The organism is Chryseobacterium sp. BIGb0232 (genome assembly GCF_024810195.1).
Taxonomy (GTDB): Bacteria; Bacteroidota; Bacteroidia; order Flavobacteriales; family Weeksellaceae; genus Chryseobacterium; species Chryseobacterium pennae.
Genome location: NZ_JANUEH010000007.1, coordinates 1 through 115,343 on the forward strand (window position 1 = coordinate 1; position 115,343 = coordinate 115,343).

93 protein-coding genes and 1 rRNA gene (1 of these 94 running past the window's edge) are annotated in these 115,343 nt (G+C 36.2%); 35 read left to right on the top strand and 59 right to left on the bottom strand.

Features of this window, described 5'->3' with window-relative positions:
• Window positions 1-225 precede the first annotated feature (225 nt).
• The 3 genes from rrf (at window position 226) to M2372_RS15835 (ending at window position 5,872) form a co-directional block, all read left to right on the top strand.
• A 5S ribosomal RNA gene (gene rrf / locus M2372_RS15825) occupies window positions 226-333 on the top strand.
• Window positions 334-1,056: 723 nt separating this feature from the next.
• Entirely contained in the window at window positions 1,057-3,960 is a 2,904-nt protein-coding gene (locus M2372_RS15830) for a SusC/RagA family TonB-linked outer membrane protein (protein ID WP_123320980.1), read from the top strand.
• A gap of 16 nt (window positions 3,961-3,976) precedes the next feature.
• Window positions 3,977-5,872, top strand: coding sequence for a SusD/RagB family nutrient-binding outer membrane lipoprotein (locus tag M2372_RS15835; RefSeq protein ID WP_123320979.1), 1,896 nt, complete (start codon window positions 3,977-3,979; stop codon window positions 5,870-5,872).
• Window positions 5,873-5,974: 102 nt separating this feature from the next.
• On the opposite strand, the gene M2372_RS15840 is transcribed toward M2372_RS15835, so the two are convergent.
• The 10 genes from M2372_RS15840 to M2372_RS15885 all read right to left on the bottom strand — a co-directional run bounded on the left by M2372_RS15840 (window position 5,975) and on the right by M2372_RS15885 (window position 21,636).
• Window positions 5,975-6,553, bottom strand: a complete 579-nt coding sequence (locus M2372_RS15840) for a hypothetical protein (protein ID WP_123320978.1) — start codon at window positions 6,551-6,553, stop codon at window positions 5,975-5,977.
• Between the two features lie 10 nt (window positions 6,554-6,563).
• Window positions 6,564-7,088, bottom strand: coding sequence for a hypothetical protein (locus M2372_RS15845; RefSeq protein ID WP_123320977.1), 525 nt, complete (start codon window positions 7,086-7,088; stop codon window positions 6,564-6,566).
• Window positions 7,085-9,835, bottom strand: coding sequence for a hypothetical protein (locus M2372_RS15850; RefSeq protein ID WP_123320976.1), 2,751 nt, complete (start codon window positions 9,833-9,835; stop codon window positions 7,085-7,087). The genes M2372_RS15845 and M2372_RS15850 overlap by 4 nt, the downstream gene beginning before the upstream one ends.
• Window positions 9,828-10,628: a WxL protein host-binding domain-containing protein gene (locus M2372_RS15855; RefSeq protein ID WP_123320975.1), complete on the bottom strand. Its 801-nt coding sequence runs from the start codon at window positions 10,626-10,628 to the stop codon at window positions 9,828-9,830. Before M2372_RS15855 ends, M2372_RS15850 begins: the two co-directional genes overlap by 8 nt.
• A 103-nt stretch (window positions 10,629-10,731) precedes the next feature.
• Window positions 10,732-11,310, bottom strand: a complete 579-nt coding sequence (locus M2372_RS15860; protein ID WP_123320974.1) for a hypothetical protein — start codon at window positions 11,308-11,310, stop codon at window positions 10,732-10,734.
• Between the two features lie 186 nt (window positions 11,311-11,496).
• Complete coding sequence (locus tag M2372_RS15865; protein WP_123320973.1) at window positions 11,497-13,842, bottom strand: phosphocholine-specific phospholipase C; 2,346 nt, start codon at window positions 13,840-13,842, stop codon at window positions 11,497-11,499.
• 83 nt (window positions 13,843-13,925) lie between these two features.
• A complete protein-coding gene (locus M2372_RS15870) occupies window positions 13,926-15,419 on the bottom strand; it encodes a SusD/RagB family nutrient-binding outer membrane lipoprotein (protein WP_123320972.1) in 1,494 nt (497 codons plus the stop codon).
• A gap of 19 nt (window positions 15,420-15,438) precedes the next feature.
• Window positions 15,439-18,597, bottom strand: a complete 3,159-nt coding sequence (locus M2372_RS15875) for a SusC/RagA family TonB-linked outer membrane protein (protein ID WP_123320971.1) — start codon at window positions 18,595-18,597, stop codon at window positions 15,439-15,441.
• Between the two features lie 507 nt (window positions 18,598-19,104).
• Window positions 19,105-20,709 (bottom strand): hypothetical protein, encoded by a 1,605-nt coding sequence (locus M2372_RS15880; RefSeq protein ID WP_123321003.1) that lies wholly within the window; start codon window positions 20,707-20,709, stop codon window positions 19,105-19,107.
• A gap of 132 nt (window positions 20,710-20,841) precedes the next feature.
• The gene (locus tag M2372_RS15885; protein ID WP_123320970.1) at window positions 20,842-21,636 is read right to left on the bottom strand and encodes an SDR family oxidoreductase; all 795 of its coding nucleotides are present in this window, start codon (window positions 21,634-21,636) and stop codon (window positions 20,842-20,844) included.
• 402 nt (window positions 21,637-22,038) lie between these two features.
• Between M2372_RS15885 and M2372_RS15890 the strand changes: the two genes are divergently transcribed.
• From M2372_RS15890 to M2372_RS15900, 3 genes are all read left to right on the top strand, one after another.
• Window positions 22,039-24,927 carry a SusC/RagA family TonB-linked outer membrane protein gene (locus M2372_RS15890; RefSeq protein ID WP_123320969.1) on the top strand — a complete coding sequence of 963 codons (2,889 nt, stop codon included), beginning with the start codon at window positions 22,039-22,041 and terminating at the stop codon, window positions 24,925-24,927.
• A gap of 26 nt (window positions 24,928-24,953) precedes the next feature.
• Window positions 24,954-26,462 (top strand): RagB/SusD family nutrient uptake outer membrane protein, encoded by a 1,509-nt coding sequence (locus M2372_RS15895; protein WP_123320968.1) that lies wholly within the window; start codon window positions 24,954-24,956, stop codon window positions 26,460-26,462.
• Window positions 26,463-26,604: 142 nt separating this feature from the next.
• Window positions 26,605-28,431, top strand: a complete 1,827-nt coding sequence (locus M2372_RS15900) for an alkaline phosphatase (protein WP_123320967.1) — start codon at window positions 26,605-26,607, stop codon at window positions 28,429-28,431.
• Window positions 28,432-28,627: 196 nt separating this feature from the next.
• Here M2372_RS15900 and M2372_RS15905 read toward each other — a convergent pair whose 3' ends face one another.
• The 6 genes from M2372_RS15905 to M2372_RS15930 all read right to left on the bottom strand — a co-directional run bounded on the left by M2372_RS15905 (window position 28,628) and on the right by M2372_RS15930 (window position 34,148).
• Window positions 28,628-29,623 (bottom strand): phosphatidylinositol-specific phospholipase C, encoded by a 996-nt coding sequence (locus M2372_RS15905; RefSeq protein ID WP_228455782.1) that lies wholly within the window; start codon window positions 29,621-29,623, stop codon window positions 28,628-28,630.
• Window positions 29,624-29,854: 231 nt separating this feature from the next.
• Window positions 29,855-30,520, bottom strand: coding sequence for a hypothetical protein (locus tag M2372_RS15910; protein WP_123320966.1), 666 nt, complete (start codon window positions 30,518-30,520; stop codon window positions 29,855-29,857).
• A gap of 18 nt (window positions 30,521-30,538) precedes the next feature.
• On the bottom strand, window positions 30,539-31,027 hold the full coding sequence (locus M2372_RS15915) for a hypothetical protein (RefSeq protein WP_123320965.1): 489 nt from the start codon (window positions 31,025-31,027) through the stop codon (window positions 30,539-30,541).
• Between the two features lie 85 nt (window positions 31,028-31,112).
• On the bottom strand, window positions 31,113-32,339 hold the full coding sequence (locus M2372_RS15920; protein ID WP_123320964.1) for a 3-phosphoshikimate 1-carboxyvinyltransferase: 1,227 nt from the start codon (window positions 32,337-32,339) through the stop codon (window positions 31,113-31,115).
• A gap of 73 nt (window positions 32,340-32,412) precedes the next feature.
• Entirely contained in the window at window positions 32,413-32,739 is a 327-nt protein-coding gene (locus M2372_RS15925; RefSeq protein WP_065395382.1) for a nucleotide pyrophosphohydrolase, read from the bottom strand.
• Entirely contained in the window at window positions 32,739-34,148 is a 1,410-nt protein-coding gene (locus M2372_RS15930) for a hypothetical protein (RefSeq protein ID WP_123320963.1), read from the bottom strand. Before M2372_RS15930 ends, M2372_RS15925 begins: the two co-directional genes overlap by 1 nt.
• Window positions 34,149-34,331: 183 nt before the next feature.
• Here M2372_RS15930 and M2372_RS15935 point away from each other — a divergent pair, with 183 nt between their 5' ends.
• Both M2372_RS15935 and M2372_RS15940 read left to right on the top strand, forming a co-directional pair.
• The gene (locus M2372_RS15935; RefSeq protein ID WP_027375398.1) at window positions 34,332-34,583 is read left to right on the top strand and encodes a type B 50S ribosomal protein L31; all 252 of its coding nucleotides are present in this window, start codon (window positions 34,332-34,334) and stop codon (window positions 34,581-34,583) included.
• Window positions 34,584-34,844: 261 nt separating this feature from the next.
• Window positions 34,845-36,005 (top strand): putative sugar nucleotidyl transferase, encoded by a 1,161-nt coding sequence (locus M2372_RS15940; protein ID WP_123320962.1) that lies wholly within the window; start codon window positions 34,845-34,847, stop codon window positions 36,003-36,005.
• 49 nt (window positions 36,006-36,054) lie between these two features.
• Here the strand turns inward: M2372_RS15940 and M2372_RS15945 are convergent, their stop codons facing one another.
• A complete protein-coding gene (locus M2372_RS15945; protein ID WP_123320961.1) occupies window positions 36,055-36,864 on the bottom strand; it encodes a hypothetical protein in 810 nt (269 codons plus the stop codon).
• A gap of 198 nt (window positions 36,865-37,062) precedes the next feature.
• Between M2372_RS15945 and M2372_RS15950 the strand changes: the two genes are divergently transcribed.
• From M2372_RS15950 to guaB, 5 genes are all read left to right on the top strand, one after another.
• Complete coding sequence (locus tag M2372_RS15950; RefSeq protein ID WP_115970560.1) at window positions 37,063-37,572, top strand: RNA polymerase sigma factor; 510 nt, start codon at window positions 37,063-37,065, stop codon at window positions 37,570-37,572.
• Window positions 37,547-38,218, top strand: coding sequence for a hypothetical protein (locus M2372_RS15955; RefSeq protein ID WP_185018909.1), 672 nt, complete (start codon window positions 37,547-37,549; stop codon window positions 38,216-38,218). Before M2372_RS15950 ends, M2372_RS15955 begins: the two co-directional genes overlap by 26 nt.
• 49 nt (window positions 38,219-38,267) lie before the next feature.
• A complete protein-coding gene (locus M2372_RS15960) occupies window positions 38,268-39,548 on the top strand; it encodes a DUF4252 domain-containing protein (protein WP_123320960.1) in 1,281 nt (426 codons plus the stop codon).
• Window positions 39,549-39,558: 10 nt separating this feature from the next.
• A complete protein-coding gene (locus tag M2372_RS15965; RefSeq protein ID WP_115970558.1) occupies window positions 39,559-40,059 on the top strand; it encodes a DUF4252 domain-containing protein in 501 nt (166 codons plus the stop codon).
• Between the two features lie 219 nt (window positions 40,060-40,278).
• A complete protein-coding gene (gene guaB, locus M2372_RS15970) occupies window positions 40,279-41,739 on the top strand; it encodes an IMP dehydrogenase (RefSeq protein ID WP_123320959.1) in 1,461 nt (486 codons plus the stop codon).
• Between the two features lie 51 nt (window positions 41,740-41,790).
• Here the strand turns inward: guaB and M2372_RS15975 are convergent, their stop codons facing one another.
• From M2372_RS15975 to M2372_RS15995, 5 genes are all read right to left on the bottom strand, one after another.
• On the bottom strand, window positions 41,791-41,988 hold the full coding sequence (locus M2372_RS15975; RefSeq protein ID WP_123320958.1) for a KTSC domain-containing protein: 198 nt from the start codon (window positions 41,986-41,988) through the stop codon (window positions 41,791-41,793).
• A gap of 92 nt (window positions 41,989-42,080) precedes the next feature.
• Window positions 42,081-42,767, bottom strand: a complete 687-nt coding sequence (locus M2372_RS15980) for a T9SS type A sorting domain-containing protein (protein ID WP_123320957.1) — start codon at window positions 42,765-42,767, stop codon at window positions 42,081-42,083.
• 5 nt (window positions 42,768-42,772) lie between these two features.
• Window positions 42,773-43,366: a phage tail protein gene (locus M2372_RS15985; protein ID WP_123320956.1), complete on the bottom strand. Its 594-nt coding sequence runs from the start codon at window positions 43,364-43,366 to the stop codon at window positions 42,773-42,775.
• A 106-nt stretch (window positions 43,367-43,472) separates the two neighbouring features.
• Window positions 43,473-45,350 (bottom strand): hypothetical protein, encoded by a 1,878-nt coding sequence (locus tag M2372_RS15990; RefSeq protein ID WP_228455781.1) that lies wholly within the window; start codon window positions 45,348-45,350, stop codon window positions 43,473-43,475.
• On the bottom strand, window positions 45,350-46,420 hold the full coding sequence (locus tag M2372_RS15995; RefSeq protein WP_123321000.1) for a DUF4407 domain-containing protein: 1,071 nt from the start codon (window positions 46,418-46,420) through the stop codon (window positions 45,350-45,352). Before M2372_RS15995 ends, M2372_RS15990 begins: the two co-directional genes overlap by 1 nt.
• 165 nt (window positions 46,421-46,585) lie before the next feature.
• On the opposite strand from M2372_RS15995, the gene M2372_RS16000 reads away from it, so the two are divergent.
• Window positions 46,586-47,194, top strand: a complete 609-nt coding sequence (locus M2372_RS16000; protein WP_123320955.1) for a hypothetical protein — start codon at window positions 46,586-46,588, stop codon at window positions 47,192-47,194.
• Between the two features lie 27 nt (window positions 47,195-47,221).
• Here M2372_RS16000 and ruvC read toward each other — a convergent pair whose 3' ends face one another.
• The 3 genes from ruvC to M2372_RS16015 form a co-directional block, all read right to left on the bottom strand.
• Window positions 47,222-47,776 carry a crossover junction endodeoxyribonuclease RuvC gene (ruvC, locus tag M2372_RS16005; protein WP_115970552.1) on the bottom strand — a complete coding sequence of 185 codons (555 nt, stop codon included), beginning with the start codon at window positions 47,774-47,776 and terminating at the stop codon, window positions 47,222-47,224.
• 118 nt (window positions 47,777-47,894) lie between these two features.
• Window positions 47,895-48,425, bottom strand: coding sequence for a 2'-5' RNA ligase family protein (locus M2372_RS16010; protein WP_123320954.1), 531 nt, complete (start codon window positions 48,423-48,425; stop codon window positions 47,895-47,897).
• Window positions 48,426-48,523: 98 nt separating this feature from the next.
• Window positions 48,524-49,630, bottom strand: a complete 1,107-nt coding sequence (locus M2372_RS16015) for a serine hydrolase (protein WP_228455780.1) — start codon at window positions 49,628-49,630, stop codon at window positions 48,524-48,526.
• Between the two features lie 176 nt (window positions 49,631-49,806).
• Here M2372_RS16015 and M2372_RS16020 point away from each other — a divergent pair, with 176 nt between their 5' ends.
• Complete coding sequence (locus M2372_RS16020; protein ID WP_123320952.1) at window positions 49,807-51,216, top strand: pyridoxal-dependent decarboxylase; 1,410 nt, start codon at window positions 49,807-49,809, stop codon at window positions 51,214-51,216.
• A 151-nt stretch (window positions 51,217-51,367) separates the two neighbouring features.
• On the opposite strand, the gene M2372_RS16025 is transcribed toward M2372_RS16020, so the two are convergent.
• Window positions 51,368-52,078 (bottom strand): diphthine--ammonia ligase, encoded by a 711-nt coding sequence (locus M2372_RS16025; protein ID WP_123320951.1) that lies wholly within the window; start codon window positions 52,076-52,078, stop codon window positions 51,368-51,370.
• A gap of 127 nt (window positions 52,079-52,205) precedes the next feature.
• On the opposite strand from M2372_RS16025, the gene M2372_RS16030 reads away from it, so the two are divergent.
• Complete coding sequence (locus tag M2372_RS16030) at window positions 52,206-54,938, top strand: pitrilysin family protein (protein WP_123320950.1); 2,733 nt, start codon at window positions 52,206-52,208, stop codon at window positions 54,936-54,938.
• 130 nt (window positions 54,939-55,068) lie between these two features.
• Here the strand turns inward: M2372_RS16030 and M2372_RS16035 are convergent, their stop codons facing one another.
• The 3 genes from M2372_RS16035 to M2372_RS16045 all read right to left on the bottom strand — a co-directional run bounded on the left by M2372_RS16035 (window position 55,069) and on the right by M2372_RS16045 (window position 60,535).
• Complete coding sequence (locus M2372_RS16035; protein WP_148060812.1) at window positions 55,069-56,100, bottom strand: hypothetical protein; 1,032 nt, start codon at window positions 56,098-56,100, stop codon at window positions 55,069-55,071.
• Between the two features lie 35 nt (window positions 56,101-56,135).
• Window positions 56,136-57,005, bottom strand: a complete 870-nt coding sequence (locus tag M2372_RS16040; protein WP_148060811.1) for a hypothetical protein — start codon at window positions 57,003-57,005, stop codon at window positions 56,136-56,138.
• 182 nt (window positions 57,006-57,187) lie between these two features.
• A complete protein-coding gene (locus tag M2372_RS16045; RefSeq protein ID WP_123320947.1) occupies window positions 57,188-60,535 on the bottom strand; it encodes a methylmalonyl-CoA mutase family protein in 3,348 nt (1,115 codons plus the stop codon).
• 256 nt (window positions 60,536-60,791) lie between these two features.
• Between M2372_RS16045 and M2372_RS16050 the strand changes: the two genes are divergently transcribed.
• On the top strand, window positions 60,792-61,124 hold the full coding sequence (locus M2372_RS16050; RefSeq protein ID WP_115970543.1) for a hypothetical protein: 333 nt from the start codon (window positions 60,792-60,794) through the stop codon (window positions 61,122-61,124).
• Window positions 61,125-61,167: 43 nt separating this feature from the next.
• Here M2372_RS16050 and M2372_RS16055 read toward each other — a convergent pair whose 3' ends face one another.
• Entirely contained in the window at window positions 61,168-62,271 is a 1,104-nt protein-coding gene (locus tag M2372_RS16055; RefSeq protein WP_115970542.1) for a DUF3667 domain-containing protein, read from the bottom strand.
• A 516-nt stretch (window positions 62,272-62,787) separates the two neighbouring features.
• On the opposite strand from M2372_RS16055, the gene rplM reads away from it, so the two are divergent.
• From rplM to rpsB, 3 genes are all read left to right on the top strand, one after another.
• A complete protein-coding gene (rplM, locus tag M2372_RS16060) occupies window positions 62,788-63,243 on the top strand; it encodes a 50S ribosomal protein L13 (RefSeq protein ID WP_047385928.1) in 456 nt (151 codons plus the stop codon).
• A gap of 6 nt (window positions 63,244-63,249) precedes the next feature.
• Window positions 63,250-63,636 (top strand): 30S ribosomal protein S9, encoded by a 387-nt coding sequence (gene rpsI / locus M2372_RS16065; RefSeq protein WP_045501218.1) that lies wholly within the window; start codon window positions 63,250-63,252, stop codon window positions 63,634-63,636.
• A gap of 207 nt (window positions 63,637-63,843) precedes the next feature.
• Entirely contained in the window at window positions 63,844-64,605 is a 762-nt protein-coding gene (rpsB, locus tag M2372_RS16070; protein WP_045501217.1) for a 30S ribosomal protein S2, read from the top strand.
• A 277-nt stretch (window positions 64,606-64,882) separates the two neighbouring features.
• Here rpsB and M2372_RS16075 read toward each other — a convergent pair whose 3' ends face one another.
• The 9 genes from M2372_RS16075 to tsf form a co-directional block, all read right to left on the bottom strand.
• Window positions 64,883-65,323, bottom strand: a complete 441-nt coding sequence (locus M2372_RS16075) for a DUF6759 domain-containing protein (RefSeq protein WP_123320946.1) — start codon at window positions 65,321-65,323, stop codon at window positions 64,883-64,885.
• Between the two features lie 6 nt (window positions 65,324-65,329).
• Window positions 65,330-66,016 carry a DUF6759 domain-containing protein gene (locus M2372_RS16080; protein ID WP_228455779.1) on the bottom strand — a complete coding sequence of 229 codons (687 nt, stop codon included), beginning with the start codon at window positions 66,014-66,016 and terminating at the stop codon, window positions 65,330-65,332.
• A gap of 21 nt (window positions 66,017-66,037) precedes the next feature.
• On the bottom strand, window positions 66,038-66,715 hold the full coding sequence (gene trmB, locus M2372_RS16085) for a tRNA (guanosine(46)-N7)-methyltransferase TrmB (protein WP_115970540.1): 678 nt from the start codon (window positions 66,713-66,715) through the stop codon (window positions 66,038-66,040).
• Window positions 66,716-66,815: 100 nt separating this feature from the next.
• Window positions 66,816-67,589 carry a DUF6759 domain-containing protein gene (locus M2372_RS16090; RefSeq protein WP_115970539.1) on the bottom strand — a complete coding sequence of 258 codons (774 nt, stop codon included), beginning with the start codon at window positions 67,587-67,589 and terminating at the stop codon, window positions 66,816-66,818.
• Between the two features lie 244 nt (window positions 67,590-67,833).
• Entirely contained in the window at window positions 67,834-68,640 is an 807-nt protein-coding gene (locus tag M2372_RS16095; protein WP_115970538.1) for a hypothetical protein, read from the bottom strand.
• 194 nt (window positions 68,641-68,834) lie between these two features.
• Window positions 68,835-72,230, bottom strand: a complete 3,396-nt coding sequence (locus tag M2372_RS16100; RefSeq protein WP_185018908.1) for a T9SS type B sorting domain-containing protein — start codon at window positions 72,228-72,230, stop codon at window positions 68,835-68,837.
• A gap of 113 nt (window positions 72,231-72,343) precedes the next feature.
• A complete protein-coding gene (locus M2372_RS16105) occupies window positions 72,344-75,172 on the bottom strand; it encodes a gliding motility-associated C-terminal domain-containing protein (protein ID WP_123320945.1) in 2,829 nt (942 codons plus the stop codon).
• A 78-nt stretch (window positions 75,173-75,250) separates the two neighbouring features.
• Window positions 75,251-78,532: a gliding motility-associated C-terminal domain-containing protein gene (locus M2372_RS16110; protein ID WP_185018906.1), complete on the bottom strand. Its 3,282-nt coding sequence runs from the start codon at window positions 78,530-78,532 to the stop codon at window positions 75,251-75,253.
• A 252-nt stretch (window positions 78,533-78,784) separates the two neighbouring features.
• On the bottom strand, window positions 78,785-79,609 hold the full coding sequence (tsf, locus tag M2372_RS16115) for a translation elongation factor Ts (protein ID WP_123320943.1): 825 nt from the start codon (window positions 79,607-79,609) through the stop codon (window positions 78,785-78,787).
• Window positions 79,610-79,752: 143 nt separating this feature from the next.
• Between tsf and M2372_RS16120 the strand changes: the two genes are divergently transcribed.
• Window positions 79,753-80,517: a DUF6759 domain-containing protein gene (locus tag M2372_RS16120; RefSeq protein ID WP_123320942.1), complete on the top strand. Its 765-nt coding sequence runs from the start codon at window positions 79,753-79,755 to the stop codon at window positions 80,515-80,517.
• 57 nt (window positions 80,518-80,574) lie between these two features.
• Here the strand turns inward: M2372_RS16120 and M2372_RS16125 are convergent, their stop codons facing one another.
• From M2372_RS16125 to M2372_RS16140, 4 genes are all read right to left on the bottom strand, one after another.
• Window positions 80,575-81,531 (bottom strand): acetyl-CoA carboxylase carboxyltransferase subunit alpha, encoded by a 957-nt coding sequence (locus M2372_RS16125; protein ID WP_115970533.1) that lies wholly within the window; start codon window positions 81,529-81,531, stop codon window positions 80,575-80,577.
• 49 nt (window positions 81,532-81,580) lie between these two features.
• On the bottom strand, window positions 81,581-83,308 hold the full coding sequence (gene gltX, locus M2372_RS16130) for a glutamate--tRNA ligase (RefSeq protein WP_123320941.1): 1,728 nt from the start codon (window positions 83,306-83,308) through the stop codon (window positions 81,581-81,583).
• A gap of 193 nt (window positions 83,309-83,501) precedes the next feature.
• Window positions 83,502-84,332: a glycosyltransferase family A protein gene (locus M2372_RS16135; protein ID WP_115970531.1), complete on the bottom strand. Its 831-nt coding sequence runs from the start codon at window positions 84,330-84,332 to the stop codon at window positions 83,502-83,504.
• On the bottom strand, window positions 84,329-85,231 hold the full coding sequence (locus M2372_RS16140; protein ID WP_123320940.1) for a glycosyltransferase: 903 nt from the start codon (window positions 85,229-85,231) through the stop codon (window positions 84,329-84,331). The genes M2372_RS16135 and M2372_RS16140 overlap by 4 nt, the downstream gene beginning before the upstream one ends.
• Window positions 85,232-85,271: 40 nt before the next feature.
• On the opposite strand from M2372_RS16140, the gene M2372_RS16145 reads away from it, so the two are divergent.
• Window positions 85,272-86,399 (top strand): glycosyltransferase, encoded by a 1,128-nt coding sequence (locus M2372_RS16145; RefSeq protein ID WP_185018904.1) that lies wholly within the window; start codon window positions 85,272-85,274, stop codon window positions 86,397-86,399.
• A gap of 5 nt (window positions 86,400-86,404) precedes the next feature.
• Complete coding sequence (locus tag M2372_RS16150; RefSeq protein ID WP_123320939.1) at window positions 86,405-87,490, top strand: glycosyltransferase family 1 protein; 1,086 nt, start codon at window positions 86,405-86,407, stop codon at window positions 87,488-87,490.
• On the opposite strand, the gene rocD is transcribed toward M2372_RS16150, so the two are convergent.
• The 3 genes from rocD to M2372_RS16165 all read right to left on the bottom strand — a co-directional run bounded on the left by rocD (window position 87,487) and on the right by M2372_RS16165 (window position 91,487).
• On the bottom strand, window positions 87,487-88,737 hold the full coding sequence (gene rocD, locus M2372_RS16155) for an ornithine--oxo-acid transaminase (protein WP_115970528.1): 1,251 nt from the start codon (window positions 88,735-88,737) through the stop codon (window positions 87,487-87,489). The genes M2372_RS16150 and rocD overlap by 4 nt on opposite strands.
• A 294-nt stretch (window positions 88,738-89,031) precedes the next feature.
• A complete protein-coding gene (locus tag M2372_RS16160) occupies window positions 89,032-89,583 on the bottom strand; it encodes a YdcF family protein (RefSeq protein ID WP_123320938.1) in 552 nt (183 codons plus the stop codon).
• 56 nt (window positions 89,584-89,639) lie between these two features.
• Window positions 89,640-91,487: a WG repeat-containing protein gene (locus M2372_RS16165; protein ID WP_185018902.1), complete on the bottom strand. Its 1,848-nt coding sequence runs from the start codon at window positions 91,485-91,487 to the stop codon at window positions 89,640-89,642.
• Between M2372_RS16165 and M2372_RS25650 the strand changes: the two genes are divergently transcribed.
• Window positions 91,469-91,558, top strand: coding sequence for a hypothetical protein (locus M2372_RS25650; protein ID WP_409013143.1), 90 nt, complete (start codon window positions 91,469-91,471; stop codon window positions 91,556-91,558). The two genes, M2372_RS16165 and M2372_RS25650, sit on opposite strands and share 19 nt — an antisense overlap.
• A gap of 20 nt (window positions 91,559-91,578) precedes the next feature.
• On the opposite strand, the gene accC is transcribed toward M2372_RS25650, so the two are convergent.
• From accC to pdxA, 5 genes are all read right to left on the bottom strand, one after another.
• Entirely contained in the window at window positions 91,579-92,934 is a 1,356-nt protein-coding gene (gene accC, locus M2372_RS16170) for an acetyl-CoA carboxylase biotin carboxylase subunit (protein ID WP_123320936.1), read from the bottom strand.
• A 93-nt stretch (window positions 92,935-93,027) separates the two neighbouring features.
• A complete protein-coding gene (gene accB, locus M2372_RS16175; protein WP_115970524.1) occupies window positions 93,028-93,513 on the bottom strand; it encodes an acetyl-CoA carboxylase biotin carboxyl carrier protein in 486 nt (161 codons plus the stop codon).
• Window positions 93,514-93,640: 127 nt separating this feature from the next.
• Entirely contained in the window at window positions 93,641-93,844 is a 204-nt protein-coding gene (rpmF, locus tag M2372_RS16180) for a 50S ribosomal protein L32 (RefSeq protein ID WP_007843326.1), read from the bottom strand.
• Between the two features lie 67 nt (window positions 93,845-93,911).
• Complete coding sequence (locus M2372_RS16185; RefSeq protein WP_115970523.1) at window positions 93,912-94,442, bottom strand: DUF177 domain-containing protein; 531 nt, start codon at window positions 94,440-94,442, stop codon at window positions 93,912-93,914.
• An 85-nt stretch (window positions 94,443-94,527) separates the two neighbouring features.
• Window positions 94,528-95,619 carry a 4-hydroxythreonine-4-phosphate dehydrogenase PdxA gene (pdxA, locus tag M2372_RS16190; RefSeq protein WP_123320935.1) on the bottom strand — a complete coding sequence of 364 codons (1,092 nt, stop codon included), beginning with the start codon at window positions 95,617-95,619 and terminating at the stop codon, window positions 94,528-94,530.
• Between the two features lie 48 nt (window positions 95,620-95,667).
• Here pdxA and M2372_RS16195 point away from each other — a divergent pair, with 48 nt between their 5' ends.
• Genes M2372_RS16195 through M2372_RS16205 form a run of 3 tightly spaced genes read left to right on the top strand, consistent with a single transcriptional unit; the run spans window position 95,668 to window position 98,415 of the window.
• A complete protein-coding gene (locus M2372_RS16195) occupies window positions 95,668-96,252 on the top strand; it encodes a riboflavin synthase (protein WP_123320934.1) in 585 nt (194 codons plus the stop codon).
• A gap of 1 nt (window position 96,253) precedes the next feature.
• Window positions 96,254-97,708: a HAMP domain-containing sensor histidine kinase gene (locus M2372_RS16200; protein WP_123320933.1), complete on the top strand. Its 1,455-nt coding sequence runs from the start codon at window positions 96,254-96,256 to the stop codon at window positions 97,706-97,708.
• Window positions 97,708-98,415, top strand: coding sequence for a tRNA1(Val) (adenine(37)-N6)-methyltransferase (locus M2372_RS16205; protein WP_123320932.1), 708 nt, complete (start codon window positions 97,708-97,710; stop codon window positions 98,413-98,415). The genes M2372_RS16200 and M2372_RS16205 overlap by 1 nt, the downstream gene beginning before the upstream one ends.
• Before the next feature lie 38 nt (window positions 98,416-98,453).
• Here M2372_RS16205 and M2372_RS16210 read toward each other — a convergent pair whose 3' ends face one another.
• Both M2372_RS16210 and rpmH read right to left on the bottom strand, forming a co-directional pair.
• Window positions 98,454-99,164, bottom strand: coding sequence for a cell division ATP-binding protein FtsE (locus tag M2372_RS16210; protein ID WP_123320931.1), 711 nt, complete (start codon window positions 99,162-99,164; stop codon window positions 98,454-98,456).
• Between the two features lie 153 nt (window positions 99,165-99,317).
• Complete coding sequence (gene rpmH / locus M2372_RS16215) at window positions 99,318-99,476, bottom strand: 50S ribosomal protein L34 (protein ID WP_115970517.1); 159 nt, start codon at window positions 99,474-99,476, stop codon at window positions 99,318-99,320.
• Window positions 99,477-99,712: 236 nt separating this feature from the next.
• Here rpmH and M2372_RS16220 point away from each other — a divergent pair, with 236 nt between their 5' ends.
• Window positions 99,713-100,726 (top strand): bifunctional oligoribonuclease/PAP phosphatase NrnA, encoded by a 1,014-nt coding sequence (locus M2372_RS16220; RefSeq protein ID WP_115970516.1) that lies wholly within the window; start codon window positions 99,713-99,715, stop codon window positions 100,724-100,726.
• Window positions 100,727-100,803: 77 nt separating this feature from the next.
• Window positions 100,804-102,417, top strand: coding sequence for a T9SS-dependent choice-of-anchor J family protein (locus M2372_RS16225; RefSeq protein ID WP_123320930.1), 1,614 nt, complete (start codon window positions 100,804-100,806; stop codon window positions 102,415-102,417).
• A 19-nt stretch (window positions 102,418-102,436) separates the two neighbouring features.
• Here M2372_RS16225 and M2372_RS16230 read toward each other — a convergent pair whose 3' ends face one another.
• From M2372_RS16230 to tilS, 6 genes are all read right to left on the bottom strand, one after another.
• A complete protein-coding gene (locus tag M2372_RS16230; RefSeq protein ID WP_115970514.1) occupies window positions 102,437-103,261 on the bottom strand; it encodes a patatin-like phospholipase family protein in 825 nt (274 codons plus the stop codon).
• A 45-nt stretch (window positions 103,262-103,306) separates the two neighbouring features.
• The gene (locus tag M2372_RS16235) at window positions 103,307-104,119 is read right to left on the bottom strand and encodes a hypothetical protein (RefSeq protein ID WP_123320929.1); all 813 of its coding nucleotides are present in this window, start codon (window positions 104,117-104,119) and stop codon (window positions 103,307-103,309) included.
• 5 nt (window positions 104,120-104,124) lie between these two features.
• On the bottom strand, window positions 104,125-104,907 hold the full coding sequence (locus tag M2372_RS16240) for an alpha/beta fold hydrolase (RefSeq protein WP_123320928.1): 783 nt from the start codon (window positions 104,905-104,907) through the stop codon (window positions 104,125-104,127).
• Window positions 104,908-105,013: 106 nt separating this feature from the next.
• Window positions 105,014-105,541: a biopolymer transporter ExbD gene (locus M2372_RS16245; protein WP_123320927.1), complete on the bottom strand. Its 528-nt coding sequence runs from the start codon at window positions 105,539-105,541 to the stop codon at window positions 105,014-105,016.
• A 247-nt stretch (window positions 105,542-105,788) separates the two neighbouring features.
• Window positions 105,789-107,858 carry a protein-disulfide reductase DsbD gene (locus M2372_RS16250; RefSeq protein WP_123320997.1) on the bottom strand — a complete coding sequence of 690 codons (2,070 nt, stop codon included), beginning with the start codon at window positions 107,856-107,858 and terminating at the stop codon, window positions 105,789-105,791.
• Window positions 107,848-109,197: a tRNA lysidine(34) synthetase TilS gene (gene tilS / locus M2372_RS16255; RefSeq protein ID WP_123320926.1), complete on the bottom strand. Its 1,350-nt coding sequence runs from the start codon at window positions 109,195-109,197 to the stop codon at window positions 107,848-107,850. Before tilS ends, M2372_RS16250 begins: the two co-directional genes overlap by 11 nt.
• Window positions 109,198-109,284: 87 nt before the next feature.
• Between tilS and M2372_RS16260 the strand changes: the two genes are divergently transcribed.
• The 6 genes from M2372_RS16260 to M2372_RS16280 form a co-directional block, all read left to right on the top strand.
• Entirely contained in the window at window positions 109,285-110,118 is an 834-nt protein-coding gene (locus M2372_RS16260; RefSeq protein ID WP_123320925.1) for an OmpA family protein, read from the top strand.
• Window positions 110,119-110,327: 209 nt separating this feature from the next.
• Window positions 110,328-112,823 (top strand): M1 family metallopeptidase, encoded by a 2,496-nt coding sequence (locus M2372_RS16265; RefSeq protein WP_123320996.1) that lies wholly within the window; start codon window positions 110,328-110,330, stop codon window positions 112,821-112,823.
• 483 nt (window positions 112,824-113,306) lie between these two features.
• Window positions 113,307-113,462: a CCPGW family putative bacteriocin gene (locus M2372_RS25655; protein ID WP_409013142.1), complete on the top strand. Its 156-nt coding sequence runs from the start codon at window positions 113,307-113,309 to the stop codon at window positions 113,460-113,462.
• A gap of 138 nt (window positions 113,463-113,600) precedes the next feature.
• A complete protein-coding gene (locus M2372_RS16270; protein WP_115970507.1) occupies window positions 113,601-114,248 on the top strand; it encodes an O-methyltransferase in 648 nt (215 codons plus the stop codon).
• Between the two features lie 71 nt (window positions 114,249-114,319).
• A complete protein-coding gene (locus M2372_RS16275; protein WP_123320995.1) occupies window positions 114,320-115,036 on the top strand; it encodes a C40 family peptidase in 717 nt (238 codons plus the stop codon).
• 3 nt (window positions 115,037-115,039) lie between these two features.
• A protein-coding gene (locus M2372_RS16280) for a DUF1648 domain-containing protein (RefSeq protein WP_123320923.1) crosses the window boundary here: on the top strand, window positions 115,040-115,343 show its 5' portion. Its footprint extends 164 nt past the window's final position; the window shows 304 of its 468 coding nt (coding positions 1-304); the start codon lies at window positions 115,040-115,042; its stop codon lies off the right edge, out of view.

Sequence of the window (115,343 nt, forward strand, 5' to 3'; positions counted from 1 at the left end):
GATGACGACGTTGATAGGCTACAGGTGTAAAGACAGTAATGTCATAGCCGAGTAGTACTAATTACCCGTAGATTTATAGCCTGATATGGCGCACGGAAGTGCAGCAAGGTTAGCTCTTTGTGAAAGTTTTTATCGAAAATAAACCAGGTAGCAGATGTTAGCTATTAGGAAGCAGGGAAAACCTGCAACCTTTTACCTATGAGCTGCAACCTTATATACAACCTTTAGGGTGGTTTTAGCGGTGGGGCTCACCTGTTCCCATTCCGAACACAGAAGTTAAGCCCACCAGCGCCGATGGTACTGCTAACGCGGGAGAGTAGGCCGCCGCCAGTTTTTATTTTATTTTTAAAAATCCTTTATCGAAAGATAAAGGATTTTTTTTTGCTCTATACTCAGGGATCAAAATACTCAGAGACTCCAATACCCCAATACCCCAATACCCCAATACCCCAATACCCCAATACAATGGGTGATAAGCAATAAGTATTGAGTATTATCTATTATCTATGTTTTGGCTAAAGCCCGTTTCTATTGAATGCTGAGCCTGTAGAATCCCTGCTGCTTATTTTCTTTTTACTTTTATCCCTCCATCCTTTCTTTTTATCAAGTTCTATTTCTGATATCATTGGACTCGTCTGTATTACCGTATTCTGTCATCCTGTAAGGATTATACCCTGTAAATAATATTCATTTTAATGAGTTGCAAGAAAGTTACAATGTAGCAGATCTTCAACGTCTTTGATCTCTACAGGATGCCTAAGGATTACTTGTGAACTAAAGTCTCCACATCTATTCTTCATTGGTGATTGTACAGAAATTACCTATTTTTTAAAATACTCATCAAATTCTTTTATTTATTTCTTTGCACATCGTTGGTAAACATTTTTTCATTCAAAAATTTTGTATTTCTATTAAAATTGTAATTCTTTTTTAATTTATAATATCATAACTTTCATTGTTTCAATGATATTTTTGAATTTTACGCTTGTTTTTTATTAGTGTGTTGTTAAATACTGCTAAAATATTATATTTGATTGCAAAATATTAAATATAATTATGAATAAAACAATAATTAAGGTGGGGCTTCTTTCAGCTTTATTCTTCTGCTTTACTGAATTGTCTGCACAAAATACAGACTCCACTAAAGTTGGGAAAATTGATGAAGTTGTTGTAACAGCCTACGGAGTTAAAAAGGAAAAAAAGAGCTTGGGATATTCTTTCCAGGATGTTAAAGGTCAAACACTGGTTGATGCCAAAGAAACTAATGTGACCAATGCTTTAGCTGGTAAAGTCGCGGGGCTTCAAGTTGTAAAAGGAGGTTTTGGACCTGCTTCTTCATCAAAGATAAATCTTAGAGGGTTTAATTCGCTTAAAGGAGATAATCAGCCTCTTATTGTTGTTGACGGTGTACCATTGAGTAATAGTGCGGGTTCAAAAGCCAAGCAGAATGATGGTTACTATAATAATGATTTCTGGAATCCGGATTTAGATATGGGAAATGGATTAGCTGATATTAATGCGGATGATATAGAGAGTATCTCTGTTCTTAAAGGAGGTGCAGCTTCTGCATTGTATGGATCCAGAGGGGGGAACGGGGTTATCCTGATCACTACCAAAACCGGGAAGAGAAAAGGAGGACTAGGGATTACTTACTCTACAAGTTTAGGCTTTGAAACTCTTTTTATGAAGCCTGATATGCAGCATAGTTTTGGTTTAGGGCTGAATGGGGTAGTAAATTCTGCAACTAGTGATAATTCCAGTTCTTGGGGGCCTGCTTTGGAAGGAGCCAATATGAAAAGTTATGATAATCTGAAAAATTTCTTTAAGACAGGAATAAGCTCACAACACACGTTAAGTTTTCAGGAAAATTTGGGAGAAGGTACCAGCTTATATACTTCAGCTAATTATTTAAATGATAACAGCCAGGTTCCTAACTCTACATTTGAGAGATTCAATTTTATGGCTAAAATGAACTCAAATTTTGGAGTGAATAAAAGATGGACTTCTGAAGTAAAGGTTCAATACATAAGCACAAAAGCCAATAACAGACCTTCAGGAGGTAAAGGAGAAGGTAATTATTATCCTAATATTCTTCTCATGCCCCAAAATATTGATATAAGGGATTATCGGGAAGGGCAAACTCAAAATGATATAAAGTCGCGCTGGATTACTCCTAATGGAATCAATCCTTATTGGTCTGCCTATAACAGCCTTAATGCAGATAAGAAGGATCGTTTCCTTTTGAATGGATATCTCAAGTATCAATTTAATGATTGGCTAAGTGGAGATGTAAGAGTAGGTACAGATTTCTATGCTTTAAATGCAGATGCAAGAGTCTGGACTGGATCTTCAAGAAGAAATTCTTATGCAACCAGTGAAGAAAAGTTTTATGAGAATAATTATATAGCAAGTCTTACAGCCAAAAAAGATAATTTATTTGGGAAATGGGGAGGATCACTTTCAGTCTATGGACAAATGATGGAAAGCAGAACAAAAGCCATGTATTTCAGTACCCAAAATCTAATTGTACCCAATGTATTTAGTGTAAATAATACAAGTGATATTGCGGGTATTGCTAATAACGAGATCGATTTCTGGAAGAAGATCAACTCTGTGTTTGCCTCTGCAGAAATTAATTATGATGGGTATTGGTTTATCAATGCAACAGCAAGGAATGATTGGTCTTCTACACTTATTCTTGAAAACAGATCTTATTTTTATCCTTCTATCAGTACCTCTTTGGTCTTAACTGAAATGTTGAATAAGTTGAATGGAACTACTTCTAAAGTATTAACTTTTGCGAAGCTTCGTGCAGCTTATGCGGTAACCGGAAATTCTCTGAATCCTTACGAGTTGTATAATACCTATAAGCTTGGGGCAGATCCAAGTGGTCATGCTATTCTAGGCCGTAAGAAAATTCTTTATGATCCTAATCTACATGCTGAAAAGCTTAAAACGTTTGAAGTGGGAGCAGATCTTAAATTCTTCAACAGAGTTTCGTTAGACGTAAGTTATTTCAGAAATACTGCCACGAATCAATTAATAGATTTACCTATGAATCCACTTTCCGGATATGAGTACAAGAAAATAAGTTCGGGAGGGCTTAGTAATAGCGGAATTGAAATCGTTGTCAATACAGATATTTTTAAAAAGGAGAATTTTACATGGAACGTAAATGCAAACTTTTCTAAATTAAAGAGTGTGATTGACCGGATTGACGGAGAAGTTGTAAAATATCCTTTGGGAGGTTTTGATAATGTTGGTTTTTTTGCAGAAGTAGGTCAACCTTATGGGTCTATTTATGGGACAAAGTTTTTAAGAGTAGAAGATCCCAACAGCCCTCACTATGGAAAACTTATTGTAGATCTAAATGGTTTACCTAGGGCTACTGCTGAACAATATTATTTAGGTGATCAGACACCGAGAGCTTTGTTTGGAATTACCAATAGTTTTGTATATAAGAATTTCGGAGTTTCGTTCCTTATTGACGGAAGAATCGGAGGAAAATTCTATTCGTCTACCCAATCGGCATTACAGAAAGTTGGGCTTGCTTCTGACACAGCTCCTGGAGGAAGAAGAGATAATTTTGTTCTTGACGCAGTAGTACAGGAAAACGGAGTGTATACAGGTAATACAAAAGAGATTACACAGCAGGATTACTGGACAGCCGTGACGATTGGAAACTTAGGAATTACAGAACAGAATATTTACGATGCCACCAATATCAGGTTAAGAAATATTCAGGTGTCTTATAATTTCCCTAAAAGCATTTTTCAAAAGCTTGCATTGCAAAGTGCCAAAGTTTCCTTTACAGCAAATAATGTATGGATGATCTACAGTAAGGCGAAAGGAATAGATCCTGAATCTGTATTTGCGATCAATTCTAATGCTGTAGGATTTGAAAATCTGGCATTCCCTACTACAAGATCTTACTTATTTTCGATTACATTAGGCTTTTAACATCAATAATAACATTATGAAAAAATATATTTTATCCCTCATTGCATTAGCTGTAATCTGTACATCATGTAATGATTTTGAAGACATCAATAATGATCCGTTTTCCGTAGATATTAATAAGGCAGAACCAGAGTATTTTTTAAACAATTCTATTTTAGGAGCTCAACAGGATCCCAATATTGCAGAACGTACTTTTGTCCTTTATTGGAAAACTGCAGCGAGACAACATCTGACAACAGGAATAGCAGGTGGATCATATGATGATTCCTGGACTGTAGAATACTGGAAGGGAATTTCAGAATGGTTAAATAATGCCAATGCAACTATTGAAATTGCCAATGAAAAGAAAGCAATAGGTCAGGGCAAGCCTCACTATGATAATCTTATTCAGGTGGCCAGAATTTGGAGAGCTTATTTAATGAGTGAGTTTTCTGATAATTTTGGACCACAGCCTATTCAGGCATTTAAAGGAGTAAATCCTGGGTTTAATTCTGAAAAAGAGGTTTACTATTTTATATTAGATGAACTAAAAGATGCAGTAGCTAAACTGGATGTAAACCAACCTGTTCCTTCCAATCCAAATGCTTATGATATGGTATATGGATTTAAATGGGGGCAATGGGTAAAGTATGCCAATTCCTTGAGAATGAGAGTTGCCATGAGAATTTCAGAAGTAGATCCGGCGAAAGCAAAAACAGAGTTTGAGGCGGCAGCAAATTCTAATATGTTCATCAGTACCAGTGATGATAATTTTAAAGTTAAAGAAGATACCGGATGGAATCCTTTATCAGGGGTAATGTCCAGGGAATGGAATTCACAGATTTTATCAGCTACTCTTAATAATATGTATATCGGTTTAGGGGGAATTAACTCTACAGATCAATTACCGGCTGCACAGCATACAGCTGTGAAAAATGCTGATTATATTGGTATAAGATATGATGAACAATTCTCCACAATGACCAATGACCCAAGTGCCGGATATTGGCTGGATGGGCTTCCAAACAAAATAGATCCGAGAGCTTATAAAACATTCTATATTCCAGGTGACTTCAACAATCCAATTTATTCCCTTTATCCCACGTATACCAATCAAGCTTCTACTAATAGTGGAGATCTTACATTTGCCAACGGTTCTAAACTAACAATCAATACGGTAAATACCTGGAATACGACGACAATAGGGAGCTGGGGAGTAAAAGGCCAGAGAAATGGGCTAAGAGGAGTTATTGGATGCATGCCGGCTTTAGGAAAGCAATATAGAGAAGGTAAAAACTTTAGAATTTTCTTTGCAAGCTGGGAAACTTATTTCCTGATGGCTGAAGCGGCACTGAAAGGATGGGCAGTTCCAATGAGTGATGATGCAGCCTATAATAAAGGAATCCAGGATAGCTTTGCCTATAATGGAGTATCCCAATTTTATACTCAGTATATTACCTCAACGGATTATAATCGTGATGGAACTTCTGTTGCTTATACTCACATTACAGAACCGGGAACCTTCCATACCATGAATTATAAAGATCCTTCCACAGGAAATATGGTTTCTGTTGATATTAAATATCCGGTAAATACTATTTACAAAAACGGGTCGGTGAAAAATGATAAGCTTACGAAAATCATTACCCAAAAGTATATTGCCAATATGCCATGGCTTCCATTGGAATCCTGGAGTGATCAAAGAAGACTGGGATTACCTTTCTTTGAAAATCCTGCGGTAGAAACGCCGTTGGTTAATTTACCTAACTTGAATTCAGGAAATTATATGACAAACTCTATTCAGAATTTTCCGCAACGGTTAAGATATCCAAGTACCTTCCGAAATACCGATCAGGACGGGTATACGAAAGCAGTACAGCTATTGGGTGGACAAGATGCTGTACTTACGCCTCTTTGGTGGGCGAAGCACTAATTTGACTATATTAAAAAAATACCCCTTTCTGAATATTGGAAAGGGTTATTTTTTTAATATAATGATAAACTCTAAGGTTATTATCCTCAATGATCTGTTGCATCAGTTGGCAACTATCGTGAAAACTACTCGTGCACTATAGGTGCTGGCGGGAATTGTAACAGAAACACCGGATATCTGGGTATTTACTACAATTCCTGAATATGTGATGTGATTACCAATACCTAAAAGCCCGCTGAAAGTTATTGTTGATAAGGTGACATCTGTTGCCGATGATATGGGTATATAGGTAGTACCTCCATTAATATTAACCGTACAACCAAGACAAAGACCAGATATACTGGCAGTTCCACCAACTCTTTTGGCAGAAAGCCCCAGAGAACTGTGCCAGGGATTGGAAACATAGCGCATCGTGATTTTTGCTCCTGAACTTGAAAGTAATTTAATAACGGAGTCAGGTATTGAACCGGATAATACTATTTGATTCGGTGCAGTATTGGCACTATTATCATAAGTTCCTGAATAGTTATTACCCGCTTCAGTAATAGCAGGTATACTGGCAGTCCAGTTTCCGGTGACATTTACTACCTGTCCCTTTACATAGCAACTGATTATTAAAAGAGAAATATATAAATATCTTTTTAAGATAATTTTTTTAAGAGAGTGATTATTCATGTTCATGGTTCAGGTTTTACTCCGTGATGGTATAGACAATGGTAAGCGCTGTACTGGGCCGTGCAGATAAATCTGTATAGGTACTGGGAACTAGGGAAATGGTAAGTCTATGCCCGTTATTGGCTCCGTTACCAGTATAAGCCCCTCCAATACCACTAATGATGGTAACAGGTGTATTGGTAAGAGTAACCTGAGCAGAAGGAGTTCCTAAGGTGCCACCACCAGCTCCGGATGCTGCCGCTGCCTGCAGTCTGATATTGACTCCCTGAATGAGGGTGCCACTAATGGCTGCTGTAATTCTCCTGGTAAGTCCTCCCGAAGTAATAGCAGAAGTATAGTTAATCCATTTTGAGGTATTTGGCGTTGGATTACCAATAGGGTTTCCGGCTTCAGTAGGTGCTGTAAAGTTTAATGTAATATTTCCTATTGGCTCTACATCCATTAAGGTCACAACAGGTAAAGTTAAAGTCACATTCGCCTGAGAATACAATAAACCAGAAAAAATAAAAGAAGTTAATAATAAGGAGCGTTTCAAAATCATTTCTTATTTTTTATTTGATTATATCCTACTTTTAAGGATTCCTGCTGATACTTAATTTCTATCTGTTGTTTAACAATCTGGATGCTGAGTTTTTTTGTTTCTGAAGGGTTTAAAGTAAATTGAAATTTATCATTTGAAATTTTATAACGTTTGTCAAGACCATTTCTGTACAGTTTGATAATCCACTCTCCCGGTCGCAGATAAGTGAAATCAAAATCTTCTCCTATAAAACAAATTTTACGATAGGTCTGCTCATTGCTGATTGCTTCTACAATGATGCTTTCTCTTTTGTTTCTGCCTTTCTTAGCTTGGAATGTTTCAATATCCGTTTGATTTTTTTCTTCTGTTTCAGAAAGTTGAATAGATCCCTGTATGTTCGCTGCTGTAGTTAACCCAAAGTTAAAGATGTTTTCTTTGTTATTGAGAGGCAGTGCTGCAGGAAGAATAACTGTCGGGATGTCATTAATCTCTGTGGTAGAACGGTCTATTTCGAGGAAATAATTACCAGGAATAACGTTTTTAAAAATATAATTTCCTTCTTTGTCCGTAACAGATAAATAACTGCCCATCATTAATCTTATCCCTTCCGTTTTTTTGATACCAAGATTACTTACATTTCCGGATAACGAGACATACTCGGCTGTTCTTTGTACGGGGATATTAGGTCTCCATGTATACCGAATTGAGAATATGAAATCCTTGTCTCCTATTTGCCCTCTTTGTAATGCATATCTTCCCGAAAGATCAAGCTCATTTCCCGGAAATAACTGCTGGTGAAACAGGAGCTCAAATAAATTCCGGTCCTTAAAGTATTCTTCGGGAATATAATTGTTTTGATAAAATATACTTAAACTGGTTTTATCAGAGAATTTACTGAAAACCCTTGCACCGTAATAGAATTGTTTTTGATTTAGTAATTGATATCTGGAAGTGATGGCATAGCTCCCAAAAAGGCTGAAAGAGGTTTTGAATTTTTCAAATGATAAATTGGCTGAGTATAAACTTGAATTCCCACTGAAATCTGTCAGATAATTATCCGTTTTTCCGAATTGTCCTTCAACGTTAATCTGAAATATCCCGATCCGCTGATCTACAGAAACTCTGAAAAAGCGTTCATAATAATCAAACTGTTTAGGTTCTAAACGATCCTGATATTTTTGGTATCCATTATTAAATATTATAAAACCGTTGGACAGATATTTATACTGTATTCCATATTGGAAATATTTTCTGTAGGGAGCGGCCAGAAATAAGGTATCTCTCTGAAAATTTTTGGCATCCTGCATATAGTTGGCAAAAACATTGATCTTCTTCGATAGCTTGTACTGGATACTTCCGCTGAAGGTGTTGGTATTGGTAAAGTAACCGGCAAATTCAGGGCTTGCTTTCATATACATCAAATTCCCGTTGAACTTTGTAAAATTGATTTCAGCCTGTGCCATATAAGCTGTTCCCTCATTTTTCTTGGTTGTACTGTAAGCAAATTCCCCGGAAAGGTTGATATTCTTCGAAATTTTAAATTTTCCTTTAGTATAAGGTAGGTGAGCTTCAGTGTCTAATCTTGTGCTTCCAAAATCAACGTTTTCCGTTATAGGAGTTTTGTAAAGATATCCGACTGAAATTTCAGACTCCTTGCGGATTTTAAATGCTGAGTAGATATTAAATTCATCTTTAATATCTCTGAAAAATCGGGGATGATTATAAAAACCACCCAGACTTACCTTATTAAAATCATACCGGATTTCTGCGCCACGGCCATATCTTGCAAATTCAGTTAAGTACGAGGAAGAATATGTTTTATCACCCAAATGAATGAATAAATTATCTCTTTTATAATTCACAAAATACTCCTCATACTGAGTGAAAGTATTTAGCTCTATTGGATTATGTGTGACAGCATGAAATTCAATCTGATTTTTATTTTCCTTATCCAAACTTCCTTTACCATAAATCTCACCCTGAAAACCATCATGATAGATCCCCATATTCTTCATCCCGATAAAGGATAGGGAAGCAGCAATAGGAAGCCTGTGGTATATATCCATATTGGCAGGCTTCACAGATATAACCTGAGTACTGATATAGGCAGTCTGGTTTTCTTTAGGGTTTTCTTTAGAATATACCGAAAGATTTAGATTTTGAAATTCATTTTGACCCAGTTCCGGACTGGTTTTTTTATAGATGGAAATCACTTTGGATTCATTAGGTCCCAGAATGATGGAGGAGGCATGATCAATGGCTGCATTTTTACTTTCCAGAATAAGATTTTCCGTTACATTTCCATTATTTTTTACAAGAAAAGAAGCATGAATGGTTTCTCCTGACCTTGTAAACTCAGGTGAATCCAGTACGGTAAGGGAAAGATTTCTATTTGCAGAAACTGTAATTTGTGAAACCTTTGTAAGAGATATTCCATTGGAACGATCAGTCATATTTAAAATGACAGAATAGTTACCTTGCGTAGCTTCTGCTGAAATACGTAAAGGAACAAGATATACAGAAACTTCATGGGGCGGGATCTGAGATTCTCCTTTTACCAGGATGGGAGAGATAAGCGGACTTGAAGTGGTAACTGAAATATCATATACTTTATTTTCAGATGAATTATTTTGAAGACTAAAGGGAATAGAAGTAGACATCCCCGGCATTAAGCTATCTTTTTTACTGGCCAATCGGTGAGATTGCTGTTGAGAAAAAGCAAATAGCGGGAATAATATAATAATAAATTGTGTCCAGGTTTTAATCATTTTTTACTTCTAATTCCACATTGAGCGCAAATGCGTTCTCATCTTCATCCGTTGCTATTACAGTAGCCTTGTACTGAGCAGAGGGTACTTTACTGATATCAATGTAAAATGTTTTGGAAGTAGAAGGCAGCAATCCCATCGTTAAACTTGAAAAAGTTCCTATCTTTTCTCCTGATTTACGATTATAAATTTCAATAGATGCTGTGGGCTTACAATAAAGATTTCCATGATTGGCTATTGCAATTTTTACAGTTTGCTTTCCTTCTTCTTTTTCTACTTTGATATTTTCGAATGTAAGGTCCGGTTTGGCCTTTTCTGTGTCATAATCTGTAATCACCTGAATAGCATACCGTATAACAGAGGTGATGCTTACTCCAGGCTGTTTATCACTGGGTTTTATATCATCTACAGGTTCTACAATGATCACACTCCAGTAGCTGCCTGGATCTATTACCTGATTGGGAATGGTAATTTCATAAAAAACTTCTGTTTTTTCTTTACCTTTCAGTGTTACTAAATTTGTATTGAGTTTTATCCAGTCGCCATTGGTTCTTTTTTGGGTATGCAATGCCGCGTAATTAATCGTTCCGTCAGCGTGATAAGTAAAATCCTGTAAAAATAATTTTACATTCTGAGGATTGGCCCCTGTATTTTCAATGGCTATTTTTCCTTTGTAAACTTGTCCGTTTTCTACTTTATAGGAATGCGTAAGCCCGTTAAGAACCACAATGCCGGCATGTAAAATACTGAACTGCAAAATCATAGTGATTAAAAAAAGAATACGCTTTATCATTATGTAGGTGGGGAGTTTTATAATTAATCATACAAAAACAGGAAGAAACTGAGATCCAATTTCTTCTTGTCTTTGAAATATAGAATTGAATTTTATTTAAATACTAGTTATCTGATATTGTATAGGTAACAGTAGCTACAGTAGTTGCTGTTGCCTGAAGATCAGCATAAGCGGCAACACCGCCAGGTCCACTTCCTGCAGCAAGAGCATAAGTCAGGTTATGACCGTTATTTGCCCCATTTCCTGTATAGGCACTTCCGATACCGGAAATAATAGTCTGATCAGCAGCGCTTAACGTTAAAAGACCTGCAGATGTTCCCAAAGTACCACCTCCTGAGCCAGTAGCTGCAGCAGCAGTTACGTGAATATCTACTCCAGGAATGATAGCATTAACCTTTACACTTACGTTACGGGTAGGATCTGCAACAGATTTTATAGAAGAATAGTTAAGCCATAAAGTGTTATTGGCGGCACTTGCTACAACAGGGTTTCCTGCTTCTGTAGGGGCTGCGAATCCTAATGTTATATTTTTCGTAGCAGCAGGTTCAATGTCTACCAGGGCAACTTCAGGGATAGAAATAGTAATTGTATGGCCATCCGTATTTGTGTCCTGAGCACTTAAGTTGCCGGATATAGCAGCTGCAATAAAAGACATTGCAATAGTTAATTTTAATTTAGTCATGATCTTAATATTAGTTAAGTGAAAATAATAAAAATCAACAAATTATGAAATAAATATATAATAATTTTTATATTGTTGATTATTTTTCTTTCGTAATGCAATATTTTTGAAAAATATTTCACTTTTCATCTGTAAAAAATCCTGTACAAACGTACAGGATTTATAATGCTTTATAGGAAAAATAATTTATGCCCAGTGTGGATCTGAAACAGAGACCTTTCCTGTTTCTAGTCTTCCTGCAAAATGCCAGATATGTTCGTTTAGGGTCACTTTTAGATCATACCAGCCTTTAAATCGATTAAGATCAATGACTATTTTCTCCTCCTGTTTCCGGATAGATCCTGTTTTTTTATTTTTTTCATATAGATTTTCCAGAATAATATTTCTTTTATTACCGTTTTTGATAATCAGTTCAATCTGACCCTTTGAAGGATTATTAATTAAAATAACCTCTGATTCCGAAACTCCATTCCCTTTAAATTTCCGGAAGAAACCGTTTGGACCGAAAACTTCATAATCATAACCTCCTGATTGTACAGTAGAGTGAGATAATTCCTGACCGGAATATAATGCATAAGAAAAATAGTAATGACTGCTATTGAATTGGGTTCTGTCATAAAGATGAAGAGGAACACCATTTTCCTTTAAGTTAACCATTGTAATCTTGCCATCTTCAAGATTTACGTGGAAGTTATAAGGAAGTGGGTTAGAAGGTTTCAACCCTTTTTCCTGGATTTCCAGTAATTCATTCTTCAGTTCATTCTCAGAATACCATTTTAGTTGGGGAACAGGCTTATTTTTGGCAGCATTAATGGTTTTAGCATAATCTTTCTGATCCAGATAATCCATTTGCGGGGCAGCCTTGATATCAGGAGAATTAAAGGCGGAAATAAGATCACCACAAACGGCTCTTCTCCATTCGCTGATATTGTCTACATGAACATTTTTATTGAATTTCTTCATAACGAATTTCTCGAGAAACTGTAGAACAGAAGTATGGTCTGAGACTTCAGAATTTACAAAACCACCTTTCGTCCACGGAGAAGCAATAAGCATAGGAACCCTGTAGCCAAGCCCTACTGTTCCTTCTGCTTTTTCATAATCCTTTAAGGTAGGATCAGACATATATTCCTGGGCTTTATCCACATATTCCACACCGCTTTTTCCGTTGATATCAACCGGCTGGCTTGGATTCAGCGGAGGAGCAAAAGGAATAACGTGGTCGAAATAACCGTCATTTTCATCATAATTGATAATGAAGATCGTTTTTTTCCACATTTCCGGGTCTTTGGTCAGAATATTCAGAACTTCAGAAATATACCACGCTCCATACCATGGTGAACCGGGATGATCTGAGAAGTGTTCAGGGGCTATCAGCCAGGAAACCAACGGAAGCTTTTTCTCCTCCACATCTTTACGGAACTGAAACAGAACATCCCCTTTGGGAACAACCAGTCTTTCTCCGTTTTCGTCCTTTCCGATTTCCAGATTATGATAATCCGGATCATTTGAATTGGTGGTAAAAGCCTTTTCATGAAGGTTTTTCTCCATTGGAGAAAGCTTTGAATAATTATCCGGATGATATTTTACCTGATCTTCCTGAAGCTCTGCAATGATTTCTTCCAGCCTTTCTTTCTGAGCAGGCTTTTTCAGAATTTCCTGTTTCAGGGAAGCAATCATGTCAGGAATATGCTGATAATATCCTTTTGAAAATTTGACATTATATTTTGAAAACCATTCAATCGGATTATCTGTAAAGTTACTCAGCCATGCTTCCTGCTCACCGGATAAACCTTTGGGAAGACTTATTTCATTCTGATAAATACGCCACGATACATTTTGTTCCTCTAAAATTTCAGGGAAGCTTTTCCATTTTGCCTGTCTGGCTTTATCATAATCAATATCATCATTTACAACATTTGCTTTAGATTTACCGTTTTGCTGTTCTCTAAGAGTTCCTGACCAATGGAAAAGCCTGTTAGGCGTAGTTCCTGTCATTGAAGAGCAGAAATATTGGTCAAATATGGTAAAAGCATCCGCAAGCTGGTAGTAAAACGGAAGGTCTTCGCGATTGTAGTATCCCAGGGTAAGAGGAATATTTTTATAATTTTCATTACCTGAAGCTTTAGCCTGAAGCCATTGGTCATACTTCCCTTTATTGAATGCCAGTTGCTGATTTTCCCATGAATGGGGCAGTGAACTCATCCAGGTTGATTTGGTATTTCTCAGATCCAGACGGGCTGGAGCGGCATATTTTCCGGTATTTTCCTTTTGGAAAAAAGCAGAGTGCCCATCCTGTTTGATGAAAGTTCTTTTATCCAGAAATCCCCGAACCCCTTTAAGAGTTCCAAAGGCGTGATCAAACGAACGGTTCTCCTGCATCAGAATAACAACATGTTCTGCGTCATAAAAGGTAGACTGTGCAGCCGGTTCTATCGCTAAAGCCTTTATGATAGCAGGGTGTAAGATACCGGAGGTTCCTAATCCTGCTAATAAAATACTTGATTTTTCTAAAAATTCTCTTCTGTCCATGATCAATCGTAATAAGAAAGAAACCGCAAGTTAATAGGATTTTCCTGCGATTTCTTTGTTGGATATAAAAATAAATAAGATTTCTATTGTAGCCACCAGGGTTTGGAGTCGATATTATCATTTCCTCCATACTGAGCTGTAAGGGCAGCCTTTAAATTTGTGCTGTTATAGCTGTATTCAGATTGAGGATACCTGAATCTGAAAGGCGCGGGAACACCAGGTTTTAAAGGGTAATTGGGATATCCTGTTCTCAAATAATCATAATAAGAAGTCCATTGTGACTGATGGAACATGGTCATGTATTTCTGAGTGATGATTTTTTCTACCTGTTCCTGTAATGGTGCAGAATCATTGTATACGACCAGAGGAGTGGCCAGATACTGGTTCACATTAAAACCTGTGAAATATTGTCCCGGATTTTTCACATACGTCTGATAGAAACTGAAACTTGCCTTGATGGCATTATCATAATGATTTTTTGCAGATCCCGAGATCCATCCTCTGGCGGTTGCTTCTGCCAGGATAAACTCCAGCTCAGAATAGCTCAAAATTGAAGATGGTTCGTTAGTAGCATCTTTATAGAAACGGTCATTTACTTTGGAGATATTTTTTGCCGTGATCAATTTTGCATTATCAGAATAAGGAGAAACAGGATCTCCTCCATTGTATCCGGTAAAATCTGTAATTGCTTTTCCTGCTTCTTTAGCTCCGGTAGTTTGGGCTGCAAAAGTAAACAAACGAGGATCCTGTCTGTCTTTAAACAAATTAATGAAGTAATCTGCCATATATAAGCTGGATCCATATCCACTGTTGTTGAACATTGTATAGCGGCTGTCTGCAGCATCTGCAAATTTAAGTTCACCATTGTCTGAGATAGAAGTCATCAAAGGCTGGCTCCCTGCAATAGATGCAAATTCTGTTGCAATATTATAACTTCCAACTGTTGTTTTTTTAGATAATGTGATCAGGATTTTCAGACGGAATGAATTGATCAGTTTTTTCCATTTTGAAACATCACCGTTGAAGACAATATCACCTTCAATTTTATCATTGGTATTGATCAGATCATTAGCTTCTTTTAATTCTGATAAAATTCCGGACATTACAACATCCTGGCTGTCATACTTTGGCTGTGTAATTCCTGATTCTCCTTTTATAGCTTCAGAATAAGGAATACTTCCCACTTTTAAGCTTGTATTAAAGAAATGATAGGCCCTTAAGAATTTACCGATAGCCACATAGTTTTTATTCTTGATTTTCTCCGCTTCCTGCATCATTTTTACAGTGTTCAAAAGCGCTTTAGAGTACACTTCGAAAGAGGTTTCGTTCCATTTCATGTACTGGTATTTATTTTCCCCGTCTGTACCGATCATCATTCTGGAAGCATACATGTTGTCACCATCCACCTGGAAGGTAGCTTTGGCAGCATAGGTTAAAAGATATTTTGGATCAACACTGGCCTGGTCATTCGGGTTGTCATTGATCTTATCAAGATTAGATTCACATGAAGCTAATGTCAGGAGACCTGCGGCGAATACAGATTGTATCAGTCTTCTGACCTTTATATTATTTTTCATTGTATTGACGTACTTTTAATTAAAACTTAAGATTAAATCCGATTCCGAACCATCTGCTGGAAGGATCCTGAATGTCATTCGTAATGTCATCTTTTCTGCCTGTTTTGATTTGGAAATCAGGATCAGAATAAAGATTTTTGGATTTTTTCCACATTGCAAGATTATAAGCAGAAATATTGGCGGTAAATCCTTTGATCATTCCTTTTGGATTAAGCAAAGAAGAGAAATCATATTCCAGAACTACTGATCTCAGCTTGATAAAAGTTCTGTCGAAAACATTTGCAAACTCTTTACTTTCATCCTGCGTAACCCTTGCCTGGTAAGGATAGTTCTGTGCCCAGTCCTGGAAACTGATAGGTTTGGTATGTGAAGTATAAAGACCTGTTTCCGGATTATAGTTTACCCCGTCCGGTACAAAATAATAAGTTCCCGGCTTAGCATATTCAAGATCTCTGTAGGCTACAGAATTCGGATGTTTTCCTCCCCACCACATTTTTTCGACCACCTGAGATCTCATAATACCGCCAATACTTCCATCAATTCCGATGTTCAAGGATAATTTTTTATACTTGAAGGTGTTGTTGAAACCAAAAGTCCAGTCCGGATTGAAGTGGCCCAGGTTACTTGGAGCATTAGCTCTGGTTGGCATTCCTGATTTAGCATCGAGAATTACATGTCCGTCCGGAGATTTCTGCCATGTATAATCATAATAGCTGTCCATTCTTTCTCCTAACTTGATATTGTTATAGTTAGGCATGTTATCATAAATAGAAGTCAGCTTTTGCTCATAAGTACTCCAGTTGATTAACGTCTTCCACATGAAATCCGAAGTCTTTATAGGAACCATTCCCAGGGAAATTTCGAATCCTTTTGTTGTGTATTCGTTACCATTCACATACTGAGAGCTGAAACCTGATGATTCAGCACTTGGGAACTCGAGAATATTATTGTAATCCAGAGTTCTGAAGTAAGTAGCATCTAAAGTAATCCTGTTTTTGAATAAACCGGCACTTAATCCCAATTCGTAAGACTTTGTCTGTTCAGGTTTTAAACTGTTTTCAATATTCAGGATGGTAGGATAAAGATAGGTTGGGTTACCGTTAAAACTGATCCCTTTATTATTCGCATAGTAATTTTTGATCGAGTAAGGCTGGAAATCATAGGCTACTTTTGCCCATGAAGCGGAAAGTTTCAGCATATTGACTGCTTCCGGCATTTTAACAAGATTGGAGATTACTGCACTGATGGATGCAGAAGGATAGAAGTAAGATCTGTTAGCCTTAGGCAGAGTAGAAGACCAGTCATTACGTCCGGAAAAGTTGATGAAGAAAGCATTGTATAATCCAATATCAATCGTAGAATAAACACTGTAGATCAGCTTTTCCTTCAGGTAAGTATATTTTTTAATTGCTCCGATGGAGTTTTCAAAGTTGTAGAGTTCCGGAACTTTTAAGCCATCAGTAGACGTTTCATTGTTATTGTTTTTGTAGTAAAATGTTGAACCTCCGGCATTGACTGTAAAGTCAAAATTCTCAGATATTTTTTTCTTGTAAGTTGCCAATACATCATAGTTCAGATTCCATGTTTTCAGATCTTTTACAATATATCCGCCACTTCTTGGGGCGCTGTAATTGAAATAAGAATAGGGGCTGAATATTTCGGTTTTGCTATGATTTTCAACCAGGGAAATTCTGCCTTTTACAGAGAAATCCTTTGTTGCCTTATATTCTAATCCTGTTTGGGCATTAATGATGCTGGTTCTGTTTTGATTTTTATAATATTCAGCTCCGAACCACGGATTGTTGTACCATGCATAATTCCAGTTAGCCTGTGCTACACCTTCTTTTCCCGGAACCCACATGTGATTCTTTAAAGCTCTGCCGTCTACGTCACCTCCCATCCAGATCAGGATAGTATACATGTGTCCGCTTGGGTTATATTCGTAATTGGGAACGTTAGGAGTGAAAGCCTGATTGTAGTTGAATTTTGTATCAAAGATGAGTTTATCTCCCAAGTGATTTTCAGATGAGAAATTGATTCCATATTTCTGCAGATAAGAATTAGGGACTCTGTCATCATAATTCATGAAGTTCCCCGAAAACCTATATACATCTTTATTATTTCTATAACTGATTGCAAAATTATTGTTATTGATAATAGATGGCTTTAAAAAAGTATCCAGGTTATCATGGAATTTCCAGTCGATTGGGACTCTTTCGTATCTTGCTTTATCATTATACTGAGTGTCGGTTACTGCACCATACCAGGGGATAATCTGGCCGGTTGTTTTATCTCTGATGGGGCTGTTCCATTGAGCAATCTGCAGGCCAGGGACGAATTTTGGTCCCCAGATCATATCTCCGTCATTAACGCCACCGTCAGCACCATCCCAGAATTCATATTTTCCATGAGAACCGTTTCCATATTCGGTCTGAGTTTTTGGAAGATTGGTAAAGCCTCCGGTAATCATTGTATTTTGAGAAAATTCTACTGAGAAACCTTTCTTCTTCGCATTTTTTGTAGTAATCAAAATGGCGCCGTATCTTCCTCTTGAACCATACAGAGCAGATGCTGTTGCCCCTTTCAGTACATTGATATTTTCAATATTATTAGGATCTAAATTCTGAAAAACTTCCTTTTCTACAATTACTCCATCAATTACAAATACCAGATTGGAATTCCCTCTCAATGTAAACTGAGGTGCCTGTTGCATTCCCGTAGGGTTGGAAACATTCAGACCAGCTACCTGTCCTGAAAATAAATTTCCAATGCTTGGAGTGGTAATTGTTTCAAACTGTTTAGTTCCAACCTCCTGTGTAGAATATCCGATCTTTTCTTTTTTCTTAGCGATTCCCAGAGCAGTAATAACTACCCCTTCAATCTGTTTTTCATTGGTTTTCCTTAAAACAACAGAATATTGTTTTTTTGAGGAAACTTCCATAGTATAAACCGGAAAATCGGGTGAAAAGAATTCAAGAATATCTTTAGGATTAGCAGAAATGGTAAAATTCCCATTTTCATCTGTTGTAGCGGTTTTTCCTGTGTTCTTATCGGTAATATTTACCCCTGAAACACTGCTGCCATTTTCAGATTTTACATTTCCGGAGATGCTAATTTCCTGAGCTGTAATATATAAGGGAAGTAAAAAAACAGCAAACGTAGCTAGAGTTTTCTTCATTTTTTTTGAAAGCAAATTTAGCAGTGCACTATTACCTGAATTTTACGGCCATATTAAAATAAAAATACGATTTATATATGTTTAAACAGAAATAATTAATAAAATGGTAAAATAAGAAGAGTCTGTCGTATAGCTGTTTTTGCTTTATTATTGGGGCTGGAAGCTGGGAGTCAGAGGCTGGGGGTTATTCACGTTTTCAAAATAACTGAAACACTTTCTATTAGCTTTTGGTAATGGAGGAATTTTTAAATTATAGTGCTGGAAGCTGGGAGTCAGAGGCTGGGGGTTATTCATGTTTTCAAAATAACTGAAACACTTTCTATTAGTTTTTGGTAATGGAGGAATTTTTAAATTATAGTGCTATAAGCTGGGAGTCAGAGGGTGTGACTTTTTTGAGCTCAGAAAATAATTGGAACATATTCCATTAGCTTTTTATCACAAAGCTGCTACTCAAAATAGTAACCTTACAGTCACTTCAAGCTTCCCGGATCCCGCTTCCATTCTCTGTTAAAATCTACTCAGAATTCCCCAGTGGATTTTTATATCATTGAATTTGAAAGGATTTCCAAACTCATTACCATTCGACAGCTGAAAGCTCATCAGCCCGATCGGGATGAAGAAATTAAAACCGAGTCCCACACTATAAAGCTTAGGCTTTACATTCAAAGATTTATTATTGAGCTGGCCATACTGTCCAAAGAGATCAAAGAAAGCCTGATTTCCTATGAGATACCGGTATTCTAAACTTCCGTAATAATAAAAATCGGCGGCAAGGGAATTTTCATTAAACCCCCGCATAGAATTCCATCCTCCGAAGCGGTAAAGTTCATTGGCAGAAAACTCTATCTTAGAATCCATCATGGCACCTTCCCCTTTGATATTGAGGAAGTGGTTTCCTGAAATATGGTAATTATGCTCACCGGAGAAATAGAACTGATTTTGGGCAGCCTTTATATTTCCTTTGGTATAGGTCGTTGTCAGATAATCATATCCGGCAGTGATCTTTGTTTTGTGAAGAAAAAGATCAATATCGGTAGGTTCAGTCATTTCAAACCAGATCCCGATCCCTTTTTTGTTGTAGTCTTTCCCTATGGCGTACAAAGAATCTATAACGGTAGAAGTTTCCAATGTTGCACGAAGACCAAGTTTATTACGGTTATTGATGTGGTAGTAAAAAGCAGGAAGGAATTTTACGTTGGCAAAGGTAGAATCCTGTCTGTAGATATTCACCTTTGTATTCATTCCGATATTAGATTTAAAAAGATAAGGAATGTCTACCTGAAGATCAAAAGTCTGCCCTTTATCAGGGTTTCTCTGCCAATACAGATTGATCGCCTCAAATCCATTGAACATATTTCTGAAATTCACATTCATCGTCCCGTTTAAAGTGAATTTTTCAGACTTATCATTTCCAAAACCGATCACCCCATCAAAGGTATTGGTCTTTTTCTTCTGCAAAAACAGATATATATTGGTAGAATCTTTGGTAAATAAGGTCTGAGGCTGCCGGTCAAGCATAACAAAAGGATGACTCTGAAAGCTTTTGTTGATAGCTAAGAGGTTTTTGTCATCATAGTTTTTGCCTTTGAATTCTTTTTCAAGATTTTTAATGAACCTTTGTGGAACCTTATCATACCCTTTTACAACAAATCCGTTGATCGTTCTTTTATCATTTTTATTGATATCAAGTTCTACAACCGGATATCCGTTTTTCTGTCCTTTGTATTTTGATTTGATCCTGCTGAAAGAATATCCCTCATCAATATAATTTTTATTGATGCTCTTCTTGGTGGAATCTAAATTTTTAGTAAAAAAATCTTTCTGAATTTTAAGTTTCTGAACAATAGAGTCGGAAAGATTTACATAGCTTTGATTAAAGTTTTTTCCTTTGTCAAAGAAAATTTCTGTACTGTCGCCTTTTATTTTTACCTCCTTCAGTTGGGTGAAAAAATAATTGTTTTGAGCCAGAGAGTCCAGAAATTTTACTGCAGACGTGGAATCCTTTACTTTTTTTCTGACCTTGGTTTCCGTATCGATCAGCCAATACTGTTTTTTCTGCGCTTGTATAAAAACGCAGAACAGAACAAAAAATATTTTTAAAAGTAACTTCAAATTGCCATTCTGAATATAAATTGAAGGCTTGTGAACATCGTTCAAAAGCGAATAAAGAACCGCATAAAAATACAAAAAGATTCTTCACCGCATTTCATTCCGTTCAGAATGACAATGCGTTCTATCAATCAACTAATTTTTATCCAGTTTATTATATTTCTTCATTAAATTCTCATAAACACCCTGCGGAAGAATCCATTTTAGCGGAACTCCGATTTTCTGCCCGAATTTACCAAAATAATAATGAGCTTTCCATTTATTCTTTCCTAAAAGTTTCTCAATATATTCTGCTACTTCCAATGGTTCAGTTCCTTCATCCACATGGGAGTTCATCAGAGCATAGACTTTATCAAAAACATTTTTATATGGCTGAGAAACCTGAGCAATCACTCTGTTTTCTGCAATATTAGTTTTAATATCACCCAAATGCAGAGAGCATACCTCAATATTCCAAGGGTAAACTTCGTATCTCATGGCTTCGGTTACTTTATCCAAAGCTGATTTTGAAGCGGAGTAAAATCCACGGAACGGCAGTCCCATTTCACTTCCGATGCTGGATACATTAATAATTTTTCCGAATTGGTGTTCACGCATCTTCGGAAGAACGGCACTCATCATCTGAACAGGGCCGGCAAGATTTAAGCTGAAAAGCTTTAGAATATCTTCTTTGGTAGAATCTTCTACAGCCCCTACCATGCCCATTCCTGCATTGTTGATGAGAACGTCTATTCTGGTTTCAGTTTTCAAAACTTCTGCCATGGCATTCTGTACAGCGGAATTATCAGTAACGTCCGTAGGGATAGATTTGAAGTATTGGCTTTCTGTATATTTTCGGCTCAAACCATATACGTTGTGCCCTTTTTTACCAAAGTATTCGGCCAAAGCAAATCCAATTCCTGAAGAGGTTCCTGTGATGATAATGGTCATTTAATTCGTATGATTTTTTATTGTTTCATTTTTCTTACCCATCAATCACTGTTTTTCGATTGTCTGTGAGTACGAAAATCTATTTTCAGCAAATGTAAAAAAAGAAAAGGGAAGTCTGTAATTTATTAATCCCGAATACTTCTGTAGGAAAGAGGTCAACCTGTTCTTTCGTCTGGGTCTGATGGGTTCTAAACTTAAGGTAAAGTTAATCTTAGCTATGTATAGAATATCAATAGAATAATTACTTTAATAGTTTATCGTATTGGAAATAAACAAGTTAATTTTTTGCTATAAAATCCAATATTCATGAGAAACTAAAATTTCTTAATAAAAACATAAGGAAATATTAATCTAACGGGAGGTAGGGCTGTTCTAATTTTGCATCTAATTAAAAAGGATGTCATGAATGTATTTAAAATCCCTGTCTCAGTAACATATTTAACGGGTAGGGTATTACTTATTGGTGCAATTTCAGCTTCACCGATGTTCCTCTCCCAAAAAAAAGACAGTTTAAAAGAAAAATCCATCGACGAGATTGTCGTTGTTGGATACGGAACACAGAAAAAAAGTAAGGTTTCCGGTGCTGTTTCGGAGGCTTCATTGGATAAGCTTACTTCCAGATCTCTGTCTGGAGTAGGTGAAGTTCTTCAGGGAAAAGCTCCCGGAGTAACTGTAGTGAACGAAGGTGGTGATCCTAATGGCTCCCCTAAAGTAAATATCCGTGGTCTGGGTGGGGTGAATGGTGAAACCCCTCTTTATGTTGTGGATGGAGTTGTTTTTAACGGAACTCCTGCTATTAATCCTAACGATATTCAGGATATTTCTGTGCTTAAGGATGCTTCTGCTGCTATTTACGGAGCGAGGTCTTCCGGAGGGGTGATCCTGATTACGACAAAAAGAGGAAAAAAAGGAATACTGACTGTGGATTTTGATGTTAAATATGGAATTAATCAGGCATGGAAATTAAGAGAATCCTTAAATGCTGCAGAGTTCCAGGATGTAATGCGTCAGGCATATGAGAATGCAGGAAAACTGAGCAGTCTTCCACTGGCCTTCAATGCTGAGAAATATGCTGATGGAGGTATTACTAGAACCAACTGGATGAAAGATATCTTCCGTACAGGAACCATCCAGGAATACAATGTAAATCTTAGCGGAGGAAGTGATAAATCCAAATTCTTCGTAGGAATGAACCATAGAAGTCTTGAAGGAATTTTATTGAACACTCAGGCAAAACGATATAACTTCAGGGTAAACTCTGAACACAAAGTAAAAGACTGGCTGACGATTGGAGAGAATATGTATTATAATTACTCTGACGGAAATACAGCCAACACAAAGAATGGATATACAGGAGCTTTGGTTGCTGCTATGTATTACCCACCTAACGTTCCGATATATACACCATCAGGAGCCTTTTCAGGATTACCCATTGATGTGGCAGGAGGATATGGAGATATGATTAACCCGGTTGCTTATCTTAAAAGAATCAGCATTCAGAATCCTACCCATGAGATATTGATTAATCCTTATATCGAAGTTGCGTTAGCTAAAGATTTGAAATTCCGATCCAACTTTGCTCAAACATTTAAAATAGGAAATGTGAAAGAATTTACTTCCAGAGTGTTGGAGGTAGGGAAGATCTTCGATACCAACAGTTTAGAATATCAGAACAACAATGTATCTACTTCTCTTGCTGAGCAGCTCCTTACTTATAAATTCACAACGGGTAAACATAGTTTTGACTTTCTTGCAGGTTTAACGTTCCAGAAAACAACAGAAGATGGGTTCCGGGCAAAAACTTTTGATTTCAGAAGTGAAGCGGAAGCCTTCCGATATCTTCAGAATGCTGCGGATACTTATAGAGAAGCAGAAAGTTACAAATACAGAAGTGCTTTAACTTCTTATCTGGCAAGGGTAAACTATGACTATGCCGGAAAATATATGATCAGTTTACTGGGAAGGAGAGATGGAACATCTTTAGTCTCTAAAGAAAAACATTTTGCAGACTATTATTCCATTTCAGGAGCATGGATGGTATCCAAAGAAAATTTCATGAAAGATATTGTATGGCTCTCCAACCTGAAATTAAGAGGAAGTCATGGTATTTTAGGAAACCTTGGCGGGGTTTCTTACCAGGCAGTAAATCCGCAGATGATTCGTGATAATAACATTATTTTCGGACAGGATCCAACACAGAATATTGCTTACTATGCGAAGACAAGGCCTAATCCGGATTTAAAATGGGGGAAATCAGAACAAACCAACTTTGGGGTAGATGCTTCCTTCTTCCGTAACAGGCTTTCTATGCAATTTGATTACTTCGTGAAGAATTCAACTGATCAAATCTTCAATGTGAACCTTCCGAGTACAGCAACCTATGTAGATCAGTATGTAAATGCAGGGTTGTTTCAGGATAAAGGATATGAAATAGGAATTAATTTTAATGGTAAAAATACCGGAGATTTTACCTATTCAATCGGAGCAACTCTTAGTCAACTAAAAAATACGGTGAAGCAGTTGGCCGATGTGGATGAGATTTTTGTCAACAGTAATAACGTACGTGGAGTTCTGAAGCCTACCCGTATAAAAGTGGGCGAATCTCTTTATTCTTATTATGGTTATAAGACCGATGGGATTTTCCAGAGCCAGGCAGAAATTAACAATTATAAAGATGCTAACGGTAATCTTATTCAGCCTAATGCGAAACCCGGAGATATTAAATTCCTGAAAAAAGAAGGCAATACAGGAGCATTGAATAATAATGATTTTGTAAACCTTGGAAATCCATATCCAAAATTCTCTTACGGATTCTCTTATAACATGACCTGGAAAAACTTTGACCTTAACTTATTCTTTCAGGGTGTTTATGGAAACAAAATCTTCAACGGATTGAAATTTATTTCATTAAACCCAGGAGGAACAGGGCAGAATTATAATATGGACAGAGATATCCTGAATGCATGGACGCCTCAGAATACCAATACCAATATTCCAAGAGTGGTGCAGGGTGACCCAAGCGGTAATTACTCCAAAGTATCAGATTTCTATGTAGAAGACGGTTCTTATTTGAGGCTTAAAAACCTTACAGTCGGATATTCATTACCACGTGAACTTTACAAAAAACTTGATGTGAATAAAATCAGAGTGTATGTTACCAGCAATAACCTGTTTACCATTACCAAATATACAGGTTTTGACCCTGAAGTGGGAATGGAAACGTATGGCGTAGATACCGGGAGATATCCTCAGGCCCGTTCATTTATTTTCGGACTGGAAGTCGGGTTTTAATCTAAAACAAATTTAAAAGTAAAAAAATGAAGATTTTCAATACAATCATTTTAATAACAGGGCTGTCAGCATCAGTATTGTCATGTACCAATGAACTGAACATAGAGCCGGAAGGTACTCCAACAGAAGCTAACTTCTGGAAAAGTGAAAATGACCTTATTACAGGAGCCAATGCCATGTATAAACCGCTTTCTGACAGTGAATTCTATGGAAGAGGTTTTTTCTGGTTTATCAATGCCAGTGACGATATGGTAACAGGAAGATCGAAGAGTGAGGCAGATAATGTGAAGAATTTTAGCAGCAACTATATCGCAGCAGGAGATCTGGAGACTCAATGGAATAAAAGATATACAGTGATAGGGGTTGCTAACCGTGTGATCCGTAATGTGAATAATATTCAGGCTTCACAGGCCGTGAAAAACAAATATTTGGGAGAAGCATTGTTTATGAGCAGCAGAATGTATTTTGAACTTGCCTACAGTTATGGAAATGAAAAAGCAGGTATTCCTATCATAGACCGTACAAAAGAGCCGGATCCTAATCCAATTCCAAGAACTGCCAATGTAATGGAAAACTACAATTACATTGTAAATGACCTGAAAAAAGCAGCAGAAATATTGCCTAGCCAGGAAGAACTTCCAGCTAAAGATTATGGAAGACCCCATAAAGCAGCAGCTTGGGCATTGTTGGCTAAAGTATATCTGTTTATGAAAGATTGGAAGAATGCAGAATATTGGGCAAATGAAGTAATGACCAAAGGAAACAGAAATTTACTGAATAATTTTGGAGATGTTTTTAAAGCTGAAAATAATTACAGTTCAGAATATATCTGGTCAGTACCAAGTACTACTAAATTTAATGGAGTAGGAAGTATCCTTCCGGGAGTAATGTTAGAAAACAAAGGTTGGGGAAAATATAACGGCTGGGGATACTTCCAGCCCACAAAAGAACTGTATGATGAATATGAAACAGGGGATCTTAGAAGAAGTGTAACCATCCTTAAAGAAGGAGATCAGTTTACTTTTGATGGGGCAGTAAGAACATATGCCAGCTCAAACTCCCTTACAAAATGCCAGTTCAATAAATATATGGATGCTTTCAAATATCCATTTAAAGATGGGCACGTAAATGCCAACGGAGATTATCCTTGTACAGATCTTTCTGTTCCCATTATGCGTTATGCTGAGGTAATCCTTATTAAAGCAGAAGCATTACTGATGCAAAATAAACCTGCAGATCAGGAAATCAATATGATCAGAAAACGTGCTGGTCTTACCTCAAAAAGTGGCTGTACTATGGCTGATCTGAAACACGAAAGACGTTGCGAGCTTGCTGGTGAATGGGCAGACAGACACAGAGACCTTGTGCGTTGGGGAGATGCACAGGCAACCTATGCTAAACCACTTCATGGTATGGATGGAAAAGAAGCTTGGGCAGCCAGAAACTTTAATCCGGCAGTTCATAATGTTTGGGCGGTACCACAGGTTGAGATTGTCAACAGCCACGGTATTATTAAACAAAATGAAGGTTGGTAAAATTTTAATCTTATATATCAGTCACGATATCATTGCAGGAACTCTGTGATGATATCGTGTTTTAAAAGGAAATATAGAATAACGATGTTAATGATATGAGTGATATTCTATTTTAACCTACAAAAACCATAAAAATTTACGAATGAAACTATCAAAAATATTGGGTTTGCTGGCCCTGGCAGTTTTCTCTGAAAGCCAGGCGCAGAATTATTTGAATTATAATGTAGGAAATGCCCATTCTCACAATGATTATATGCAGGAGATTCCTTTTTGGCAGGCATATTATGCCAACTTCGGTTCTATTGAAGCAGATGTTTTTCTGGTGAAAGACAAGCTTTGGGTGGCCCATACAGAAAAAGAACTTTCTGCAGACAGAACGCTGGAAAATTTATATCTGGATAATATTTCAAAACAGATCAAACTAAATAAAGGGACCATTTATCCGGATGCGAATAAAAAATTACAATTGCTGATCGATATTAAACAGGATTATAAAACGACTCTGGCTGCATTGATTAATACATTGAAAAAATATCCGGAAATTACTGGAAATTCCGGAGTGAAAATAGTGATCACAGGAGGGAGACCTAAGCCTGTAGATTTTAAAAATTATCCAAATTATCTTTATTTTGATGGTGATCTGGATAGAACATATTCTGGAGACCAATTAAATAGAATCGGCATGTTCAGTGCAGATCTACCCGGGCTTGTAAAATGGAATGGAAAAGGAATTCCGAGGGATGAAGAAATGGAAAAGATCAGAAAAGCTGTAGACAAAGCACATACCCAGCAAAAGCCGATGCGGTTCTATGGTGCTCCGGATTTCCCTAATGCCTGGGTGAATCTGATGGATATGGGAGTGGATTATATCAATACCGATCATATTCCGGATCTTAAAAAATTTATGAACGGCATTCCGAAGAATTATTATAAAAATACGAAGGAATATGCAACTTATACACCCACTTATAGAACAGACGGAATCAGTAAAAAGGTAAAAAATGTAATCCTTTTGATTCCGGACGGAACTTCCTTACCACAATATTATGCTGCGTTTACTGCCAATAAAGGAAAACTGAATGTTTTTAATATGAAAGCTACAGGTTTGTCTAAAACCAATTCATCCAATGCCTACGTTACCGATTCTGCACCGGGATCTACAGCATTTGCTACGGGTGTAAAGACTAAAAATACATTTGTTGGGGTTGATGCTATGGGAAAAGCGCTGGCTCAGATTCCTGATATTATTGCTTCTAAAGGACTAGTATCCGGATTGATCTCTACAGGGGATGTAACTGATGCAACTCCAGCAGATTTCTATGCCCATTCTGACAACAGAAACAGTTCAGAACCTATTCTGAAAGACTTTGCTACCTCCAAAGCCAAAATTCTGATTGGCGGCCCTACGAGCGGATTGACACAGGAAACGGAACAGAAACTTAAAGAGGCAAAAGTAGACCTGTATCATAACCTTAAATCGGCCGGAAAAATAAATAATAAAACCCTGATTATTGATCCTCTGGCTTCACAAAGAATCACCAACGGAAGAGGAAACTGGCTGGCTGAGGCTTTTGATCTGACCTTAAATGATCTGAAGAATAATAAAAAAGGATTCTTTATGATGGTGGAAGCTTCCCAAACCGATGGCGGTGGACACAGCAATAATATAGAACAACTTGTCACCGAATTGCTGGATTTTGACCATGTGGTAGGAAAAGCAATGAAGTTTGCAGATGAAAATAAAGAAACATTGGTTATTGTGGTAGGAGATCATGAAACCGGTGGCCTAACCCTTCTGGACGGAAGCCTGAAAGATGGTTGGATATTCGGAAACTTCAGTACCAACGACCATACCTCTATTCCTTCAAGTGTTTTTGCCTATGGCCCGAATTCTAAAGAGTTTACAGGACTGTTTGAAAATACAGAAATTTTCAACAAGATCATGGCCGCATACGGAATTGAAAAATAACTGAACTTATTCAATGTATACTTTTAATAGAAATGTAGTCTTTAACAGCTAAAGACTGCATTTTTTATTTGTTGTAAATGTTGCTTCATTGAATACCCATAAAATAAAAATCCTTGTAATCTTCTCAAGCTGCAAGTATAAAAAAGCTGCCTCCAATAAGAGGCAGCTTCACGACTACAATTTATATTTAATTACACTAAAAATTAGTTTTTACAATCAGTTCAGCCAGTTCAGTGTTTACAAAATCAACAGGCATGATTCCATAAGAACCTTTTGTATTGCTTTGGAAGAATGTTTTAAGTTTAGGATTAATCGCATTGGAAACCGTAGGAATACTTGGGATTCCGAAGATTCCGGGCTTATAACCACTGGTGAAATTGATGAATAGTCTGTTACTGCTGCTGCTTTTGGCTTCATTGAAAAGATTGGAAATTCCGTTCCATTTATCATCATTATTGGACACCTTATAATAATCCTGAACCTTAAGCTGAGCCCCGGGATTATTGATTTCAAAGGTGGTATTATCTGCCCATGAAGTAGCATTGATTCCTTTAGATGTTCCGGATGAAAACCGTCTGAGTAATTTAATCTTTCCTCTTACTTCTCCAAGAGTAGGAATAGTTGTTCCAAGATCCCATTTTGAAGGATTTTTCTGAATGTATGAATCAAAAGTGCTCTCAAAACTTCTTGTGGTATTGGAGGCATCATGTTCTTCTTTTACAGACATGATAATGGTTTCTGATGGATGGCTTGCCAGGAAAGCATAACAAGCATTAAGAACATCATCAAAATTTAAATTCTGGTAAATAGCACCATGATGGATCGTAAATGAATTATCAATATGTCTGCAACGGATATCCAGGAATCGAACTCCTGCATTCAGCTGTTCAGCAATACTGAGGTTTTGTGTCTTTGCTGTACCTGTTACTACAGGGGCATCTATACGCGCTCCGGAATCATGGGTGCCGGGAATGGAAATTTTTGAAATTGAAATATTATCCTGCAATCCAGCCATCCAGCTGTTCATTTCTACAGGAACAAGAGCCATTTTATAGCTCGATTTGTTGAGAGGATTAAGACCTGTTTCATTGGAATCCCTTTCTACTACTCCTTCTGAGCAGGAAAAGAAAACTGTTGCAGTGGCAATGCTAAAGGTAAAAATTTTTACATATTTCATGTGGTGCTTGAACATAGTTTACATTTTAATTAGAGTTAAAATTAAGAATATGTCAAGCAGGCAGGAGTTAATTTAACTTTAAAAGATGATTAAATTGTTGTATGGAAGGTAGGAAGCTGGAAGAGGGAAGTACTTTGATTCGAGGATGAGGTATTTTCTTTTTTATATACTGAAATAGCAGATCAAAAGTCTGCTATAGCTTTTCCAGGATAGATAACCTCCATCTTCAAGCATGCTGGTTCCATCTTAAAATACAAAATCTTCCTTCAATCCCGGAATTTTGAACCTGTGTTCACCCATTTTGAAATCATCCATTTTAATAAGGGTCTTAAGCTTATAATTAAATTCCTTGTTGAAGCTTTCCGGTACTTTGGTCTCATCATCACATGACGAATACTCTCTGTCCACAATGACTTTTCCTGTAGAAAAATTGATTTCATTGGTAAAATCAAACTCACAGTTATCTGCAAAATTATCATAGGAACCTATGAGATAAAAATCTCCGTTCTGGAATCTGAAAGTATGTTTATTAGTCAGGGTATGTCTTGAATTGCTGGAGAAATGCTGTTCGACAATCAGGCAGTTGTTTTTAATCTGAATGTCAAGAATATTACCATCAGGATAAAAGCCCATCCTACTTGAATAAAGCAGAGTAGAATTTTCTTTCCAGATCTTAAGATTTCCCTGATCATTTTTCAGAATATAGAAAACTCTTTTATAATCTTTTTCTTCGGCAGATGCTGGTTTATCAGTATCGAATACAAGAACAGTTTCATTCTTGCCATCCTTATCCAGATCTCCTTTGATCTCCTTCACTTTTTTATAACCTTTTGGGACAGAAAAATTTTTCAGGTTTTGAGCAAAAGACAGAGTTGCAAGTATAATGGCAATACAAGAAAATAACTTTTTCATAGGAAAAATATTCAGGAATTATAATCCTGTATTCTCTTTTACAATCAATGTGGATTCGTCCAAACTGTTTAGATTGCCCTTTATCGATTTGTATATCCCCGGAATATCAGTTTCTTTCCCTTTGCTATCTGTTACAGTAACTCCTGTGGAATGGGATGCGTCTTCCGCATAATAAGAATTGTATACCTGATACTGATAGTTATTATTAGTGAATGACAAGTAACTCAGATCCATTCCTGCATTTTGCTTCCCTCCGCCTCTGTGATAAGATCTGTAGCTAAACTGTTTCCAGCTATCTTTAGTTCTTGCTGCAGGAAACTCCATTTCTACTTTAGTTTTATTTCCGAAACGATATTGAATGTATTCATCTTTTTTATCTTTTACCAATGTCATTTTCTTTCCGTTTTTTGTTTCAAAAGAAAAGATGATTTCTTCATTGGGAAGAAGGTACTGTGCCCATATTGATAACGGAAGTGTCAAGGCAAATAAGATCAGATATTTTTTCATGATTGGGTGTGGTTTTTAATGGATGCAGTAATTTGAGAATACTCAATGATTCATTCTCAAACTACTACATTTTCAGATTTTCAAATTAATTTGACATAATGCTTGAAAGGTTTTCCCAGAACATCGGGTAAGATTTTTCCACAACATTTTCATCTTCAATAGTAAGTTCCCCGATCAGGCAGTAAGGGGCAAAGCTCATGGCCATTCTGTGATCTTGGTATGTTTTGATTGAAATAGATTTTTCAGGTTCTCCAAAACTTACCGATTCAATGGTTAAATCTGTAATTTCGGTTTCTGTACCCAGCTTCTTCAGTTCATTATATAAAGCCTGAAGCCTGTCTGTTTCTTTTACTCTTAATGTCCCCAATCCTGAAATTTCAAAAGGAATTTTCAATGCAGCAGCCGTTACACAAAGTGTTTGTGCAATATCCGGACAGTTGTTCATGTCAAGGATAATTTTTTCAGGGAAAGAAAAATCAGGTTGAGGTTCCAGCGTAAGTTGATGTTCAGCTTCAGAATAGGTTGTTGTAATTCCGAAGAAATTCTCATAAATTTTTGCAATAGCTGAATCTCCTTGGGTAGATTCTTTGTAGAAACTTTTCAGATGAATGGTTTCTCTTCCCAACGCACAGATCGAGTAGAAGTAGGATGCAGAGCTCCAGTCACTTTCCACTTCGTAGCTTTTGGTGGAAGCGTCATTATTTTGAGTGAAAGGTTCTACTTTAATGGTATTTCCTTCAAAGCTGTTTTTAATTCCGAATCTTGTCAGAATATCAAGGGTCATTTCAATATAAGATCTTGAAGTCACTTCTCCCACAAGACGAATTTCCAGTCCGTTTTCAAGTTTTCCTGCAATAAGAAGCAGAGAAGTAATAAACTGGCTGGAAATATTAGCAGGGACATTTACAGAAGTCTGTGTAATCTTTTTTCCTGTGATTTTTAAAGGGGGAAACCCTTCGTTTTCCATATATTCGATCTCAGCACCAAGATCTTTCAGGGCACTTACCAGATTTTTGATCGGCCTTTCCTTCATTCTTCCGGAGCCGGTAAGTATTGTAGTTTTTCCCTCCTGAATAGAGTAGTAGGATGTAAGGAAACGCATCGCTGTTCCTGCATGGTGAATATCTACTACATCCGTAACTTCAGACAATGCCTTTTTCAGCAATTGCGTATCCTGAGAATTAGATAAATTCCCGATTTTTATATTACTAAACAGACTTTCCAGAATCAATAAACGATTCGAAATACTTTTCGAACCGCTGATCTGTACTGTTTTATTTCCTATTAATGTTGATTTTTCTAGCTTCTTCATTATTTCTTCAGATTTCAGAATCCGAATGCCGTATTTCAAGTGTGATTGTATTTGAGATCTAGCATCTGGAGTCTTATTTTAATTTCTCATTATTCTGATGACGATCTTTATCACGATCGGTTTTTATTTTCATTTTTCTGTCAAAAGCATCCTGCAGATTAACACCGGTTTGGTTAGCCAGACATAATGTGACAAACAGTACATCTGCCAGCTCCTCGCCAAGATCTTTGCTTTTATCACTTTCCTTTTCACTCTGTTCACCATATCTTCTGGCAATGATTCTGGCTACTTCACCCACTTCTTCAGTAAGCATGGCCATATTGGTCAGTTCATTAAAATATCTTACACCGATGGTTTTGATCCATTCGTCAACCTGCTGTTGTAATTGCGTAATTTCCATTATTGATAAGCTCCGAGTGTAGGGTTAGTGGTTCTTGATTCATTTACAATATCAAAAGGTACGTTGCCTGCTACAGTTACATTTCCTTTTCCTTTTGCCGGAGATGTCGTTTTTACTCTTAGATTCATTTTTGCAGCAAAATAATTCATAAACTGAGGATCCTCATTTTTGATTGTCTGTACTACATTTACATTATTATCAAAAGTAAACCCAGCTTCTGAAGTACCGGAATATTTCAATAAACAGTTTTGAATCAGGTAGTCAAACTGTTGTCCGGGTGTTGCTTCAAACTGTAATGCATTATCCCTGTCAGAATAAACGATGCTGTTTCTGAGGTTAAATTGCTGTAAAGCACCTTGCTCTGACTGTCCTTTTTCATTCTTCCATTCATTCGTTACGAAGATCCCATTTCTGTTAAAAGTTCCCATCGATTTAGAATAGTTGGCAACGGTAACATGAGTATAATTATGGCTTCCGCCTTTGAAAATCCCGATACATGATGAACCACAGTTATTCATCACTAAGTTGCTTGCTGTAACTTTAGAATTGACGGCATAAATTCCATATTCGAAGAAAGTATGTATAAATGAATTGGTAATATTGGCAGTGGTCTGTTTCATATCCAGACCTTTTGTTCCTCCGAATAATCTGGCGTGATTCATATTAAGAATAGATGCAGGTTCCATTTTAATAGAATTCCAGTTTTTGGATATCGTATCATAATAAGGATCATTCCTGTCACCACGAAGGATAACCTGCTTGTCTAAAGTGCCATTAATATTTAAAACAGCATTCGACGAAACTTTCATTCCGCTGTTTTTGTGGAAATATACCTTGGTGCCAGGATCTATATCCAACGTTACGTTCTTATCCAGGGTAAGATCTCCATAGATGATCTTCGCCTTATTATTGGTCCAGGTCGTAGAACTGGTAATTACATTAGGATTCGTAGGAGTCTGAATAAAGAATTCTGCATCCTGAACCACAGAGAACAGGGTTACATGCTGCTGCCCGGCAGGTCCTGTGAAAATTACCTTGTCTTCAGCAATGGCTTCCGGGCCTGTTGCCTGTGGAGCAATCTCTACATATATATATAGGCTGTCTTTTTTTCTCAGAGGAACATCTTTAAAATCATATCCCGGTTTTCCATCCACATTGATTCTGTATAATGATGATACCCCATTCTCAAGATTCACCCTTGGGATCAGAATATCTTTATCCTCATTATTATATACTTTTACTACATAGGTTTCAGAACGTACCTGATTATAAACGGTATCACAGAATACGGTATCTCTTGAAAATCTTAACTGTTGTGAAGGCGCATCAAACGTAATGTCATCCTTATTACACGATACTGCGACAAGGAGCATCCAGAAAGAAAAAGCCAGTAATAATTTGAATTTCATCGAAATTAAAGTTTAAGTAAGTTCCAAATTTAACGAAAATACTTTGAATTTCTTATCAATAAAAAAATATTGAATTCACTATTTGGATATTAGAAAAAAAGTTGTACTTTTGCAACCTAAAATTAGCAGAGAAATATCCATTACTATTTCGAAAGCAAACTTTAATTTTTTAAAAATAGCATTATGAAAAACGGAATCCACCCAGAAAATTATAGACTTGTTGTTTTCAAAGATATGAGTAACGACGAGGTGTTTCTTTGCAAATCTACTGCAGAAACAAAAGATACTATCGAGTTCGAAGGACAAGAGTATCCATTAATCAAAATGGAAATCTCTTCAACTTCTCACCCTTTCTACACAGGTAAAGTTAAGTTAGTTGACACAGCTGGTAGAGTTGATAAGTTCATGAACAAATACAAAAAATTCGCTAAGTAATTTTTGTATACTCAAAATATTAAAGCCTTTCAATTTTTTGGAAGGCTTTTTTGTTGTAAAAAATAAATGACAGAACTTATGAACAAGATAGGATATGCCAAAGGTATCATCCATCTCTCATCTCTTTGTCTATTATCTATCCATCTATTATCTTCTGTCTTCTCTCCCAACTTCTCTCATCTTTTTGTATTTTTGTTTTTAGACAGTAAAAGTTCGGCCTTAGTCTTTACCTTCTGTCTTGTAACCTTTAACATCTAAAAAATGCAATTAGTATTTTCAGACGCACAATATTGGGAAGATTTTCTTCCGCTTACCTTTACAAGACCGGTTGCAGCGATGCGATGCGGAATCCTTACTTTCTCTGAAAGATGGCAGAGAATTCTGGAGAATACAGAAGTTTCTTTTTTTACAGAAATGTACCTTCAGGATAAATTTAAAGTTCCGGAAGAAAAAGAGAGCCTTTTTATCGTTCCGAACTTTATTCCCACAGAATCTGTTATTCAGCAGATCAAAGACCTTAAGCAGGGAGAGGCATTGGTATATGAAGATGAATTGGTAGCAGCGAAGATTAATATGAAAGGGTTTTCCCTTCATCAGATCGAAAAAATGACTGATATTAAGGAAGAACTGATCTTTTTTAAAAAGCCGGCCGATCTGTTTACTTACAATCATCATGCGATTGATTTTGACTTTGCTCTGCTTACCCATGGAAGAACTTCACAGGAATTGTCTTCTACCAATGGGTTTTTAGGTGATCAAAAAGACCTTTTCATCGAAGAGGGTGCTTCTGTTGAATTTTCAACGATCAATACGAAAACAGGAAAAATCTATATCGGGAAAAATACAGAAGTAATGGAAGGGTGTCACCTTCGCGGGCCTATTGCACTTTGTGACGATTCTAAATTTAATCTTGGTGCTAAAATCTATGGTGCTACCACTGTGGGACCACACTGTAAAGTAGGAGGAGAAGTAAACAATATTATTATTTTTGGATATTCCAGCAAAGGCCATGAAGGCTTTGTCGGAAATTCTGTGATTGGCGAATGGTGCAACTTTGGAGCCGATACCAATTCATCCAATATGAAAAATAACTACGGACATGTAAAATTCTGGAGTTACAGAACCAAAGCTTTTGAAGATACAGGTTTACAATTTGCCGGGATGATTATGGGTGACCATTCTAAAACTGCTATCAATACTCAGTTAAATACAGGAACCGTTGTAGGAGTGGCATCCAATATTTTCAAACCGGGTTTTCCACCGAACCTTGTGGAAAATTTCTCATGGGGAGGTTTAAAAGATGATGAGAAATTCAGATTGGATAAAGTGTATGAAGTGGCAGAAAGGGCGATGGCGAGAAGAAAAGTAGCTTTAACGGAAGAAGATAAGGCAATTCTGAAGCATGTTTTTGATACCTATTAAAAAACTAAAATAAAATAGAGAACCCTCAGTATTTCTGAGGGTTTGTTTTTTAGTTTGAATATAATAATCTTAGACTATCTAAATAACTTTTTCCGGAAATAATCTCCGCTTCTTTGTCTTTGAAAAAAAAGAATTGATACGCTGGGTTTTCTTTTTGTAATTTCTCAAATTTTCTTTCACTAATGCTTTTTCCATTGAAATAATAGTAGTCCGGAGGGGTTTCCTGAGAAATATAAACTCCGCCTACAGTATATGTCCTGGAATCAATGCTGAATTCTTTATTCTCTAATCTTTCGTTTTTCTCAAAAATAATAGCTTCATTTTTAAAATCATTTGAACTGATCATATTTTCATTTCTTGAAGCTGCATTAATTTTATCAAAATCAAAGTATAAAACATTTTTCTTCTCAATCAATTCATTGGGGATCTCCAGGGTAAAAGTTCCATCTTCATTGGTTATGGTTTTAATGTATTTTGATTTAGAGATAAAGAAAACTTGAGCACCGGATACTTCCTTTTTTGTTATTTTAGAAATTAGTTTTCCGGATACTTTTGTGATGTCTGCTGTTTTTTGCTCTGTAGCGGCTCTGAAATAATCTTTAGCTTGACCCTGAGCAAAAGTGAGGTTCGTAATTAAGATAATTCCCGCAGCAGCTAACGCCAATGATCTTGTTGAAATTCTTCCGCAAATTTCTTTTCCATCAGCTGTTTTAATAATATCCTGAATTTGTTCATCAGTATTATCCGTAAAATCTACAACACATTTGGAGCATTTCTCACAAAACTTTCCTGTAGGAAAGTCTTGCATTTTATCCCAGTTTTCAGAACAGGGATTGTGGATTTTGATCGTATTCTTCATATTTATATTTTATCCTCTACAGTTATGTTGTTTAATAAATTAAATATAGTATTTTTCTAAAAGAAAGCAATGTGCTTAATTGTTTATCTTAGCCGAAAACTCGATAGAAAATAAAAAAAATATTTTTTTCAAAGTTTTTTTATTTTTGATGTAATAGATTGTAAAGACCAATTGTCTTACCTATAAGAAACAAAACTCATGACCCAAGAAACTTTCAAGAATACGGTGTTTATTCTCAAAGACGAGATGTATCGTTTTGCGAAGCGATTCGTCATGAGTAGTGATGAGGCAGAAGATGTAGTGCAGGATATTATGATGAAATTCTGGCAGAAACGGGATGAACTGGAGCAGTTTGGAAATTTAAAATCCTATGCGCTGAAGTCTGTCCGGAACGAATGCCTGAACCGTCTGAAGCATCACGATGTGAAGATAGGCTTTGCGGATATGCAACTTCACCGGTCGGAACTTTACAGTATGGAAGTTGATAATCTTAAAGAATATATTATAGGATTTATCAATCAGCTTCCCGAAAAACAGAAACTGGTGATCCACTTGAAAGATGTAGAAGAGTACGATGTTTCTGAAATTTCCGAAATGCTGGAAATGGAGGAAAATGCAGTAAGGGTAAACCTTATGCGGGCAAGACAAAAAGTAAAAGAACAAATCTCACAACTGATGAGCTATGAAAAAAGATCAATTACAAGATAAATACGATGAAATCTTCCAGGATATAAAGGAAGAAAAAATGGAATGGAGCTTTGATGATTTTCTTCAACAGGCAGAAAATACGAAGCCTGAAGAGAATGCAACTCCTGTTATTCCGTTGGAAGAAAAGAGAAAGCCCTCCTTTCCCAAATGGTTCTGGATGGCCGCCAGTATAATGCTGGTCTTTGGTGTCGGACTTTTCCTTAAAAACAATTCCGGAACAGAAGTTCATGATAAGGAAAGTCTGGTGAAAAATGAAGTATTAAGGCAAAAATCCGGCTTCATTGAAGAAAATAATAATCACCAGGAGCAGGTGGCAGTAAATCATACCGATTCTATTTCAGGAACAAAAAAAGATTCTATCTTTCAGGATAATCATGTGGCTGAAAAAGATGTAATGGATGAGATATTGCCGAAAAGAGGAAGGCTTAAAAAAGAAAGAAAACCAAGGTATGCAGACAACTCCTCTTTACAAAATAATAAGTCTAAAGATTCTACAGGATATGAAAATTCTTATGTCATTGTAAATGGTAAAAGAATAGACAATGTAGAAGAAGCAATCAATGTAACAAAGTACTCATTCCAGATATTTGCAAACAACGTTAGTGAAAAACTGGCACAGCCTACGGTGGTAGATGATGATTATTAATCGGAAAAAGAATTGCCATCATTAACCTTAAGAAAATAAAAATTGACTCATGAAAAAACTATTCATAATATTCGCTCTCGCTTTTTCCCATTTCTTTAATGTATATGGACAAAAAGATAAATTTGACCAGCTCTTTGACAAATATCAGGAAGTGGAAGGAGTAACCTCTATTAAGATTGCAAAACCAATGTTTGGTATGCTGAGCAGTCTCAATATAGATGATTCCCAGCTGGATCAGATTAAACCGTTATTATCAAAAATCAACGGATTAAAAATTCTTATTACTGAAAATCAGGAAAAAGGAAATACTGTTGATGGCCGCAAGGTTCAGACTAATATGTCTCAGCTGGGTAAAGATATTTCATCTTATTTGAAAAATCTGAACTATAGCGAAATCATGTCGGTGAATAACGCCGGGGCTAAAGTGAAATTTCTTTCCGCAGAAGCTAAGAACGGTATTTTAGAAGACCTGTTGCTGAGTATTGACGGAGGAAACGGGGAAAACATTTTTGTAATGCTTGACGGAAAACTTTCCATGGATGATGTAAGCAAGATCATCAACTCCAGCGAAACGAAAAAGAATCCGGTAACCAGCACAAGAAATAGCCTGACTTCAGAGAATAATTCATCTTACCTGAACGGAGAAGCAAGGAATGTAGGCGATTTTTCAGGAATCCAGGTGAGTACAGGAGTAAACGTAATCTTTAAACAGGAAAAACAAACCAGTGTAAAAGTGATTGCTGATGCAGATAAGCTGCAATATATTATTACAAAAGTGGAGAATGGAGTTTTGAAAGTTTATATCGATAATAAAGGGGTAAGAAATCTGAGATTTAAAAATTTGAGTATCAATGTATCTTCCCCAAGAATGGAAAATATTGATGTATCATCAGGATCTAACTTTACAGTAGTGCAGTCTATTCAGGAGAAAAATATGAAAATTGATGCTTCATCCGGTTCCAACCTAACAGGAGATTTCAAGATTTCAAATACTACAAACATTTCAGCTTCTTCCGGATCAAATATCAGAGCAGGAATTACATCGGGGAATATCGGTGTCAAAATTTCAAGCGGGTCCAATATCAGCCTGCGCGGAAAAGCAGACTCCGGAACTATTGATATCAGTAGTGGAGCACTGTGTAAAGCAGATGATCTGGAATTTACTTATCTTGAAACAGAAGCTACTTCCGGAGGTAACCTTAGTGTAAATGTATCAGGAAAACTGAAAGTAAGGGCCTCTTCAGGAGGATCGGTAAGATATAAAGGAAGACCTGAAATAGATGCTAACATCAGTAAAACATCAGGAGGATTATTAAAAGCAATAGACTAAAATCATCACCATGAAAACTCTTAAAACTATTTTATTTTCGCTTTTGGTAATAGGTACACTTCAATCCTGTATTGTTTCCAGTAAACCAAAGATGGATTTCTTCTCAGATTCCGGATATGATTTTAAAGGTGCCAGGTTTACAAGTTTTAATGTGCCACTAATGCTGGCCAAACCCTATATCAAGAAAGCTCTGAGAAAAGATGGGGAAAGTGAAGAACTCATCAGCCTTATCAAAAAGATCTCTAAAATAAAGATTCTTACAGTAGAAAACGGCAGTAAAGAAATGCTGAACGATTATGCTAAATTTCTAAATAATAATCATTTTGAAGAGTGGGCGACTATAAAACATAATGGAGAAAATGTAAATCTACGCGTGAAACAGGAAGGAGAGGCCATTAAAAATATGCTTATTACTGTAAATTCACATAAAGAATTGGTTTTTGTGGATGTAAAAGGAAGTTTTACCCCGGATGATATTTCAAAAATGATCAATGCCGTTGCAGACAAATAATCTTATAAAGAATTTTGTTTAAAAACAGCAGATTAATCATGAGAGAAAATTAATTGTTGCAAGTAGTTTCAGACATACTCAATTTATTTTGTAAAGGAAAACCGTTCTTAAAAAGAGCGGTTTTTCGATTTAAGTTATTGATTATTAATTTTTATTTAAACTATTAAAAATGATTTTCATATGTCGTTAAAATAACCTAATTTTGCACAGAAAGTAAAGATGTCTATTCATAACAAAATTGTAGAGACAGCCATCACTTTCGATGACGTTCTTCTAGTCCCTTCTTATTCAGAAGTTTTACCTAATCAGGTTTCATTAAAATCAAGACTTACCGACAAAATCACGCTGAATGTTCCGATAGTTTCCGCTGCAATGGACACTGTTACTGAAGGTGATTTAGCAATTGCCCTGGCAAGAGTTGGAGGTTTAGGCTTTATCCACAAAAACATGACGATTGCCGAGCAGGCAGCACAGGTAAACCGTGTGAAACGTTCCGAAAACGGAATGATTTCAGATCCGGTTACCCTATCAAAAGACTACACTTTAGGACAGGCTAAAGAGATGATGGCTAAGTTCAAAATCTCAGGACTTCCTGTAGTGGATACTAATAATGTTCTTATCGGAATTATTACCAACAGAGATGTAAAGTATCAGGAAAATCTTGATGTGAAAGTAGAGGAGATCATGACAAAAGAAAACCTGATCACTTCAGACAAAGATACCAATCTTGAAAAAGCAAAAGAAATCCTTCTTAGAAGCAGAGTTGAGAAATTACCTATTGTAGATAAGGATAACAAGCTTGTAGGTTTAATTACCATTAAAGATATCGATAATCAACTAGAATATCCAAATGCCAATAAAGACCAGAACGGACGCCTTATCGTAGGAGCCGGAGTGGGAGTGGGAGAAGATACTTTAGACAGAATTGAAGCTTTGGTACAGGCTGGAGTGGATATTATTGCTATTGATTCTGCACACGGACATTCTAAGGGAGTTTTAGATAAAATTTCTGAAATCAGAAAAGCTTATCCGAACTTAGATATCGTAGGTGGAAATATTGTAACTGCTGAAGCGGCTGCAGATCTTATCAAAGCAGGGGCTAATGTCCTTAAAGTAGGTGTTGGACCAGGTTCTATCTGTACAACAAGAGTAGTTGCCGGAGTTGGGGTACCTCAGCTATCTGCAATCTATAATGTATACGAATATGCTAAATCTCAGAACGTAACTGTAATTGCAGATGGTGGGATCAAGCTTTCCGGAGATATTGTAAAAGCTATTGCAAGTGGAGCAGGAGCAGTAATGCTGGGTTCTCTTTTAGCAGGTACAGACGAAGCGCCAGGAGAAGAAATTATCTTCCAGGGAAGAAAATTCAAGTCTTACCAGGGAATGGGAAGCCTTTCTGCCATGAAGAGAGGAGGAAAAGAAAGATATTTCCAGAGTGAAGCTAAAAAATTCGTTCCGGAAGGAATTGAAGGAAGAGTACCACACAAAGGAAAATTAGAAGATGTGATCTTCCAGTTAACCGGAGGTTTAAGAGCTGGTATGGGATATTGTGGGGCTAAAGATATTGAAGTTTTACAAAAAGATTCCAAACTGGTAATGATTACAGGAAGTGGATTGAAAGAATCACACCCACATGATGTGATCATCACGCAGGAAGCTCCTAACTATTCTTTATAAAGAATTTTAATAATATAGAAAAGACTGTCTCATCATAAAGACAGTCTTTTTTTATTTCACTTTTTTATATCTGAATCTGGGTTTGATAACCTTGTTTAAATATTTAGCTCTGGATGAAGCCTTACCAAAGTTCTCAATAATATGAAGCGGGACTTTAAAATAATCATATACGGCTCCAGACTGATATATAATTCTTAATATTTCAGTTTCCGGAAAATAAATGAAATTATTGACAACACTGGATGGCATATTCAGTTTCCGGCAAAAAATATTCCCTAAAAATAAAACAAAGACTTTCGGAGTCTCCAAAAGCCTTCATTAGTTTTATGAAGAAAATTATTTTATTTTTTCACGAATTTAAATTCATGAGACTGTAGATTCCTCATTATAATTTTTAAGATATACATTCCCGGAGTAAGTTTTGACACATCAACCTTTGAATCGAAGACTTCGGACTTAATAAGTCGTCCATCAATATTGTAGATCTGCATAACCTGTGCATTATTAATTCCTGAAACCTGAATGAAATCAGAAACAGGATTGGGGAAGATCTGAATTTTACTTTTGGAAATTTCCTGTATTCCTAATGTCCCGCCCTGTACATCGCCCATCATGGTAGAATTGGCAGCCGTAAGATTTCCGTTACAGTCTCCATTGGTTACAGTTGTATTTTCAATCCATGTTCCTATTGCATTACCCGGAGGTATCGAAAGGGAATTATTTCCTGTTGAATTGTAATAAATTAAATAAGGAGTGGTGAAAGTGCCGTTTCCTTCATCACCAAGGAATTCCCATCTGGTAAGCGCATTGTTCCATTGAATTTTAAATTCACAGTTTCCCAACCCTCCACAGGGTTGTTGATCATTAATAGGAGTTGTCATGTAGATGTTTTTATTGAAGGTATCCACTCCTGTTTTATTAAAAATAAAATTCTGATTTTCAAACAGGTTATGACATCCATTAAAGGTAATCGTCTGGGCTGAAGCTGAGCCTGCAAGTACCAGACATAGTAAGTAAAGGTATTTCATAACAATTAATTATGGGAAGGGAAAATACCATTTAGCGCAATAATACATTTTAATGTAATAAATGGTTGTCTGTTTTCGTGAGGTTGGTTTCCTCCGGTATTGCCTATCATACTACTTTTCATGGTAGTATCTGTTGCTGCGTCTGAATATTCTTTATCCAGAACTTTTGTATTAGCCGGAAGGCTTCCGGTGGGTACATTCTGATTTCCTTCTGCTGTTACAGCACTTACTGAATGGCTGTGGGCTGGCATTTGGGTAACTGTTAATGTTACTCCTTCAGCACCGCCAACTTCTCCTAAAGTGTAAGTGGTTCCACTTGAAGGGCTTGTCCCGTTATGAATAAGTACCCGGCCTCTCATATCCGGTAATGCGAAATTGGTGGTCCCATTTCCACCATAAGTTGTTCCCAACAGTGAAAAAAGAGCTTGGTTTTGAGCAATTGGTAAAATTTGTCCGTTACATTCGGCCCAGCCATTCGGGGCAAAATTATAGGGTACGAATGCAATTTGTCCTAAGAAAGGATCTGACCCTTGAGCTTTTAATGCAGGGGAAAATGCACTGCAGATAAGCAGTGTGCATACGAAAAGTAAATTTTTCATGATAATTGATTTTTACTAGTATAAAGTTAAAAAGAAAAAACCTTTCAGATTGAACTAAAAGGTTTGAATTTATTAATGGTTTTGGTGATTTCTATAGATGTTTTCTCTAGGAATTTAATAAATCATGATAATTTATTATATGCAAATATCCCTCTTCTCTAATGCTTACTACTAATTGATGTTTAATAGCTATATCATAAATTTCTTTTGGAGACATGCTTCCTTTCTCGCTAAGTATTTTGCTCATATTTTTAAGCAGATCCAGATGAAGGATCAGATCTTCCCGTGTTTTTTGTACAAGATCCTGCATCAGTTTTTCAACTCTTTCATCTGTAATATGCTGCTGCATTCGGTGAGCATAGTCCTCCAGATTATAAGTGGCCTGATAATCTTCTTCAAAACCGTATTTCCTGATGAAATCAATGGCTAAACCTGTAGCCTGTTCCCGATCATGACTTCTTCCGATACTTGCATGCTGATCACCAAAAATAATTTCTTCAGCGATACCACCTGCCAGATAGATTTTGATCCTGTCCAGAAGGCTTCCTTTGGTATCATGAATCTGATGTGGGAAAGTAAAACCGGCTGCATAGCTGCTTGCCACCTTGCTTTTAAGCTGTAATGGAGCGAAACCTGTATAGAGCATATAAGAAATGGCATGTCCGCATTCATGAACACTGATGTTGGCTACAGCATCTTGTTGGTTGGCTTGTCGTATGCTGTCGATTCTTCCCAGATAAGGAATTTCAATAGTTCTGCTGCCAACCTTTCCGATAATGATCTTTTTATCCTGAAGATAATCGATTTCAATGCTGTTATCTTCATGAATAATGGCTTCAAAAAGAAACTTGCTGAGGTTAGTATCTAAAATATCCACTACACTGCTGAATACAGGACGCACTCCCTGAACCGGAAATACACCGTTTCTGTAGATCAGCTCATTGATTGCCTTGCTTGTTTTTAAAGAAATACCAAATTTGTTTTTTGTTTTATGCTTCAGATTATTGATCTCCCGTTGGATAAGCTTATGAAAATCTTCGGTTTTTAACGAAAAATAGATTAGATGAATATTTCCGAATCTGGCAACCTGCTCAGGGCGGAATTTTCTGGCTAATGCATTTTTTATATCAACTACAGTTATTTTTTTAGTAAACGCGTGGTAAATATTGGCATCCACATCTGCTTCACTGGTTTCTTTTGACATCTGAAAAGCTTCATCCAGGTTCCCGCTGATGATGATCAGCATTTTGCTGTAATCTACCGGCTCATAGATTTTCTTTTCTTTCTGCTTCTTGCGGATCAGCTTAATCATATCTTCCTCTTTCATTTCAATAATGCTCATGACATCATCATCCATGCTGAGGTATTTTTTTAATTCTTTGGCATCCCAGAGGTTCAGATAAGGGTTTTCATCCAGTTCCGTTTCTCCGTTCAGTTTTCTTCTGTCATTTTCTTTTTTACGGAATAGATAAGAGAATAAATAATGTTCAAGATCTTCCCGTTCTCTTTTGCTGAGACGTCCGTCACTTAAAAGTTCCCAGAAATCTGTGAATTTGGTCTGTGGAACCGGCATCCCATCCGGATCAATCGTATTAAAACGCTGGATTTCATCGAAGAGAGCAATACTGGGTTTTTCATCGCTTAATCCATTACTTTGTAATATATCAGACACACTTTTGCTCCATGATGTTTCATCCGAATTACTTAGTTCAATTTCTACAAAACGGTTTTGAAAATCAAGAAAACGGACCATTTTTCTCACCAGATCTGTTTTTCCTACGCCGGTCATTCCCCATAGGTTAATTACTACAGGGCGGGTCAGGATCTCAGGCATCAGATACCAGATCTGGATGTATTCCATGATATCATCGATGATCTTATCTATACCGATGAATTCTTTTTTAAGGTAAGCTTTACAGTCGTCCAGCTTTTTCTTTTTCTTCCGGATTTCTTCTTTATCAATAATCATGGATGAAAAATACATTATTTTTTTAGATTATCCTTGAAATCATCAACTCTGAAATCGGTTAGCGCATTTCCTTTTTCAATTTTTTCCTTAGAATAAAGCCTGAAGTCGTTTTCGGTTTTTTCTAAAAGATAGTCATAAGGACCTACGTGAGAGATCAGTTTTACCAGCACCGGAGAAATTTCAAGACAGATGAATAATCCCATAATAAAGGTAGCTGCCAATCCTATAATGGCAGAATTTTTACCCAATTCATCCAAAGCCTGAAGCCGTGCTGCAAATCCATTGAATTTATCTTCAAAAGTTTCGGTAGACTTTCTTTCAGTTTCAAGATTCGTATATACTTTTGAAATCTCTTTATCAAGATATTCTAATCTTGGAGCTACCTGTTTCTGATAGTTTTCAAGATCCTGTCTGCGTTGCTCCTTCAATTGCTGTTTACGTTTGGCATTAGACCCGAATCCTTCTTTTCCACTGGTTAGTCCGGATTCTTTTCCCAAAATTTCCTTTTCAAGTTCTACAGAGGCAGAATCATAGGATTGCTGATAGAGGGCTGTTTTTTCTGCGATCTGTTTCTTTTCCGTTTCAAAAGGCCCGCTTTGCTGAAGAATTCTTCCTGTCATTTCACCCTGAAGCTGTTTTTTATTCCTTTGAATAATGGTATTTAATTGTTTATTCACCTCCTTTTCAAAGATTTTCAGTTCTAAAGGTTTTGAAATAATAATCCCTAGAAATGTGGCAAGAATCAAACGTGGAATAGACATCAGGATCTGATTCCACCATGTACCGGTTTTCTTAATGGAAGAAACAATATAGCGGTCGAGGTTAAAGATCATTAATCCCCATAGAATTCCAAATCCCACTGCTGCCCAGATATCGTCGAATACGGTATACATAGCATAACCTGCAGATAGGGTGGCGAACACTGCCGTAAAAAGTACAATTCCTCCAATTCCGGAAAATTTATTCCATTCACTTGGAGTTTTTCTTAAAATATGGATGTTCCCGCCGGAGCATACCATCAGGAACTTCTGGAACCAATTTATTTTATGATTCGTTTGATTTATAGTTTGTTGGTTTGTTTTCATCATAGAAAATTTATACAAAGGTAGTATTAAAAATTATACCAATGTAAAAGATAGTATTATGTTTTACCAAGTAATTTAAACTTTAGCTTTAAATAGTTTATTAACACTATGTTTTTCATTATTGATAAAAATGATTAACTTTAACTCTCTTTGCTAAGATTTGTAATGAAAATAATAGTATTCCTTTTCTTACTTGCGTCAGAATTTATATATGCTCAGGCAGTTATTTCTGATGAGTATAATAAAATTCCCGATTCATTGCATTTTAAAGATGATTTGTATAAATCTATCATTCCGGATAAAAAATACGAGAATTGGAAAGTTATGCGAAAATATGATTCGCTGCGTGAAGAGTTATTGTATGAGAATAAAAGTTGGCTGGATGAAAAGAATATTAGAATCCATTCTCCAGATCAAGGATTTTTTGTTGAATGCATGCCTGACTGGTGCTTTACCTATATCAGGATACTTGATAATAAAAAGTTCCGAGATATTGACAGTGAAGAAGAATTAAGAAGCTTTATTGGTTATGTAGATAATATACAGGAAGCTTTGCTTATCGCAAAGACCTATGGCTTTTGGTTTGATCAGAAAGATCCGGTTGGAGGCTCTTTCAAGCAGGACGAAGATTATTTTTATCTTTATCTTGCAAAGTTTGAAAACTGCCCGGTTAGTAGGGAATCATTTTTTATTAAACTGAATAGAAAAACTAGAGCTTTTGAATCTCAGACAAAAGGAGTGTATTACAAAACCGATAAATGTTTTGTCTCTTAAGGATTTTCTCAACCTTTATTAAAATCTCTACTTCAGCCTATCAGGATTCTGCTTCAAAAAACTATCCCACCCAGAATACGACTTTGTATCCGTAATCGTTCCAGAGTTAAAGTGATGACACACTGCCACAGCAAGACCATCAGAAGCATCTAAATATTTGGTAGGAAATTCCTTTAGCTTAAAAAGATTCTGAAGCATTCCTGCTACCTGTTCTTTGCTGGCATTCCCATTTCCGGTGATGGCCATTTTGATCTTTTTAGGAGAATACTCTGTGATGGGAACATTTCTGTATAAGCTCGCAGCCATGGCTACACCCTGTGCACGTCCCAATTTCAGCATACTTTGTACATTTTTACCAAAGAAGGGAGCTTCAAGAGCGACTTCGTCCGGATGATACTCGTCAATTAAAGCTAATGTCTTTTCGAAAATATATTTTAGTTTGGTCTCATGGTTGGGATATTTTTTTAGAATCAGTTCATGAACGGCAACCATCTCCATTTTACCTTTTTTAACGGAAATAAGACCAAAGCCCATAACGGCTGTTCCGGGATCAATACCTAAAATTATCTTCTCTGCAATCATTGGGTCAAAGATAGGACTTTATAAAATAATATTGAGATAAGACGAAAAGATAAGAGGCTAATAGATGATAGATAAATTGATAATAGAAAAATAAAAGCTAAGGAAAAAACAGGTGGGTTTACATTGTTTCTGTAAAGAGTTTCTCTGCAATAGAAACCCATTTTCCGTCATGACGCAACAATAGGATTTTGTCAACTAAGAATTTCGTTTTGTATTCTTTGTGCTCATATTTTTCCCAGGCTTTAAGATAATTTTCCCAAGTCAGATCCCTGTATCCTACCGTCATATGAGGGGTAAAGGAATATTTAGCAAAGTTAAACTGCTGTTTTACTCTGTTGTGAAGATCTGTTAAATGAACATTGTCTTCAGGATGTACAAAGATCACCGGATTTTTGGGATTGGCAAAACTTCCGAAACCGTTCAGTTCAATTTCAAATGGAGAAAGGATAGTATTAATCTTTTGAAAAGCAATGTGAATATCTTCTTCCAATTCCAGTTCCCTGGAGAAAGGTGGAAAAAGAGTGATATGTGCTTCATTTTTTAATGCCTTAGAGTTTCCATAAGAAACAGCAAGGTCTTTTTTAAAAGCTCCTATCTCTTTGATGATTTCTTCTGATGGGTAAATGGCAATGAAGTACATTTTTTTCATAAGGCAAATTAATAAATAAACTTGAATGCATAAAAAAAGCCTGCCCAAAATGCAGACTCTTTATATTTGCGATTGATCTTCGGAAAGGAATAGAAAGACTAATTTCCTGATCTAAGCTGATTAAGGGTGTTTTCAAGATGATCGGTAATCTTTTTTACTTCAATATGCGGTTTGAATACTAAGCCTTTTCCTTTTTCTTCATCTGCAATATTAGAAAGGATAATAACAGAAGTTTTCGTTTCAGGATAATAGATGTTCAGGGAAGGAGACCCTTTTACATACCCACTGTGAAAATACGAATTGGGCTTGCCGATGTTCAGCATGATTCCATAGGCATAGCCCATTTTTCCAAAGATAGCATGTCGTCTTTCTGAGCTTTTTGCCATAAAGAGCTTGAGGGTTTCCGGTTTCAGGATTTTTCCGCCATAAAGAGCACTGTTCCAGGTGTGAAGATCATCAATGGTAGAAAGGATTCCCCCTGCAGGAGTTCCTATTTCTTTTCCCCCCAATCTTTTGGGCATATTCGGTACTTCTTCAGGTTTATTTGCATTTCCAAGGTAAGCGGATGCAAAATGGGTTCCTTTAAAAATATCGCCGGTTGAGGAATGAGCCATGCCTGCCTTTTTAAACAGTTCCAGCGCATTGTCATTATATGATTTTCCCGAGACTGTTTCTACGATTTTTCCCAGTGCATTAAACCCATCGTTGGAGTAGTTGAAATCTGTTCCGCTTTTAAACATTAGCTTACCTCCCATCATATTCAGTCCTGAAGTATGATTCAGCAGTTGATGAATCGTAATGTTTTCATATTCTTTGATTTGGAATTCCTTTAAATATTTAGAAACTTTATCCGTCATATTTAATTTTCCCTGCTCCATCTGAAGTAAAGTCATAACGGCAGTGAACTGTTTGCTTACAGATCCGATGGCAAAGATGGTATTACTGTCAATTTTTGTTTTTCTTTTAAAATCAGAATATCCGTTTTCTTTTCTGTAAAGAGGAAGGGAATCCTTGAAAACTGCAATACTTCCATTGAAATGATATTTTTTGAATACAGAATCAATCTGCTGTTCCAAAAGTGTTTTCTGAAAAGCGGTGATAGTGGAATCAATAATGGCTTTTTTATCAACAGGAGGAGCCGAGGGTTCTGTTTTACATGAAAATAAAAAACACAGAGGCAGAAGGAACATTAAATTTTTGATCACGGGTGTTTATTTTTTTAGATTAACATTGATATTCTTAAAGATACTGAAATTTTTAAGAGCAGTGTAGGATGCAAAATACGTGCTAAGAAGGGAATTTTGAGGGATTTAATGCGTATTTAATGATTCTTTGTCTGGTATTCAATACATTTGAATAGAATATCTCTAACCCCAACATCATGGAAGAACATTTGAAAAATGATTCAGTAAACATAAGCCATCTATTGGATATTATAAAAAAGCAAGGCACCGAATACCTGAATACCCTTGCAGACAGACCTACATCAATAAATAATGCCCTTATACCAGAGTCGGTAGATCTTCCGGAATATGGCTATGGAACGGAAGAAGTTTTAAAGATATTCAATAAAAGATTTGAACCTATTATGGTGGGATCAGCAGGTCCAAGGTATCTGGGATTTGTTACCGGTGGTGCTACTCCAGCTTCTATGGCAGGAGACTGGCTCTCTACCATTTATGACCAGAATCCCCAATCAACAAAAGGACAGGGAGATATTTCAGCGAATGTAGAAATTGAGACTATTAGATTTATGCTGGAACTTCTGGAACTCCCGGACAGTTTTCTGGGTGGTTTTGTAACCGGAGCTACCATGTCTAATTTTACCTGTCTTGCAGTAGCCCGTCAATGGCTGGGAAAAGCAAAAGGCAGAGATATTGCCAAAGAAGGAATTTCTGAACCCATCAAAATTCTGACTGCAACTCCGCATTCATCATCTATTAAGTCATTATCTCTTTTGGGAATCGGAAGTAATAGTATCATCAGGATTAAAACTGAAGGGAGTGATCGTGAATCTATCTGTATTAAGGATCTGGAAGAGCAGATTATACATCTGAATAATGAGCCGTTCATCTTGATTTCCAGTGGTGGAACAGTAAATACCGTTGACTTTGATGATTTTACAGAGATCAGAAAACTGAAGGGAAAATATAATTTCTGGTGGCATATTGATGCTGCATTCGGAGGCTTTGCTGCTTGCTCAGATCATTATAAACACCTTGTCAAAGACTGGGAATATGCAGACAGTATTACCGTAGACTGTCATAAATGGTTGAATGTACCGTATGAAAGTGCTGTATTCCTGGTAAAAGAAGAACACAAAGTTTTACAGGTAGAAACCTTCCAGAACTCAAATGCTCCTTATTTAGGTGATCCTTTGGAAAATTTTGGCTATTTAAATTTTCTTCCTGAGAATTCAAGACGTTTAAAAGCACTTCCTGCCTGGTTTTCTATAATGGCGTATGGTAAGAAAGGGTATCAGTATATTGTAGAAAATAATGTTGCGCTGGCAAGAAACTTCGGAAAACTTATTGAAAACAGTGATGATTTTAAACTCTTGGCGCCAGTACGTCTTAATACAGTCTGTTTCACTTTAAGGGATGATGAAAAACAGGATAGAGTAGGAAAATTCCTTGAAATGCTTAATGCTACAGGAAAAGTCTTTATGACTCCTACTGTTTATAATCAGCAAAAAGGAATCAGAGCAGCTTTTGTAAATTGGAAAACTACAGAAACAGATGTACAGCTGATATTTGATACAATGAATGACATTATTACACAATTAAAGTAAATTTTTAATGCCACGAATACACGAATATTTTAATTGTGCTTTCATCACTAAGCCATCCTTCCGAGTAATTTAATTATTATTCTCCATTAATAATAATCAAAATATTCTAAGCCTATTTATCCGTGTATCCGTGGCAAAAAATATTGCTGTTTTATTTTGCAATCAGATCACAAAACCAGAAAATATATTCTTCATCCTCATCTTCCGGATTAGATTTCGGTTTGGGATAAGTCTTTTTTACCGTTTCTCCGGTTTCAAACTGAACAGGACTTTTAAAAACAGGTCCATCAAAAGTAAATGTATGAAATTCCCCATTTTCTCCACACGGATCTACATTTTCAGGAAGATCATCAAGAAACTGCTGGTCAATAATTCTTCCTGCAAAACTTTTATCTAGGTAAGCTCCGTTTACACAGGTTACAATCGTTTTGAATCCTGATTTTAAAAACTCCTGAATCAGGTCTGAAGTATTTTGTTTCCAGAGAGGAAATACTGCCTGCATTCCGATGGTGTTTAATTGCTTCTCCCTGTATTGACGAATATCTTCCAGGAAAATATCCCCGAAAATAGAATGAGTAATTCCCTGAGCCTGTATTTCAGCCATTGTTTTATTCATGATCTTCTGATATTCTTCCATGGATGGTTCTCTGGGAAGTTCCATCTTAATAAGAGGAATACCAAGAAGAGAAGTTTGCTGTTCCAAAAGATTAACATGTACACCGTGCATGGAAATTCTTTGAAACTCTTTATTGATACTGGTTAAAAGAGTCGCAATCTCATACTGATCTTCCTGTAATATTTTATAAAGAGCCAATGCAGAATCTTTTCCGCTGCTCCAGTTGAATAAGGCTTTAGGCTTCATGGATGAACACGTTTATTAATCCTGCAATTTTATGACAAAATTTGTAACATTTGGGCGATTTATACTGTCTAATTATTATAATACATTTGAAAACTTTCTAAATTAAACAGATTTAAAAATAAAACACATGAAAAATCTATTGGTTGGGACAGCTGTCCTGTTTTTTACGGGAATTGCCACACCCTTATTTTCGCAGAAAGCAGACACCCCAAAATTTGTAAGTAACACGGAAGGAGTAAAAGAATATACTCTGAATAACGGGATGAAAGTCCTTTTGATTCCGGATCCTTCCCAAAGTAATATGGTGGTGAATATCATTTATAATGTAGGATCCAAACATGAAGGCTATGGAGAAAAAGGAATGGCACATTTACTGGAGCATATGTTGTTTAAAAGCACTAAAAAATTAGGTGATATTAAAAAACAATTGTCAGATAAAGGAGGAGATGCCAATGGAACAACCTGGTATGACAGAACAAATTATTACGAAATCTTTCCTTCAAGTGATGAAAACCTGAAATGGGCCTTAGAAATGGAAGCCGACAGGATGATCAATGCTACGATTCTTCAATCTGACCTGGATAAAGAGTTTTCTGTAGTGAGAAACGAGTTTGAGATCGGTGAAAATAATCCAGGATCCGTTTTAATGGAACGTATTGTATCCACAGCCTATTTATGGCATAATTACGGAAACAGCACCATCGGAAGTAAAGAAGATATTGAAAGGGTAAAAGCTCCAATACTTAGAAAATTCTATGAGAAACATTATCAGCCAGATAATGCAACCCTTGTTGTAGCAGGTAAATTTGATGAAAAACAGGCTTTAAACTATATTTCTCAATATTTCTCTGTTATTCCCAAACCTTCAAGAGTTTTAGACCAGACCTATACCGTTGAACCTGCTCAGGACGGAGAACGCTTTGTAGAGCTGAAACGTTCAGGAGATAGCAAAATTGTAGGAGCATTGTATCACACAGCACCTTATGCGGATAAAGACTATGCGGCTTTGGATGCTTTATCAGAAATTTTAACGGCAGATCCTTCAGGCTATTTATATAAAGCTATGATTGATTCTCATAAAGCAGCTTCTATCTATTCGTACCAGCCAACAGTAAGAGATGCGGCATTTATGTACTTTGGTCTGGAAGTGCCTGCAGATAAGGATGTAAAAGCTGTAGAAAGTGAATTCAGAACAGAACTGGATAAAGTTTCAGGCATTAAGTACACAGAACAGGATGTTGCAAGAGCCAAAGCTAAGATTTTAAAGCAAATTGAGAATACAAAAAACAATACGATTAATTTTGCTATTGAGCTGACAGAAATTGTAGGAGCTGGAAATTATAAATTAGGAATGTTATATCGTGATAATATCGAAAAACTGACCTTGGCTGATGTTCAGAGAGTTTCCGATAAATATTTTAAAACGAATAACAGAACGGTAGGGATATTTGTGCCTTCTAAAGATGAGGTAAGAGTTAAGAATATTGAATATTCTGACAATCAGATTGCTACTTTAACAAACAGTTATAAAGGAAAAGCTCTTGAAAAAGAAGTGGCTCCTTTTGAAGCAAGTATTAAAAACCTAAAAGCTAATCTGTCTGAAGGCAAACTAAGCAACGGGATGAAGTATGGGGTGATCAGAAAAGAAATCAAAGGTGGAAAAGTATTGGGAAGCTTCCGTTTTCCTGTAGGTAATGCTAAAGACTTAAGCGGAAAAGCTCAGATTGGAGCTTTAATGGCTCAGGTGATGAAAACAGGGACTAAGACTCATACAAAAGAACAGATTCAGGATATGCTGGATCAGTGGAAATCTTCCATCAGTTTCTCATTCAGAGGACAAACATTATCTGCCAATGTAAGCACATACAAAGAGCATTTGCCAAAAGTAATGGATCTGATGAAAGAAATCCTTACAGAGTCTAACTTCCCTGAAGCAGAATTGGTAAAAACAGTCAATGAATATAATACTTCCCTTGAAGGCTCTTTAAATGATCCGCAGGCATTGGCATTTACTGAGATTGGAAAAATTACGGAAAACTATCCTAAAGAAAGCATCTTCTATACTCCATCTTTCAAAGAGCAAATTGAAGCTAATAAAACCATTAAAAGACAGGAGCTTGTAGACTTTTATAGTAAAATTATAGGAAGTAATAATGGGGTAGGAACCATGATCGGAGACCTGGATTCCAAGACAGCCTCTTCATTAATGGAAGGTGCCTTTGGGAAATGGAACTCAAAATCGAATTACGAACAGATTAAGCCTGAACTTTTTGCCACTAAAAAAGAAGATAAGATCTATTTGACTCCGGATAAAGAAAACGGTGCTGCAGTTGGAAAAATCAGCTTCTCTATGGATAGAAAAAGCTCTGATTATCCGGCACTTCTTATAGCGAACGAAATATTGGGAAGCGGAGGTTTTATGACCGCGAGAATTCCTATGAGACTTCGTGAAAAAGAAGGAATCAGCTATGGAGCAGGTTCGTATATGAATGTTCCGGCAGATAATGCCGTTGCCTCATGGGGTTGGTATGCATTCTTTAATCCAACGAAAAAAGATGCTGTGAATTCGGCATTAAAAGAAGAAGTGAATAAAGCAGTGAAAGAAGGATTTACCGAGGAAGAATTTAAATCCAATCTAACTTCCTGGCTGACCTCAAGAAAAACAAGCCTAGGAAATGAAAGTACCCTGATGGGGCTTGTAAACTCTCAGCTTCAGTATGGTATTCCTTTGGAGGATTATGATACACTGGAAGCAAAAGTTTCTGGCTTAAAAGTAGGACAGGTGAATGATGCCCTTAAAAAGTATATCAGTGAAGATAAACTGACTTCTGTTTTTGCAGGGGATTTCAACAAGAAATAATTGAAGATACATAACAAATAAAACCGCAGGTAACTCTGCGGTTTTTGTTTTTAAAACATTGATGTAACAATCAGTAATTCTATGACGAAAATAAATTCCATCCTCATACTTCCAGCTTCTGTTCTATAACTTATCTTTTGTTCTCAATTTCTCTGATCGGAATAAAATCTCCATTGAAATAATCAATTTTCATTTCAAAGGGAAGAACAGGGCTGCTCATGAAAGAAACCCCAATAGATGCATAGGTGTATGCAGGTGCAACAGTTATACTGGGTGAATTTGTATTTGATTTTATTTTCCCAACGAAATAATAGTCATTTTCTCTCTTTTCAGCCTTTGTAAACAGGTTTTCTATGGAGAGATAGGGATAAAGTTCTCCTTTGTATACTATCGCATAGATATTGTCTTTTTTTATCTCTTTTTCTTTGCCATCAAGAGTTTCATAGATTCTTACTATTTTCGGAGCATTACCATAAAATTTCACATTGGTAATTTCTTTGTTGGGCTGCTGATTTTTTAGAGATTGATAATCATTATATACCCCGTCTTTCAATTCAGAGGAACTGAAAATACTGATAGAACTTTTAGCGGTTCCCTCAAAATCATTAATTTGCTGATAAGTATAATGATGACCGGATACCGGTTTTTTAGAAGCGTTGACAGTGATAAAATCTACCAGGAATTCACTTCCTTTCTGAAGAAGTTCTTTGGTAACATCCGATTTGGCCTTGTGATCAATAACATGATTTACCTGCTCCAGTAAAGAATAGGTGCCGTCTTCATTTTTTGAAAATAAAAAGCCCTGGAAATAGCAATAGCCATGAACTGCCACTTCAGCAAAAAATAACTGTCTAAGATATAAAACTAAAGTTCCGTTTTCTGTATGCTCTCCGTTGAGGCTGTTTAAAACATTTTGAAATTGGTCAGAAAGAGGGGCCGCTGCAAACAAATTGGCTGGATTATTTAAAAGTCCCTTTCGGATCGTTCCTAATGAGGTTGTATCAATCCTACGATCAATAAGTTTAATAGTCTTATAATAACTCTTATCTAACTTTTTCGTGGGAAGGCTGATGCTGAATTGATCAGGTTGCTTCTGTGCCGATATTATTGCTATGAAACAGAAGATAAGTAATGATGAAAATTTCTCAAGATAACTTTTCATAAGCATTGTTTTAGTGATAGGGTAGGCTGGAAGTATTATTTCCTGTAAGATACAACAGCTCCGTTTTCAAGGTAATAGTCGTCTCCAAAAAGTTCCTCCGCATAGATTTCCGGCAGAAAATAGGACTCTATCTTATTTTCTTTCTGATAGTGTTCAAATTCTCTTTTTGTAATTTCTTCACCATCAAGAAAATAGATGAACTCTTTATTTTTGGGATTGAAAAGGACCCTTTTCGCCTGATCCAGATTAAGATTCAGTATGTTATTATCCTTAATGTGCCTTTTATTTACAAAAAGAAAATATTTATTAGCATTAAGCTCTCCGTTTTTGGGATCTACTCCTTCAATAACGAATACATTACTCATTTTGATGAGATCAGCGGGAACGTGGATATAGTTTCCGGAGCTGAATCTTTTAAAAGGAGTAAGAAGGGTAATAGACTGATATTGGATGAGGTTTCCGGGATCTCCGGATATTTTTATTTCCAGTGTCCTGTTAATTACAGGTTGAGGAATATCATAATCGTCATCCTCTGATTTGGGAGCGATCCAGACCATTCCCTGAATTTCAACGGCCTCTAAAGTATCGATTTTCATTTTTTGAGCGTTGAGATTTGAGGTAAATAAAATTGACAGAAAAATTCCACCGGCTATTTTTCTAAAAGGAAACTGGAAAAAATTGTATTGGGTTTCCGGTTTTTCTTTCGGAATGAATAAGCGATCGGTTTGAATTCTTCCACAAACAGAGGAATTGGATTTTAATAATGTTTTAATTTCCTCATCTGTTTTATCTGCAAGGTCATATACTTTCTTTGAGCAAAGGTCACAAAAGCTCCCGCCAGATACTTTCCGCATGTCCTCACGGGCAACGGGGCAAGGTTCTTTAATTTGAAATTCCTTTTTCATGATCATCAGTTTTCTTACTTAAAAGTACAAAAAAACCTCAAGAAAATTTCTTAAGGTTTTGATTTATTATTTTTTTATAACCGGTTATATTTCTCCTGTACTACCTGCTTCATAAATAAAAAACCTAACAGGATTCAGAATCCTGTTAGGTTTTGTTATATTATATTAAGATGAATATCGTCTTACATATTTCTTCTGTACTTCCCACCCACTTCAAATAAAGCATTGGTGATCTGCCCTAAAGAACAGAATTTAACAGCATCAATCATCACTTCAAATAAGTTTTGCTGGTTGATCGCAGCATGCTGAAGTTTACTTAAAGCTTCTTCAGATTTATCTTCATTGGCTTTCTGGAAGTTATGAAGAGATTCAATCTGTGCTTGTTTTTCCTCTTCAGTAGAACGGATAACCTCTCCCGGAAGTACCGTTGGTGAACCGTCTTTTCCAAGGAATGTATTCACCCCAATGATAGGATACTCTCCAGTGTGTTTCAACCATTCATAATGCATAGATTCTTCCTGGATCTTGGAACGCTGATACATCGTTTCCATGGCCCCCAGTACACCACCTCTTTCAGTAATTCTGTCGAATTCTGCATACACAGCTTCTTCCACAAGATCGGTAAGCTCTTCGATAATAAATGATCCCTGAAGCGGGTTCTCATTTTTAGCAAGACCTAATTCTTTGTTAATGATCAGCTGAATGGCCATAGCTCTTCTTACAGACTGTTCAGTAGGAGTTGTAATCGCTTCATCATAAGCATTTGTGTGAAGTGAGTTACAGTTATCGTAGATCGCATAAAGTGCCTGAAGGGTAGTTCTGATATCGTTGAAATCAATTTCCTGAGCGTGAAGCGAACGTCCTGAAGTCTGGATATGGTATTTCAGCATCTGGCTTCTTTCGTCAGCTCCATATTTCAGTTTCATGGCTTTTGCCCAGATTCTTCTTGCTACACGTCCGATCACTGAATACTCAGGGTCAATACCGTTAGAGAAGAAGAAAGATAAGTTTGGAGCAAAATCATTGATGTCCATTCCTCTGGACAGGTAGTATTCCACATAAGTGAAACCGTTTGCCAATGTAAATGCCAGCTGAGAAACAGGGTTAGCTCCCGCTTCAGCAATGTGATATCCTGAAATGGAAACAGAGTAGAAGTTTCTTACTTTCTCCTTGATGAAATATTCCTGAACGTCACCCATTAATCTTAGGGCAAATTCAGTAGAGAAGATACAGGTATTCTGAGCCTGGTCTTCCTTTAAAATATCAGCCTGAACGGTACCACGAACAGTAGCAATCGTTTTAGCTTTAATTTCAGCATATACCTCTGCAGGGATAATTTCGTCACCTGTTAATCCTAAAAGCTGTAATCCCAATCCGTTGTTGGATGGTGGAAGTTCTCCTTTATATTTTGGTCTTTCTAACCCTTTATCATCGAATTTTTCTTTAAGCTTAGCCTCAACTTTAGCCTCTAATCCGTTTTCCTTGATGTATTTTTCAACATTCTGGTCGATAGCAGCATTCATGAAGAAAGCCAGTAGCATTGGAGCAGGTCCGTTGATTGTCATAGAAACCGAAGTCAATGCATTGACTAAATCAAATCCTGAATATAGCTTTTTAGCATCATCCAATGTAGCAATAGAAACTCCGGCATTACCGATTTTACCGTAAATATCCGGTGGTAAAGCTGGATCCTGTCCATATAAAGTTACCGAGTCAAACGCTGTAGACAGACGTTTTGCAGGCATTTCTGCAGATACATAATGGAATCTTCTGTTGGTTCTTTCCGGACCTCCTTCTCCTGCAAACATCCTTGTAGGATCTTCACCTGTTCTTTTGAACGGATAAATTCCTGCAGTATAAGGGAAGCTTCCCGGAAGGTTTTCCTGGCCTTTCCATTGAATAAGATCTCCCCAGTCGTTATATTTTGGTAAGGCAATTTTTGGAATTCTTAAATGTGATAAAGATTCTGTAGACGTTTCTACTTTGATCTCTTTTCCTCTTACAAAATATGAATAGAATTCTGCCTGAAAAGCTTTCTTTGTATCATCCCAGGTTCTCAGGAAGTCGATGTTTTCCTGTTGAAGTTCTTTTTCAGCCTTTTGATATTCAGTATCTAAAGCTTCATTGGAAATAATATTTTTTACGCCTTCAATATGATACAGTTTTCTTGCAAGTTCAGCCTGTTTTTCAACACTAGCATCATACTGTTTGTTATTTTCAACAATTTCAGAAAGGTAACGGACTCTTTTTGGAGGGATAATCGTTACTTCCTCCGTAATTTCCTGTTCAACGAAAGTTTTAAGTCCTAAATCAGCAAATTTTTCGTTTACTTTTAAAACCAGTCTGTTATAAAGTTCTGTTGTTCCGTGATCATTGAACTGAGATGCTTTTGTAGCATATACAGGCATATCTTCCAATGGGTTTTCCCATAAAAGGTGGTTTCTCTGGAACTGCTTTCTTACGGCCTGAAGAGCATCAAGAGCACCACGTTTGTCAGATTTGTTTAACGCAACCAGATCCGCATAATCTAGCATGTCGATTTTTTCCAGCTGAGTAGAAGCACCATATTCAGGAGTCATTACATACATGGAAACATCTGCAAAATCTGAAACCTCCGATCCTGATTGTCCGATCCCTGAAGTTTCAAGAATGATCACATCCGGATGAGCCAATTTTAAGACATTTAATGCAGAATGAATGAACGGAGAAACAGAAACGTTGTTCTCTCTGGTAGCCATTGAACGCATATACACTCTAGGATCATTAATCGCGTTCATACGGATTCTGTCACCAAGAAGTGCACCTCCTGTTTTCTTTTTAGAAGGGTCAATAGAAATGATTGCAATTTTTTTATCTGTATTGGAACGCAGGAAACGTCTTACCAATTCATCCGTTAAAGATGATTTTCCGGCACCTCCTGTTCCTGTAATCCCAATGATCGGAATATTTAAATCTTTTGATTTTTCATCAATAGCCTTTACCAATTCAGGTTTTTCATCTGAAAAGTTCTCCACTGCGGAAATAATTCTGGCAATACTTGTTGAGTTTTCAAAACTGATTGAGTCCAGATCGTTGGCTGTTACATCTTTTCCGGTAGCAAAGTCTGAACGGTGTACCAGGTCATCAATCATTCCCTGAAGGCCAAGTTCACGGCCATCATCCGGAGAATAGATTCTGTCGATTCCGTAAGACATCAGATCTTTAATCTCTTCCGGAAGGATAACACCACCACCACCGCCAAAAATTTTGATCTGTGGTGAATTTTTTTCTCTTAAAAGATCATAGATATATTTGAAATATTCATTGTGACCTCCCTGATATGAAGTTAGTGCAATGGCATTGGCATCTTCCTGGATCGCTGTATTTACAACTTCCTCTGCTGATTTGTCATGTCCTAAGTGAATCACTTCACATCCAGTTCCCTGAATGACACGACGCATAATATTGATCGCAGCATCATGGCCGTCAAATAATGAGGCAGCCGTTACGATTCTTACCTTGTTGGTTGGAGTATATTTTTGGGTTTCCATAAAAATTCTAGAAAGTTTCTAAGTTTTCAAATATAATAATAAAAAAACAACCCTGTGTTTGATTTTATTAAATTGATTATCATTTGTTTATATTGCCTTATTTAATAAAATATCTCCAATTTTAGGTTTGAGAATTTGAAAGTCTAAAGGTTCGGTAGTTACAGAATTAAAAATGACTTCCGGATTTTATTTAGAAATTGACAGATCCTGAATTACTCAAATTAAAATCTTTACTTTTGCACCATATTTTACAGACATGCAGAAAGCCTTAATATATTTCGCGTTGGGAACAGTAGTAAGCTTCCTTATCAATTATTTCTTTTTAAGTTCAGATAATATTGGCCTGGAACTTTATTATGCCGTTGCCTTTGGGGCAGCATGGGGCATTGCTTATTATTTGGATACTCCGGATTTTACATTGCCTAAAAAATTGGGCCTGTCATTTGTTGTGATGGGAATTTTAGTTTTGATAGGAACTTTAATTTTTAAACTTGAACTGGCTATTCCATCCATTCTAAAATTTTCCATGGTGTTTGTAGCCTATTATGTAATTGCAAGTTTTAGGGCAACCAAGTCATTAAGAAAATAAACTAATATAAATAAGGCTGTCACATTGGACAGCCTTATTTATATTAGTGAATCATCAGGAAGCTTATCAAAGCAAGACCGACAACTAAAAACATAAATGCAATAAAATTAATGGTGAATAATATCATTCCGATGATAAGACTGACCAATCCATGTGAGTGATAAACGCGTCTGTGAGCAATAAAGAAATATCCCATACTGTATAAGGTCAGCAATGACATTATTAAATACAAAAGAGCATTGATCATCTTGAAGCCCGATAATCCTGTCAGTTTGGATATTAAGAATATAAGTAATATTATTAGCAATAGGAATGAGAAATAATGCAGAGTGAAAATTCCATGATCAAAATACCACCATTTTTTCTTATTGTGGAAAATCCATAAAAAGAAGGCAAAGATTGGGAGATAGATAAAAAGTGCTTTGGGTAGATTATGAAATGATTTTTCTACCATGCTGGTTACAATTTCTTCTTTTTTTACCCCATTATCTTTAAGTTCAAAGAATTTATGAGCGATTGGAATTTGAATGAAATCCAAAAATGAAGGGTTTTTGGCCATCGCTGAATCATAAGATTTTCTGGTTTTGTAGTTTCCAAAGCCGCTATTCGAATCTATTTTTTTATCCATCTCCAGAATTTTGGCGAAATCCTCTATTTTGGCTGAATCAGGAAGTACCTGTAGGCTTTTGATGGCAAGGGAATCTTCTTTTGTTAGATTTTTTCTAGCTTTTATACTATCTATTAATTTTTGGGTATCAGCAGGCTTTATATTCTTAATAATGGCTGCTTTGTCCAGGGTTCCTCCTTTATTGCTATCACTATTAAAAAGAACCATAGGAAAAAGGGCAAACATGAAAAATGTAATAAAACTGACAAAAATATAGAGCTTTACGGGAGGAACAAAGGTCTGTCTTTTACCCTCCAAGTAAATATTGGTAAGTTTTCCAGGTTTGAATATCAGATTCTTAACGGTTCCCCAAAATTGTCCGTCATAATGAGTAAAGTCTTCAACGAAGTGAGTGAATAGAAAATAGAAAGGCTGCCGTCTCTCAGTATTTTCCTGTCCGCAGTGAGGACAGAATCTTTCCTCTACTTGATGCCCGCAATTCAGGCAGGTTTTATCTTCTCGTATCTTTCCGTGGCTCATAGTATTTATTTGTGCGACAAAGATAATTATTTCAGTAAATAAGCAATGATATCACTAGACTTTTAAAGAAATCTTTAAATAAAATTAAAATTAGAGTCAATAATGATGCTTTAAAGAAAAAGGAGTCAATATATAAATGAACTACAATATTAATAGGTTGAGTTGAAATATCTGCTTTATAGAATATAATAGATTCTCTTAAGATTAGAACTTAAAGGTCAGGAAAAGTACCTTACTTGAATTTTAGAAGAAAAGTAATAAAGAAAGAGTTGAGGGAAAGAACTCTTGCTTTATCATAATTTGTGTTTTTAGAACCTTCTAAACGTTTTTTTTCATCGCCACAACATTTAACAAGTTTTGTGCCAAAAGTATAAATAGTGTTAAAATCTATTGCTATAGAGTTGAATAGCAGATATTCTATAGATTAAATGAAATATGTTTTTGGGATATAAAAATAATTTGTACCTTTGCACACCCTTTTAGGGGTAAATTATGTTTAATCTTTAACTAAAACGTGTGAATACATTAAGTTACAAAACTGTTTCAGCGAACAAAGCTACTGCTAATAAAGAATGGGTTGTGGTAGACGCTGAAGGACAGCCGTTAGGAAGACTAGCTTCTACGGTTGCAAAGATTTTGAGAGGTAAGCACAAAACGAATTTTACACCTCACGTAGATTGTGGTGATAACGTAATCGTTTTGAATGCTGGGAAAATTACGCTTTCCGGAAACAAGTGGGCTGATAAGACTTATATCTGGCATACAGGATATCCTGGAGGACAGAAGTCTATGACTGCGGCTGAACTTCAAAAGAAAGATTCTTTAAAGGTATTAGAGAAGTCTGTAAAAGGTATGTTACCTAAAAACAGATTAGGATCTGCTATCCTTAAGAACCTTTATTTATATGAAGGAACTGAGCACAAACATGAAGCTCAACAGCCTAAAACAATTAATGTTAACGAATTTAAATAATTAATTATGTCTATAGTTCACAAAATCGGAAGAAGAAAAACTTCTGTAGCTAGAGTTTATGTAAGACCAGGTTCTGGTGTTATTACAGTAAACGGTAAAGATGCTGCAACTTATTTCTCTACAGACGTGATGGTTTACAAATTAAACCAACCGTTTATCCTTTCTGAGACTGTTGGTCAGTATGACGTTACCGTAAATGTTTTCGGTGGTGGTAATACAGGTCAGGCAGAAGCTATCAGATTAGGTATTTCAAGAGCTTTATGCGAAATCAACGCTGAGTTCAGATTAGCATTAAAGCCAGCTGGTTTACTTACAAGAGACGCAAGAATGGTGGAAAGAAAGAAGCCAGGTCAGAAAAAAGCAAGAAAGAGATTCCAATTCTCAAAACGTTAAGATTTCTTGTTGGCGAATGGCTATTGGCTATTGGCTACAGAAATGTACTACATTTTATTTAAACTTAATCTCGGCGAAAAGCCTGCTGCCAAAAGCAAAAAGCAAAGCGCCCATTGCCCGTTATGTTTAGCATCCAAACGCTTCTCCCATCTAAAGAAGTTGTTGATTGTTTAAAAGACGGAAAGTAAACTAACAAAAACAGAAAACATGGCAAAAGCAAATGTAAAAGACCTTTTAGAGGCTGGCGTACACTTCGGTCACATGACTAGAAAGTGGAACCCAAATATGGCTCCATACATTTTTATGGAGAAGAACGGTATTCACATTGTAGACTTACATAAAACAGCAGTTAAATTAGATGAAGCGTGCAGCGCTTTAGAAAAATTAACTTCTGCAGGTAAAAAAGTTCTTTTCGTAGCTACTAAGAAGCAAGCGAAAGAAGTGGTTGCAAAACACGCTTCTGAACTTAATATGCCTTATATTACAGAAAGATGGCCAGGGGGTATGTTAACGAACTTCGTTACTATCAGAAAGGCGGTAAAGAAGATGAACTCTATCGACAAAATGAAAAAAGACGGTACGTTCGAAACTTTATCTAAAAAAGAAAGATTACAAGTTGACAGACAAAGAGCTAACTTAGAGAAAAACTTAGGTTCTATCTCTGACATGGTTAGACTTCCTTCTGCAATCTTTGTAGTTGATATCTTAAGAGAACACATCGCGGTAACTGAAGCTAAGAAATTAGGTATTCCAGTTTTCGGTATCGTTGATACAAACTCTGATCCTAGAAAAGTAGACTTCGTTATCCCAGGAAACGATGATGCTTCTAAATCTATCGATATGATCTTGAGCATTGTTTCTGATTCTATCAAAGAAGGTCAGTCTCAAAGAAAAGCTGATAAAGAAAAATCTAAAGAAGAAGGAGAAAAGGTATCTGCTGATACAGATGCTGATTTCGATGCAGAATAATTAAAGATTTTCTTTAATATAGGAAAAACGCTGGATTTCGATCCAGCGTTTTTTGTTTTTATATGTACTCACAGATTTTGCAGATAATGCAGATTTATATAAGCGTTTATAATCCTATACAAGTCTCAATAAGAACTTTAAATGATATATTGATTACTTCCTACGGAATAATTAGGGGATTTGAAAAAATGGCATAAGAAAGCAGAAATCGACTGCCTTTAGAATATCTGAAAAATATTTATAAAATAGAAACCCCACAGTAATCTGCGGGGTTTATTTAATTTGAAATTTTTATAGCATAAGAAGTGGTGATAAACTTTGTAGACTGATAAGAAGAGTTACAAAGCATTCCGGATAATCTGTAGTTCTGATTCTTCGTCACCATTGTATATCCTATTTTTCCGGCACCTATTGGAATTTTTTTAAAAAATCCGTTTCCGCTTACTGTAAGAACCATATTGCATGGAGATTTGTTTTCTACAGAAATGGAAGTCTTAGGATTACCGGGGTCATCATTATTGAGAAGATCATTCAGAACTTCAGCTGTTTCAGGCTTATAGGTTTTTATCAGTTCATTGTATTCCCTTTCCGCATTAGCTGCACTGCTGCCTCCACCAGTATTGGTAGGGTAGGGGTTTCTTATGGGATAACCACCGTAATTTACACTACAGCTGGTAAGGATCATTGAAACCCCGGTAAGAACTAATAACTTTTTCATACCCGTTTATTTTTTTGCTTTTCTTTTTTTTAATGGTTTTTCAGGCGGAGCTTTTGTTGTTGAAACCGGTTGAGCTCCTGGCTGACCTGGATTGTCTATGGTTACAAAGATACTTCTTTTTATATCTTTTTGAGAAAAGTACTTCATGTCACAAACATTGCTGCTTAGTGTATAAGAGCCTTTATTAACTATAATGAAGTTTTCTCCGTGAGCGGGAACTGCAAGATTGTAATAATCTTTTCCTTCTATCCGGAGAACAATATTACAATCCGAATTATTCTTAAATAAAAGAATAGATTCTTTTTTAGTAATGTCCTCATTAAGCATTGTATTTAAAAGCTGTGCGGTTTTCTCTTTATGTTCGGCAGATGTTTCGGCAAGTAACCGCTTGAATTCTTCTGCTTCATTAGAGTTGGGATCTTTCATTGCATTTTTGGGGATATCTGCAATGACGGGCCTGGCTTCCATAGGTTTGGCAGCACGTGATCCCTTCGTCCACTCAGAGTTTTTTAAAGCAATGAGCTTAGGTTTCAGCACACTTTTTTTAGGATCGTCAGGGTGTGCGGTCTTAAGATATTCTTCAATTTCCTTGATATTTGTGCTTTTTAGGATGTCTTTACTACCTTTTTGTGAATAGATAAAGACAGGGGTAAGGAAAGAGAAAAATAAAATCGTCAAAAATTTTTTTTTCATCAATAGTGTTTGTTTATTTCATCAGTGTATCCGGAATTTTATATAGGTTATCGTTTTTCCTTTTGCTGAGAACAGTTGCTCATAATACGTCTGGATGTCTCTCAAATGCGGCGTATTAGGATCGTATTCAGGAGCTCCGTAGATATCGTGGTGAGCGGTAATGATTTCATATCCTGCTCCCTGTAAATATCCAAGCGTATATCCGTGAAGAAACTCTGAGTCCGTCTTCAGGTGGATGATCCCTCCTGGCTTCAGGAATTTTTTATAACGGGCTAAAAAGTCCGGATGTGTTAATCTATGTTTTGTTCTTTTGTATTTGATTTGTGGGTCCGGGAAGGTAATCCAGATTTCATCCACTTCATTTTCGGCAAAGAAATAATCTACAAGTTCAATCTGTGTTCTTAAGAAAGCCACATTAGTCATTCCGTTTTCCACTGCTTCTTTGGCACCGAACCAGAATCTAGCCCCTTTAATATCAATCCCGATAAAGTTTTTTTCAGGAAATGTTTTGGCTAATCCTACAGAGTATTCTCCTTTTCCACAGCCTAGCTCAAGAACAATAGGGTTGTCATTTTTAAAGAAGTTTTCTCTCCATTTTCCCTTTAGTTCAAAGCCTTCTAAAGCGTTTTCTCTTGTAGGTTGAATTACATTCGGTAATATCTTATTTTCTGCAAATCTTGCTAATTTATTCTTGCCCATTAAGTCATTTATAAAATGAGTGCAAAAATAGTAAAATTTAGACAGAATTGAGGTCTTTTAATGCTAAAAGACCTATGGGGAAACTATTATATTGTTTTGATTATTTTGATGTTGCGCTGCCTAATGCAACCATGATGGGTCTTTGGATGGTTTTTTGCGATGCGTACTCTGCACCACAGACTAAACTTGTGAAAAGATACTGGCCTTTTTCCACTACAATTGAGTTGTCTTTATGAGCCGGAACAGCAAGTCTATATTTTGTAGTTCCTACCCCTTCCATTCTTACGATAATGTTACAGTCAGATTGATTTTGGATAAGGACAATACATTCCTTGGCATTGGGATCATTATCAAACAGAGAGTTAAGGATCTTCACTGTTTTATTTTGATGTTCGATAGGAGAAATATTCATCAGCATATTAAACTCTTCTGCTTCTGCATTAGGAATGGCTGCATTGGCTGATGTATTAACAACAAAAGCATTCTGAGCGCTGCTTGGAGTATAGGTTTCTGTAGATTTTTTAGCGGCAAGTTCAGCTTTATATTTAGCAATCTGTTTCTGTTTGATGATTGCATTCATTTCATCAAAAGTAATCTTCGTAGAAGGTCGCCTCCTTAACAAAGCCAGCATTTCCTGCATGTCTTTTACTTTTTGATCTTCCGGATGGGCATTTTTAATGTATTCTTTCATCATTTCCATAACCCGGGGTTTCAGTACTGACCTTCGGGGATCATCAGGATGAGCGTCCCTTAAGAAAGCATTGATTTCGTAAATATTATTGCTTTTCAGAATTTCGCTGTAGTCTTTTCCTTTCTTTTGGGCAGACATACTGAAAAACAAGACCGAGGCAAGAAGTAAAAGTATTTTTTTCATTAATAAATATTAAGTTAAAAATGGGTTACTTTTTCTTAATTTGGTTTTTGGGCAATTAGTATTTAATAGGATAACGAAATAGTATTGTTTTTATTTTAAACACATTATTGTGACATAAAATTAAACATATTTTTAAATATGAATGAAATATATTCAATAAAAAATAAATGATTAATAATGGAGTGTTCTGCTTGTTATAAAAAAAACCATGTAAAAATTACATGGTTTGTATAGATCTGAATGGCTATTTATCAGCCTGTTGAGGACTGATTACTTCCTGAAGATGCGAGTTCTTTAGTCGTTTCTGGTAAATAGGCATGTATTTTTCAATAGGAATTTTTATAGCTTCGTAATTTCCTGCCAGTACATAAGGTTGTATATTTTCAGAAGTATAAACGAATTGCAGGAAGTTATCGATCAGATTTTCAGGAATTTTAAATTTCGCAAAATAATCTTTACCTAAGTAATTTTTGATCTGGGTGATAGAAGTATTCATGCTCTCATAAGCCTTATAACGTTGTTTTTTCTTTCTCTCTCCGGAAAGCATATCATAGATGCTTTCAATGCTGAAGGTCAATCCGCCATCTCTTAATCCGGCAACCGGAAGCTCTGGTGGTGTTCCGTCTCCTTTAGGCTCAGGAAGCCCTATCACTTTTTTGATCGCCAGTGCTTTATCTTCTTTTCTTAGTGAGTTTACATCATACCTTAAGTTACCTGTAGGTTTAAACCTGCTGAGTACAATTTCCTGGATTTCATAATAGGCAATTTTCAGCTCTACCAGGTTTTTTTGTTCCATAAGCTGAGGAGTAAGCTTAATATCCTTCCGTTCAGTAACAATTGAGGTAAAACGGATGACATCTCCAGAATTGGCAGGAACACTGAAGTTACCGTTATAGTCAGCAAGTACAGTCTTTTGAGTATTTAAATTGGTAACATATACCTGATTAAGATAAAGGATCGAGTTGTCTCTCAGAAATACCTCTCCGGAATATATTTGAGCATTGATTTTTGCCAGAAAAATCAACAGCAACAGAGTAAACAGTTTCTTCATATAATTGGCAAAATTACATAGAAATCCAGCAATTTCTGCTTAATTAGATAACGAATAGTGGTTAAAGTTATATTAAACTTTAGTATTCAATTGTTAATGAATGTTATAAATATATTTCCAGGCTGAATTGTGTCCTGATATACTTAAGATACAAAGGTTGAAGGAGTATTGTTTTCTTTCAACCTTTTATGATTTTATCGATGTTTTACCAATAACCAGCTTGAGTATTTTATTGAAACTGTGGAACCAAATTCTGTCCAGCTGATGAAATACCAATAGGTAGCTGTAGGGACATATCTGCCTCCAACCCTTCCATCCCAGGTATACCGGTTTTCATGAGTACCCCTGAAGAGCTCTGCACCATACCGGTCAAAGATTCTGAATACAAGATTATCGTGAGACATCAGCGCAGAATAGTCTATGGACTCATTGCGCCCGTCTCCGTTAGGCGTAATGGTGTTGATTAGATTGATGATGGCAAATTCCTTTTTAGCTTCTCCACATGCTTTAGAGTCTCTTACCATAGCATAATGTGCACCTCTGGGTACATTATAGAAAATATTTGAAGTCTGCCAGATCACTCCGTCCAATGAATATTCGTAAGGTGGAGTACCACCACTAGCTCCAATCTTCACTGTTGTTCCTTCAATTTCAATAGACGTAATAATCGGGATCTGATATTCAGTAACGTTGACATTCTGTTTGTACACACATCCTTTAAAGGTAAGCTCTACCCAATAGCTGCCGGCAGATACATTGTTAATTGAAGAGCTGGTTGCTCCAGTGCTCCACAGGTATTTTTCGAATCCCGGACCTGCATCCAATGTAGTTGTTGTTTTTGGGCAGATAATCTGGTCTTTAAGAAGTTCTGAGGTTTTAGGAATTTTGATGGTTATTTTAATAGAAGCAACTTCCGGACATACTCCATTTTTTTCAAAACGGATATAAAATGTTTGAGATGCAGTAATATTTACAGTAGTTGCTAATGGAGATACATTGTTCTGGGCATCAGCTAAACTTGCATGAAAAGTAAAAGTAACATTCGGATCTAGTGTGAATTGTGGAATAAACTGAGCTAGGTTTACGCTCTTTACTCCATCCAGGTCGTCATCACATACATTTTCTTCTACTGCCTGGCTTGCCAATTGTATTTTTGCTCCGATACTGAACTGTAAAGGCTTAATGACAGATGGGCACCCGTCAGGTGAATCTACTCTGATATAGATGGTGGTAGCTGCGGTATAGCTCCAGTTATTAGGCAGGGTATTTGTATTTCCTGCATTGGCGTCAATTAATTTTTCATAATATCTTACGGTGAAATAAGTAGGATTATTAAGGACTGTAGCAGTAACATTAGAAAGAATGATATTGACGGTTCCATCGAAATTATCATCACAGAATTCTCCTTTGTAATTATCTACTAATGTTATTTTGTTGTAAAAAAACAAAGTGATTTGGGCGATGCTTTTACATCCGAGTGTATTTTTAACTACAACATAAACGATTGTACCGTTTGTTGCCGAATAAGCATTAGGTACTGTGATTCTGGTAGCTGGGTTTTCCACTTGGGCATCTGCCAGTGTTGGGTAATAAGTTATGGTAACGGGAGAATTTGTGGTTACACTGGCTGTTGTAAGGTTAAATGTTCCTTTTCCATTTATGTCACAGGCAAATAATACTGAATTGGTGACCGTAATTGCTTTAATATTAATGGTTACTGTTACCGTTTCACAATCCGGAAAGTCAGGATCATTTCCACAGAAAGTATAAGTGAATGTATCAGTTCCTGCTGTGCCGGGAGTATTGACAGTATAGGTAATTTTACCGGTAGCCGGATCTACGACTGCCGCGCCCAATGCAGGAGGCGTAGTCACTGCTACTGTAGCTGGTACAGGATTTTGTGAAGAGGTACTGAAGGTGGGAATTATCGTCTGTGTGGTACACACGTCGTAAGCTGTAACGGTCAGTTTTGTACAGTTGGTAACTTTAAATTTTTCGGTAACCAAAGGAGCACAGCTTCCCATTGTTACAGAGCAAGTATAATACCCGGATTGTGTAGGATTGATAGAAGAACTGTTAGCTCCTGAAATTGCTATTCCGTTTCTGTACCACTGATAGGTATCATAAATAATAGGGTCTACCGTAAGTACAAGTCCTGGAATACAGTTTCCCCCGGATTTTAAAATAACAGGCTGTGTAGGAAAGCCTGCAAAGAAACCTCCGTATCCTACAGCATCACTTCCTGCCGTAATTCCTGCTGTAATGGCTTTACTTGAAACTACGGTGATTGTTCCGGTTACATCAGGAATTCCATAAGTAACCCAGTTAGTGGTACCGGTCATATTATAAGGCCCCGTTGATGCAGGCGGAGTTCCGCCATTTACCGTAACCACAGCTCCTCTTTCTGTAACCAGGTTCAGCTTAGTGGGGATATTGAGAACCCCAGACGGGTTTACATTGGAGTGAACAAAATTTTCATCAATAAACCCCAGCTCATTGATCTGCTTGGGAAGATAACAATTTAAAGCCGGAATAAAATTAAATCCTCCGGTGGCCACTTCATTCGATGTTTTTGAATCTCCTGCTAAGATCTGGTAAACATAAGCATTTTTAGAGGTTTTAATGAATAAGTTATAATGGTTGCCTCCCTGAAGACTGTATTTAGTGTCGGGAATTACAAAATATTTTCCGGTATTCAGTGTGGTGATAGGTGTTAAGTCATTATTTACATAGACTTGGGTATTGTCTTCCGTGGCAATAATCAAAGCTCCCTCCATATTGGCGCCAATACTTCCATTACCTTTTACGAGAGCAAATTCACTTCCGAGCCTGTCAACAGGTACAGCCTGGTCCATTAAAATGTCAGAGCTGGTAGGGTAGTTTCCGGCATATTGGCCATTGAAGTTTCCATTGGTAACATTGATTGGCCTGTTCGAAGTGATTTTAGCACCGATAAACCCATCGAAATTTCCTGTATTATTTCCGATTCCGTCAATAATATAAGACTGTCCTTTATTTAGAGTGATGTTTATAGTGGGGTTGGTGGCTCCCGTGGTCCCGTTTGAGAATTGTACAAGTGGACTGTAACCGGTAATGGTAACAGTGGTGTTATTTTCTGTTGCCAGAATACTGGTCATAAAGTTCAGGATATCATTATTTACGCTGATGGGAGCTGAAGCAGCAAAAAAACTTTTCCCGGTTGATGGGATTCCTTTAGAAGTGATGATTTCGGCGTGGTTAAATACTGAAAACCTTAAGTTTGCATAAAACGGAAATTCAGCTTTCAGGTATAGTCCTTTTGTGGTAGGAGTAAAAAGATCTGTCTGTTGGGTGGTAATGATAAAGTTTCTTAAAACATCAAACTTCTGCGGATTGTTCTTGCTGATATCCACGGTTCCTATCAGAACGTTATTATTATAGATACTTACCGGAAAAGATGAGGTGCGGTTGGTAGATAAATAGAGCTTCTGATAGGGAAAGGAAGCGCCTGACCGATCTATCATAGGGGCAAACCAATGCTCTCTGTCTAATTGTGCAAAGGTGGAATTGAATATATAAAGTATAAATAAAAAAGATAGAATTTTCTTCATTCAGTGATGGTATTTATCACAAATTTAACAATAAAATGTATTAAAGTGTTGAAAATGAAATAAAAAAACCACGATTTTGAAATCGTGGTTTTGAAAGTTATAAAGGTGTATGGTTATTCTCTGTTTTTTACCATAATCCAACCTGTGTATTTAATTTCGGTTTTTTCTTTGTTTGATTCATTCCATGAAACATGATACCAGTATGTACCTGTTATCAGTTTCTTGTCGAAGTGTCTTCCGTCCCACTTGTAATTATTGAATTTATTTCCTGTAAATATCATATTTCCGTATCTGTCATACACTACAAAGTTAAGGTTGTCTTTGTATGAAAGATCACTGTAATCGATATAGTCATTGATGTTATCTCCATTAGGAGTAATGGCATTCAATAAATTAGGAACTGTTACTTCTGCTGAGTTAGGAGTACAATTGTAAGCATCTTTTACATAGAATTTATGCTGTCCTCTGCTTAACCCTGTGAAAGTATTTGAATCCTGCCAGTTCGTAGTTCCGTCAACAGCATATTTGTAAGGGGCTTTACCTCCTACCACAACTACGGTAGCTGTAGTATTGTTGATTTCAATTTGCTGGATAACTGGTTCAACTGCTTTTTTCACTCTTACTACCTGTGTAAGAAGGCATCCGTTTTTCTCAAGAATTACAGAATATTCACCTACACCTACACCTCTGATTCCTGAAGATGTTGCTCCGTTGTTCCATAAATAAGAATCATATCCAGGTCCAGCATCCAGGTCAGTTGTAGCATCAATACAGATGTATTTATCTACAAGGACTGGAGATTTTTTGATTGGAAGAGGGATCAGTTCAATTTTCGCAGTTGCACTACATCCTTGTTCAGTAGTAATCTTCACATAAACAAAACCTCCTGTAGCAGGATAGTTGTTCGCTGGTTTTATTTCATTCAAACCTGAAGTAAGGTCTTTTAATGTACGGTAATATTTTTTTATTGCTAATCCATAGTCTGTAACGTTTGCTGTTGTCAGATCAAAATAAGCATAAGGTGCTACATCGTACCAACAAGCTTTAATAGAAGCATCTTTCACAATGAAAGGGATAACCGTAAGTTTTAAGGTAACTTCTTCACAATCCATAAAATCCGGGGAGTCTCCACAGAATGTATAAACGATTGTATCAGTTCCTTCATAATTAGGTTTCGGTGTATAGGTAATTGTACCATCTGGATTTATCACTGCCGTTCCGTTAGTAGGAGGGGTAAGGATTTTTAAAGTACTGAATACCGGAGTCTGAGTCGAAGAGGAGAAGGCTGGAGTAATGATCTTAGTAGAACATGCTGGTTCTTCTTTAGTAGTCAGCTTCAGACAGTTCGTTACTTTATATGGAGCTGTTGTTATTGATTGGCATGCTCCCATTGTAACCTTTACAGAATAATAGCCAGGTTGTGTAGGAGAATACTTATAAGCATTTGCTCCGGAAATGGCTACATCATTAAGAAACCACTGATACGTATCATAAGTATCAGCCACATCTAAAACAATTCCAGGAACACAGTCACCTGTCTTAGAAATTCCAGGAACAGATGAGAATCCTGCAAAATATCCACCATATCCGGCAGAGCTGTATCCTCCGTTGATACCAGCTGTTACCGCTTTTGTAGAGGTAATGGTAAGGTTAGGAGGGAAAGTTCCCACTGAATAGGTTACCCACTGAGAATTTCCTGTTAAAGGATATGGTCCATCAGCTGCAGAAGGTGCTACACCATTGACCAGTACAGTTGCTCCTACCTCAGTTAATATATTAAGTTTTAACTTAATATCACTAGTAGCAATGCCCGGCATTTCATTGATCTTACCAATTTCATCAATTTTTCGGGGTAAGAAACAGTTCAACGGTGGTATATAATTATAGCCGTTGGTTGCACCACTTGATCCAACTCCAACGAATTGATATAGGTATACATTCTTAGAGGTAGAAATGAACATATTAGAATGGGTTCCTCCAGGCTGAGCCACATAGTTGGTCTCGTTGATTCTATACCAACCTCCTGCATTTCTGGTAGCAACAGGAGTGGTTGAGCCATTAAGATATATTTCAGTATTGTCTTCAGTGGCAATAATAAGACCTCCTTCCATATTTAGAGAAGGATCTGTAGATATGGTTTTCACCATAGCAAATGTATTCCCTAATCTTTCTACAGGGACAGACTGGTCAAGAACGGCATCAGAACCGCCACTTCCGCCGGTTGAAAAGTTACCATTACAGCTACCATTGGTAAGGGTCACTGGTTTGTTGGTAACAATCTTAGCACCAATGAAGCCTTCCTGATTAGCTTTTGTGTTTCCTCTTCCTGCAAAAATAAAAGACTGCCCTTTGTTTAAAACAAACGAATGGTTTTTGCCAGGTGGAGTACCATTAACAAATTTTAAGTCGTTAGTAGTCCAGCTTACAGTAACGGTTGTGTTGTCCTCAGTAGCCAGGATTCCTGCTGTAAAGCCATCTAGTGTAGAATCACCTGGGTTTCTTTGGTTAGGGCTGGTAGCTACATAAAATAGGTTACCGATTCCAGCTCTTCCCTTGCTGGTAATAATTTCACCATGGGCATCCTGTGCTAATCGTAAACTGCAATAGAATGGTTTGTCCGCTTTTAAATAAAGCCCTTTTGAACCTACAACAAATGCATCGGTAGCTCCATTAGCTGTAATAAGAGATTCTTCGACATCAAATGTTTTAGGGTCTCCTTTGGCAATAGTAACGGTACCTATAAGGGTGTTTGCGCTGAATATTTTTACGTCAAAGGGAGTCGTAGAATCAGTGGATAGATATACCTTATTTTCATAGCTGTTAAACGTTGATGGTGTCAACACACTATAATAAGGTGCAATCCAGTGCTCGGTATCCCTTTGCGCGAAGAGGGTATTAATTGTTAAAAAAGTTAATACCAGACTGAGTAGAAATCTTTTCATGTGTATGGAATTAGGATTTCTACAAAATTAAAATAAAAAATCAAATACTTTTAATAAAATGTAAATAAATGTTGAAAATTATTCCCGATTTTTAATTAAAATCCATCCTGAATGTGAAACTGGTAATTGAGTGTCTGGTTCAACCCATTTTATAACATACCAGTAAGTTCCCGTAGGAAGACTTCTGCCATTGGATTTTCCATCCCAGATATAATTTTTGTCAGAAGACTTATATACAGGATTTCCATATCGGTCTGATACCTCTATTGATACATTCTGTTTTATTCTTAATTCGGAATAGTTCAGGACATCATTGATTCCATCTCCATTGGGCGTGATGGTATTGATAAGATTAATAATCAGGAACTCTTTGGTTACATGTCGGCATCCGTCTGAGCCCAATACATACACTGTATGCATTCCTCTTGATAATCCTGTAAATACATTGGAATTCTGATAATCAAAACCATTTAATGAATATCGGTAAGGAGGCGTTCCACCGGTTACCTGTACAGTAGCTGTGGTACCGGAAACATCTATTCTTGAAATAACAGGTGACTGTGCGGTGGTTACCTTTACATATTGACGGTATACACAACCGTTAAACCCAAGATCTACATAATAGTTTCCTGCAGAAGCACTAATGGTTTGGCTGGTTGCTCCATTACTCCATAAATAGGACGAAAATCCTGGGCCTGCATCCAAAAGAATTTTTTCATTAGAACAGATCATCTGGTCATAGAGTGTAGTAGACTTTTTAGGAGTTTTTAAAACAAGTGTTAAGACACCTGTAGTAGGACATGCTGTACTGCTTTGGAATCTTACGTGATAAATACTTCCTGTAGAAGTAATAATCTGTGATGCTAAGACAGGATTAGTTCCCGCCTGCGCATCGGCAGCAGAGGCATAGAATGTTAAGATCACATTAGGATCAACTGTAAATAAACCTTTGTAATCATTCAGGTTTACAGATTCGGAACCACTGATATCATTATCACAGACATCAGCTTTAGCATTATTTGTAATTAAAGAAACCTTATTTCCGATTGTGAAATTAATCTGTCCGAAGACTGCGGGACAGCTTCCGGTATTACCTGTCGCTCTTACATATACCGTAGTATTCGCTGTATAAGTCCAGTTATCAGGAAGAGTATTACTGTTTCCTGCAGTGGCATCAGCCTGGTTAAGGTAATATTTTACTGTAAAGATGGCTGAGTTGGCAACAATCTGCGGAGTAACATTGTTAAAGTTGATCACTACACTTCCGTCAAGATCACTTCCACAGCTATTGGCATTGAAATTACTGGTATTAATAACGGGAACAGGGAATGTGTTTAAAGTAATGGTAGCTACTTTAGAGCATCCATAAGAGGTTACATTGGCATACACAACTCCTGCCGGACCTGTGTAACTGAGCGGATTAGCAATAGGCCCTGTTAGATTAGCATTGGTGAAGTAAGTTATCGTAGCTCCCGGAGTTGGGCTTACACTGGCTGTTTTCAGATTGTATGTTCCATTTCCATTAGTGTCAGCACAGGAAAACATGACATCATTAGTAACCTGAAGTGTGTGAATATTCACTTCTATCTTAAAATATTCAAAAGCTGCAGGGTCTCCATTTCCCTGAATATAATAGGTGAAGGTATCTGTGAAATCTGTAGGTGTACCTGCATTAGGAGTATAAGTGATTTGTCCTGTTGTCGGATTGATGGTAACCGTTCCGTTGGCAGGCTGTGCCATAATGCTAGTCTTGGAAGGATCTACTGTCTGACTAGAGCTTGTAAATACAGGAATAATTACCTTAGGGTTACATGAACCAATATCATAGGTTGTTGTAGTAATAGGTGGGCATACTGTATAATTGTACTCTGCGGTAAGTCTGGTCTCACAGCTGTTCTTAGTAATCTTGCAGGTGTAGATTCCGGATCCGTATGTGTCCGGATTAATTGAAGGAGTTGTTGCCCCTGTGATTTCAGTGCCATTAAGGTACCATTTGTAGTTATCATAGCCTGATTCTACCTCTAAAAGAACTCCATTATAACAGTCTCCGGTTTTCTTGATCACCGGAATTGAAGAGAATCCTGCAAAATATCCTCCGTATCCTACAGCTCCGTTTCCGGCAGCAATTCCAGCGGTTACAGGCTTGGTTGAGTTTACTGTAATATTCCCTGTCACTCCCAATATGGAATAAGTTTCCCAATCTGGATTTCCCGTTACGGAATAAGGACCGTTTCCTGCAGCAATCGGATTTCCGCTTACTGTTACAATGGCTCCTTTCTGTGTAATGATATTCAGTCTCGTGGTGAAAGAATCACTTCCGATTTTGTTGATAATTCCTATCTCGTCTATTTTTGTTGGCATGAAACAGCTCACAGGAGGGATAAAATTCATTCCTCCGGAGGCAAATTCATTTCCACTTACTGCTCCTGATAACAACTGATATACATAAACGTTCTTGGTAGCAGAAATATTCATGTTATAATGACCATTTCCCTGATTGATATATTTATTACTGGGAACAAGATAGTACTTCCCTGTATTAAGGATCACAGGTGACCCGGTTCCGTTGAAAGTAATCTGTGTATTGTCTTCTGTAGCAACAATTACTGCACTTTCCATTTGAGAAGTGACCCCTCCGTTACCTTTTACCATTACAAAGCTCTTCCCCAGTCTGTCTACCGGAACAGACTGATCCATCAATACATCATTATTGGTTACATTTACGTAAGCCCCGTTAAAATTTCCATTCGTAACTGTGATGGGTTTAGTAGATGTAATCTTAGCTCCAATCAGACCCGTTTTATTTATATTCTTTTGAGAACTTACTACATCAAGAATATAAGACTGGCCCTTATTGAGGGTAAAAGTTTTCGTTGAGGAAGTCGTTCCATTTGAAAAAAGAAGAGAAGGATCATAACCTGAAATTTCCACTACTGTATTGTTTTCGGTTGCGGTAACACCAATAGAAGAATTCATATAGGTGGCAGAGCCTGCAATAGGAGCCATGCCGGCATAGAAGGTAGTTCCCAAAGCTGCTGCTCCTTTGGAAGTAAGGATTTCAGCCTGATTTTGAAGTGAGAATCTGTAATTAGCAAAGAACTTCTTAGCTCCCTTCACATGAAGTCCCATAGAATTTGGGGTGAATAGCTGAGACTGAGAAGTGGCAATTAAAAAATTATTAGGTACTGATACCGATATAGGGTTGTTTTTGCTTACCTGTACTGTAGTGTAAAGCATATTATTATTGAAAACCTGTACGGAAAATGGAGTGGATTCGTCTGTAGACAGATACAAAAATCCTTGAAGTTGGCTAACATTAGCTTTCGCAGCCATTGGAGCAAACCAGTGTTCTGTATCCAATTGGGCATTCACTAATAGACAAAAAAAAGTGCAAAAAGCTAGTAGATATTTTTTCATGCGTTATTATAAGGGCCGCAAATTTAAGCATTAATAATCAAAATTTTATATAAAAAAAATCTTTGAATTCCGGATTATTCCATAATTATTAAATATTTAAAATTTACTTCATTTTACGTTCATGTTTGTTGATTTTATTCCATAAAAAAATCCCGATGAAAAAATCATCGGGATTCAATATTTTAAAAAGTGGGATTATAAGCTTACTCTTACAAATCCTGTTACTTTTAGATCAGCGTTTACAGATTTTACATAATCAGCAACTGACATACTAGAATCTTTAATAAAATCCTGGTGTACCAAAGTGTTGTCTTTGTAGAATCTCTGCATTTTACCTTTCAAGATATTATCGATAATGTTTGCAGGCTTACCTTCTTCAGTAAGTTTGTGTCTTTCAATCTCTAATTCTTTGTCGATAGTTTCCTGAGAAACTTTAGTTTCGTCAAGAGCGATAGGGTTCATCGCAGCAGCTTGCATAGAAACAGATTTAGCAACTTCGTCAGCTCCGTCTACTTTTGCAGAAAGAGAAGTGATTGCAGCAATTTTGTTTCCAGCGTGGATATAAGCTCCTAGGAATGGTCCTTCGATTCTTTCGAATGTACCGATTTCGATTTTTTCACCGATAACACCTGTCTGCTCAATTAGTTTTTCAGCAACAGTCATTCCGTGGAAATCTGTAGCTAATAATTCTTCTTTAGTAGCAGCAAAGATTGCCATTTCAGCTAATTCATAAGCTAGCTCGATGAAAGCTTCGTTTTTACCAACGAAGTCAGTCTCACAATTTAAAGAGATAATAGCACCTAAAGTGTTATCTTCATTTACTCTTGCGATTACAGCACCTTCAGTAGATTCTCTGTCAGCTCTGTTAGCAGCTACTTTTTGTCCTTTTTTTCTAAGGATATCTACTGCTTTTTCGAAGTCTCCTTCAGCTTCAACTAGAGCTTTTTTGCAGTCCATCATACCTGCACCTGTTTGGTTTCTTAATTTAGCTACGTCTGCAGCAACTGGTGTATAAGACATAATATCTATTATTTTTTATTTAAGATTAGTATTAATTTTTAGCTTAATTTTAAAGCAGTGCAAAGATAATGATTTTAATGATAAACTAAAAAATGACTTTTCACGTTATTAATATATTTAATACTATTTTAAAGATTTGATTAATGAAAAAAATCTTCCTTCTCCTTTTTGTATGCATTTTTGCTCTTGGTTTTTCTCAAAAAAAGAAAAAGACAAAATCCAAGGCCGTAGTGGAAAAAGAAACTGTGATCATTTACACGGAGCAGGAAGCTGAAACTTCAAAAGAGACGAGGGTGATTGCTGGTTTCATCAAGCAAAATCCCGGGCATGCACGAACCGATTACTTTAAAAAAAGACTGATGGAAATTATCATGGCAGATAATTCTCCTGAAGCAAAACCTACTATAAAGCCAATCAGTAAAGAGAAAATTGAAAACATTGTTAAAAATAATGAACTGAACAGCGGTAAAGTAATTGCCGCTAATAAGGCATCTACTACAAATAATACGAAGAATACAGATAAAGTAAATAATGCTATCAATGCATTGAAAGAAGAAAGGTTGGCAACGTATGCTTCAGCAGGTTCTGTAAAAAGTGCAGGTTCTTCGGCTAAATCCGAACCTAGCGAAGCGAATAAGAAAACAGCAGCTATGCTTACCCATCTTTTTAATAATGATATTAATAAAAATGAAGCTTATATCAATATTAAAAACAGGTCAAGCTGTAACCTGATCGTGAAAATAAGTGGTAAAAAATATTATAATTTGAGTGTTCCTGCTAAAGGGGAAAACTTTATTCTGATTGATAAAGGAGAATACGTGCTCACCACGATGGTATGTGATGCAAAGTATTCTTCACTGAAGAAAATTACTCAGGATGTTGAGATCGCTCTCAATGTAGCTGATTAACGAAGAAGAAAACTAAAGTAAAAAGGTTAAGAAATATTTCTTAACCTTTTTTATTTTTTATCCTTTAAACTGACCCATCGCGATAAATTTATCCTGTCTCTGGGTTTCAAGCTCCTGTCCTGTAAATTTGGAAAAAGCTTTGATATTCTGTAAAATTGAATTTTTCAAGTTCAGATAAGTGGTCTCCTGATCGTAGTGAGCACCTCCAAGTGGTTCTTCAATAATTCCGTCAATGAATTTTTCTCTTAGAGCATCGTTTGGAGTAAGGTTTAATGCATTGGCAGCATCTTCTTTATGATCCCAGTTTCTCCATAGGATAGAAGAGCAGCTTTCCGGTGCAATTACAGTATACCAAGTGTTTTCCAACATATATACTTTGTTACCTACACCTATTCCTAATGCTCCACCACTAGCTCCTTCCCCGATGATGTAAGTGAAGATCGGAGTTTTCAGCTGAACCATTTCAAAAATATTTCTTGCAATTGCTTCTCCTTGTCCTCTTTCTTCAGCTTCCAGTCCTGGGTAAGCTCCCGGTGTATCCACTAAAGTCACTACAGGGATGTTGAATTTCTCAGCAAGCTTCATTAGTCTTAAAGCTTTTCTGTATCCTTCCGGATTGGGCATTCCAAATCTTCTGTGCTGTCTTTCCTTAGTCGTTCTTCCTTTTTGAGTCCCGATGATCATTACTCTCTGACCATCCAGGGTAATCAATCCTCCAATCATTGCCGGGTCATCAGCGAAATTTCTGTCTCCGTGAAGTTCTAAGAAACTGCCTTTGTCTGCCATTCCGTTAATATAGTCCAAAGTATAAGGACGATCCGGATGACGGGACAGTTGTACTCTTTGCCAAGGTGTAAGATTTGAATAGATTTCTTTTTTCTTTTCTAAAATCTTATCCTCAATCTGGCTGCATGCTAATTTTACATCAACACCACTTTCTTCTCCTACTAAAGAACATGTCTGGTATTGATCCATCAATTCTTTGATAGGAAGTTCGAAACTTAAATATTCCATTTCTTGAAGTAAATTAAATCTTTCAAATGTATGAAAAATTATGGTAATTTTATTTAAAATTATTTATAGCATTGCTTATTCTGGCGATACTTTCCTCTTTTCCAATGATTTCCAGAATATCCGGAACATCTGGTCCTTTCAGTTCTCCTACTAAAGCTAATCGCAATGGCATCATTACTTTACCCATTCCCAATCCTTTGTTTTCTGCGAAATCATGCATCATCTGCTTTAGTGTTTCTGCAGCAAAGTCTGTAGACTCAAGGGTTGTAGATAATTCTCCTAAAATAGCAGATGTTTCATCATTCCATGCTTTTTTAGAAGCTTTTTCATCATAAGAAGTAGGGGCTTCAAAGAAAAATTTTCCGTTTTCATAGATGTCTTTCGGGAAAGTAGCTCTTTCTTTCATCAGAGGAATTACTTTCAATAATTTTTCGTCGGTAACACCTGAAAAATCAAGATCTGAGCTTTTAAGCATCTGAAGAAGTTCCTCATCTGATCTCATCTGAATATACTGGTGGTTGAACCATTCTGATTTTTCTTTGCTGAATCTTGCGCCTGCCTTATGTACTTTATGAAGGTCAAATTCTTTAGCCATGTCATCCAAAGAAAGAATTTCCTTATCATCTGCCGGAGACCAGCCTAATAACGCAACCATATTGATGAAGGCATCAGGAAGATATCCGTTTTCTCTGTATCCTTTAGAAACAGCACCTGTTGCAGGATCTTTGAAATCAAGTGGGAATACCGGGAATCCGAATTTATCACCATCTCTTTTGCTTAGTTTTCCTGAAAGTCCTTTCTTTAAAAATTGCTTTACAGCAGCAGTTAACGGATTGTCATTATCATTTTCACCCAGCATTGATTTGAATCTAGGGCTCTTTACTTCTGCAAAGAATGATTTGATGATCGGGGCAGATTCGTCAAAAGAAAACTGACTGTTCTTTGTTATAAATTCATCCGTAAAAGATTTTGTGATCCCGTCAATATTATCTTTACTGATTAATGCTGAAACATCAGGTTTTAGAATCAAAGAAAGGTGAGCAAATTGTGGAGCTTCCCACTCCATTGCTTCATATAATAAAGTGTGTAATCCTAAAGATGGTAGCCATTCTTCACCACGAATTACATGGGAGATTTCCATTTCATGATCATCGATAATGTTGGCAAAATGGTAAGTTGGCATTCCGTCATTTTTTACCAGCACTTTATCATCTAATGTATTGGTGTTAACCGATGATTTTCCACGGATGATGTCTTCAAGATTCAATACTCTGTCTACAGGCATTTTGAATCTTACCACATATGGAGTTTTTGCATCCAATAATTTCTGAACTTCCTCTTCAGAAAGGGAAAGGTTGTTTTTTAAACGGTTTCTTGTTTTATTATCATAAGAAAAAACCTCTCCGTTTGCTTCAAATTCTGCACGTACAGCATCCAATTCTTCCGGAGTGTCAAAAGCCATATAAGCATAATCCGTTTTTAAGATCTGCTCTGTATATCTGTTATAGATGTCTCTTCTTTCAGATTGTCTGTAAGGGGCAAATTTTCCTCCTTTCTTAGGACTTTCATCAGGGATGATTCCACACCATTCTAAAGCTTCTTCAATGTATTCTTCAGCTCCTTCTACATATCTTGCGGTATCTGTATCTTCAATTCTCAATACAAATTCTCCCCCTTGATTTTTTGCAAAAAGGTAATCATATAATGCAGTTCTTACGCCTCCCAAATGTAAAGGTCCGGTAGGACTTGGAGCAAAACGTACTCTTACTTTCTCCATTTCAATTAAAATTTTTGCAAATTTACTTAAAATTATACGGTTGCGATACAATTATAACTGATTGTTGTTCTTTTGATCCCAAATTCTCCTTCACAGCTATTCTGGTTGAGGAATAAAAAAAGTACATTAAATTTCCTTAGGTAAATTACAGGAAACTTAATGTACTCTTATGATATAATGTGCTTAAGCTAGTTTAGAAAATAGATCTTATAGCACGCTCCAGCTTATAAATAGTTTTATAAGTGAAGGTTTTTTTTACCTGTTTCATCGTCTGTCTGGTTTGAAATGCATTTTGTATATCAGCCAGAGACAGATCAGAGTCTAAAACCTGAGCATAAAGATCACGGTGTTTGTTGAAAATATATGCCTCCATTTGGTTTTGCTTTGCTTTACTTTCCTGTAAAGATTTTAACATGGAACTTTGTCTCTGTCTGTAAAAAAACTGTACAGAGTTCAATTGTACAACATCATCATCTTTCTTTAGAAGCTGAATCCAGAATTCCCAGTCCTCATATCCAAATTTCATATGAGTATCATAACCACTGGTCTTCAGGTAATCTTCTTTCCTGAAAATCCCGGAACAGAAGATATGATTGGCAAATAATAAAGCTTCGTAATCATATTTCGGTAGATCCCAAGGCTCATTTTTAGCATCAAAAAATACGGCTTTACAGTAAACTAATCTGAGCTTTGGATTTTTTTCAAATTCTTTTTTGGCAAGCTCTATATACTGAGTTCCGATTTTATCATCACCATCCAAAGGAAGGATATATTTCCCTTTGGCCATTTTTATTCCATTATTTCTGCTGGCGGCAAGCCCCTGATTTTCCTGATTAAGTTTGGTAAATCTTGGATCTTTAGCACAATAGTCATCTATTATAGCTTCAGAATGATCTGTAGAGCCATCATTTACGATGATACATTCCCAAGAATCTGAGGTTTGGGCAATAACAGAATCTAAAGTTTCAGCCAGATATTTTTCCTGATTGTAGCAGGGAACTACAATAGACACAATTTCATTCATAATTTTCCTGTTTTTCCGATTAACCCATGAACTATTCCTTTGAGAATATTCCTGGAAAATAATATATTTTCTTTAAAGTTTCCTTTAGATGAGAAGAATTTTTTACGGGCTACAATCAAACGTTCCCGGATTACAAAAAATAAACTTCCTGAATGTTTTTTCGTTAACCAGATCCTGTTTCTGGTCATATAGTATTCATATACTTTTCCTCTGGAGCTGTCAGACTGATATGCTACAAGTTCCGTATCAACTGCAATTTTCCATCGGTTGCTCTTTTTGATTCTGTAACACCATTCAGATTCTTCATAATACATAAACAGATCTGCTTCCATATATCCCATGTCATCCAGAACTTCCTTTTTAAACATCATAGCACTTCCATTGATATAGGCCATATCATAAGTCATTCCCTGAGATCCTGCATCTTTTACGTTTTTCAGGAAATTGATATGGTTTCCTTCAAATCCCTTTTTAGGAAATAGGAGCCCTCCGTCAGAAAAAATAAAATCAGGATTGTTATGGTACAGTAATCTTGGGCCAATTACTCCCAATGATGCGTCGGATTTTAATTTTAAATACAGCTGTTCAATAGTAGTGGAGTCGATATGAATATCAGGGTTAAGAATAAAAAAATATTTCTTTCCCCATTCAATAGCTTGCCTGATTGCCCAGTTATTGGCATATGCATACCCAAGATTGTTTCCCATCTGATGAAAGAAAAAATGATGAACTTTGCAATAGGTTTCCAGCTCTTTTCCATCATTAGAGTTATTATCAAGAATAATAAAAGAATCATTGCTTATTTCTCCTTTATCGGTGAGCATTGACAGCTGTCTGATGATCTCTTTAGAGGAGTTATAATTTAATATTATTATAATTAATTCTTTTATATCTCTCATTAAATAGTCATATTTGTAGCCGCAAAAATAAATAAATATAATGAAAAAGAAAGTTCTTTATTTTATGCCTGATAATCCGATGTCTGGAAAGGCCGGAAATACTACCAGGCTTAATTATATGCTTTCTTATTTTAACGAAAACAAGGCGCTTGATGTTACTTTTGTTTCATTGAGAGACTGGGGAATGTGGAAAAAGGAAGAAGAAATCCTGTTTCATGAGAAATTCCCGAATATTCAGTTGCATCTTTTGGATAAGAAATATAAAAAGAGTTTTTTTAAGTATCTTTTTTTATATAAAATACCTTATTTATTTAAAATAAACTCGATAGATACAACAAGTTATATTCTTAGAAAAGAATTTTCGGAAATTATTAAAAAATCTGCTTTTGATATTGTATTAATAAGCTATGCAACATGGGGAAGACTGGTTAACGAAGTTTCTGCCGGGACCTGTAAAATTATTGATACCCATGATTTTATTACTGCACAGAGCCGTCATAAACGTAATGTCGGAAAGCTATTTCAGGATGAGATATCCATTTTAAAACAGTATGATAATATCTGGACTTATTCGGTAGAGGAGGAGTATATATTTGATCAGTTTACCAATAAGAAGGTCACTTTGATGCCTGTTTCATTTCCTGAGAACTTTAGTGAAAAAAAACAGGAGTTTAAATATGATATTATTTACGTTGCCAGTGATAATCCACACAATATAAACGGAATTCAATGGTTTTTAAAAGAAGTATTACCTTTGCTGAATAATGTTAAAATTCATATCATTGGTAAGATTGGTAAGGCAATTGCAGAAGATTATCCAAATGTAGTTAAATATGGTATGGTAGATGACTTACAGGAATTCTACAGCCATGCAAGAGTTGCCATTTGCCCAATGATGAGCGGAACAGGTGTGAAAATTAAAGTACTGGAAGCCTTATCTTATGGATTACCGGTAGTAACAAACAGAAGAGGAGTAGATGGGCTCATTAATAAAAAAAATAACGGATGCTTGGTAAGCCAGGACCCTGTAGAATTTTCAGAATCCATTCATCAGCTTATGAATGATGATGTTTTTTATGAAAAGGTAAAAAAACAGGCAATTTGTTATTTTAAAGAAAACCACAACTCAAAAATAGAAAAAGAAATTCTTGATTCTATTTTTTTATAAAATTTATGAAGAAAAAAATCTTAATTGACCTCGAACGTCTAAGATACCCCAATTCAGGAATAGCTAATGTGTTTAGAAACCTCGCAAAAGGATTACAAGAGGGGAATTCTAAGTTTGAAATATTTTTTTTCGGTAAGAAAGAACAGCTCGAAAAATTTGAGCCTATACCGAATTGTGTGCTCTGGAACAAAACACATCGTTTTTTTGAGCGTTTTAGTGGTGAGTTTGATCTGATTCATGTAAGCCATCAGCTTTCTTCTTATTTTCATAGAAATTACAAAGACACAATTAAAATCATTACCCTTCATGATCTGAATTTTTTGCATGAAAACCTTACCGATTTCAAAAAGAAAAAAATGCTTGGTAAAGTGAGAAGCAATGTAAAAAATGCAGATTATATTGTCTGTATCTCAGAACATGCCAAGCAGGATTTTATTCAGAATAAAAAGCTTTTTACTTTTACTAAACTTAAAGATATTGTTGTTATTCACAATGGAATTCAGCTTCCTGAGCAAAGGGAATATCAATTGGGAAAATACAGTTATTTAAAAAATAAAAAATATATTCTAAATATCGGGGTTCTTTTTAATAAAAAAAATCAGCTGACTTTAGTTGAAATGCTACCTTATATAAAGGAGGATCTTGTGCTTATTGCATCAGATGAGAAGTCATCTTATGCCGCTGAAGTGAAACAGAGAATCAAAGAGTTACATTTAGAACAAAGAGTTTATTTTCTTAAAAATCTTTCGGAAGAGGAGAAGTATGCTGTCATTCAGCATTCGGAAGCAATGTGCCACCCTTCTATTGCAGAAGGTTTTGGGATACCTCCTATTGAAGCTATGGCTTTTGGTAAACCTGTTTTTCTTTCGAAATATACAAGCCTTCCGGAAATAGGCGGGGATGCGGCTTTTTATTTTGAAAGTTTTGAACCGAAATTAATGGCTCAGTTATTTCAGGACAAAATGAATCTTTATCGCAGTCATGAGAAAGAAATGAGCCAGGAAATAAAAAATTGGACAGAGCAATATAGTTATACCGCAATGTCCAATAATTATCTTAAATTTTATGAATCTGTTCTGAATAAGAACTAAGCTTTATATTCCAGAATAGTTTTTTCAATAATTTTTACACAATCCAATAATTGCTCTTCAGTAATTACCAATGGTGGTGCTAATCTGATGATGTTCCCGTGGGTTGGTTTAGCAAGCAATCCGTTTTCTTTTAATAATAAACAAAGATTCCATGCTGTAGAACTGTCTGGAGTATCGTTGATCAGGATAGCATTTAAAAGTCCTTTTCCTCTTACTTTGGTAATCAGATCTGTCTTTTCAATAAGTTTATCGATCTCAGCTCTGAAAAGCTGTCCAAGCTCTTCTGCTCTTTCAGATAATTTTTCATCAGCTACTACATCTAATGCTGCTACAGCTACCGCACAGGCAATTGGATTTCCACCGAATGTAGAACCATGTTGTCCTGGCTTAATCACATTCATAATCTCATCATTAGCTAATACTGCAGATACAGGATACATTCCTCCTGAAAGTGCTTTTCCAAGGATTAAGATATCCGGCTGTACATTTTCATGATGACAGGCGATCAGTTTTCCTGTTCTTGCAATCCCTGTCTGTACTTCATCGGCAATGAAAAGTACATTATGTTTTTTACACAGCTCAGAAGCATTTTTAAGGAAGTTTTCATCCGGAACATATACTCCGGCTTCTCCCTGGATAGGTTCTACAAGGAATGCTGCAATATTTCCAGCTTCTCTGCTTAATACTTCTTCTAATGCTGTAATATCATTGTAAGGAATCTTGATAAATCCTGGGGTAAAAGGACCATAGTTTTGGTTGGCATCCGGATCATTAGAGAAAGAAACGATAGTGGTTGTTCTTCCGTGGAAGTTATTTTCACAAACTACGATCTTTGCTGCATTTTCTGAAATTCCTTTTACTTCATAGCTCCATTTTCTGGCTAATTTTACAGCTGTCTCTACTGCTTCAGCTCCAGAGTTCATAGGTAATACTTTATCAAACCCAAAAAGAGTTGTGATTTTTTGTTCGTACTCTCCTAATTTAGAGTTGTAGAATGCTCTTGAAGTTAAAGCTAATTTCTGGGCCTGCTCTACCAAAGCTCCTACGATTTTCGGGTGCGAGTGCCCTTGGTTTACAGCAGAATATGCTGAAAGAAAATCATAATACCTTTTGCCCTCTACATCCCACACGAAAACACCTTCTCCACGATCCAGAACTACTGGTAGAGGGTGATAATTGTGCGCTCCATGTTTGTCTTCAAGGTCAATAAAATACTGTGAGTTTTTTGTTTGTTCTGCTGTTGACATATTGTTGGTTTTTTACAAATTTACATAATATTAATGAGATCAATAAACAAATACCCTATGCAGTAAAAGATCAGAACTGAAGTAAATTTTGAGGCGGAATAAAGCTGTATCAGAGAATATTTTCTTTGCTGATCGTCCGTAGTAGGTATTATATCTTTACGAGAACAGTTTTTTTCAGATTAATTTTTATTAATCTGGAAATGAGTTGGGAGTCAGGAAATTATTTTAAACAGAGATCAAATCCATCAGGTTTTTTTGATTTCCAGGCCAGGTTCAGATATATTCTTATTATTTTTATAAATAGTAAGCGAAAAACTCTCTGAAAACTGAATAGAAGTCTCTTATTTCAAAATAGAGCGGACTTGAACTTTCAATATTTTTTAAATAGTGTTCCCTGAATAATTTTTTGATTCTGGTCTGATGATAAAATTGTGATACAGAAATAATACGGCTATACTTTAAGCTATCAGCAATTTTTATAGTATTGATAACAGTCTTCTCTGTGTTATCCCCAAAGTTATCCACAAGTATCTTATTGGCAGGGATTTTATTTCTTATCAGATATTTTTTCATCTCCGTACCTTCCCAATAGCCTTCTTTTCCAAGGCCTCCACTAACCAGGATTTCTTTGATTTGTTTTTTCTGATAGAGCTCAATACTTTTGTCTAATCTTGCTTTCAATCTTGAAGAAAGGCTTCCATCTTCATTTACCTTATTTCCGAAGACCACAGCAATATCGGCTTTCTGATTAGGGTTTGTAAGGCCATCATAAGTGATATATAGGGAATGAATAACAAACCAGGAGAAGGCAGTTAAGAGGGCGAATTTAATAATATTTTTAAGCATACTGTAGAGGTACAAATAATTAAATTTGGATTTTTTTGTAAATATATTTCAACAGTTTAATAAATGATTTTGATAACATTCATATAAGGATCAATATATGTTTTAGAAGTTGTTTCTCCATCATAATCATCATGTACAAACATTCCTCCTTCTGAATAACCTTGAAGCGTTGATTTGAATTTTAATTGCATCGCAGGCTTCCATGTATCTTTATTAAGAAGTGTGTAGCTTTTTTCTGTGCCAATAATTAAATAATCCTCGCCTATAGATCCATTAATGTAATCATTATATTGATTCTTCGTAGAACCATTGACTGTTTGTACTATTTTCCCATTAGTATTATAGATTTCTGTTTTCTCAGGTGAAATTATAATATAATTGAGAGTATTTCTTATTTGTTCGCTGGTCAAGAGTTTTTCTTTATAAATAGGATTGTAGTCTTTATCTAAGGGGTATTTATTGCTATTCTCTTCAGTAAAAGGTTTTTTCATAAAGGTATAATATGTCTGCCCTTTTTTTGCTGTTTTTAAAATATTTCCTTTGGTATCAGTAATTATATGGGTGTAGGCGCCTGTCTTTTCATTTCTATTGGCGCCGATAAGAAATTTGTTTTTAGAAAATGTGGCAAAATAATAGGTTGGGCCTTTAATACGATACATGGTCTTGCCGTTTTTTTTCTGAATAAATATACTTTCTGAGTTATTTTGATCATTACTATCGTTGATTCGTAGTATAAAAATATCTTCCAAATACATTACCCGTTGTGTTATGGTTTGTTTTGACCATAAAGGGTGATATTTAAGAATGTTTTTTTCTAAGTTTTCTTTGTTTTGATATCCCGGACTATCTAAAGACATATAATTGATAGATTCTTCGCGAGTATATTCGTGTAAAATTTCTCCCTTAGAATTTAAAATTGCAAGACCATGATTTTCGGGATTTTCTGCAATTATCTGGCCCTCGGAATATCTAAGATTAGATTCTGAATAAATTTTATTCTGAATGATTTCAAGACCTTTGTTGATGTAGATTGTGGATTTTATTTTTGGATAAATATGATCAACATAGTTGGTTCCAACCAACATAATTTCCTTATCATATTCTTCATCTTCATCGTTCAATGGACCTAAGCTATCAAACTGATTTTCAAAATACCTTTTTCCTGTAATCAGGTTCTCCACATAAGTTTTTCTGTAATCTTGAATAATTGCCAGATCACCGGTAATATAAATAGTGGTGCTTTCTACTGTTTTTACTTTTTTACCTGTCTGATCATAGATTACAGTATGCCGTTGAGGGGCTTCTTTTAGAGCTTGAAAATATTTCCCGGAAAAGGTTATTTCTGAATATTCGGCAGGGATAATCTGTTCTCCTTTTTCATTATAAACGCTTGTTAAATTATCGATGCGGACTTTGATAAATCCATCAGCGAGTTGAGAGGTGTTTTTAACCCGAAGCCTTGAAAATCCATCTTTTTTATCCGAGATAAAGTAATCATTGGTTGGAAAGCATTTTGGAGTGATCATCTTTCCCTGAGCATTGATTACAGCATGGCATTTAGATCCTTGAGACTGTCCGGGCTTTGGCGGAATATAAAGAATAATGTCTGCCAGGCCATTCTTAAAATCTGATATGCTGTAATATTGGGTAGGGAGAATAAATTTACCTTTTTCATCAATCAATCCCCATCCTGTCGCTGTAAGAACTTTTGCAAGTTTAATGTCAGAGTTTCTTTTTATCGGTAGAAATTGGCCCACCAGTAAAAATTTTCCTTCAAAAGGATTGGTTTTTAGAGGAGTGTCGGGGCTTAAGATACTGTCTCTATGAATAGTTAGAATTTGTTTGAATTGAGAATAAGCAAGGGCATAAAAGGTCAATAAAAAAAATAAAGCGATTTTTTTCATATAAATCATGGTTTAACCAAATATACCAAGAAAAAATAATCCGTCACACTATAAGTATGACGGACTATTAAAAGTTGTATTATAAATAATCTTAGTGATTATCATATTTTCTGTCCATTACAAAATCCTCCATGAATTTCGTAGTGTAGTTTCCTGCAAGATAATCTTCATTATCCATCAGCTGTCTGTGGAAAGGAATCGTTGTTTTTACTCCTTCAATATAGAATTCCTCAAGAGCACGTCTCATTTTTGCAATAGCTTCTTCACGGGTTTGAGCCGTAGTGATAAGCTTAGCAATCATAGAGTCGTAGTTAGAAGGGATGCTGTATCCGGAATATACGTGAGTATCTACTCTGATTCCGTGTCCGCCAGGGATGTTTAATCCTGTGATTTTTCCTGGAGACGGTCTGAAGTCTGCATAAGGATCTTCAGCGTTGATTCTACATTCGATTGAATGTAATTTCGGGTAATAGTTGATTCCTGAAATAGGAGTTCCTGCAGCAAGAAGAATCTGTTCTCTGATCAGGTCATAATCAATTACCTGCTCAGTAATAGGGTGCTCTACCTGGATTCTTGTATTCATCTCCATGAAATAGAAATTTCTGTGTTTGTCTACAAGGAATTCGATAGTTCCCACTCCTTCGTATCCAATGAATTCAGCAGCTTTTACAGCAGCATCACCCATTTTCTCACGAAGTTCATCAGTCATAAACGGAGAAGGTGTTTCTTCCGTTAATTTTTGGTTTCTTCTCTGTACAGAACAGTCTCTTTCAGAAAGGTGGCAAGCTTTACCGAATTGATCACCTGCAACCTGAATTTCGATGTGTCTAGGCTCCTCGATCAGTTTCTCCATATACATACCTCCGTTTCCAAAAGCAGCTACAGCTTCCTGAATTGCAGATTCCCAGTGATCTTTAAGGTCTTCAGCTTTCCATACTGCTCTCATTCCTTTACCACCACCACCGGCAGTTGCTTTAATCATTACAGGGTATCCTGTTTCTTCAGCAACCTTTATAGCGTGCTCATAAGATTCAATAAGTCCGTCAGAACCTGGTACACATGGTACACCTGCAGCTTTCATGGTAGCCTTAGCGTTAGCTTTGTCTCCCATTTTTTCAATCTGCTCAGGAGATGCTCCAATGAACTTGATTCCGTTTTTCTCACAAATTCTTGAGAAGTTAGCATTTTCAGATAAGAATCCGTAACCTGGGTGAATGGCGTCTGCGTTCGTAATTTCCGCAGCGGCAATAATGTTAGGGATTTTAAGATATGAGTCTTTGCTCATTGCAGGACCAATACAAACCGCTTCATCAGCAAATCTTACGTGAAGACTGTCTTTATCAGCAGTAGAGTATACTGCAACGGTTTTGATCCCCATTTCTTTACAAGTACGTAAAATACGCATTGCAATTTCGCCACGATTGGCAATTAATATTTTTTTGAACATCTCTCCGAAATTTTAAATTATAAATTTTGAATTTTAAATTATTTTAAATGAAACAGTTTCATCTAAAATTTATAATCTTTAATCTAAAATTCCTTAAGATGGATCTACTAAGAATAATGGTTGGTCATATTCTACCGGAGTTGCATCATCAACTAAGATTTTAACAATTTTTCCGCTAACTTCAGATTCAATCTGGTTGAATAACTTCATTGCTTCAATTACGCAAACTACTTTACCAACAGAAACATCATCACCTACATTTGCAAATACATCTTTATCCGGAGATGGTTTTCTGTAGAAAGTACCGATCATTGGAGACTTGATCGTTATATATTTACTGTCATCAGATGCAGTCTCAGCTTTTTCAGCAGCAGGAGCAGGAGCAGAAGTTGCAACAGGAGCTTGAGCAGCTACCGCTTGTGGAGCAGTGTGGTATACTGCAGGCTGTGCATAAACAGCGTCACTTCCAGCTAATGGAGTTTTAATAGTGATTTCGAAATCTTTAGTTTTGTACTTCACTTCTGAAACTTCAGCCTTAGATACAAACTTAATAAGATTCTGTATGTCTTTAATGTCCATAAATTTGATATTTGATTTTGATCCAAAGATACCAAAAAAACGTAAAAAACAACAAAAAACCGCCAAATTTTATCAAAATTGGGCGGTTTTTGTATTAAAATGAGGCTTTTTCAATGAAAAGCGACTCTTAGTTTTCTTCAGTAGTAGCTACTTCTTTTTCCAATACTACTTTACCTCTGTAGTAAAGTTTTCCTTCATGCCAGTGAGCTCTGTGGTATAGGTGAAGCTCTCCTGTTGTTGCATCTTTAGCTAATTGAGGAACTACAGCTTTGTAGTGAGTTCTTCTCTTATCTCTTCTTGTGGACGATTGTCTTCTCTTTGGATGTGCCATTTTCTAATAACTTTTTTAATTGATGAGCGATGAGATTCATCATCTCATCATATTTAAATTATTCTATTTAATTATTGTCTCTTAATTTTCTTAAAGCGTCCCATCTGGGATCACTCTCATGTTCTTCCTCTTCAGCTTCTTCAATTTCTTTCGGACTGAACTGGTCAAGAATTTTTATATCTTCATCACTTACATTCGGTGATATTTTTTTCATTGGAATAGAAAGCATTACGTTTTCGTAGATCAGATGAGCAACATTAAAAGCGTGCTCTGTGGTAGGAATAGTGATAACATCTTCATTGCTGTCATCATATTCTTCCCCAAAATTCACCAGAATTTTGATTTCATTCTCAATAGGGTAGTCAAAATTTTCATTTGTGATATCACAAACCAGTTCAACTAAACCTTGTATTTTAATCTCAAACTCCAGAAATGTAGTATGCTTATCTAAAAATACATTTACTTCTATTCTGGGATTTGTAAATTCCTGCTCAGTGTCAAATAATTGAAAGAACGTTTTATCTATCTCAAACTTGAACTCGTGTTTTCCGTTTTTAAGTCCGGAAAAGCTTACATCGTAGTTTCTTAACTTGTCCATAAAATGAGTGTGCAAAAATATGCATTTTTTTTTATAATAACAAACAAAATCTAAAACAAATTAATTTAAAATTTGTTTTAACAATTTATGCTTCAGTTTCCTCAGGAAGATCTTCGTCTATTCCGTTATCAACAGCTATTTTTCTCGGCTGAAGGCGGCTGCTCATCAATTCACCATATTCACTTCTGTTCTTAAAAATCTTAATAGCAGTGAAAATTGCTTCCATAAAACTCTGCTCATCAGCAATATTTTTTCCCGCAATATCATATGCTACCCCATGATCCGGAGAGGTTCTGATAAAAGGAAGTCCTGCGGTATAATTTACCCCTTCTTCATAAGCAAGTGTTTTGAACGGAGCTAATCCCTGATCGTGGTACATTGCTAAAACTGCATCAAAGTTCCTGTATTTGTTAGGCTGGAAGAAGCTGTCTGCGGGGAAAGGACCAAATGCGAGAATTCCGTTATCTGAAAGTTCCTGAATAGCCGGGCTTATGATCTCAATTTCTTCACTTCCGATAACACCGCCATCACCAGCATGAGGATTTAATCCCAATATCGCAATTTTAGGTTTCTGAATACAGAAATCTTCAATAAGAGTCTGGTTCAGGACCTTAATCTGTTTTTTGATTTTTTCTTTGGAAATATTCTCAGCTATCTGAGCAATAGGAATATGATGGGTGGAAACAGCTACTTTAAGATCTTCAGTTACCAGAAACATTAATCCTTTTTTACTGAACTTTTCTTCAAAATATCCAGTATGTCCGGTATGTTTAAAGCCCATTTTTACCATTTCATCCTTGTTGATAGGAGCTGTTACAAGAACGTCGATATCTCCATTCATTAAAGCTTCAGTGGCTGCTTCTAAAGAATCAATTGCCATTTTGGTGGATTCTTCTGTAGGAACTCCCAGTTCTACATTTACATTTTCTTTGGTAAGATTCAGCATATTCAGCTTGCCGGGCTGGGCCTGGGAAGCTTCATTGATATAATTGAAATTAAGATTCAGCTTGAAAATATTTTTCTGATAAGTAAATAATTTTCCCGAACCAAAAATCACAGGAGTGAAAAAATCCGTAATGGTTTTGTCTGTCAGAGACTTCATGATGATCTCCGGACCGATGCCATTGAAATCACCGATTGAAATTCCTACTCGTACTTTATGGTTTTTTGGGCTCATTTTGATTATCTTTGAAGATTATAATTTACAAATTTAGCAAAAAATAATATGTTCACAGGAATTATTGAAGCAGTTGGTGTTATTGAAAAGATTGAAGAGAAAGGAAGCAACATAGATTTCACCCTGACATGCCCTTTTACAAACGAGCTTAAAATTGATCAGAGCCTTGCTCACAACGGTTGTTGTCTGACGGTGGTTGAGATTAAGGAAAACCAATATGTAGTTACAGCAATCAACGAAACACTGGAGAAAACAAATCTTGGAAAATGGGATTTAGGAACTGTAGTGAATCTGGAACGTTGTATGAAAATGGATGGAAGACTGGATGGTCATATTGTTCAGGGTCACGTAGATAAAACAGGAGAAGTGGTAGGGATCGAAAATAAAGACGGGAGTTATTTCATTACCATGAAATATGATGCAGACGGAAATTTTGTAACCGTACCTCAGGGTTCTATTACAGTAAATGGAATTAGTTTAACTGTTGCGAAAAGTGAAGATACACAGTTTTCTGTAGCCATTATTCCCTACACCTGGGAGTTTACCAATATGAAACACCTGAAAATTGGTGATAAAGTAAACCTGGAATTTGATATCATTGGTAAGTATATTGCTAGGTTAATTAAAAAGTAGGATGTCATTAAATAAATATAAAGGATATAGCTTAAGGAATCGTGTGTTTTTCGGTTTCTTACTGGTATGCTTTTTAAGTGTTGTGGCAACATCACTGGTTCCTTATTTTGTATTGAGAAATAATTCCCTGCAGCAGAGTAATATCGATATGCAGGAAAAAACCAATGCGGTAATGAGATATCTGGATTATGCTGTAAGCCGTACGTTGGTAGAGACAAAAGATCTGCCGAAGGTTCTGGGGAATAAGATCTTTGAGATCGCAGATATTAATCAGCATGATATTGTCATTTATGATCTGCAGGGGAACTATGTACTTTCCAATAAAGATGAAAGCCTGATTGATCAGAAAAGACTTTCTATAGAAATTATCAACAAGATTCTGTCTACGGATGCAAGAGTTGATATGACCAGATATGATGCAGCCAAAGATGCTAAGCTTACTTCTTCCTATCTTTTACTGAAGAACAATGAACTGGAGCCTATCGGTATTGTTTATATTCCTTTATATCATAATGAATCAGCCTACCTTGATGTATTGCATCAGTATGTCAAATACATTCTTTTAGTCGATATATTCCTTATCCTGTTCAGTATCTGGATAAGTTGGGTGACCTCTAACAGCCTGGCAAAAACGATTACAAAATTCTCTGATATGATTACCCGTATTACATTGTTTGAAAATGAAATGCGTCCTATCAGATATTATAAAAATGATGAGTTGAATGCCTTGGCAAGAGCATATAACAGGATGATTCTCCAGATTCAGGACCAAAAAGAAAGGTTAAGGTTTAAAGCATCTGAAGAAGCATGGCGAGAAATGGCAAAACAGGTGGCCCATGAAGTGAAAAACCCACTTACTCCGATGAAGCTTACCATTCAGAATTTTGAAAGAAAATTTGATCCGGAAGATCCAAACATCAGAGAGAGGGTAAAGCTGATGAGTAAAACAATGGTAGATCAGATCGATCTGATTGCTACCGTAGCTTCTGCATTCTCAGAATTTGCCAAGCTTCCTGAAAAAAATAACGAAGTAATCAATTTGAATACTGAAGTGGAAGATATTCTTCGTGTATTCAATGATGACAGTATCTTTATGCATGCTAACAAGAGTGATATTATGATTAATATGGATAGGATTTATCTTTCCAGGATCATTACTAATCTTGTGACCAATGCTAAGCAGGCTGAAAGTGATGAAAGAAAGCTGATTATCAATGTAGATGTGGAGCAGCATCAGCGAAGGGTGATTATCTCTATTCAGGATAACGGAATTGGAATTCCTGAAAATATGTACGAAAGAATTTTTGAACCTAATTTCACTTCCAAAAGTAGTGGAATGGGGCTTGGTCTGTCTATGGTAAGAAAAATGATTGAAGACTATAAAGGAGAGATCTCCGTGAAATCGGAAGTAGGGAAGGGGTCTACGTTCATCATTACATTACCTACCAATTTATAGTGAAATCTTTTAAGTTTAAACAATTTGAGATCCAGCAATCCAAAGACGTCTTCCGTGTAGGAACAGACGGTGTTCTGCTTGGCGCTTTAGCAAATATAGAATCGGCTTTTCGTGTTTTGGAAGTAGGAACCGGAACGGGGTTGATCTCATTGATGCTGGCACAAAGAAATTTGCATGCTGATTTTTTAGGATTGGATATTAATGCAGATGCTGTAGCCCTGACAAAACTTAATTTTGAAAATGCACCTTTCAGCGCAAGGTTAAAGAATCTGTATCAGGATTTTAAAACCTTTGAAACGGAAGAAAAATATGATCTGATTGTTTCAAACCCTCCTTATTTTGAAGAATCCGGATCCGATAAAGATAAAATTGCCCGCCAGACAGTAGAATTGAATTTTAAGCAGCTTATCGCTCAGTCTGCTGGTTTTTTGTCTGAAGATGGTTTTCTTTCTGTTATTATTCCGGTTGAGGGCGGAGAAGTCTTTGTCTCAATGGCAGAAGACTGTAATCTGTTTCTCAACAGAAAGGTTAATATCAAAGGAATTGAAAATGCCAAAACAAAAAGATTGGTCTTAGAATTTTCTCCAACTGAAAAAAAACTTCTGGAATCTGAGTTTATTATAGAAAAAAGTCCGAGAATATACTCGGACCAATATCTTGAACTCACTAAAGAGTTTCATATCTTTAAAAAAGAAGCCAGAGGTTAGAATTTTATAATTTCTTATTCTCTGTATTTCTTAATTTTTTATTCAAATAATTCTGCTGTATCCAATACTGATACTTTTCCATCTTCACATCTGATAGCTTCACCAGGGAAGTTTTGGATCATATGGTAATCGTGTGTTGCCATTACTACAGCGGCTCCATTTTCAAGGGCAACCTGCTTCAATAGGGTCATAATTTCGTTGGAAGTTTCAGGGTCAAGGTTTCCTGTTGGCTCATCTGCCAGGATCAGGTCCGGGTGGTTAAGCAGGGCTCTTGCGATGGCGATACGTTGTTGTTCACCTCCTGAAAGTTCGTGTGGCATTTTGTGCTTTTTGCTCTTCATGTTCACACTTCCCAATACTTCATTGATTCTGTCTTCTATTTTTACATTATCACTCCATCCTGTGGCTTCCAAAACGAATTTAAGATTCTTTTCAACAGTTCTGTCGGAAAGCAACTGGAAATCCTGGAATACAATTCCTAGTTTTCTTCTTAGATTGGGGATATCAGACGGTTTTAATTTAGCCAGGTCAAATCCTACCACAGATCCGTGTCCTGATGCTAATGGAATGTGTCCATAAAGCGTTTTCAGAAGGGAACTTTTTCCGGAGCCTGTTTTTCCAATAAGATAGCAGAATCTGCCTTTTTTAATGTTAAGATTGACATCAGAAAGAACAGTGAAGCTTTTTTGAGCAATTTTAGCGTGCTGTAAACTTATAATATTGTCTCCGGAGATATTTGTATGTGGCATAATTTAATTTTAAAGGCTATTTCTAACAAAAAATTTTCAATCTTTAAAAATAGAAAAAAGAAGTCTATTTGAGTCTAATTTTAATAAATTTTAACAACAAAAAATGCCTGAAAAGGAAATTTTCAAGCATTTTTTGTATATGATAATAAAAGATTATCTCTTAGCGCGTGTTGCACTGATCGTTAAACTCTTTCTGCCTTTAGCTCTTCTCGCAGCCAAAACTCTTCTTCCATTTGGCGTAGACATTCTTTCTCTGAAACCGTGTTTGTTTCTTCTTTTTCTTTCTGATGGCTGGAATGTTCTTTTACTCATTACTATATGTTTAAATCGTAATTAATCTATTAATTTTCAGGTTGCAAAGATATATAAAATTTTATAAGATACAAACTTTAATTATCTTTTTTTAAAATTATCTATTGTGTTTTTTTTATCAGACATTTACAAACCCTTATGGAGACCTGAATTTATCTGTGCAAAAATAATATTTAAATGATTTATATAAAAGCTTTATCTTTGAAAACTTAAATTTTAACGAAAATAAACACAAGATGTTTACACCAGCAGAACTTTTAGAGATCAATACATTACTTACACCTGAAAACAAAATAGTTATTCTTACCCACTATAATCCGGATGGTGATGCTATTGGTTCCAGTCTGGGATTGAAACATTATTTAAAGGCAAAAGGAATTCATGCAGAGGTTATCGTTCCCAACGATTTTCCAAAATTTCTGAAATGGATGCCGGAGTCCAAAAAAGTGATTATTGCAGAATACAAAAGAAAGCTGGCTGCTGATATGATTGCTGCTGCAGATGTTATTTTCTGTCTAGATTTTAACTCTCCTTCCAGAATCGGTTTATTGGGAGACTGGCTGGTAAAGGCTCAGGGAAAGAAAATTCTTATTGACCACCACCAACAGCCGGAACAATTTGACTTTGTTTACTCAGATACGGTAATTCCTGCTACTTCACAGATGATTTATCATTTCATTGAAGCGCTGGAAGATGAAAAACTGGTTAATCAGGATATGGCAGAATGTATGTATACCGGAATTATGACTGATACAGGTGGTTTCCGTTTCCGTTCTACCAGTGCTACTACCCATAGAATTATTGCGAATCTGATTGAAAAAGGAGCAGATCCGGCGATGATTACTTCCAATACCTGGGATACTAATACTGTTTCACGCCTTCATTTGCTTGCTTTGGTTTTAGGAAGAATAGAAGTGGTGAATAATGGTACCGTAGCTATTTTAAGCCTTACAAGAAATGAGCTTAAAGAATTTGGCTTCCAGAAAGGTGATACAGAAGGCTTTGTAAATTATGGTTTAAGTATTGCCGGAGTGAAAATGTCTGCCTTCTTTATGGAAGATCTTTATGAAGACTTTATCAAAATCTCATTTAGAAGTAAAGATGATGTGGATGTAAACCAATTCTCAAGAAAATACTTCAATGGTGGCGGTCACATTAATGCTGCCGGAGGAAAATCATATGGTTCTCTGAACAATACGATTGGAAATTTTAAAGATGTTTTAGATAAAGACGACTTTATTAAATCCTAAAGTTATTTTGTAATTGCTTGTTTATATGATGGCTTTTTGTTAGTTTTGATGTAAAACCTACTAAAAAACGAGACATTATGAAAACAAGATTACTCGCGATGCTGTTTGCATTGCCATTGGCTGCAAATGCGCAATTTACCCAAAACTTTGATGCCGGAACAACCACTCCTGCCGGCTGGACTGTCATTAACGGAGGGGATGCCGCTGGATTTATCTTTAGTGCCGGGGCTCCGAGAAGTGTGTATTCATTACCCAATGCCGCTCAGATTAATTATTCAGCTACAGCACATGATGATTATTTGGTAACTCCCGCTATTACTGTGACTGCAGGTGTTAATACCAGATTAACTTATTTTGTAAAGAATCAGGACCCTAATTATGTGGAAAATTATGAAATTAAACTGTCCACAACAACAGCTACGGCTGCAGCTTTTACTACTGTATTAACTCCGGAGGCACCAGCTCCTAACAAGTGGACGTTCTTTTCCGTAGATCTTTCTGCTTATGTAGGACAAACAGTGTATGTAGGGTTTCATGCAGTTTCGGCAGATAAATTCAGATTGCTGTTTGACAGTATTAACAATGATGTTGCTCCTACTACAGCTCCTGGTTGTAGTACATTGGTATCACCAGCTAATGGAGCTACCAACGTAAATCCAAATTCAATGACGCTTACATGGTCTGCTCCTGCAGCTGGAGCGACGGTAGATAGTTATGATGTATATATGGATACCAATCCTAATCCTACAACTTTAGTTTCAAGCAGTTATTTATTTGCTGATTTTAGTAATTTACAAGGAAATACTACTTATTATTGGAAGGTTGTTCCTAAAAATGTTGTGGGGGCAGCTGCAAGTTGTCAGGTTTATAGTTTTACAACAAGAGATGCATTTGCTCCTTATTGTGCAGGTAATTTACTATTTGGTCCGGGAGCTACGGGTACAAGTGGTGGGATTGAACCTATTACATCGGTACAGCTAGCTAATATGACCAATACTTCTTCAGAAGTTTTAACGAGTCTTCCTCATGAAAATTTTACAGATAAAATTGCGTCTGTAGAACAAGGGGGAACCTATCCAATTACTTTAAAAGGGAATACAGATGGGAATGCTACAGATAAATTTACAGTATTTATAGACTGGAATCAGAATGGAAACTTCCTAGATGCAGGTGAGGTTTATTTTGGAACAGCAGCTACTGCAGTAACAATAACAAATTCAACGGGCCTAGATGCAGTAACAGCTACTGGAAATATTGTTGTTCCAGCTACAGCAACATTAGGGAAAACAAGAATGAGAATTAAGAAGAATTATGCTTCAGCAGCAAACTTTTATTTAAGTCCATGCTATTCTTCAGGAGCTGCTCTTACTGCTGCTGCTGGTGCTGTAGGTTGGGGACAGGCTGAGGATTATAGTATTATGGTGTCTGCTGCAGGAACCCTTGGAGTAAATGAAAGTAAAGCTAAACCTACAGTAGGAGTGTATCCAAACCCAATGAAAGATATTCTCAATATTTCTACTGCAGATAAAAAAATAACAGAAGTTTCATTCTATTCTGCCGACGGAAGATTAGTGAAATCTGTTAAAGAAAACATCTCTACTATTAATACAGATGGTCTGAATTCAGGAGTGTATATCGTAAAAGTAAAAACATCAGATTCTGAACAGACATTCAAAGTAATAAAAGAATAATGGAAAGTATCCGTTAGTTTTATAGGAAGCTCTCAATTTGAGAGCTTTTTTTATGCCCTTTTTCTTCCAGTTCCTGACAGGTGTATTCGTAGACCTGCTGGAACATTTCATCCATATATTTCTTATTGAAAAGACTGTACTTTGTCATTTTAGGCGGATCTAAAAATATATTACAGTGTTTCACTTTAGAATATACTGATTTTGCGATGGCCAAATGGAGAATACGGTCAAACTCTTTCATCAGGCTCATCTTGTTTAATTCATCATAGCTTATTGAATTCACATGGGAAGCAATCAGAAAATCGCATTTATCCATAATAGGTTCAATGGGAAGGTTATCCAGAACTCCACCATCTACATATATTTTATCACCCATTCTTACTGGCGGCAGGATGAAAGGGACACTTGATGAAGCCAAAAGAGGAGTGAATAGTTCACCTTCAGAAAAGAAGTCAACAATACCGTGAGTCATTTCTGTGGTGGCGATGTAAACAGGGATCTTCAGAATGTTAAAATTGTCTTCAGGGAAATAATCCTTGAATAGTTTTAAGATGAAATTAGAGCTGAAAATTCCATTTTTTGATAACTTCAGGGCAGACCGTGAAAAAAAAGAAGTTTGCCTTACAATTTCCATCATTTCGTCCGGTGTTTTTCCAAATGAATAAAAAGCGGCAATGATAGAACCTGCGCTGGTCCCGGAAATAATATGAGGTTTAAGATTGTATTCTTCCAGCGCTTTTAAAACGGCAATATGTGCAATTCCACGCATTCCTCCGCCTGAAAGTGTAAGTCCGATAACCGGAGGTTTCGGGGGTGTCTTTTTTTTGAACGAGAATATTCCCATTGAGAAAATTATACCTTACTAATATACAGGATTTTTTGTGAATGTTTATGGCTCGTCACATTCAGAATCGATCTTGATGAATAAAGCATTGAATTCATTATTTATTTTTTCATCATGAGAAATCCTCTGTATTTTATCGTTGGCACAATTTCCCCAGCCAAAAGTAATCAGATCAAGAAGAGCATAGTCTCTATTGTCTGATGAACTCAGTTGTTCATTGAATTCATCCATGATACGTTGCGGATTCCCGTTTGTTTTACTCATTTCCTCCCTGAGCTTTTTCCATTCTGCAAACATTTGATCATCAGTTGAATTTAAAGCCTTTGAAAAGTTTTTACATTTATCATTTTTGAGCAGAACTGAAGGGTCGGAATAGGCAAGAGTCTGGGTTTTCAATTTCTCATAAGTTTGAACAAGTTCTTCATAAGTTTTCTTTTTGATATCCTGCCAGTATGGGGTATTTACAACCTTCAGGTTTTGAATCTGAGCTTTTCTTTCTGCAAAATCTTTATCCAGCTTTGCCAGAATTTTATCTTTATTATTTCTTACTTCTGTAAGGTCTTTAAGGTTGTGAACAAATGGGGAATCAAGTAAAGAACCGCTCAGTTCAAACCAAAGTTTATAAGTTCCTTTAATTTCTTCTTTTGAGTATTTATTGCTGTCAAAATATCCTTTGTTGTCACATAATTCTGTTACAAATTGAAAAACTTCCTGCTTAGGCTGAACAGCCGTTAAAGTATCTGCTTTTTGAGATAATGCCTGAGCTGAATCTGCAGGCTCAGTACTGGATGTTGGCTGTTTTTCCTTTTTGCAACTTAGAAATACAAGAAGAAAGATAGACATTATAGCAATTCTCATGATTTTTATAATACTAATTTTTTAGGTAAATTATGTAAAAGCTCTGTATTGATAATCTCTGCACAAATGCCTGGTTTTTCCCAATGTCCGTTGTGTCCGCAGTCTAATATGTAGGATTTGATATTCGTTCTGTCCGGAAGATTTTTGATGGTAAGATCTGTCTTTACAGCAGTGTCATGCTTGCCTGCCAGTACAAGGATCTTGGCTTCCAGATTTTGCATGACATGCTTTTTATCAGTCCTTTCTACCATTCCTTTTACACAGGCAAGAGCTCCCATATTATTGGTGGAAAGTGCTGTTTCCAGTGCCGTTTCAATTTTTCCTTCCAGAATATCTCTCTCATTAGGATTGAACAGGTTGGGGATTCCGGCTCTGACATAATGGGCAAAAGCATCTTTGATGATCCTGTAACTTTTGATGCGTTGTTGTTTCTTCTCTTCATCATCTGCAAAATAAGTGGAGAAGAAAAGAGTTAAGCTCTTCAGTGTGTCAGGATATTTTTCAGCAAAAGCCAGAGAAGTGTAGCCACCCATGGAATGTCCCAGTACATGTACTTTCTCTATATTCTGATTATCTAAAACTTTTTTTACTTCATCAGCCATTAGTTCCATAGTATGGATTTCTCCAAAGGTCTCCGATTGTCCGTGACCCGGTAGATCAATTTTTAAAAGGGAGAAGTCTTTGGATAGATGAGTCTCCATATCACTCCAGATAGACAGGTTTTCCATAAAACCGTGGAGGAGTACTAAGGTTTCTTTTCCATTTCCTTTTCTTTCAAAGTTCAGCATGATTTCAAAATTAGAGAGGTTAAAATAATATAGCAGATCTACTGCTGACCAGTTTTACTTTCAAATGTAAACAAAAAAGAGCATTTTAAAAATGCTCTTCCCTGTTTTATTGAGTTAATTCTTTGTAAACCTTTGTTTCCCAAGGTTTGATATCAGTTACTCCGTAACGTTCTTTTTTAGAAATAGCCAGATCGTCCAATATGTCTACAAAGTTTTTGTAGTTAGCTTCATCAGTAGGTTTGATAATTACGGTGAAGTTTTTTTGGTTAGGAGCGTTTTTATAAGCTTCAGAAATGATTTTTGAAACATTTATTCCACTAAAGTCTGTTTCTTTAAGGTTTGAGGTGTTTAAATCTGTTGCATTGCTTTGGTGGTAAAACACTCTGTTATCTTTTCCCAGAATGAATGTAACCTGATTTTTATCTCCAATAACATAGTCGTTAATAGGTGGTTTGGGGTTGTGGTCTTTTGCGGGAAGTCCAAGATCCATCACGTTGGGTTTGGTAAAATTAGTCGTAAACATGAAAAACATCAACAGTAGGAAATTGAGATCTACCATTGGAGTCATGTCAATTTTTATTAATTTCTTTTTCTGCTTGCCGCCTTGTTGTTCTTGTGCAATTACTTCAGCCATAATTCATATTTTAAAATGTTAAACGGTATTTGGTGAAAACTTTAAAAATCTGATCGTGATTTTGAAAAGTTGATACAAAGTTGATGCCTAACTATTTAAATATGTAATAAATTATTGTTTTTATTAAATAATTATACTTAAATTGTGTTAAAAAGTATGCTTGGATATAGGTGATCTGCCTGGGTTTCAAGGATAAAAAAAACTCACACTGAAAAGTGTGAGTTTAGAATATATGTAAAATGTTTATTTACTTGTTTTTCTTGAAGTAATTCACTCCGCATTCCAGAAACTTTTTGAAGTCTTCCTTCGGCATATACCCTGAAACAGGTGTATTGATTACTTTTCCATCCGGAGTTATTAAGACATAGTGTGGCTGGGAGTTGTTATTAAAGTTAACCTGCTGGAATAAGCTCCAACGGTCTCCAATAGTTTTCACTTTTTTGATCTGTCCCTCCCCAAGGTCAATTTTTGTTTTTTGATCTTCAGGAAGCTCTTCCTTGTCATCTACGTATAAAGAAGCCAGAACAATATCATTTTGAAGGATCGGTAAAATGTCCGGTTCGCTCCATACAAACTCTTCCATTTTTCTACAGTTTTCACAACCATACCCTGTAAAGTCAATTAAGATCGGTTTATTTTCCTTTTTAGCAAGCTCTATGGCTTTAAAGAAATCATGTTCAGGGTGCATGCCTAAAATACCGTCTTTTTCATCATGGAAGTAGCTCACGTTCAATGGAGGCAGGATTCCACTTAATAACTGAAGTTTCGGACGGTCGGACGGAATCAATCCCTGAATCAGATAGATCACAAATCCGATTCCTAATGCACCTAATATTTTTCTTGTAATTGAAATCTTAGGTTTTTTATCATCATGCGGGAATTTGATTAATCCAAACAGATATAAAGCTAATCCTAAAGCAACAATGATCCATATGGCGATGAAAAGTTCTCTTTTTAAGAAGAAAGTCTTCGATACAAGGTCTGCTTTTGATAAGAATTTTAAAGCTAAAGCCAGTTCTACGAAACCTAAAACCACTTTCACAGTATTCATCCATCCTCCTGATTTCGGAAGACTTTGTAATGCTTGCGGGAATAAAGCCAATAATCCGAAAACAATAGCCCAAGCCAATCCGAATCCTGCCAGGGCAAACGTTAACAGCATCGGGACATTAGAAGAACCGGTTACAGCACTTCCCAATAGACTTCCCAGAATTGGACCGGTACAAGAGAAAGAAACGATTACCAGTGTTAATGCCATAAAGAAAATACCGATGATACCACCTGCTTCTTCAGCTTTTGAAGACTTGTTGGCAATAGAGCTAGGCAACGTAATATCATAATATCCGAAGAAACTTCCGGCAAAGAAGATGAATATGATAAAGAAAGCAATATTCAGCCATACACTTGTGGAAATCTCATTGAAAATATTTCCTGCAATCCCATCAATAATATGGAAAGGAATACTTAATAAAATGAAAATAAGAAGGATGAAAAATCCGTAGATCAAAGCATCTCTTTTCCCTTTAGCCTTATCCTTACTTCCTTTCGTAAAGAAAGAAACCGTTAAAGGGATCATAGGGAATACACATGGAGTCAATAAGGCGATTAGGCCTCCAATGAAACCTAAAAACAGATAAGTCCAATAGTTTTCCTCTACTTTTGTAGTGGCTGTACCACAATCCGTTAATGGATTTTTGAAATCAAGGGTTTCAATTTTTAACTGTTTAGGATCCAGTACAGAGGTTTCGGCCACGGTAACTTCTGTTTTGGTTGGATTTTCAGTTACTGTCTCCACTGTTTTTACAGAATCTTTTACAGGCTCTGTAGTTTCTTCAGGAGTAGCTGCCTCAGTTGCCCCTTTTGGAGTCACCTTCTGATTGAATTCTAAAGTATTGGGAGCAAGACAAACCCTGTCATCACAGGTCTGATAAGTAATTTCAGACGTTACATCAGCAGGTTTTGCAGGATCTTTTAATTTGAATTTCTGCTTGAATCCAGCGGTATTGGAATAGAAAACAATAGTTCCTCCGAAAGCTTCAGAGAATTCTTCATGTTTTTTACCCACTTCAGTAAATTTTCCGATAAGTTCAATATTCTTTCCTGAAACCTTATATTCGGTAGGAATTCCCGTATCTTCAGGAAGATCTTTGGAGTAGATATGCCAGCCTTTTTCCATGGTAGCATTCAAAACCGCCTCATACTGGTTGTTGCCCAGATCGTTGATGGTAAACTTAAACTTTACAGGATTTTTAATCTGTGCATTAATTCCTGTTGCTAAAAAGAGTAGAATTAATAAAAACCAATTTCTAAATTTCATTTTTCGTTTCATTAAAAATTTTGAGAATACGTTCTGTTTTCTCATCCTTTGCATATCTTCTATCCTGTCTGAAAGGTATGATTCCAAGTACGGAATTGTTACTGTCAGACAATATCCAAATTTTTTGCCTCGCTAAAATAGATAATTTTTCGTCCCTAAAAAATTTAGAAACTTTCTTTTTCCCCGAAAATCCCATCGGATAAAATTCATCACCATCCTGCTGTTTTCTTAAATACAGTGGGAACTGAAGTTTTTCAGCATCAAAATCCCATTCTATATTTTTATTGAATCCATCAATGTCTGCAATAGAAACCTGAAGATTGATCCTGATTGGGTTTTCTGATAAATCAAAATGATCAATCAGAAGAATTTCGTTTTCGCTTTCAGTGTCTTTATTTCTTCCAATAAAGACTAATTCATTTCTGTTGACAATCAGCTGATATTCTTTAGAGAAAAAAGAACTGTTGTTTTCTGCTTTAAAAATTTTAGGAATTTCCTCTTCCTGATTGAACCCGTATTTTTTTAAAATTTCAAACTTGACAAAATCACTTTCCTGATCCAGCTTTTCCTTTGATAGGATTTTATGGTCTGAGTTAAATATACTAAGCTTATTTTCTATCTCCTGGATCTGTTTTTGAACAAAATCTCTGGTTTGGTTCAGGTATGAGGAGCTTTTTTTAAAGTTTTCCAGAAAATGCTCATTGGTTTCCAGCAATTTTGGGACAATCTCATTTCTGATCTTGTTTCTCAAATAATCACTTTTTTTATTGGAGAGATCTTCCCGGAATTCAATCGTATTGTCTTCTGCAAATCTATAGATTTCCTGTTTTGAAAACTGTAAAAGCGGGCGAAGAATATTATTGTCATTGGAAGGGATACCACTCAGACCATTAATTCCGGCAGCTTTAGACAGATTGATAATAAAAGTTTCCAGCTGGTCGTTCAGGTGATGGGCGGTAACCAGAAATTCCAGTTTTTCCTTTTCCTGAATTTCCTTAAAAAAAGCATACCGGAGTTCTCTTGCCCAAAGCTGAATAGAATTTTCCGGTTTTTTATCCTTTTCAGAAACTTCGTACAGGTGAAACATAATATGATTTTTCTCACAAAAATCCTGTACCACTTTCTGATCAAGAGCTGAATCTTCCCCGCGAAGTTTGTAATTGATATGGGCAATCTGAAATGAACATCCCGGACGTTGTTTTTTATCTCTTAAATCCCTGAATAAAGAGGCTAAAACCATAGAATCAGCACCTCCACTCACTGCTAAAAGATAGCTGTGGTTTTCAGGTTGCTGAATAAGATTTTCTAATTGTTTTCTGAAGCTTGATTTTTTCAACATAGATGTTGAGAATTTCTTTTATGCAAAGATAAACCATATAATTCAATTGAATTTCCCTAACTTTGAGTAGTCTAAAAATGATTACTTATGAAGATTTTTAAAATTTTAGCGGTTTCTGCAATGGCGTTGGGAATGACATCTTGTGTAAGCAAGAAGCAGTATGATGCCTTAAGCACAAACTATAAGCAGTGTATTGAAAATATCGGAGAAAGACAAAGAGAAATTCAGGATTTGAAATCTCAGAACTCTGCATTGACAGGTGAAAATAATTTATTAAAAAGCCAACATGATGCTTTAAAATCATCATTGGATGCATGTCTTTCCAATACAGGAAAAAGCTCTGCTAATATTGACAAACTTGTGGGAGAGATCAATGCTTCCAATTCATATATCAAGCAGTTGATTTCTAGCAATGCTAAAAACGACAGCTTAAATCTTGCTTTGTCTAATAAGCTGAAGAGATCTTTAGATAATGTATCTGATGAAGACGTACAGGTGAAAGTCTTGAAAGGAGTGGTAATGATTTCCCTTTCAGACAAAATGTTATACAAAACAGGAGATTACAATATCTTGCCTGCTGCCCAGGAAGTGTTGGGTAAGGTAGCTAAAGTAATCAATGATTATGATAAATATTCAGTATTGATCGAAGGTAATACAGATAACGCTCCGTTAAATTCTGTAAACTTACCAAGAGACAACTGGGATCTTTCTGCATTAAGAGGTACATCTGTTGCTAAGGTTCTTCAGACTCAGTTTGGAGTAGATCCGGCGAGAATTACTGCAGGAGGTCGTTCTGAATACAACCCGAAAGCGACGAATATGAGTGTTTCCGGAAGATCAGAAAACAGAAGAACGGAAATTATCATCATGCCTAAACTGGATGAATTCATGAAGCTGATGGATATTGCTCCTAAAAAATAATTACTGAATAATACAGTACACAAGATCCCGATTTTTCGGGATCTTTTTTTATGCAATGAAATGTCTGTTTTGGATGTAACTTTTAAATCAATAGTTCTACTTATTGAAAATAAATTGATATGATCTTTGGAAATCAAGGAGATGTTTTACTGCTGAGAAGGGAGGTTGCCACCGCTTATCATGAATTTACCCATAAAAATAATAATCATATGAAAAGAATTATTCTATCGGTAAGCTTATTAGTTTTCTCTTTATCCGGAACGGCTTTTGCCCAAACAGAGACTTCAGGAAGAGAAAAAATATATAAAGCAACCCATACAAAAAAAACAGAACTGAAGCATACCAAACTGAAAGTAAATTTTGATTACCAGAAGGAGGAAATGAACGGAGAAGAATGGCTTACGGCATCACCTTATTTCTATCCGTCAGATTCATTGGTGCTGGATGCAAAAGGAATGCTGATTCACGAAGTGGCAATGGATAGAGGAGGAAGTAAGCTTCCATTAAAGTATCAGTACAGTAATAACCTTCTTACAATCAACCTGGATAAAACATACAGCCAAAATCAGGATTATACGGTTTATATCAAATATACTTCCCGGCCTAATGTAGTGGACCAACAGGGAAGTCCGGCAAAGGGGTTGTATTTCATTAATTCCGATGGCAAGGATTCTGATAAACCTACCCAAATCTGGACAGATGGTGAATCTGAATTTTCATCTGTATGGTTTCCTACTATTGATAAACCCAATCAAAAAACTACCCAGGAAATTTATATGACCGTTCCGGATAAATACATAACCCTTTCTAATGGCATTTTAAAAGAGTCGCAAAAAGAATCCGGTAATATGAGAACGGATCATTGGGTAATGGAGAAAAGGCATGCGGTATATCTTTTCTTTATGGGAGTTGGAGAATATAGTGTTGTAAAAGATAGATGGAAGGATGTTCCAATAGATTATTATATAGAAAAGGAATATGAACCTTATGCCAGACAGATCTTCGGAAATACCCCTGAAATGATGGAGTTTTTCTCTAAAAAGCTAAACTATGACTATCCCTGGCCGAAATATTCACAAATAACCGGAAGAGATTATCCAAGCGTAGCCATGGAAAACACAACTGCTACCCTTCATAATATGGGAGTATTGCAGAAACCAGGACAATTAATTGATGAAAATAGATGGGAAGAATATATTGCTCATGAGCTGTTTCATCATTGGTTCGGAGACCTGGTAACTGCAGAGAGCTGGAGTAATCTTACGTTGAATGAATCATTTGCTAACTATTCCCAATATCTCTGGAACGAATACAAATATGGAAAAGATCAGGCAGATTATCATTTAATGTCTAATATCAATAAGTATATCAGCAACCCTTCGGAATTTAAGAAAGATCTTGTAAGATTCAGTTATGATTCTCCCGAAGATGTTTTTGATGTGGTATCCTATGAGAAAGGAGGTGGCATTCTTCACATGTTGAGAAACTATTTAGGGGATGATGCTTTTTTTGCAGGAACAACTGATTTCTTAAAAACCTATGAATATAAAAATGCAGAGGCCCAGCAATTAAGATTATCATTTGAAAAAATATCAGGAAAAGACCTGAATTGGTTTTTTAACCAATGGTATTACGGAAACGGGAATCCCAAATTAGAGTATTCATATACTTTCGAGCCTGTTAAAAAACAGGTGGAAGTAGTTATTAATCAATCACAGGAAGTCCCTTTTGAGTTTCCTTTGGCAATAGATGTCTATGATAATGGAAAACCTACAAGGTATAATGTTTGGGTAAATGCCAGGGCGAAAAATACTTTTAGTTTTAATGCTTCCGGGAAACCTGACCTGATCAATATCAATGCAGACGGAATATTACTTTCCGAAATCACAGAGAAGAAAACAGCAGAACAAAATTTAATACAGTTTACCCATTCTAAAGAATTTTTAAGCCGCCTTAAAGCATTGGTAGCAATTAAAGATGATCTGAGTAATCCGGCATCTGTTAAACTGTTGTCTGCTGCCTTAAAGGACCCTTTCTTCAGAATAAGAATTAAAGCGTTGGAGATATTAGATCTTACCAATACATATCAGAATAAAAATCTGGCAACAGAGGTTGAAAAATTGGCAGTTAATGATCCAAGAACGTTAGTGCAGGCTGCGGCTATCTCTGCTTTGGTAAAGACAAAAAATAAAAAATATCTGCCGGTATTTGAAAAAGGAATAGGAGCGGTATCTAATGCCGTAAAAACAAATTCACTACTAGCCATCATTGCTACTGATCCCTCAAAAACGAAAACTCTTACTGATAAGATTGATCTTTCAGAGGCTTCTAAGGATGTGCTTATCAAAATGCTTCCTATTGTTGTTCAAAATAAAATAGACTCCCAGATGAAGTATACTGTTCCCATTGTAGCTTTTTATCCATTAATAAAACCCAATAATCCGGAATTGGGGAAAGCTGCAGAAGAAGGATTCAACATGATTATGGAGTCTGATAATATTGCTGCTACGGAGGGGATTACCAGGATTTTAGATAATGCAAAAGCTCAAATGGTAAAAACTCCAGAGATTAAAAAAGCAATTTATAATATGTTGGAAAGCGGATTGAATAAAAAGAACGAACTTTTGAAAAACAATCCACAGAAAAAGGAGAGTATTAATAAGCAGATCACTGCTCTGAAACAAATACTTGAAATGTATAAATAGATATTTCGTTATAAAAATATTCCAAAAATAAATCCCGAAGAAATTCGGGATTTATTTTTTAATCAAATTAATTCTTCTTTTTTCAAAAGGGAAATAATTCGCTTCAAAAAAGGATTGGATATTTCAGTCTTGTTTTTTCTTGCAGAAGACTGTGTACTTCTTTTCAGAGGTACTTTTTTTTGATTCTCATGGTTAGTTTGTAGTTGGTCTTCTGCAATCATTTTGTTTTCCAGTGTTTTTACCCCTTCGTTCTCTTTGCAAACTTATCATTAATGCCTCATAAAAAACATCCGTATTTTCCCGGTATTTTGTACGGTGTTTTTCCCGGAATTTAGAGAGATAAATTCTATAAAATATTTTATTCTAAATATAATTACTTGATTAATAAAAGAATGCGTATATTTAAATCTCCATAATAGGAAATAAATATAGAGGTGTCCGAAAATCTTAAAGAGTAGGAAATTAATACTAAACAAAATAATTATGAAAAATTCAAAAAAACTTTCAAGAGGAGAAATGAAAACTGTACAAGGTGCTATTAAAGGATGTAATCCACAGATATTTTGTACCAGTCCACAGACAAAGTGTTGCCCAGGATGGGTCTGTGCCGGTATAAGACAATATTGTATAGCCATATAATGATTTTTTACTTAAAAGTTAGATACACCTAAGAAAAAGAGAGGAATTAATTCCTCTCTTTTTTTATCTTATACTGACCAGAGGCGGTTTGTTTAAAAAGAATTTTAAAATCCTTAAATTTGTTTAAATTAAAATTGTATGAGTTTTTTTGAAGAAAAGAATCCTGAAATGGATAGATATTTGGAAGCACACGCTTCCTCAGAATCAGAAATTCTGAAAAAACTGAGAAGAGAAACTTATCAGAAAACAACACAGCCGCACATGATTTCAGGCTATCAGCAGGGAAGGTTGCTGACTATCATTTCCCAAATGCTGCAACCTAAAAGTATTCTTGAAATAGGTACGTTTACAGGATATGCTACTCTGTGCCTGGCCTCAGGATTAGCAAAGGACGGTAAGATCACTACATTGGATGTGAATGAAGATCTGGCTTATCTGCCAAAGAAATATTTTGAATCCAGTGAATATGCTGCTCAGATTGATTTTAAACTTCAGGATGCTAAAGAATTTTTAAAAGAAACAGATGAATTTTTTGATTTGATTTTTGTAGATGCAGACAAAGAAAACTATGCAGATTATTTCAGACTGATAAAGCCTCATACCCGATCCGGATCAGTAGTGATGTTTGATAATGTTTTGTGGTATGGAAAAGTACTTGAGGAAAATCCAAAACTTAAATCTACTCAGTCTATTCAGGAGCTGAATGATTTAGTGGCAAAAGATGAAGATTTTGAAAATCTTATTTTACCTTTGCGTGATGGAGTAAATTTTCTGAGAAGAAAATAATTAAAAGACAGGAGAAATACATGCAATGTAATTTCCACATTTTTTAATTTCCTAATTTCTAAATGAATAAAATGAATAAAGGGATTTGTATCGTAACAGTAGCGCCGGTTCGTGCAGAAGGTTCTGACAGGGCAGAGATTGTTACAGAAATATTGTTTGGGGAAAGTGCAGATATTTTGGAGGTCGATAAAAACTGGACCAGAATAAAAATGCACTATGACGGCTATGAAGGATGGATAGATACCAAGCAGCTAAGGCCTGTAACAGACGAAGAACTGGCGAAGAGAAAAGTTACTGTAGTTACAGAAGACTTTTCCTCCGTATTGATGAAAGATGGGAAAACCCTTCTTTCTATAGGTTCTGAAGTGGAGTTTCCTGTTGTTGCTTCAAGAAGAAGCCATGATGTGAGGGAGAGCATTGCACTTACAGCCAAAGAATTTCTTAACGTTCCTTATTTATGGGGTGGCAAAAGCTTTTTTGCAGTAGACTGCTCAGGGTTTACGCAGTTGGTGTACAAAGTACATAATATTAAAATTCCCAGAGATGCTTCCCAGCAGGCTGAGGTGGGGGAGGCTCTCACTTTTGTGGAAGAAACACAGCCAGGTGACCTTGCCTTCTTTGAAAACGCTGAAGGAAAAATTATCCACGTTGGAATCATGCTGGAAAACCAGAAGATTATTCATGCCTCAGGAAAAGTGAGAATTGATACGTTAGATTCTACCGGAATCTTTAACGAGGAAATGAATAAACATACCCATAAGCTGAGAGTACTTAAAAGTATTATTTAAAATATGAAAACTTCTAGCATATTATTAATCGTGAATACTCTGCTACTGGTTGTAATCTGGGTTTTTACAGGAGTTAAATATGCTGAGCTACCGGATATCATTCCTACCCATTTTAATTTTCAGGGAAAGGTAGATGGGGAATCCGGGAAAGCAACAATTTGGTTTTTAGTAGGTATTGCTACTTTTATTCACCTTCTTTTTCTTAGAATATCCGGAAATCCGAATTCTCCGTTACTGAATGTTCCCCAAAGCTTTCGTAATACACAAACATTGAAACTATATCTGTTTTCTCTGGAGCTTCCAGTGA

Excerpts from the sequence above, each read along its gene's own strand:
- trmB (WP_115970540.1), bottom strand. The coding sequence starts at position 66,715 with ATGGGCAAGAATAAATTAGCAAGATTTGCAGAAAATAAGATATTACCG.
- M2372_RS16030 (WP_123320950.1), top strand. The coding sequence starts at position 52,206 with ATGAAAAATCTATTGGTTGGGACAGCTGTCCTGTTTTTTACGGGAATT.
- M2372_RS15865 (WP_123320973.1), bottom strand. The coding sequence starts at position 13,842 with ATGGACAGAAGAGAATTTTTAGAAAAATCAAGTATTTTATTAGCAGGA.
- gltX (WP_123320941.1), bottom strand. The coding sequence starts at position 83,308 with ATGGAGAAAGTAAGAGTACGTTTTGCTCCAAGTCCTACCGGACCTTTA.
- M2372_RS16265 (WP_123320996.1), top strand. The coding sequence starts at position 110,328 with ATGAAAAGAATTATTCTATCGGTAAGCTTATTAGTTTTCTCTTTATCC.
- M2372_RS15860 (WP_123320974.1), bottom strand. The coding sequence starts at position 11,310 with ATGACTAAATTAAAATTAACTATTGCAATGTCTTTTATTGCAGCTGCT.
- M2372_RS16020 (WP_123320952.1), top strand. The coding sequence starts at position 49,807 with ATGGAAGAACATTTGAAAAATGATTCAGTAAACATAAGCCATCTATTG.
- M2372_RS15980 (WP_123320957.1), bottom strand. The coding sequence starts at position 42,767 with ATGAAATACCTTTACTTACTATGTCTGGTACTTGCAGGCTCAGCTTCA.
- guaB (WP_123320959.1), top strand. The coding sequence starts at position 40,279 with ATGTCTATTCATAACAAAATTGTAGAGACAGCCATCACTTTCGATGAC.
- M2372_RS16145 (WP_185018904.1), top strand. The coding sequence starts at position 85,272 with ATGAAAAAGAAAGTTCTTTATTTTATGCCTGATAATCCGATGTCTGGA.
- M2372_RS15930 (WP_123320963.1), bottom strand. The coding sequence starts at position 34,148 with ATGAAATTCAAATTATTACTGGCTTTTTCTTTCTGGATGCTCCTTGTC.
- M2372_RS16220 (WP_115970516.1), top strand. The coding sequence starts at position 99,713 with ATGTTTACACCAGCAGAACTTTTAGAGATCAATACATTACTTACACCT.
- M2372_RS16165 (WP_185018902.1), bottom strand. The coding sequence starts at position 91,487 with ATGAAAAAAATCGCTTTATTTTTTTTATTGACCTTTTATGCCCTTGCT.
- accB (WP_115970524.1), bottom strand. The coding sequence starts at position 93,513 with ATGGACATTAAAGACATACAGAATCTTATTAAGTTTGTATCTAAGGCT.
- M2372_RS16230 (WP_115970514.1), bottom strand. The coding sequence starts at position 103,261 with ATGGGAATATTCTCGTTCAAAAAAAAGACACCCCCGAAACCTCCGGTT.
- rpmF (WP_007843326.1), bottom strand. The coding sequence starts at position 93,844 with ATGGCACATCCAAAGAGAAGACAATCGTCCACAAGAAGAGATAAGAGA.
- M2372_RS16150 (WP_123320939.1), top strand. The coding sequence starts at position 86,405 with ATGAAGAAAAAAATCTTAATTGACCTCGAACGTCTAAGATACCCCAAT.
- M2372_RS15875 (WP_123320971.1), bottom strand. The coding sequence starts at position 18,597 with ATGAAGAAAACTCTAGCTACGTTTGCTGTTTTTTTACTTCCCTTATAT.
- M2372_RS15905 (WP_228455782.1), bottom strand. The coding sequence starts at position 29,623 with ATGTTCAAGCACCACATGAAATATGTAAAAATTTTTACCTTTAGCATT.
- M2372_RS16105 (WP_123320945.1), bottom strand. The coding sequence starts at position 75,172 with ATGAAAAGATTTCTACTCAGTCTGGTATTAACTTTTTTAACAATTAAT.
- M2372_RS16075 (WP_123320946.1), bottom strand. The coding sequence starts at position 65,323 with ATGAAAAAGTTATTAGTTCTTACCGGGGTTTCAATGATCCTTACCAGC.
- M2372_RS16000 (WP_123320955.1), top strand. The coding sequence starts at position 46,586 with ATGAAAATAATAGTATTCCTTTTCTTACTTGCGTCAGAATTTATATAT.
- M2372_RS15965 (WP_115970558.1), top strand. The coding sequence starts at position 39,559 with ATGAAAACTCTTAAAACTATTTTATTTTCGCTTTTGGTAATAGGTACA.
- M2372_RS15920 (WP_123320964.1), bottom strand. The coding sequence starts at position 32,339 with ATGAAGAAGCTAGAAAAATCAACATTAATAGGAAATAAAACAGTACAG.
- M2372_RS16135 (WP_115970531.1), bottom strand. The coding sequence starts at position 84,332 with ATGAATGAAATTGTGTCTATTGTAGTTCCCTGCTACAATCAGGAAAAA.
- M2372_RS16120 (WP_123320942.1), top strand. The coding sequence starts at position 79,753 with ATGAAAAAAATCTTCCTTCTCCTTTTTGTATGCATTTTTGCTCTTGGT.
- M2372_RS16245 (WP_123320927.1), bottom strand. The coding sequence starts at position 105,541 with ATGGCTGAAGTAATTGCACAAGAACAACAAGGCGGCAAGCAGAAAAAG.
- M2372_RS15845 (WP_123320977.1), bottom strand. The coding sequence starts at position 7,088 with ATGATTTTGAAACGCTCCTTATTATTAACTTCTTTTATTTTTTCTGGT.
- M2372_RS15940 (WP_123320962.1), top strand. The coding sequence starts at position 34,845 with ATGCAATTAGTATTTTCAGACGCACAATATTGGGAAGATTTTCTTCCG.
- rpsB (WP_045501217.1), top strand. The coding sequence starts at position 63,844 with ATGGCAAAAGCAAATGTAAAAGACCTTTTAGAGGCTGGCGTACACTTC.
- M2372_RS15985 (WP_123320956.1), bottom strand. The coding sequence starts at position 43,366 with ATGAAAAATTTACTTTTCGTATGCACACTGCTTATCTGCAGTGCATTT.
- M2372_RS16235 (WP_123320929.1), bottom strand. The coding sequence starts at position 104,119 with ATGAGAATTGCTATAATGTCTATCTTTCTTCTTGTATTTCTAAGTTGC.
- pdxA (WP_123320935.1), bottom strand. The coding sequence starts at position 95,619 with ATGAGCCCAAAAAACCATAAAGTACGAGTAGGAATTTCAATCGGTGAT.
- M2372_RS16090 (WP_115970539.1), bottom strand. The coding sequence starts at position 67,589 with ATGAAAAAAATACTTTTACTTCTTGCCTCGGTCTTGTTTTTCAGTATG.
- M2372_RS16225 (WP_123320930.1), top strand. The coding sequence starts at position 100,804 with ATGAAAACAAGATTACTCGCGATGCTGTTTGCATTGCCATTGGCTGCA.
- M2372_RS15990 (WP_228455781.1), bottom strand. The coding sequence starts at position 45,350 with ATGTATTTTTCATCCATGATTATTGATAAAGAAGAAATCCGGAAGAAA.
- M2372_RS15910 (WP_123320966.1), bottom strand. The coding sequence starts at position 30,520 with ATGAAAAAGTTATTTTCTTGTATTGCCATTATACTTGCAACTCTGTCT.
- M2372_RS15935 (WP_027375398.1), top strand. The coding sequence starts at position 34,332 with ATGAAAAACGGAATCCACCCAGAAAATTATAGACTTGTTGTTTTCAAA.
- tilS (WP_123320926.1), bottom strand. The coding sequence starts at position 109,197 with ATGTTGAAAAAATCAAGCTTCAGAAAACAATTAGAAAATCTTATTCAG.
- M2372_RS15925 (WP_065395382.1), bottom strand. The coding sequence starts at position 32,739 with ATGGAAATTACGCAATTACAACAGCAGGTTGACGAATGGATCAAAACC.
- M2372_RS15830 (WP_123320980.1), top strand. The coding sequence starts at position 1,057 with ATGAATAAAACAATAATTAAGGTGGGGCTTCTTTCAGCTTTATTCTTC.
- M2372_RS15995 (WP_123321000.1), bottom strand. The coding sequence starts at position 46,420 with ATGAAAACAAACCAACAAACTATAAATCAAACGAATCATAAAATAAAT.
- M2372_RS15850 (WP_123320976.1), bottom strand. The coding sequence starts at position 9,835 with ATGATTAAAACCTGGACACAATTTATTATTATATTATTCCCGCTATTT.
- M2372_RS15840 (WP_123320978.1), bottom strand. The coding sequence starts at position 6,553 with ATGAACATGAATAATCACTCTCTTAAAAAAATTATCTTAAAAAGATAT.
- M2372_RS15855 (WP_123320975.1), bottom strand. The coding sequence starts at position 10,628 with ATGATAAAGCGTATTCTTTTTTTAATCACTATGATTTTGCAGTTCAGT.
- rpsI (WP_045501218.1), top strand. The coding sequence starts at position 63,250 with ATGTCTATAGTTCACAAAATCGGAAGAAGAAAAACTTCTGTAGCTAGA.
- M2372_RS16195 (WP_123320934.1), top strand. The coding sequence starts at position 95,668 with ATGTTCACAGGAATTATTGAAGCAGTTGGTGTTATTGAAAAGATTGAA.
- M2372_RS15890 (WP_123320969.1), top strand. The coding sequence starts at position 22,039 with ATGAATGTATTTAAAATCCCTGTCTCAGTAACATATTTAACGGGTAGG.
- M2372_RS15950 (WP_115970560.1), top strand. The coding sequence starts at position 37,063 with ATGACCCAAGAAACTTTCAAGAATACGGTGTTTATTCTCAAAGACGAG.
- M2372_RS15945 (WP_123320961.1), bottom strand. The coding sequence starts at position 36,864 with ATGAAGAATACGATCAAAATCCACAATCCCTGTTCTGAAAACTGGGAT.
- M2372_RS16200 (WP_123320933.1), top strand. The coding sequence starts at position 96,254 with ATGTCATTAAATAAATATAAAGGATATAGCTTAAGGAATCGTGTGTTT.
- M2372_RS16270 (WP_115970507.1), top strand. The coding sequence starts at position 113,601 with ATGAGTTTTTTTGAAGAAAAGAATCCTGAAATGGATAGATATTTGGAA.
- M2372_RS15885 (WP_123320970.1), bottom strand. The coding sequence starts at position 21,636 with ATGACCATTATCATCACAGGAACCTCTTCAGGAATTGGATTTGCTTTG.
- M2372_RS15915 (WP_123320965.1), bottom strand. The coding sequence starts at position 31,027 with ATGAAAAAATATCTGATCTTATTTGCCTTGACACTTCCGTTATCAATA.
- M2372_RS16055 (WP_115970542.1), bottom strand. The coding sequence starts at position 62,271 with ATGAGCCACGGAAAGATACGAGAAGATAAAACCTGCCTGAATTGCGGG.
- M2372_RS16240 (WP_123320928.1), bottom strand. The coding sequence starts at position 104,907 with ATGCTGAACTTTGAAAGAAAAGGAAATGGAAAAGAAACCTTAGTACTC.
- M2372_RS15955 (WP_185018909.1), top strand. The coding sequence starts at position 37,547 with ATGAAAAAAGATCAATTACAAGATAAATACGATGAAATCTTCCAGGAT.
- M2372_RS15900 (WP_123320967.1), top strand. The coding sequence starts at position 26,605 with ATGAAACTATCAAAAATATTGGGTTTGCTGGCCCTGGCAGTTTTCTCT.
- M2372_RS15895 (WP_123320968.1), top strand. The coding sequence starts at position 24,954 with ATGAAGATTTTCAATACAATCATTTTAATAACAGGGCTGTCAGCATCA.
- M2372_RS16035 (WP_148060812.1), bottom strand. The coding sequence starts at position 56,100 with ATGAAAAGTTATCTTGAGAAATTTTCATCATTACTTATCTTCTGTTTC.
- M2372_RS16045 (WP_123320947.1), bottom strand. The coding sequence starts at position 60,535 with ATGGAAACCCAAAAATATACTCCAACCAACAAGGTAAGAATCGTAACG.
- M2372_RS16185 (WP_115970523.1), bottom strand. The coding sequence starts at position 94,442 with ATGGACAAGTTAAGAAACTACGATGTAAGCTTTTCCGGACTTAAAAAC.
- M2372_RS16160 (WP_123320938.1), bottom strand. The coding sequence starts at position 89,583 with ATGCTTAAAAATATTATTAAATTCGCCCTCTTAACTGCCTTCTCCTGG.
- M2372_RS15870 (WP_123320972.1), bottom strand. The coding sequence starts at position 15,419 with ATGAAAAATAATATAAAGGTCAGAAGACTGATACAATCTGTATTCGCC.
- M2372_RS16100 (WP_185018908.1), bottom strand. The coding sequence starts at position 72,230 with ATGAAGAAAATTCTATCTTTTTTATTTATACTTTATATATTCAATTCC.
- M2372_RS16040 (WP_148060811.1), bottom strand. The coding sequence starts at position 57,005 with ATGAAAAAGGAATTTCAAATTAAAGAACCTTGCCCCGTTGCCCGTGAG.
- M2372_RS16260 (WP_123320925.1), top strand. The coding sequence starts at position 109,285 with ATGAAGATTTTTAAAATTTTAGCGGTTTCTGCAATGGCGTTGGGAATG.
- M2372_RS25655 (WP_409013142.1), top strand. The coding sequence starts at position 113,307 with ATGAAAAATTCAAAAAAACTTTCAAGAGGAGAAATGAAAACTGTACAA.
- M2372_RS16140 (WP_123320940.1), bottom strand. The coding sequence starts at position 85,231 with ATGAGAGATATAAAAGAATTAATTATAATAATATTAAATTATAACTCC.
- accC (WP_123320936.1), bottom strand. The coding sequence starts at position 92,934 with ATGTTCAAAAAAATATTAATTGCCAATCGTGGCGAAATTGCAATGCGT.
- M2372_RS16125 (WP_115970533.1), bottom strand. The coding sequence starts at position 81,531 with ATGGAATATTTAAGTTTCGAACTTCCTATCAAAGAATTGATGGATCAA.
- M2372_RS16050 (WP_115970543.1), top strand. The coding sequence starts at position 60,792 with ATGCAGAAAGCCTTAATATATTTCGCGTTGGGAACAGTAGTAAGCTTC.
- M2372_RS16250 (WP_123320997.1), bottom strand. The coding sequence starts at position 107,858 with ATGAAATTTAGAAATTGGTTTTTATTAATTCTACTCTTTTTAGCAACA.
- rocD (WP_115970528.1), bottom strand. The coding sequence starts at position 88,737 with ATGTCAACAGCAGAACAAACAAAAAACTCACAGTATTTTATTGACCTT.
- M2372_RS16275 (WP_123320995.1), top strand. The coding sequence starts at position 114,320 with ATGAATAAAGGGATTTGTATCGTAACAGTAGCGCCGGTTCGTGCAGAA.
- M2372_RS15960 (WP_123320960.1), top strand. The coding sequence starts at position 38,268 with ATGAAAAAACTATTCATAATATTCGCTCTCGCTTTTTCCCATTTCTTT.
- M2372_RS16025 (WP_123320951.1), bottom strand. The coding sequence starts at position 52,078 with ATGAAGCCTAAAGCCTTATTCAACTGGAGCAGCGGAAAAGATTCTGCA.
- M2372_RS15835 (WP_123320979.1), top strand. The coding sequence starts at position 3,977 with ATGAAAAAATATATTTTATCCCTCATTGCATTAGCTGTAATCTGTACA.
- tsf (WP_123320943.1), bottom strand. The coding sequence starts at position 79,609 with ATGTCTTATACACCAGTTGCTGCAGACGTAGCTAAATTAAGAAACCAA.
- ruvC (WP_115970552.1), bottom strand. The coding sequence starts at position 47,776 with ATGATTGCAGAGAAGATAATTTTAGGTATTGATCCCGGAACAGCCGTT.
- rpmH (WP_115970517.1), bottom strand. The coding sequence starts at position 99,476 with ATGAGTAAAAGAACATTCCAGCCATCAGAAAGAAAAAGAAGAAACAAA.
- M2372_RS16095 (WP_115970538.1), bottom strand. The coding sequence starts at position 68,640 with ATGAAGAAACTGTTTACTCTGTTGCTGTTGATTTTTCTGGCAAAAATC.
- M2372_RS16080 (WP_228455779.1), bottom strand. The coding sequence starts at position 66,016 with ATGAAAAAAAAATTTTTGACGATTTTATTTTTCTCTTTCCTTACCCCT.
- M2372_RS16210 (WP_123320931.1), bottom strand. The coding sequence starts at position 99,164 with ATGCCACATACAAATATCTCCGGAGACAATATTATAAGTTTACAGCAC.
- M2372_RS16010 (WP_123320954.1), bottom strand. The coding sequence starts at position 48,425 with ATGAAAAAAATGTACTTCATTGCCATTTACCCATCAGAAGAAATCATC.
- M2372_RS15975 (WP_123320958.1), bottom strand. The coding sequence starts at position 41,988 with ATGCCATCCAGTGTTGTCAATAATTTCATTTATTTTCCGGAAACTGAA.